This is a genomic window from Lentzea sp. NEAU-D7 (genome assembly GCF_026242055.1).
GTDB lineage: Bacteria > Actinomycetota > Actinomycetes > Mycobacteriales > Pseudonocardiaceae > Lentzea.
Genome location: NZ_JAPJDL010000006.1, coordinates 113,834 through 228,584, shown reverse-complemented (window position 1 = coordinate 228,584; position 114,751 = coordinate 113,834). Strand labels below are relative to the sequence as shown.

Genomic DNA, 114,751 nt, shown 5'->3' with positions numbered 1-114,751 from the left:
CGCATCTGATCGAGCACCTGGAATCCGCTTTGCACCTGTCCGCGGGCGAACGGCTGCGGCTCACCGCGCACCTGGCGTTGCTGCTGGCCTCGGACACGAAACTCACGGGCTTGAAGAAGCGGCTCACCGCGTTGAGCCGTCAGCAGCGCGACCACGTCGCAGACTTCCTCACCATGGTCGCCGCGATCGACGGCCACATCTCGCCCGCCGAGGTGAAGACGTTGCGCAAGATCTACACGCTGCTGGAGCTCGATCCCGAGTCGGTGTACGCGAAACTGCACGTGTCCGCCGCCGGGCCTCCGCCGGCCACGGCCCCGGTCACCATCGAGACCGGGGACGGGCGGCCGACCGGGTTCCTGATACCGCGGCCGGAGTCGGCACCTGCCGGGCAGATCGTCCTCGACCGGGCGCTGGTCGAGCAGAAGCTCGCGGAGACCGCCGCCGTGTCGGCACTGCTCGCCGACATCTTCGTGGACGAACCGGAGGAGCCCGCCGCGCCGGCACCAGCGGGCGTTGTGCTGGTCGCTGGTCTCGATCCCGCGCACTCCGCGTTCGCCCGACGGATCGCTGACCGTCCTGAGTGGACGCGTCAGGAGATCGAGCAGCTGTGTGCTGAGATGGGGCTGATGCTCGAAGGCGCGCTCGACGCGGTGAACGAGGCCGCGCTGGACGCCGCGGACGAACTCCTCGTCGAGGGCGAGGACGACGTGTTCCTGATCAACGACTACGCGCGAGGAGGGCTGCTCGTATGAGCGACACCCGAATCCGTCCCCGCGACCGCGATGCGATCATGCAGTCCCTTCGCGCGGGCGTGGTCCCGCGGGTCGGACAGCAGCACATCCAGGTCGGGCGCCACAGCGAGGTGCAGTCGCTGGTCCGTGACATCGACCGCGTCGCGGACGGTGGTTCGACCGCGCGGTTCGTGATCGGTGAATACGGTTCAGGCAAGACGTTCTTCCTGCACCTGGTCCGGTCGATCGCGCTGAAGCAGAAGCTCGTCACAATGCACGCCGACCTCGCTCCGGATCGGAGGTTGCACGCGACAGGTGGCCAGGCCCGTAGCCTTTACGCCGAGCTCACTCGCAACACCGCGACGCAGGCCAAGCCGGACGGCGGGGCGCTGGGCGCCGTGGTCGAGCGGTTCGTGTCCCAGGCGATGACGGCGGCGCGCGAGCACGGCAGCAGCCCGGAAGCCGTGATCAGGGAACGGATGGCCGAGCTGTCCGAACTGGTTGGAGGGTTCGACTTCGCCGAGGTGATCGCGGCCTACTGGCGTGGTCACGACACCGGCAACGAGCAGCTCAAATCCGACGCGGTGCGGTGGCTGCGCGGTGAGTTCTCGACCAAGATTGAAGCGCGTGCCGCCCTCGGCGTACGCACTATCGTCGACGACTCGAGCTTTTACGACCAGCTGAAGCTGTTGTCCCGCTTCGTCCGCATGGCCGGCTACAGCGGTCTGCTGGTGTGCCTCGACGAGATGGTGAACCTGTACAAGCTGACCTCCGCGCAGGCGCGATCGGCGAATTTCGAGCAGATCCTGCGCATCGTGAACGACAGCCTGCAGGGCACGTCCTCCCATCTCGGGTTTCTGTTCGGCGGCACGCCGGAGTTCTTGATGGACACCCGTCGCGGGCTCTACTCGTACGAGGCGTTGGAGTCGCGGCTGGCCGAAAACGCGTTCGCCATCAACGGGTTGAGCGACTTCTCCGGTCCTGTGCTGAGGTTGCCGAGCCTCACGCAGGAAGACTTCTACGTGCTGTTGACCAAGCTGCGCCACGTGGTCGCCGGCGGAGATCCTGCGGCGTACCTGGTGCCGGACGAGACGTTGCAGGCGTTCATGCGGCACTGCGCGGAGCGAATCGGTGACGCCTACTTCCGCACGCCGCGCACCACCATCAAGGAGTTCCTGAATCTGTTGGCAGTGCTGGAGAACAACCCGGGAACCGACTGGCGCAGGCTCGTTGGCGGCGTCAGGCTGGAGGCGGAGGTGAACCCAGACCTGGAGCCCGTCGGCGAGAGCGCGGATGCCGGTGAACTCGTCGACTTCACCCTCTGAGCCTACGCACTCGGCGAACTTCTCGGCGCTGCACCACGCCGTGCGGAGGTGGGTGTGGCGCCGGGAGTGGCCTGATCTGCGCGACGTGCAGGAGCTCGCGATCCCGGCTGTGCTGGCGGCTGACCGTGACGTGATCATCGCGGCGGCGACGGCGTCCGGCAAGACCGAGGCGGCGTTCCTGCCGATCTGTTCGGCACTGCTGAACAATCCGGGCCCCGGTATCAGGGCGTTGTACGTCTCGCCGCTGAAAGCGCTGATCAACGACCAGTACCGGCGGCTGGACGACCTGTGCGAGCAGCTGGACATCCCGGTCCACCGCTGGCACGGTGACGTCGCCGCCGCTGCCAAAGCGAAGGTCTTCACGCAGCCAGAGGGGATTCTGCTGATCACCCCGGAGTCGCTGGAGGCGATGTTCGTCCTGCGCGGGCCGGAGGTCTCGCGCGTCTTCACCTCTCTCGGGTGGGTCGTCGTAGACGAGATGCACTCGTTCGTCGGCGGAGAAAGGGGCGCTCAGCTCCAGTCCCTGTTGCACCGGCTGGAACTCGCGGTACGGCGCACCGTGCCCAGGATCGGCCTCTCGGCCACGCTCGGCGACATGGCCGCGGCCGCGGACTTCCTCAGGCCCGGCGGAGGCGGCCGGGTGCGCTTGATCGAGTCGAACGACCGCGGTGCCGGGCTCAAGCTGCTCGTGCGTGGCTACGTGGAGGTCACTCCGGAAGAGGAGGTCGCGGACGAGCCGGTCAGCAGCCTGGCCATCGCGGACGACCTCTACGAAGTGTTGCGTGGTGGCAACCACCTCGTGTTCGCGAACCGCCGTGGTGCCGCGGAGTACTACGCGGACCGGTTGCGCGCGATGTCGGACGCACGAGGCGTGCCGAACGAGTTCTTCCCGCACCACGGCAACCTGGCCAAGCACGTGCGCGAACAGGTGGAGGAACAGCTCAGGAGCGCCCGGCCCACGACGGCGATCTGCACATCGACGCTGGAGATGGGCATCGACATCGGAACGATCACTTCGGTCGCCCAGATCGGTGCCCCGCCGAGTGTCGCCGGACTGCGGCAGCGCTTCGGCCGGTCCGGCAGGCGTGGTAGCCCGGCGGAGCTCCGTATACACGTGGCAGAGCCCGAGATCGCGGTGACGACGCCGCCTACGGACCAGTTGCGGGCGGAGCTCTTCCAGACCGTCGCCATGATCGACCTGCTCGGGGAGCGCTGGTTCGAGTCATCGGACCTGTCCGGGCTGCACCTGTCCACCCTGGTCCAGCAGGTTCTCTCGGTGATCGCGCAGCACCAGGGCGCGGCACCGGAGCAGCTGTGGAAGGCGTTGTGCGGCAACGGTCCCTTCCACCGCGTCGACCAGAAGATGTTCGCCCAGCTGCTGCGCGACCTCGGAAAGGCGGAGCTGATCGAGCAGGAGCCGGGAGGCCTCCTCCTGCTGGGGCCGGTGGGTGAGCGGATTGTCGGGCACTACAGCTTCTACGCGGCGTTCGCCAGCTCCGACGAGTACCGCTTGGTCCACGGGAGCCGCACGCTCGGCACGATTCCGGTGCTGTACCCGGTGATGCCAGGTCAGTTGCTCGTCTTCGCGGGTCGTCGCTGGCAGGTCCTGACCGTCGACTCAGCCAGCAAGGTGATCGAGCTCGACGCTGCGAGGGGAGGCCGGGCGCCGTCCTTCACCGGTGTGGCTGCGGAGGTCCGCGACGAGATCAGGCAGCGGATGCGCCGCTGGTACGAGTCCGGCGCGGTGCCGCCGTACCTGGACGCGACCGCGCGGAAACTTCTGGCGGAAGGCCGTGACTCCTACCGCAGACTCAACCTCGCCGAGGCTCCGGTTCTGGCCTGGGGCAACGACACCGTGGTTTTCCCGTGGCTGGGCGACCGAGTGCTCGACACGCTGGCGGTGTGGTTGACCACGGCCGGTTTGGAGACGAGCAGGGACGGTGTGGCGCTGTCCGTGTCGAACTGCGGCCCGGCCGAACTGGGGCATGTGGTCAGGCGACTGCTCGCGTGCGACGAGCCGGCCGACGTCGAACTCGCCGCCGCGGTGCCGAACACCGTCGTGGACAAGCACGACGTGCACCTGGGCCCGTCGATGCGCGCCTATGGCTACGCCAAGGGACATTTGAACCTGCCCAAAGCCCGCGAGGTGCTGAAGGCGCTCGCGGAGACGTTGCCGCTCGTCGACCCCGATCCGATCGATGGCGCCTCGGTAGGACGGCCAGAGGCGCCCGCGCGCGGCCTGCCGTTCGCCGTGGTGGACCTGGAGACGACAGGCTTCGCGCCACGCCGCCGCGATCGGATCATCGAGATCGCCATCGTGCGCCTGGCACCGGACGGCACCGTGCTGAGCGAGTGGAGCAGCGTCGTCGATCCGCAGCGCGGGGTGAACGCGTCCTGGGTGCACGGTCTGACCGATGCCGACGTGGTCGGCGCGCCGACTTTCGCCGAGATCGCGCACGAGGTTGCCGCGCAGTTGGACGGGGTGGTCCTCGTCGCGCACAACCTCCCGTTCGAACGACGGTTTCTGGAGGCGGAGCTGGAACGTGCCGATCTGCGCCTCACCTCCGCAGCCGGGCTGTGCACGATGGAAGCGGATCGCTGGCTGCACGGCGAGGGCAGGAGAAAGCTCGTCGATTGCCTTGCCGCCGCCGGAGTCGAGGCGGGTGAACCCGCGCATCGAGCGCTGACCGACGCGCGGATGACCGCACAGCTCCTGCGTGTCCAATTGCCAAGACTGGAAGCTGCTGGAGGCTGCTGGACGGTGTAGCGGCATGGTGGTCGACGTGATGGGGCAACGCGTCGCACCATCGGCCAACCGGGTCCGGCTCGTCAGCGGGACGACGAGCGGCGTCGCTGCAGGTGGCACCGTGCTGCGAGACCTCGGCAAGGCAGATGTCGTCGCGATAGGACAAGTGCTCGCCATGCGTTGAGACCGGCACTCAGCGCCACGACGGCTGCTGGTGGATGAGCACTTGGCTGTTGAGGAGCGGATCAGTCCTTCTCGAGGCGTGTGCGCCCGCCGGTGGCCGGGATGAGCGACTGCTGAAGGACGTCGTGCCTGGGCTCAAAGTCAACACGACATCAAGATCATGGACGTGACCGGCCGCACTTCGGCTACCGAACGGCGTCGAAGGAATCACGCGCTTATGTGCGCTGATCACCGACCTCTCCGATGGCGTGGCACAAGTCCGGATGCTGATCGCAATTGGAACTGATCTGGGTCCACGGGTGACAGCTCTCGCCGCGGTCCCGAACCCAGATACCGCGGTCAAGGTCACACGGGAGCAGATCGTCGCGGTACTGCAGCGGCAGGCAGACGAAAGGTCGAAGAGCGGGCCGAGAGCATCCACGCGAGTTTGGCGGCGACCTGACCCGCTGCGCTAGCTCAGAAGCCCGCAAGAAACTATGCCTGAACCAGCCCGGTCACTATCGCCTCTGGCCGCAAGACCACCGTGAACTGCCAGTACGTGCGTAACACCAGACTGGTCGACTCACTCGTCCCGCCAAGCGATGAGCGCGCTGCGTACCTCGCCCGGCGCGCCTGCCTGCTACGACCGACAACACGCCTGCGGTGTGCGCCACAGCGCCACCTCGCCAATCGGCTCGCCGACATCCTCCCAGCCGCACCGCCCATCGAGAGAACACCGCCTGGGCGCACCACCTCACAGCAGCGGGACTCCTTGATCGCAGGGATGTCCTTAACCCGCAAATCATGGTCCACAACGAGGCTGCGGAGAAGCCGGATCAGTACCCGAAAAGCAGAGAAGCAGGCAGAGACGAATCTCTGCCTGCTTCTCTGGAGTACGCCGCCAGGGACTCGAACCCCGGACCCGCTGATTAAGAGTCAGCTGCTCTAACCAACTGAGCTAGCGGCGCTTGTTTGTGTGCCGGAGCCTTGCTCGTTCCGACGACAAGAACGTTAGCACAGGGGTTCCAACCGGTTTTCACGCGGGTCACCTGTTCGACTTGTCGAACCCCGTGTGCAGGAGCCACTGGGCCGCCGCGTAGGTCGGCATGACCCCCGCTGACGCCACTCGGGCGGCGCGTCCTGCGAGGACGAACCGGCTCGCGCCGAGCAGTGCGTCCGACACCGCGAACAGGGCCGCGCCGCCGAGAACCCGTCGCGCGCCGGGGCCTCGGGCCGTCGACGCGGCGGCGACCATCGTGCCGAGTGTCAGGGCGTAGAGGCCCACCGGCTTGCCCAGCGGGCCTGCCGCGCGGGCGAACACGGCGGCTCCCGCGGCCGATGCCGCGACGATGGGCACGACCGCCTTCCGGGAGCCCGGTGAGGAGCGGCGGGCCAGGGCCGCGGTGTAGCCGACGTGGGCCGCCAGGAAGCTGAAGAGTCCTGTTCGGAACGCCCGGTCCGAGTCGCCGAGCAGCGCCACGTCGCCGAGCCACGAGCCGGCGAGGCCTACCGCCATGCCGGCGTCGCGGGGTGGGCTGGCCACGGCCAGGACGGGCATCAGTGCGGTCTTCGTCACGGGGCGCACGGACCTTGCGCCGCGCACGGCCGCCGCGATCGAGTCCGCGACCGCGGCGACCGCGTACGCCTGCTTCTTCATCGAGCACCTCTCGCCATCGAGGCGCTCAGCGTAAGAGTTCCGTGTCGATGGCGCCGCCGTGGCGTCGATCACGAACGACGTCTGCGGTGAGGCGTTCTCCACGCCGGTGGGCCCGGGTTTTCCCGAGCAGCCGGCGCAGTGCGGTCGGCGTGTGTCCGAGGTGGTCGCGCACCGTGCGGCACAGGTGGGCCTGGTCGGCGAACCCGAGATCGGCGGCGAGTGCGGCGAGACCGGGTTCGCCCTGCTCCAGGCGATCGAGCGCGCGGGAGACGCGAACACCGTTGCGGTAGCGGGTCAGCGACACCCCCAGCACGCGGGTGAAGGCACGACTCAGCCGGTACGGCGAGACGCCCAGGAGGCCGGCGAGCGGGATCAGGCCCGAGGCGGCCGGGTGGTCGTCGCCGATCACGCCACGGGCCCTGGCCACCAGCGCCTCGTCGCCGCCACCGTCCGGAGCCCGCGTGGTGACGACCTGCCTGACGGCCTGCGCCACGAGGCCCACCAGCTCCTCGGACCCGTCGTCGCGCGCGGCCGCGAGGAGCCGCCGGTGGGCGAGGTCGAGCCGGCCGTCCACGTACAGCGACGGGCCGGCGAACCTCGGTGCGTCGCCCGCCAGCGCGCGCCACAGGCCTGGCCGCAGGCTGATCGACGTGCACACGTCGCCGCCCGCGGGATGGGAGAACTGCTCCTCCTCGCCGGGCAAGCCCAGATAGCCGAGCGTGCGGTCGAGGTCGGTGCACCCGTTCCGGACGCGGCGGCGGAACCCGCCGCTGCGCACGAGCACGAGCCGCACGTCCGCGCTTGGCTGCTCGGCCGACCAGCCGCGGTGGTCGGCGCGGCAGTCCACCGAGGACACGGTGAACTCCGGGCGGGCCGCGAGAACGGTGAAGGACAGCACTCACCCAGGCTAGAGACGGGGTCTGACGATTTCTGGGCGCAAGGATGTTCAAGACCCGGGAGGCGGTCGCGGCGCAGGCTGGTGCGCACCACAACAGAAGGAGCGCACCATGCCCGCACTCGCGCAGCTCACCACCGTCGTCCTCGACTGCGCCGATCCCGGTCCGCTGGCCGAGTTCTACCGCGCGGTCACGGGGTGGAAGGTCACCTCCAGCGACGACAACTCCGCCTACCTGGGCGAGGATGGCGTCCAGCTCGCGTTCGTCCGCGTGCCGGACTACCGGCCGCCCGCGTGGCCCGGTTCCGACAAGCAGGCGCACCTGGACTTCCACGTCGAGGACGTCGCGCTCGCGGTCGAGCGGTTGCTGGAATTCGGCGCTACCAAGCCGGATTTCCAGCCGGGGGAGGGGCAGTGGACAGTCCTGGCCGACCCGCAGGGGCATCTGTTCTGCCTGTCCGCGTGACGCCGATCGGCGAGAAGTCGTAGTCCGACAACGGGAAGCTGTTCGCGGCGCGGCGTGCGCCCACCGTCGAGGTCGGTCGCAGCAACGTGGCTTCGCCGTGCTGGTTGAAGTAGTAGCTGTGCGCGGTGGCGCAGTGGCCGAGCGAGAACACCGAGTTCCGCGTGACCTTCGTGCGCATCCGGTCGAGGAACTCGTCGTTGGCCCGCTGCGTGACCTCGAAGACCGACGCACCACGGGAGCGCATCGCCGTGAACAGCCGCCGCATGTGCGTCATCTGGCACTCGATCGTCGTGAAGTACGACAACCCGCTGTAGGAGTACGGACTGTTGAGCGACAGGTAGTTCGGGAACCCCGGCACCGTCACGCCCTCATAGGCCTGGAACCTGTTCTGCCGCCACCACGCGCCCAGGTCCCTGCCCTCGCGGCCGATCACCTCGAAGGCCGGGAAGTTGGTGTCCCAGAGGTCGAACCCCGTCGCCAGCACGAGCACGTCGATCTCGGTCCTGCCCTCCGCCGTGACGACTCCGGACGCGTCGACCCGCTCGATCGACGACGTCTCGAGTCGCACGTGCGGCAGGGTGAACGTGCGGAAGTAGTCGTTGGAGAAAGTGGGCCGCTTGCAGCCGAACGAGTAGTCCGGGGTGAGCCTGCGCCGCAGTTCCGGATCGCGCACCTGCCGGTGCAGGTGCAGGCGGCACCACCGCTCGGCCAGCCGGTTCACCACTCGCAGCTGCCTGTAGCGCACCACCCCCGAGATCATCATCAGCTCGAGGACCGCGCTGCCCAGCCACCGCACGGCCCGCTGCGCGAACGGCAGCCGCGCGAACAACGTCCTGACCGCGGGGGGAACCGCGTGGTCCGGCTTCGGGCTGACCCAGATCGGCGTGCGCTGGTAGACGGTCAGCGCGGAGGCCTGCCGGGCGAGTTCGGGGATCAGCTGCACCGCGGTGGCACCCGTGCCGATGATCGCCACCCTCTTGCCGGTCAGGTCGCAGGGCTTCCACGCGGCGGTGTGGACCACCTCGCCCCGGAACGACTCGATGCCCTCGATGTCCGGCATCTTCGGCATCGACAGGAACCCGGTGGCGGTCACGAGGTACCGCGCGGTGAAGGTCTCGTCGCCGGCGGTGACCTCCCAGTGGTCGTCCCGCCAGCGGGCCCCGGTCACCGTCACGCCGAAGCGCATCAACGGCCGCAGCCCGTACTTCACCGCCACGTGCGCGGCGTACCGCTTGAGCTCCTCACCCGGCGCGAACAGCCGTGACCAGTGCGGATTCGGCTCGAACGAGTACGAGTAGGTCGGGGACGGGATGTCGACGGCGAGCCCCGGATAGCGGTTCACGTGCCAGGTGCCGCCGAGGTCGTCCTCCCGTTCCAGGATCAGCAGGTCGTGCAGCCCGAGCCGCTTGAGCTCGATCGCCGCGCCCATGCCGCCGAATCCGGCACCGACCACGATCGCGTCGTACTGCGGGGCCATTCCCGACCTCCTGCGTTGAGCGGAACCGCATGTCAGTTTCGGAACCGTATGTCAGTTTCGTGGATGATCGCAAGACTCCGCAGGTCATAGACTTGAGGAATGACGTCCAGCGCCGAACCCGTCAGCCGTGCGGAGCGCAAGAAGCAGGAGCTGCGCCGCGAGATCATCGACGCGGCCTTCGACTGCTTCGCCGAACGCGGCTACCACGCCACCGGGATCGCCGACGTCGCCGCGCGGCTCGGCATCGGGCACGGCACGTTCTACCGCTACTTCCAGAACAAGCGGGACATCGTCGACCACGTCGTCGACGACCTGGTCGGCCGCATCACCGGCGCCCTCACGGCGGAGAACGCCCCGGACGCGGTGTCGACGCTCGCCGAGTACCGCGAGCAGTCCGCGCGCATCGGCGAGGCGCTCGGCCGGATCTTCGGCGAGGACCCGCGCGTGCCGCGGCTGCTGCTGTTCGAGGCCCCCGGCATCGACCGGGCCATGGCGGAACGGATCCTCGACCTGTTCGACCTGGCCGCCGCGCTGACGTCCGCCTACCTCTCGCACGGCGTCGAACTGGGCTACCTGCGAGCGGATCTCGACGTCGACAACACCGCCAGGGCCATCAACGGCATGATCCTCGGCACCGCGATCTCCTCACTGCGCACGCCGGAAGCCCAGGCCGCGCAGAGCGAAGCGCTGCGGCGCGTCATGTACGACGGGATCGCGGCGCGCTAACCGAGCCACGTCCGGGCGGCGACGACCAGCGCGTCGACCCCGGTGGTCAGCGTCGGCTCGACGTCCGGCGCGTACTCGGGGGAGTGGTTCATCGCGACGGGCCGGCCGGGTTCGCGGGTGCTGAAGTCGGTGCCGCCGAGGAACCAGAACACGGTCGGCACACCCGCGGCGGTGCCGAACACGCCGACGTCCTCGCTGGCGTTGACGACCGCGCCGGGGATCAGGTTGCCCTCGCCGAAGTGCTCGGCGAACGCGGCCATCGTCTTCGCGGTCGCGTCCGGATCGGACACGAGCACCGGAGTGCCGTCGTACCAGTCGAACTCGGGTTCGCGCGGTGCCCCGGACGCGGCGGCCTCGGCGCGCACGATCCGTTCCACGGCCGCCCGGACGATGCCGCGGACGTGCTCGTCGAACGTCCGGATGTTGACGCCGATCTCGGCCGTCTCCGGGATGACGTTCTCCTTGGTGCCCGCTTGCAACCGTCCGACCGTGACGACCGCACGTTCGGACGGCGCGACCTCGCGCGCGACGATGCCCTGCAGCCGCACGACGGTGTGCGCGGCCATCAGCACCGGATCGATGGCGGTCTCCGGCGCGGAACCGTGGCCGCCGCGCCCGAACAACGTGACGCGCACCGAGTCGGAGGCCGCCATCAGCGGACCGCTGCCGTGCGCGATCATCCCGGCGGGCAACGGGCTGACGTGTTGCGCCAGCACGACCTCGGGCTTGCCGAACCGGTCGAACAGGCCGTCGGCGACCATGTCCCGCGCGCCACGACCCAGTTCCTCGGCCGGCTGGAACACCACGAGCAACGTCCCCGACCACTCCTCGCGGGTCTGCGACAGACGTTCGGCCGCACCGATCAGACACGTGGCGTGCATGTCGTGCCCGCACGCGTGCGCAACCGGCACGTCCTCACCGTCCGAACTGGTCGCACGGACCGTTGAGGCGTAAGGCAGTCCTGTCGTCTCCTGCACGGGCAACGCGTCGATGTCCGCCCGGAGCATCACGATCGGGCCGTCACCGTTGCGCAGCACACCCACCACGCCCGTGCCACCGACGTCGGTGGTGACCTCGTACCCCAACGGCCGCAACGCGTCCGCGAGCACCCCGGCCGTGCGGAACTCCTGCAGCGACAGTTCGGGGTGCTCGTGCAGATCGCGGTAGAGCGCGTGCAGGTCGGGCACGGGGTCTCCTTCAGTCGAGCTTCGGCAACTCGTCGACGAGCACGGCCAGCGACCGCAGCAGCGCCTCGCGGTCGGCAGGGGGCAGCCGGGCGAGCAGGCGTTCCTCGCCCCGCTGGATCTCGGCCTGGACCGCGCCGTGCCGGCGACGGCCTTCCTCGGTGATCGCGACGAGCCGTGCGCGCCGGTCCGCCGGATCGCGCGTGCGCTCCAGCAGGCCGTCGGCCTCCAGTTCGTCCAGCACGCCGATGATCCGGCTCTTGTCCGCGCCGATGAACTCCGCCAGCGCGGCCTGAGTGCGCACCGGCCGGCCCTCGAGCGCGTCGAGCACGACGTAGCCCCACATGCTCAGGCTGTGCGCGCGCAGCACCGGCTGCTCGGCGGCGACCAGCGCTCGCTGCAGCGGTGCGATCATCGCCGCGAGGTCACGTCGCCGACCGTTCACGGACACGATGATAACGACCTTGCGGCATTGATATGCATGTGCATACCGTAAGCACATGCATATTAATGACCTGCTGGTCCTGCATCGCGGAGTGGTGCGGACCAGCGTCGAGATCGTGTCCTGGGTGAGAGCCGGCGACATGGGCAGGCGCACGCCGTGTGCCGAGTGGACACTCGCCGATCTGCTCGCCCACATGACCGCCCAGCACCACGGTTTCGCAGCCGCGGCCCGTGGCACCGGCGACGACCTCGCGGCCTGGGAGGTGCGCCCCGCCGGTCCGGCCGACCACACCGAGGCGGCGGAGGACGTCCTGGCCGCGTTCGCGGAACCCGTTGTGCCGCAACGGGAGTTCGTGCTACCGGAGTTCGGGGCGAGCTTCCCGGCGGTGCGGGCGGTGAGCTTCCACCTGATCGACTACGTGGTGCACGGCTGGGACGTCGCGCGCTCGCTCGGGCTCGGCTACCGCCTTGCTCCCGAGGTCGCCGAACCCGCGTTGCGGATCGCGCAGGCAGTGCCGGACGGCGAAGCCAGGCTGAAGCCCGGAGCGCCGTTCAAGCCCGCGGTGGACGAGAACGGCCCGGACCCGCTTCGCCGGATCCTGGCTGCACTGGGACGGTCGCCGGACTGGGTCTGAGTCCTAGGACCAGTCCCAGCCGATGCCGAGCACACCGGGCTGGACGTCCTTCGCCGTCAGGTGGAGCACCCGGCCCGGCGCGAGCGCGAGTTCCTCCCCGTGCACGAGCGCCGCGTCCACGCCGGGCTGCGCGAGGGCGTAGCAGCGGACCGGGAGGCGGGGCTCGGTGAACTGCACGCTCATCACGTAGGCGCCCACGGGATAGCGGAACGCACGGCGGTGGTCGTCGGCCACCGCGCCCGTCTCCGCGATGGTGAAGCGGTACTCCAGCAGGTGGGTCTGGCCCGCGCGCAAGGTGTGGTCGAACAGCAGCTCCGCGGCGATCACCGGCGCTCGCGGGTGTCTGCGCACCCGTCCCAACCGGCAGTTGCGCACGGCCTCCGCGCTCAACGCCTCCGGTGGCGTGCCGTCGTCCGCGCAGTACACGGCCAGGTAGCGGTCGGGGTGACCGGCGACCGCGCGCAGCACCTGTCTGGTGTGGATCGAGCGGAGCGCGCCGTGGCCGTCCACCGTGGCCGCGTCGTCCTGCGACCACAGGCGCAGGTCGCTGTCGGACGGGCCGATCAGCGCCTCCACCGTCTCCGCCAGCGACTGCGCGGGCTCCAGCATCCGCCCGTAGCGCCGGGGCTGCCGCTGCTCGGTCACCCACCTGCCACGCGGGCGCGGCGGCCCGAGCAGGGCTTCCAGCGAGTGCCGCGGCAAGCCGAGGATGGTCTCGATGGCCTGGACCGCGCGCAGCGAGTCGGCGCGTTCTGGACGGCTGCGGCCCAGTCGCCAGTAGCTCAGCGTGGACAGGCTGACGTGGATACCCCGGCGGGCCAGGCGGTCGCGCAGGCGTTCCAGCGTGAGACCGCTGCGCTCGATGGCGGCGCGCAACGCGGCGTGGAACGGACCTGAGTGCAGCAGCACTTCGACCTCGTGGCCGACGTCGGGCGGAACGGCCACCGCGCACCCCCTCCACTGTGGAAGAAACAGTTTAGAAGGCCGCTCACGCCCGATATGACCGACGAAGGTGGGTATCCCTCCACAGTTTTGAAGGCGCCTTCCACAGTTGTGGACATCCGCCAGAAGCGACCTTGACCGCGTCGGAGCACCGGTATGTCATCGGCGCGGCGGCCCCTGCAAACGCCGCCGAATCCCTGCACTGTGCCGATTTCCCCCTGGAGGGCACATGTCCCGTCCGTTGTCCGCGCGCCGATTCGCCGCGCTCCTCTCCGCACTCGCGACCGGTGCCGCCCTGGCGGTCGCGCCGTCCGCGACGGCCGCCGAGACCGACCTCGCCACGACCGTGCGCGCCACCGTGCTCCAGCAGCACGGCGACGCGCTGAAGCGGCAGTGGGACACGCAGACCCTGCGTGAACCGCTGTTCGAGCCGACCCGCACGTCTGGTGCGTGGGTGTTCGGCAGCACCACCATCCCGCTCGTCCACGGCCAGGAGCACGGGGCACCGCACATGGCGTTGTTCCTGGCCCGCAAGGAACGCTCCGCTTGGCGGGTCGAGCTCGACGGCACCTCCGGGTTCGCCGCCCTCGCCGCACAGGCGCCGTCCGGTGTGCTCAGCGACGGCGAGAAGCGGACGTTCGCGGCCAACCAGAACAACCGCGCAGAAGCACTCGCCCCCACCGGTCTCGGCCTGCCGTGGCCGGTGAACGTGGCGTGGTGGATGGGCGGCGGCCCGCACGGCAACAGCGGCAGCAGCCGGCCGTTCAGTTCCATCGACTTCAACGGCGGCGACGGACGGGTCCTGTCCGCGGGCAACGGCCGCGTCTACAAGAGTTGCGTCGTGGGCCGCAGTGCACTGGTGAAAGTCGTGCACGACAACGGTTACAGCACCACCTACTACCACATGTACAACCTGACGACGCTCGCCGACGGCAGCGCGGTGCGCACCGGCACGTACCTCGGCAACATCGGCAACGAACTGCCGTGCGGCGGTTCGAGCACCGGTGCGCACGTGCACTTCTCGTTGCTGCGCGGCAACACCCACGTGAGCGTCAACGGGATGACCATCGGCGGCTGGACGTTCTACGAAGGCTCGCAGGCCTACGGCGGCTATGCGCAACGCGGCAGCACGCGCGTCTCCGTCGGCGGCCGGATCACGAACTACGGCGGTGGCGGCACGACGCTGCCCACCGGCACGGTCGACGCGGGCCCGAACAGCACGGTGAACCTGCGGTCCGGTCCCGGCCTGAGCTACTCGATCGAGGGCACGGTCGCGGACGGTGCGGTGGTGGCCATCGCGTGCACCAGCCGCGGCGAGACCGTCGAAGGGGTCTGGGGCAGCACGAACCTGTGGAACCGGCTCGAGGACGGCAAGTGGATCAGCGACGGTTTCGTCGACACCGGCTCGAACGAACCGGTGGCCGCGGACTGCTGAGTCGTTGAGGGCGCAGCTCGGAGAATGAGCGTGGAAAGCAGAGAAGCAGGCAGAGACGAATCTCTGCCTGCTTCTCTGGAGTACGCCGCCAGGGACTCGAACCCCGGACCCGCTGATTAAGAGTCAGCTGCTCTAACCAACTGAGCTAGCGGCGCTTGTTTGTGTGCCGGAGGCTTGCTCGTTCCGACGTGAAGAACGTTAGCACAGCGCCTCCGCGCGTTCCCAATCGGCTGGTCAGCGCCGGTTTGGGGGTGCGTCGGCCACGTAACGATCCGGCCACTTGCGCAACTTCGGGCCACCCCCTGTCGTCACCTAATCGGGGGACGCCGAAACACCTTCGTGCAGGCAGTCTCGGGAGCGGCGACAAGCAGATCGGAAGTACGTCGATGGGGATGTGGAGCAGGCGCGGTCGTGGGGTGGTCATGGCGGGAGTCGCTGTGATGCTGATCGCAGGCTGTTCGGGTGGGGGCGATGGTGCGGCCGGGGGTGCCGGTGGGGAGTCGAGCGCTCCTCCTCCGCCTCCGCCGAAGCCCGTCACGCTGACGCTCGCGCTGAACAACGGCTCGGCGAACGTGGCGCCCGGTCTGCCGGTCATCGCGACGGCGGCGGACGGGAAGCTGACCGACGTCAAGCTGACCAACCCCGACGGCAAGGTCGTCGAGGGCAAGATGAACGCCGAGTCGACGCAGTGGACCAACACCGAGCCGCTCGGGTACTCCAAGACGTACAAGCTGGTCGCCACCGCCACCGGTGAGGACGGCAAGACGGAGACCAAGGAGTCGTCCTTCACCACGGTGAAGCCGCGCACGCTCACGTACGTGTCGACGAACCCGCAGGACGGCACCACGATCGGCGTGGGGCAGCCGCTCGCCTTCTACTTCGACGAGCCGGTGGCCGACAAGGTCGCGGCCGAGAAGATGCTCGAGATCACCACCGAGCCCAAGGTCGAGGGCGCCTTCTACTGGTTCAACAAGAAGGAGGTGCACTGGCGTCCGGAGAAGTTCTGGAAGCCGGGCACCAAGATCACGATGAACATCAAGGTCTACGGCAAGCACATCGGTGACGGCATCTACGGCCAGGAAGACCGCACGATCACCACGACGGTCGGCGACGAGGTCATCCACGAGGCCGACGGCCAGACGCACCAGGTGATCACCAAGGTCAACGGCCAGGTCGTGCGCACCATGCCGACCTCGATGGGCAAGCCGGCCGACGCCACCCCCACCGGCACGTACGTGCTGATGGAGAAGTACAACCACATGATCATGGACTCGACCACGTACGGTCTCGCGCTGGAGAACGGCGGCTACAAGACCCCGGTCGACTGGGCGTACCGCATGTCCAACAGCGGCATCTTCTTCCACGGCGCCCCGTGGTCCATCGGCGACCAGGGCAAGCGCAACGTGAGCCACGGCTGCCTCAACCTCTCGCCGGAGAACGCCAAGTGGGTGTTCGACAACAGCAAGCAGGGCGACGTCGTGATCGTCACCAACTCCGGCGGTCCCGTGCTGGAGCCGTGGGACGGCTTCGGCGACTGGCAGGTCCCGTGGGCCACCTGGATCCAGGGCAACCGCTAGCGGCCTAGGAGACCGTCACCTGACCGCCCGACACGGTCAGGTGACGGTTCACCTGCACCGCCTCCAGCATCCGCCGGTCGTGCGTCACCAGCAGCAACGTGCCGGGGTAGTTGTCCAGCGCCGACTCCAGCTGCTCGATCGCGGCGAGGTCCAGGTGGTTCGTCGGCTCGTCCAGCACCAGCAGGTTGACTCCGCGGCCCTGCAGCAGCGCCAGTGCCGCCCGCGTCCGTTCCCCCGGTGAGAGCGACGCCGCCGGGCGCATCACGTGCGCCGCCTTCAGGCCGAACTTCGCCAGCAGCGTCCGCACGTCGGCCGGGTTCATCTCCGGCACGGCCTCCTGGAACGCGTCCACCAGCGGCAGGTCGCCCAGGAACAGCCCGCGCGCCTGGTCCACCTCGCCTACCACGACGCCGGAGCCCAGCGCCGCATAGCCGGACGTCAGCTCGGCGCGACCCAGCAGCGCGGCGAGCAACGTCGACTTGCCCGCGCCGTTCGCGCCGGTGATCGCGACCCGGTCCGCCCAGTCGATCTGCAGGTCCACCGGGCCGAGCCGGAAGCCGCCGCGCTCGACCACGGCCGCCCGCAACGACGCCACCACGGCACCGGAACGCGGGGCCGCGGCGATCTCCATCCGCAGCTCCCACTCCTTGCGGGGCTCCTCGACGACGTCCAGCCGCTCGATCATGCGGTCGGTCTGGCGGGCCTTCGAGGCCTGCTTCTCCGTCGCGTCGGCACGGAACTTGCGCGCGTTCTTGTCGTTGTCGCCCGCCTTGCGCCGGGCGTTCTTCACGCCCTTCTCCATCCACGACCGCTGCATGCGCGCACGGGCCTCCAGCGAGGCCTTGGTGTCCGCGAACTCCTCGTAGTCGTCACGGGCGTGCTGACGGGCCCGTGCGCGCTCTTCGAGGTACGAGTCGTAACCGCCGCCGTAGAGGCGCACGGAGTTCTGGTGCAGGTCGAGCTCCAGCACGCTCGTGACCGTGCGGGCCAGGAACTCGCGGTCGTGCGACACCACCACGGTGCCGGCGCGCAGGCCCGTGACGAACTTCTCCAGCCGCTCCAGGCCGTCGAGGTCCAGGTCGTTCGTCGGCTCGTCGAGCAGGAAGATGTCGTAGCGGCTGAGCAGCAACGACGCCATGCCCGCCCGCGCTGCCTGGCCACCGGACAGCGAGGTCATCAGCGCGTCGAGGCCGACGGTGAGACCCACGTCGGCGATGACCTCGAGCGACCGCTCCTCCAGGTCGGCGCCGCCCAGCGCGAGCCACTGGTCCAGCGCGTCCGAGTAGCCCTCGTCATTGCCGGCGGTCAGCGCCTCGGTGGCCGCGTCCAGGGCGGCCTGGGCGTCCGCGACACCCGTCCGCCGGGCGAGGAACTCGCGGACTGTCTCGCCCTCGCGGCGTTCGGGTTCCTGCGACAGGTGCCCGACGTTGGCCGCGGGCGGGCTCAGCGTCACACGACCGGACTCGGCGGGAACGAGCCCGGCCAGCGTCTTCAGCAACGTCGACTTGCCCGCGCCGTTGACGCCGACGAGCCCGATGACGTCGCCGGGAGCGACCACGAGGTTCAGCCCGGAGAAGAGGACGCGGTCACCGTGGCCGGCGGCGAGGTCCTTGGCGACGAGCGTGGTCATGAAGACTCCCGAAACGTGAAGAAAGGCCCCCGCTGGTGCGGAGGCCTTTCGACAAAGGGTGAGTGACGGGACTTGAACCCGCGACACCTGGGATCACAACCCAGTGCTCTACCGACTGAGCTACACCCACCATTGCCAGTCGTTGACCGGCGAGGGAAGCATAGCAACGGCATCCACTGATATTGAAATCGGGGGTCAGTCGACGTTCTTGAGCAGGTCAGCGGCCACGGCCTGGGCCTGCTCGGTGGACGGGCCCGGCTGCGGCACGAACGCCGTCCGCCGGTAGTACGCGAGCTCCCGGATCGACTCGACGATGTCGGCGAGCGCCCGGTGCGCGAGACCCTTGCCCGGCTGCGCGTAGTAGATGCGCGGGTACCAGCGCCGGCACAGCTCCTTGATCGACGACACGTCGACCATGCGGTAGTGCAGGTGGGCGTCCAGCGCCGGCATGTCGCGGGCGATGAAGCCGCGGTCGGTGGCGATGGAGTTGCCGGCCAGGGGAGCGGTCCGCGGGTCGGGGACCCACTCCTTGATGTACGCCAGCACGGCGGCCTCGGCCTCTTCCAGGGACACCGTGGACGCGCGCACCTCCTCGGTCAGGCCCGACTTGGCGTGCATCTGCATGACGACCTCCGGCATCGAGGCGAGCACTTCGTCATCCGCGTGGATCACAATGTCCACGCCGTCGCCGAGCACGTTGAGCTCGGCGTCCGTGACCAGTGCCGCGATCTCGATCAGAGCGTCCTTGCCCAAGTCGAGTCCGGTCATCTCGCAGTCGATCCACACCAGACGATCCATCACGCCCGGAACATTACTGCGCGGAGCGTCAACTTCGAGTGGCGGCGTGCAGCAACCTGGTTACGCTCCTCGTGCATGACGGCTCAAGCTGAGATCGCTGCGGGATATGCGTCGGAGAGCGCGGCCATCGAGCTCGGTGCCGTGCTGGTCGGCGGGACGGTGGAGCCGACCGCCCACGTCCGCATCCCGCTGGCCATGGTCAACCGCCACGGACTTGTCGCGGGCGCAACGGGAACCGGCAAGACGAAGACCCTCCAGCTGCTCGCCGAACAGCTGTCGGACAACGGCGTGCCGGTGCTGATGGCGGACGTGAAGGGCGACTTGTCCGGTCTGTCGCAGCAAGGTGCGGACAGCGACAGGACGAGGGCCCGTGCCGCGGACACCGGTGACGACTGGCGGCCGGCGTCGTACCCGGTGCAGTTCCTGTCGATCGGCACGGGCGGTCTCGGCGTTCCCCTGCGGGCGACGATCACGAGCTTCGGGCCGATCCTGCTGTCGAAGGTGCTGGGCCTGAACGACACCCAGGAGTCGACGCTCGGGCTGATCTTCCACTGGGCCGACAGCCGCGGTCTGCCGCTGCTCGACACCAAGGACCTGCGCAGCGTCATCCAGCACCTCACGAGCGACGAGGGCAAGGAGGACCTGAAGGGCATCGGCGGTGTGTCCGGATCCACGGCCGGTGTGATCCTGCGGGCGCTGGTCAACCTGGAGGCGCAGGGCGGCGACAGGTTCTTCGGCGAACCGGAGCTCGACCCGGCCGACCTGATGCGCCAGCGCGACGGCAAGGGTGTCGTGAGCTTGCTGGAACTGGCCGAGCTGCAGGGCAATCCCGCGCTGTTCTCCACGTTCCTGATGTGGCTGCTGGCCGAGCTGTTCGAGACGCTGCCCGAGGAGGGTGACGTCGAGAAGCCCAAGCTCGTCTTCTTCTTCGACGAGGCGCACCTGCTGTTCTCCAACGCCTCCAAGGCGTTCCTCGACCAGATCACCCAGACCGTGAAGCTCATCCGGTCCAAGGGCATCGGCGTCTTCTTCTGCACGCAGCTGCCGACCGACATCCCGAACGAGGTGCTGTCGCAGCTCGGCGCCCGCGTCCAGCACGCACTGCGCGCGTTCACGCCCGACGACCAGAAGGCGTTGGCGCGCACGGTGAAGACGTATCCGACGACTCCGCACTACGACCTTGAAAAGGCCCTCACGTCGCTCGGCATCGGCGAGGCGATCATCACCGTGCTGAGCGAGAAGGGCGCGCCGACACCGGTCGCGTGGACCCGGCTGCGGGCGCCGCGCTCGTTGATGGACACCATCGGCAACGACGCGATCAAGCAGGCGTCCCAGGCGTCGGACCTGCACGGCAGGTACTCGGAGACCGTCGACCGCGAGTCGGCCTACGAGCAGCTGATGCGCAAGGTCGCGCCGCCGCAGGAGGAACGAGCCCCGGACGCTCCCGCCCAGCGCCAGGAGAAGGAGGAACCGGGGCTCGTCGAGAAGGTGCTGGGCAACAGCGCCGTGAAGTCGTTCCTGCGGTCAGCGGGCAGCGCCCTGGCGCGCGAGATCACGCGCGGCATCTTCGGGACCTCGCGCAAGCGACGCTGACAGCACGGCCGCGCCGATGCACAGGGCGCCCGCGACGTACCAGGCCAGGTCGTAGCTGCCCAGGTGGTCGCGGGTGAGCCCGGCCGCCGAGGCCGCCAGGGCCGCGCCGAGCTGGTGCGAGGCGAACACCCAGCCGAACACGACAGGGCCGGACATGCCGAAGTACTGGCGGCACAACGCCACGGTCGGCGGCACCGTCGCGACCCAGTCCAGGCCGTAGAAGATGATGAACACCAGCATCGACGGGTGCGCGGACTCGCTGAACAGCTGCGGCAGCAGCAGGAGCGAGAGGCCGCGCAACGCGTAGTAGCCCGCCAGCAGCAGCCGTGAGTCGACGCGGTCGGTCAGCCAGCCGGACGCGATCGTGCCCACGACGTCGAACACGCCGACCAGCGCGAGCAGTCCGGCCGCGGTCGTCGTCGGCATGCCGTGGTCGTGCGCGGCGGGGATGAAGTGCGTGCCCACCAGGCCGTTCGTGGACGCTCCGCAAATCGCGAAACCGCCGGCCAGCAACCAGAACGGCCGGGTCCTGGCCGCCGTGGCCAACGCGCCCAGTGCACGCTTGGCCGCTCCGCCCTTCGGCGGTGGGGGAGTGTCCTCGGTCGCGCCGAGCGGCAGCAGTCCGACGTCCCGCGGGTACTCGCGCAGGAAGAGCCCCGCCAGCGGCACGACGGCCAGCGCGGCGATGCAGATGACCAGCGAGGCGTACCGCCAGCCGTAGGACTCGGACAGCCACGCCACCGTCGGCAGGAACACCAGCTGGCCGGCCGCGCCGCCCGCTGTCAGCACGCCCGTGACCAGGCCGCGGTGCCGCACGAACCAGCGTCCGGTGATCGTCGCGACGAACGCCAGCGCCATCGAGCCGGTGCCGAGGCCGACCACGACGCCCCACAGCAGAACCAGCTGCCACGACGCGGTCATGAACACCGTCAGCCCGCTGCCGATCGCGACCAGCGTCAACGCGCAGGTCACCACGAGCCGCACGCCGAACCTGTCCATCAGTGCGGCCGCGAACGGCGCGGTCAGCCCGAACAGCAACAGGTTGATCGAGATGGCGAGCGAGATCGTGCCGGTCGTCCAGCCGAACTCCGCCTGCAACGGCTCGATCAACGCGCCCGGCGCCGCGCGGAACGAGGCGGCGCCCACCAGGGCGATGAAGGACACACCTGCGACAACCCAGGCCCAATGGAGTCTCACGCCGACAAGGTTCGGTGATCGCCGACCTGGCGACCAGTGGCCCGATGGCCAACATGTGAAAGAATCAGGCCATGCACCGGATCGCCGTTCTCGCGCTCGAGAAGTCCGTCGCGTTCGACATCGGCAGCTCGACGCACATGTTCGGGCGGCTGGAAGACAGGTACGAGGTCGTCGTCTGCTCGCCGGACCGCCGCCCGATCCCGACCACCGGCGGCTTCACCATCGCACCGGACCACGGCCTCGAGGTGCTCAGGGACGCGGACACGGTGCTCGTGCCGGGCACCCACTACCAGCCAGCACGTGAGGGCCGGCTCGAACCCGCCGTCCTGGAGGCGCTCACGACGACGAAGGCGCCGCGGATCATGTCGATCTGCACCGGCGCGTTCGTGCTCGCCGCGGCCGGGCTGCTCGACGGCAGGCCCGCGACCACGCACTGGAAGACCACCGACCAGTTCCGCGCGCTGTACCCGGAGGTGCGCCTGAACTCGGACGTGCTGTTCATCGACGACGGCGACGTGCTGACGTCCGCGGGCGTCGCGGCCGGCATCGACCTGTGCCTGCACGTCATCAGGTCCGACCACGGCAGCGAGGTGGCGAACTGGGTCGCCCGCTACTGCGTCGTCCCGGCGTGGCGGCAGGGCGGTCAGTCCCAGTTCGTCGACCGGCCGGTGCCGAACTACCCGGACACCTCGACCGCGCTCGCCCGCGAGTGGGCGCTGGAGCGGCTGCAGGAGCAGCTCGACCTCGCCGCGATGGCCGCGCAGGTGCGGATGAGCGTGCGGACGTTCACCCGCCGGTTCCGCGCGGAGACCGGCATGTCACCGGGCCAGTGGCTGACGCAGCAGCGCGTCGACCGCGCCCGGCACCTGCTGGAGTCCACCGACCTGCCGGTCGACCAGGTCGCGAACCACGCCGGTTTCGGCACCGGCGCGGCTCTGCGGCAGCAGCTGGCCGCGTCGATCGGGATCTCGCCGAGCGCCTACCGCCAGTCGTTCCGCTCGGCCTGATCGTCCACAGTGGAGTCGATCAGGAACGGGCGCAGCAGGTCCGGCACGGCCTCGTCGGCGAGCGCCAGCCCGTGCGACTCGCCGACGTCCGTCACGTGGTAGATGCCCGCACCCGCCGCCGTGGTCGCGCCGATCGTCATCAAACCGCTGCGGCGCTGGAAGAACGACCGCTGGATGCGCCAGCCGATGATGCCGGTGCGCTGCAACGCGACGGTGCTGCGCACGAGGGAGTTGTTGCGCGTCACCAGATACCGCTCGTCCAGTGCGTTGCCGAGCGACCGGTAGTTGTCCCAGCCGACCAGCGCGGCGAACGGGATGACCGCCACCGGGATCGGCCACGCCCACGACGGCGCCCAGACCGCGAGGCCCACCGCGATGACGACCCACGGCAGCACGTGCCGGAACATGCTGCGGCGCAACGCGGCGAACGGGTGCTTGCGCAGCCGGAGCGTCGTCGGGTCGTCGCCGACCTTCAGCACGTCGCGCGACACCTGGTGCGCCACCGACAGCGGCGCGGGCGGCAGCAGCAGGTTGCTCTCGCCCTTCGAGCCCAGGCCCGTCGTCACGGCGGCGAGCTTCGCGCCCTTGCCGGCGCGGACCAGCAGCGGTTCCTGGACGTCGACGCCGCGCAGGCGCTGCTCCTCCACCGAGACCGAGCGGGTGGTGAGCAGACCCCGTTGCACGCGCAGGGTTCCGTCCGGCTCGCGGGTCAGCCGGTAGTTCCAGAACTGGAGGATGTAGAGCGGGATCGACAGCACCAGACCGATCACGGCCAGCGCGACCAGGAACCCGGCGAACAACGCGAGGCTCGGGTTCTCGAACAGCCACTCCCACAGGTCCTGCACCGGGTGCAGGCCGAGGTCGTCGGCGTAGTTGGACAGCACGCCGAACACCGCGCCGATCGCGACGAGCCCCGACAACGACAGCGGCGCGAACTTCAGCCACTTCAGGTCGAGCTGCGAGATGACCTCGGACTCGGGCACCGGGGCCGGCTCCGCGTCCTCGCCCTCCGCCGCCTGAGCCGTCCGGGGCGCGACTCCCTTCTGCAGCAACAACAACCGCAGCCGTTCGGCCTCCTGCTGCGTCACCGCGTCGAGCGTCAGGCCGTCCGTGCCGGGGACGTCCTGCTGTCCCGTGCCGATCCGCACCGCCGAGAGCCCGAAGATCCGGTGGCCCGGCTTGGAGGTGAGGTCGACCGTCCTGATGCGATCACGCGGCACCGCGAGCTGCTTGCGGGTCAGCAGGCCCGTGTGCAGCTCGACCTGGTCGTCGGTGATGCGGTACCTCGTGGTGCGCCAGATGAGGTAGCTGAACGCGAGGATCGCCGCGACCGTCGCGCCGCTGGCGACGAGGCGCCACTTCTCGCCGTTGCCGGTGAACAGCAGCACGAGGATCGGCACCAGCATCGCGACGCCCTCGTTGAGCGGCCGCACGACCAGCATCCGCACGTGCAGGCGGTGCCACTCCTGCAGCGGCTCGACGAACTCCGGTGCGGCCGGAAGCCCGGCCGGCACCTCGGAAGGAGTGCTCACGTGGCATCACCGGGCGTGGCCTGAGTCGTGTTGGTCAGTTCCACCACGAGTCTCTGCGCGACCTCGTGCTCCAGGCCCTCGATCTCCACCGGACCGGCGGCCGACGCCGTCGTCACCGTGACGGTCGACAGGCCGAGCATCTGCTGGAACGGCCCGCGTTTCGTGTCGATCGTCTGGATCCGCGACACCGGCGCGACCCGCCACTCCTGGCTCAGCCAGCCGGAGAGGGTGTACACGGCGTCCGGCGTGGTCTCCCAGCGGTGGACGCGGTAGCGCCAGGTCGGCTCGACCGCGGTGTGCACGATCCCGACCACCAGCGTGGCGATCATGAGCACGAACTCCCACGTCGGCGGCTCGTCCACCAGCAGGAACACGACGAGCTGGGGCACGAGCAGCACGAGCCAGAAGAGGGCGGCCTGCATCGTCCACAGCAGGACGGACTTCGGGCTCACCTGGTGACGAGGCGTGCGCAGTTGCAGAGTCACCCCTCAAGGGTGCCTCACCCGTACACGGCGGTGTGGCCAGGCGTGTCAATTGGTGTGTCGACGACCGAGGTGGTCTTGCTTGCGAGGGAGGCAAGACCACCTCGGGCGGGGCGGGTCGATCAGGGGTGCGAGCAGTACGGCGGGGTGAAGCCGGTGTCGCGGTCACCGGCCGACGCCGCGCCCGACATCGCCAGCAGCGCCCCCAAACTGAGGATCACGGCCGCGACGGTTCGAGCGATAGTGTTCAACTTCATTGAGGGGCTCCTTCGTTAGGTGGCGGCCGTGGATGAGGGCAGGAAGTCGTTGACGAGGTTCGGTGCTCGGTTGCGGGCGGTCCGGCTGCAACGCGGTTTGTCGCAAAAGGACCTCGCGTGCCCCGGTGTCTCCATGAGCTACGTGTCGCGGCTCGAGTCCGGCGAACGCGTTCCGTCGCCCACCGTCGTCCGCAGGCTCGCCGAGGTGCTCGGCGTCGACCCGTCCGAGCTGGTGGTCGACGAGGACCGCACCGCGATGCAGGACGAGGCGCTGGCGTGGTGCGAGGCGCTGCTGGCGTACCACGACGGCGACCTGGTGCTGGCCGTCGATCTGCTGGAAACGCTGGGAAAGCGGTCGGACGAGGAGATGTTCGGCTGGTGCGTGCGCTGGACGCGCCTGGTGATGCTCGCGCGGCAGCGGGACCACGAGGGTCTGCTGCTGGCGGCGGCGAAGCTGCGCAAGTCGTGGTCTCCCGGTCCGGCGGTGGACGCGCTCGTGGAGATCCTGCGCGCATCCTCGTTGCGGCGCCTCGCCCGGACGGCCGAATCCGTGCGGGCCGCCACCGAGGCCGTCGAGCTGGCGAGCGGTGACGGCGAACGGGTGCGCCGCGTCCACACCCGCGCGCTCATCGCGCTGTGCGCGGAGCTCACCGCGGCCGGGCGGCTGGCCGACGCCGAACAGGTCGTGGACCAGCTTTCCGCGCGGCTGCCCGAACTCGGCGGCGACCGGCTCGCGATCTCCACGTGGTGGGTGCGCGCCAAGGTCGCGGATCGCCTGGGAGACCGGATGGAGGCCGCGCACTGCATCCGCGAGGCCGTAGCGCTGCTGGACGACTTCGACGGCGATCCCGAGTACCGCTGCCGCGTCCGGCTGGCCGGGGCGTCCATCACGTTGCGCACGCCGGGAGCGAACCTCGACGAGGTGGTCGCGTTGCTGGACGAGGTGGAGACGACGGTCGCCGCGATGCGCCGGCAGGACGGTCTGCTCGCGCACGCCCGCGCGTTGCGGGCGGAGCTGGCGCTGCGCGACGGGGAGGTCGACCGGGCCCGCGAACTGGCCGAGGTCGCGCTCGCCACCGGGGAACTCGACGCCGAGCAGCAGCTGCGGTGCCACCTGCTGCTCGTGCGGGCCGCGGACGAGGTCGACGCGGGCGGTGGTGGGGACGCGCGCACGGCGCTGGCCGCGATGCTGGAGCACATCAACCCCGAGGTCGTCGACCCGCTGCTGTGGCGGGACGTGGCACGCATCGCGCTCCGGAAGCACTGACGAGAGCACTCGGCGGCGTTGCCTCCCCATGACCGCCCCTCGCTCACCAACTGGACACCTTGTTAACGGAGCATGACACAGACCAGTTACCCATCACATCACCCAATTCAACCGCGCGCAGGTGGGTAAAACACCCGGGAACCGGCAGTTCCTCGTCAGGGACAAGCGGCCGAACGGGCGATGGTCAACAAGTGCGGTCGGACCAGTTGTCAATAGATTGACAATGCATTACTAGATGGTGGTCAGGTTCATCCACCACACGATGGCGCCGGCCCGGCCGTTGACGTCAAGGGTCGCGTAGATGCGCTGGAGGTGGTTCTGCACGGTCTTGGGGGACAGGCCGAGCGACTCCGCGACCATCGCCGTGCTCGCCCCGGCGGCCACGAGCCGCAGCACCTCGATGCCGCGTTTGGTGAGCCCTGCCCGCAGTGCGCGGGCGATCCGGGTGTTCGTGTGTTCCGCGGTACCGGTTTCGTGCAGCTCGCCGGTGCTCGGAACGCGCACCACCGCGTCCTCCCGCTTCGGCTCGAAACGCCTGTGCGCCAACTGTTCCACGAGCCGCGACGACAGGTCGTGCTCGCGCATCCGCAGCAGATCGCGGCCCTCCTGCAGTTCCCACAGCCGGTACTGCTCCAGCTGCATCCGCGCGTGGCGCAGCGCCCGTTCGAGATCGCCGGACCGTTCGTGCGCCTCGCTCAGCTGCTGGTGCGCGTGCACCGCCACTTCCCGTGCCAGGCAGCTCATCGCGAGTTCGGCGGCCTGGGAGAGCTGGGCGATCTGCTCGGGGTAGCGCGCCCGCGCGCCGCTGAGCCGCGCCCGTGCCATGAGCGCCTCCGCCCGCGCTACCGGGCGGTTCCTTCCGGCAAGCAACTGGTCAGCGCGCTGCCAGCTGCGGTGTGCGCGGTCAAGTTCACCCAGATCGATGCGCACGTGTGTCAGCAGTACGTTGACCATCGCCATCCGCACCGGGTCGCCGAGCGTCTTCCAGCGGTCGCGCACCTGGGCGCACAACGCCTCCGCGCGGCGGAGCTTGCGCACGCACGGCTCTCCGTCGAGGCTGCAGCGGTTCTCCGCGGTCCGGATCATGCAGTGCTCGTGGTACTGCATCCGCATCACCCGTGCCTGTTCGAACAGCACCGAGCCGATCAGCTCGTTGTCGCCGGTGAGCTCCGCGAGACCCAGTGCGCGGGCGAAGGAGTTGAAGCTCCGCTCCCGGGAGTCGAGCCGCAGCTCCACCACGGCACGCGAGAAGCTGCACCGGGCCTGCAGTCCGATGTGGCGGTTGGCGGCCGCGATCGCCTGCACCTTGTCGATCGTGTCGAGCGCGCTGGGCCACAGGCCCCGCTTGCCCAGCGCCACCGACTGGGCCAGGACGCCTTCGGCCACGCCTTCCGCGTCGTCCAGCCACGAGTACGCGGCGACGGCCTTCTCCGCGTACTCCAGGGCCTCGCCCGGCCTGCCCTCGTCCAGTGCTATCCGCGCCTCGCGCAGGTTGTGCACGGCGTTGGATCGCGGATCGGCGGTCCTGCCGGGAACCGTCATGGTGGAGCCCCCTCATTCGGAGGCTCACCCTAGTGGTGCTCGCGCAATTGACGTTTCAACACTTTTCCGGCCGCGTTGCGCGGCAACTCGTTGACGAAGAAAACATCCCGGGGAACGGAGTACCGCGCGAGATTCGCCTTCACGTGTTCACGCACGTGTTCGGCTGTCAGGGTTTTTGCGCCGACAACGAACGCGGCGAGGCGCTGGCCCCATTCCTCGTCCGGCACGCCGAGCACCGCCACCTCCGTGACGCCGTCCAGCGTCGAGAGGAGTGCCTCGACGTCGTGCGGGTACACGTTCTCGCCGCCGGAGACGATCATCTCGTCGTCGCGGCCGGCCACGAACAGCAAGCCGTCCTTGAGGTAGCCGAGATCGCCGGTCGACATCAGGCCGTTCAACGACTCCTTGCTGGTGCCGTTGGTGTAGCCGTCGAACAGCATCTCGTTGCCGACGAAGATCCGCCCGGTCTCGCCGGGCGCCACGGGCCTGCCCTGATCGTCCACAATGGCCAGTCTCGTGCCGAGCGGCGGCTTTCCGGCCGTGCCGGGCTCGCGCAGCATCTCCTCGGGCGTGGCGATGCTCGCCCAGCTCACTTCCGTTGAGCCGTAGAGGTTGTAGAGCACCGGCCCGAACTCCTCCAGCGTGCGGGCGGCGACCTTCGGCGGCAGGGCGGAGCCGCTGGACGCGATGACCCGCAGCTTCGGCCGGTGCTCCACCTCCAGCATGCGTTGCAGCATCACGGGAACGACGAACATCGCGGTGCACCTGTCGGCGTCCTTCAGCGCCTGCGCCGGGTCGAACCTGCGGCGCAGCACCAGGGTCGCGCCGAGCACGAGCCCGAGCTGGAACGCGGCGAGGCCCCAGGCGTGGAAGAGCGGGGAGGTGATGGAGATGACGTCCCCGTGCCGGAGCGGGATCCGGGACAGCAGCGCGGCGGCGGGCGCGAGGCTCGCGGGCTCCGGCCTGCGGGCGCCCTTCGGCGTGCCGGTGGTGCCGGAGGTGAGGATGATCAGCCGGCCGCGCGGGGGCCTGCGGGGGAGCGGCTTCGCGGGCCCGTTGGCGATCAGCGACTCGAGCTCGTCGGTGAAGAAGGTCGGGAGGTCGGGCAGGACCCCGGCGAACTCGCGGTCGGCGATGATCCTGTCGATCTTCTGGTCCTGCGCGACCTGGGCGAGCTGCCCCGCGCTCAGGCCGGTGTTGAGCAGCACGGCGTCCGCGCCGATCTTCGTGCACGCGGTCATCGTCTCGATGAAGGCGCGGCCGTTGCGGCACAGCAGCCCGACGCGTTCCCCCGGGCGGAAGGCGTGCGCGAGCCTGCTCGTGCGCTCGTTCACCTCCGCGTAGGTGAGCACGCCGTCGTCGTCGATGATCGCCGCGCGGTCCGGGTGGCGTCCCGCGCCGGTCTGGTAGCCCCATGCGAGCGTGATGTTCCAGTGCAGATACCCGCGTACGGTGCCGGCGAGCCCTCGCGGGCCCAACGGCCGGATCACTCCGGCTTTGACCAAGGTCAGCAGCACGCGGGTCACCATGCGACCCACTCTGCCATCTACCTACTTGCGAGTAGGTAACGGTGTGACGGCAGTCACATGTCTGTGTTGGACGCGCTCACGACGGCGTCGCGCAACGCCGCCCGCAGGCGGCCGACCTCCAGCGGTGTCAGCACAGCGGCCTCTCCCGGCGGCACGGTGATCACTATGTGCCCCTGGCTGACGAACACCGTCATGTCCCGTCGGCGCGAAGCGATGTCGCGGCAGCTCACCTGCCACTCCTCTTTGGCTCCCACGGGTTTCTTCCTCCAGCTCACTCGGCGCGCCGGCCCGGTGTTCCGGCGCTCGCGTCAGAGAGACGCGCGCCACCGCTCGTCATGACGACGGTTCGGCGTTCTCCGTCCGGCGACCGTGCCGAGCTGCGGATAGCGTCGCATGTGGGACGACACCAGGTCACCTGGAGGGGTGAAGATGGCGGAACCGCAACGCATTGTGATCGTGGGTACGGGCCTCGCCGGCGCCTCGGCGGCGGGAGCGCTCCGGGACCGCGGCTACGGCGGCAAGATCACCATGTTCGGCACCGAACTCCACCGCCCGTACGAACTTCCCGCGCTGTCCAAGGACGTGCTGCTCGGCAAGGCCGCGGAACCCGCGTGGGTGCACGAGCCGGGCTTCTACTCCGACAACGAGATCGACCTCCAGCTCGGAGTGTCCGTCCTGGAGCTGCGGACCGGCGATCACACGATCGTGGACTCGGACGGGGCGGTGCGGCCCTACGACCGGCTCCTGCTCGCGACCGGCTCGCGGCCGCGCGTTCTGCCTGGCGCGCAAGGACATGTGCTGCGCACGCTGGACGACTCGCTGGCGCTCAGGTCGGCGTTGCGCGAGGGCAGGCACGTCGTGATCATCGGCGCGGGCTGGATCGGCTGCGAGGTGGCGTCCGCCGCCCGCACCCACGGCTGCCGCGTAACGGTGGTCGACCCGCTGGCCGAACCGCTGGTGCGCGTGCTGGGTGCCGAGATGGGCGCGGTGTTCCGCGGCCTGCACGAGGAGCACGGCGTGGAGTTCAAGCTGGGCACCGGGGTCGCGAGCTTCTCTCCGTCCGGTGTGCGCCTCGACGACGGCACGGAGCTGATCCCGGACGTCACGGTGCTGGCCGTCGGAGCGGCACCGCGACTCGAACTGGCGGAAGCCGCCGGTCTGGAGCTGACTGACGGCGGCATCGCGGTCGACGCCGCGTTGCGCACGTCCGCCCCGGACGTGTTCGCGGCCGGCGACGTCGCGGCGCAGGACCACCCGCGCTACGGCCACCGCGTCCGCGTCGAGCACTGGGCGAACGCGAAGGACCAGGGCACGCACGTGGCGGGGTCGCTGATCGGGTTCGACGAGCCGTACCTGAAGTCGCCGTACTTCTTCACCGACCAGTACGACCTGGGCATGGAGTACCGCGGCCTCGCGGGCCCGGACGACGAGCTGGTCGTGCGCGGCGACGTCGCGTCGCGGGAGTTCATCGCGTTCTGGCTGCGCGACGGACGGCTGCGGGCGGCGATGAACGTCAACGTCTGGGACCACGGCACGGCGTTGAAGGCGCTGGTGGACGCGCAGGCGACCGTGACGCCGGAGCAGCTGCGCGAGGCGGACCTTGGAGCGCTCGTCTAGATGCAGGAGCCGTGCATGGGGCCCTCGCCGCGCGAGAGGTCCTGCAGGGCCTTGCGGATGATCATCATCTCCTGGTGGGAGAAGCGGGAGTGGAAGGCGCGTTCGACCTCGGCGAGCGCGTCACCCGCCTCCTTCTGCAGCTCACGGCCCTTGTCGGTGATCACCGGCGTGCGCACGCGACGGTCGTTCGGATCGGGGACGCGCAGGATCAGCCCGGCCCGTTCCAGCTTGTCGAGCTCGCTCGTCAGCGTCGTCTTGTCGAGACCGAGCATCGCGCCGAGCTTGAGCTGGGTGCGCTGGATCTCCTCGTTGGCGAGCGCCTGCAGCACCAGCTGGCCACGCAGCGAGATCCCGAACTTCGCGATCTCGTCGGCGAACGCGGATCCGACGCGTTGGGCGGCGCGGTGCAGCAGCCAGTTGAAGTCCCACTTCTCCAAGCAGGCTTCGATGACTCCGGACTGCTCCTCCATGTGTTCCATCCTACATCCCGGAAGAGATGTTCTCGACTCGGAACATCTTGACTCGGAAGTTCTTTGCTCGTATGTTCCGAGTATGACCAATCTGCTTCACATCGACACGAGCATTCGGTACGAGGGGTCCGTCACCCGCGAGATCTCGGGCGCGTTCGCGGAGAACTGGCGTGCCGCGAACCCCGGTGGCGGCTACGTCCACCGCGACCTGCACGCGTCGCCGATCCCGCACAAGGACGGCACGGACCAGGGCATCGCCGCCGACCTGATCGCCGAGGTCGACGCCGCCGACGTGATCCTCATCGGCGCGCCGATGTACAACTTCTCGATCCCGTCGACGCTGAAGGCCTGGATCGACCAGGTCGCGACCTCCGCGAACTTCGCCCGCGAGGACGGCACGTTCGCGTGGGGCGGCAAGCGCGTCGTCGTCGTGACGGCACGCGGCGGTTCGTACAAGCCGGGCACGCCGCGCGAGGGCTTCGACTTCCAGGAGCCGTACCTGCGCGCCGTGCTGTCGATGGTCGGCCTCGACCAGAACCTGGAGTTCGTGCACGCCGAACTGACGCTGGCGGACGTGGTGCCGCAGATGCACCAGTTCCGCGAGCTCGCGGTCGAGTCGCTGGCCGACGCGCACCGCGTGGTCAAGGAACTCGCCAGCGCCTAACCTCCGTCGTGTGATCGACAAGGTGGCATGGATCTACCTGGACGACGGCCGCGTGCTCGGCACCCGGTCGGCAGGCAAGGACACGTACTACCTGCCCGGCGGCAAGCGCGAGCCGGGCGAGTCCGACGTCGAGACGCTCGTGCGCGAGATCCGCGAGGAGCTGTCCGTCGAGATCGACGCCGCGTCGGCGCGGTACGTGGGGACGTTCGAAGCGCAGGCGCACGGCCACACGTCGGGGGTGACCGTGCGGATGACCTGCTACACCGCGTCGTTCGACGGGGAACCGGTGGCATCGGCCGAGATCGAGGAGCTCGCCTGGCTGACCACCGCCGACGCGGACCGGATCTCACCGGTCGACCGGATCATCTTCGCCCACCTGAACGAGGCAGGGCTTCTTCGCTGACCCTCTGAAACGCGGAAAGAGGAGAGCGCTGCTCTCCTCCCACTTCAACATATAGCGCACCCGGGGCCTTGCCACAAGACCCCGGGTGTGCTTCATCATTTCCCGGCCAACGTCATCCACCTGGGGAAATGGGGATCACTCCATGATCGACGTCATCATCGCCGGCGGTGGACCGACCGGCATGATGCTGGCCGGCGAACTGAGGCTGCACGGCGTGGGCGTGGTGGTGCTGGAACGGGATCCGGAGCCGACCGAGGTCGTCCGGGCGCTCGGCCTGCACGCGCGCAGCATCGAGGTCCTGGACCAGCGGGGCATCGCCGAGCGGTTCCTGGAGGCGGGTACGACGCACCCGCTCGCCGGGTTCTTCGCGGGCATCGACAGGCCCGCGCCGGAACGGCTGGACACGAAGTACCCGGTCGTCCTCGGCCTGCCGCAGCCGCACATCGAACGCCTGCTCACCGAACACGCCGTCGAGGCCGGTGCCGAGATCCGGCGCGGCAGCACGGTGACCGCGTTCACGCAGGACGACGAGGGGGTGACCGTCGAGCTCGCGGACGGCACGTCGGTGCGGGCGCGGTACCTGGTCGGGTGCGACGGCGGGCGCAGCACCGTGCGCAAGCTGGCCGGCATCGACTTCCCCGGTGAGCCGTCGCGGGTGGAGACGCTGCTCGGCGAGATGGAGATCGGCATCCCGTGGGAGGAGGCGATGCCGCTGATGCTGGAGGTCCGCAAGACGCAGAAGCGCTTCGGCATCGGCCCGATCGGCGGCACCGCGACCTACCGCGTCATCGTGCCCGCGGAGGGCGTGAACGAGGACCGGACGGTCGCGCCGACGCTGGACGACTTCAAGGAGCAGCTCGTCAAGATCGCCGGAACCGACTTCGGCGTGCACGCGCCGCGGTGGATGTCCCGCTTCGGCGACGCCACCCGGCAGGCCGAGCGCTACCGCTGCGGCCGCGTGTTCCTCGCGGGCGACGCGGCGCACGTCCACCCGCCGACCGGGGGCCAGGGGCTGAACCTGGGCGTGCAGGACGCGTTCAACCTGGGCTGGAAGCTCGCCGCGGCCGTGCACGGGTGGGCGCCGGAGGGGTTGCTGGACACCTACGAGGCCGAACGCCACCCGGTGGCCGAGGAGGTGCTCAACAACACCCGAGCGCAGATCGAGCTGATGAAGGTCGAGCCGGGCCCGCAGTCCGTGCGGCGGCTGTTCACCGAGCTCGTGCAGTTCGAGGAGGTCAACCGGTACCTGACCGAGAAGATCATCGCGGTCTCGATCCGCTACGACCTCGGCTCGGAGAACGACCTGGTGGGACGGCGGATCGGCGACCTCGCGCTCAAGCGCGGCGGGCTCTACGCGCAGATGCACGCCGGGCGCGGGATCCTGCTCGACCAGGCCGGGACGTTGTCGGCGGCGGGCTGGGCGGACCGGGTCGACCACGTCGTCGACGTCACCGAGGACCTCGACGCGCCCGCGGTGCTGCTGCGGCCGGACGGGCACGTGGCGTGGGCCGGCGAGGACCAGGCAGGCCTGGAGGGGGCGCTGGCCCGCTGGTTCGGGACGGCTCGCTGAGGTCACCCGTTCGGGGGCCGGAGACGCTTTGTCACACTGTGCGGCGTGTCCGAGCCGATGACAGCGGTCCTCTTACGAGCGGCCGACCTCACCGCCTCGGGGAAGCCGCGGCAGGCGATCGACCTGCTGCGGCCCCTCGTGGCGGCGAACCCTCGGCACGCCGAGGCCTGGTGCCGGCTCGCCGCCGCCCAGCTCGACCTCGGCGAGGCGGACAACGCCCTCGACTCGGCCAAGCGCGCGATGGTCCTCGACGGTGAGCCCGCCTGGCCTCAGCGGCTGGCGGCACTGGCCCTGAGCGACCTCGGCCGGCACCAGGAGGCGGCGGTCGCGGCGCGGGAGTCCGTGCGGCGCAAACCCGGCGACTGGCGTTGCTACGTCGTGCTCGCCGAGGTCCTGGCCGACGCGCCGGACGGCGCCGTCGAGGCGTTCGACTCGGCCCTGCACGCCTCCCAGCTCGCGCCGACCGAGGCACGGGCGTTCCAGGTGCTCGGCGACGCGGCCCTGCGGATGCGCGACTGGGGCACCGCCGAGCACGCGTACCGCACGGCGATCAAGCTCGATCCGTCCGACGCGGACTCCAAGGCGAACCTCGCGACCGTGCAACGGCGGCGTTCGGCCAGGCCCGCGCCGCTGCAGTTGAACAAGGTGCAGGTGTGGCGCGCGCTGCGCACGCTCTCGTTGCTGCTGGTCGGAGGCGGGTTGCTCGGGTTGTTCGCCGGCATGCCCCGGCCGACGCCCTACCTGGGCTTCTTCACCGGCGCGCTGGTGCTGTGCTGCCTGGTCGTGGCGTTGCGCCTGCGGCCGTTCAAGCTGCTCTTCGGTCTGCGCAAGCTCGCGGTGACCGTCTCCCTGCTCGCCGTCTCGGCCCTGGTCCTGCTCGGCTGGACCGTCGCTTTGTTCTTCGGGGCTACGACGATGCAGCCACTTGTGCTTTCCTGGTTGTGCGCTGTCGTGGGGGGAGCGCTCGTCTACGTCGGTGGAGGCAGGAAGCGGTGATGCGTCGCAACGCGGTCGCGCTCGCGTTCCTGCTGTTCCTCGGACAGCTGTTCATCGCCGCCGCGCCCGCCGAGCCCGTCGTCTCCGGTTCCGTCATCCGGCACGGCCACGACTTCGCGAACCTGCCGGTCACCGCGCCCCAGCCGCACAACCCGCACGCCGCCCAGGTGCCGCAGGCCCAGGTGGCCTCCGACGTGCCGCCGGTCGCGAAGCCCGCGATGCCGGTCCGGTTCGTCATCTCCTTCGCCCGGCGCGTGCACCGCACGCCCGACGGTCTGCGCTGGACGCCCCAGCCCGCTCGCTCACCGCCTTCCGGTCGCTGAATCCCCTTTTCCAGCAACCCACTCCGGAAGGTCTTCTCACCCATGTCGCGCGACACCGCGCGACGAGGGCTGCTCGTGCGCGCACTCATAGCGCTCGGGGTCCTCGTCGCCTCCGCTTTCCTGCTGCTCACCACCGATCCCCGCCTCGGCCTCGACCTGCGCGGTGGAACCCAGATCGTCCTCGAGGCCAAGGGCGACGCCGACGCCGCCGACCGTTCGCTGGAGGTGCTGAGGCGCCGAGTGGACGCGCTGGGCGTCGCCGAACCGGTGATCGCCCGCTCCGGCGAGAACCGCATCGTCGTCGAGCTGCCCGGCGTCCAGGACCCGCAGGAGGCCGTGAAGGTCCTCGGCCAGACCGCGCAGCTCACCGTGCAGCGGGGCGGCCAGACCGTCATGACCGGCGAGGGCATCTCCGACGCGCAGTCCGCGCGCAACCCGCAGGGCGCGGGATTCGTGGTCAACATCCAGTTCCAGGGCGACGCCCCGGCGAAGTGGCAGAAGGTGACCGGCGAGGCGGCCTGCGAGCCGTCCGGCACCCCCGGCCGGCAGATCGCGTTCGTGCTGGACGGCAAGCCGATCTCGTCCCCCGAGGTCAGCCTCGACACGCCCTGCGGCGCCGGTCAGGCGGGCGGCTCGACCACGATCACCGGCCGCTTCTCCCAGGCCGAGGCCAAGGAGCTCGCGCTGGTCGTCCGTTCCGGCGCGCTGCCCGTGCCGGTCGAGGTGATCGAACAGCGCACCGTCGGCGCGACCCTCGGCGCCGAGGCGATCGAGGCCAGCGCCAAGGCCGCGATCATCGGCATCGCCCTGACCTCGCTGTTCCTGATGTTCGCCTACCGGCTCGCCGGATTCCTGGCCGTGGTCGCACTGGTCGGCTACGCGGGTGTCGCGTACGCCGGACTGCTGGCGGTGGGGGCGACGCTGACCTTGCCGGGCCTGGCCGGCTTCGTGCTGGCGATCGGCATGGCGGTCGACGCGAACGTCCTGATCTTCGAACGGGCACGCGAGGAGTACGCGAGGAAACCCAACCTCCGCCGCGCCTCGGAGAGCGGCTTCCGCGGCGCCCTGAGCGCGATCGCCGACTCGAACGTGACGACCCTGCTGGCGGCCGGTCTGCTGTTCTGGCTGGCCACGGGCCCGGTCCGCGGCTTCGGCGTCACCCTGACCATCGGTGTGCTGGCGTCGATGTTCAGCGCCCTGGTCCTCTCCCGCGTGCTCGTCGTCTGGGCGCTCGGCACCCGGTTCGTCACCAAGCGGCCGCGCCTGAGCGGCCTGCACACGCTCGGTTTCGTCCGCCAGCGCCTGTCCGTCGTGCTGTACCGCCGCCCGTCGCTGTGGCTGATCAGCGCCGGTGCCGTGGTGCTCGTGGCCGTCGCGGGCCTCGTCGCCCGAGGCCTGAACCTGGGCGTCGAGTTCACCGGCGGCCGCATGCTCGACTTCGCCGCCGGCGGCCCCGTGGACTCCGGCCGGGTGCGCACCGCCCTGGCCGACGCGGGCTTCTCCGACGTGGTCGTCTCGTCGTCGGGCAACGAGGTCTCCCTGCGCACCGCCCCGATCGACGACGCCACCTCCGCACGCCTGGGCGAGGTCGTCTCCTCGGCCGTCGACGGCGGCGCCCGCCAGTCCAGCAACGAGCTCATCGGCCCGTCGCTGTCCTCGGAACTGCGCCGCAACGCCGTGATCGGCCTCGCCATCGCCGTGGCCGCCCAGCTGGGCTACCTGGCCGTCCGCTTCGACTGGCGCCTCGGCCTCGCCACGGTCGCCGCGCTGCTCAGCGACGTCCTCGTGCTCATCGGCGTGTTCGCGTGGATGGGCAAGACGGCCGACGGAGTGTTCCTCGCGGCCCTGCTGACCGTGATCGGCTACTCGGTCAACGACTCGGTCGTCGTCTTCGACCGCCTCCGCGAACTGCGCGGCTCCCGACTGAAGGCCTCGTACCCGGACGTGGTCTCGGACGCGGTCGTGCAAACCGTGCCGCGCACCGTGAACACCGGCCTGGGCGTGCTCTTCGTCCTGGCGGCGTTGCTGGTGCTCGGCGACGGCTCCCTGGCCAACTTCGCGATCGCCCTGCTGATCGGCCTCGTCGCCGGCACGGTGTCCACAGTGGTCACCGCCGCGCCGATCGCGATCTGGCTGGAGTCGCGCTGGCCCAGGCGAGCGGTTTTGAAGAAGCGCCCGGTGGAGGTACGCGCCTAGCGTTCTGCGCATGATCACTCATGTGCACTCGACCACCATCAACGTCCGCGACCTCGACGAGGCTCTGGGCTTCTACGTGGACGTGCTGGGCTGGGAGAAGCGGCAGGACAGCAACGAGGCGGGCATGCGCTGGCTGACCGTCGCTCCTCCCGGCGCCCAGACGGCGTTCGCGCTGTCGCAGGCGGACGGGCCCGTCGTGTCGTTCGCGGCGGGCTGCGGGATCTCGCTGATCACGGACGACATCGACGGCGACGTCGCCGGGTTCGTCGCGAAGGGGGTGACGGTGAAGGGGGAGCCGGAGACCATGCCGTGGGGTGATCGGGCCACCTGGTTCAGCGACCCTTTCGGCAACGAGTTCTTCCTAGTGCAGCTCGCTTCGTAGCAAAGTAGGCGGCATGACCTCCTTCGCCGCGTACCAGAACGAGATCTACCTGCAGGGGCTCGGTGGCGCCGTGCCGCCGTTCACCACCGATCCCGACGCGCTGGAGCAGTCCGCGCGCGACAGGCTGGGACCGGGCCCGTTCTGGTACGTGGCGGGAGGTGCGGGGTCGGGCGCCACCGTGCGGGCGAACCGCGAGGCGTTCGACCGCGTGCGGATCGTGCCGCGGATGCTGACCAACGCGACCGAGCGGCATCTGGGTGTGTCGGTGCTCGGCACTGAGCTGCCCGCGCCGGTGATGCTCGCACCCGTTGGCGTGCAGTCGATCCTGCATCCGGACGGCGAGCTGGCGACCGCGCGGGCCGCCGCCGAGCTCGGCGTGCCGATGGTGTTGTCGACCGCCTCCTCGCACACCATCGAGGAGGTGGCCGAGGCGTCCGGCGACGGGCCGCGCTGGTACCAGCTCTACTGGCCGAACGACCCCGACGTGTGCGCGTCGCTGCTGGACCGGGCGCGCAAGGCCGGTTACACGGCGCTGGTCGTCACCTTGGACACGTGGACGCTGGCGTGGCGGCCGCACGACCTGGACCAGGCCTATCTGCCGTTCCTGCGCGCGGTCGGCACGGCGATCCCGTTCAGCGACCCGGTTTTCCGCGCCGGGCTGGAGAAGTCGCCCGAGGAGGACCTGCCGATGGCGATCCTGCGCTGGGTGCAGCTGTTCACCGGCACCGACAAGTCGTGGGAGCAGCTGGCGTTCCTGCGCGAGCACTGGGACGGGCCGATCGTCCTGAAAGGAATCCAGCACCCCGACGACGCCCGCAAGGCCGTCGAGTGCGGAATGGACGGTGTTGTCGTCTCCAACCACGGTGGCCGTCAGGTCGACGGGGCTGTCGGGTCGCTGGACGTGCTGCCCGCCGTCGTCGAGGCGGTGGGGGAGCAGATCGACGTGCTGTTCGACTCCGGCATCCGCACCGGCGCCGACATCGTGAAGGCGCTGGCGCTGGGGGCGAAGGCCGTGATGGTCGGACGGCCCTTCGCCTACGGGCTGGCGCACGGCGGACAGGTCGGCGTGCGGCACGTGCTGCGCAGCCTGCTCGCGGACTTCGACCTGACGCTCGGGCTGTCCGGGCACCGCAGCCCGGCCGACCTGGGCCCGGACGCGCTGCGGTTTTCCTGAACGACGAAGGCCGGGTCGCAGCGGCTGCGACCCGGCCTTCGCGTGTCCTCTTACGGCATCGTCGCGGTCATCCGCGTCAGCGTGCCGAAGTCGGCCGGCTGCACCCGCAGCCAGCCGTCGCTCTTGGCCGCGAGGTACCGCCCGCTCGGCGTGTCGATGTACGTCAGCGGGTTGATGCAGCGCTGCTTGCGGCCCAGGTGATCGCGCTTGGCCGAGAAGACCTGACCGCCACCGGTGCGCGGCTGGCTCATGATCTCGTTGAGCTGCGCGACGAGCTGGTCGTTCGGCGTGCTCGTCGGCCTGCTCTGCTGCAGGAACGAGCCGGTGTCCTCGTAGGACGGCTGCCGCTTCTTCTGCAGCGCCTCCTCGGGCAGCGTGATCGGGTTGCCCCGGCCCGCCGGCGTGGGCGGCAGAGCGCCGATCAACGCCTGCGGAGCCTCGTCCGCCCGCACCGGCTCGAGCACGAACTGCTGGTCCGGCGTGAGCAGGATCCGCAGCGCGTCCTGGCCGTTCGACACGACCAGCACGCTCTGCTGAGGGCCGTCCTTCAGGCTGAAGAACGCCCAGTACTCCACGCCGGCCTCGACCACGAGCCGCAGCGCGTTGGTCAGATCCGGGTGGATCTGACCGCCACGCGCGAGCCCGTACTGCTCGAGCTGCGCCCACGCCGACCGCTGCAACCGTTCGAGCTCGCTCACGTCACCCGACTCGAGGAGTCCCTCGTCGAAGTCGACCTGGGCCAGCAGTGCACGGTGCAGCGTCGGCAGGCCCGCGGCCTGCCACGCCTGGTAAAGCGCCGTGACAGGGATGGCGACCCTGCTCCGCAGCACGTTTCCCCCTTATCCGCCGATGACCGGCGGAGCGACCATCGTTCCGTCGCCGAAGATGTCTTCGGTCTCCTGCAGGTACGACGCGGACTTGTGCTCCGAGTCCTCCGCGCCTTCACCACGAGCGCCACCGGCGCCCATACCTCCGGCACCCATGCCCGCCGCACCACCACGACCGGCAGCACCCGCGGCACCCGCGCCGGCAGGCCCGAAGCCGCCGGCACCACCACCGGGACCACCGGCGACACCGGCCGCGCCACCGAAGCCGCCGCCCATGCCGCCAGGTCCACCCATGCCCTTGGCCGCCGCGGCACCACCGAGGCCACCACCACCGGGCCCGCCGAGACCGCCACCGCCGCCGCCACCACGACCGCCGCCGGCACCACCACCGGCACCACCGCCGCCGGGGCCGTTGAGCCCACCGGGACGGTTGCGCGGGTTGTTGGGGTCGAGCGGGCCACCGGGCCTGCGCGGGTTGTTCGGGTCGAGCGGACCGCCGGGCCTGCGCGGGTCGTTCGGGTTGTAGATGCCGTCCGGCGGCACGGTCGGAACGCCGATGTCGGGCCGCGGGCGGCCGATGTCGGTGGGCGGCGGGGGAGTGAACTTGGGGTCGTTCACGCCGGACGTGCCGGTGTCGTCGCCACCGCCGGAGCTCGGCGGCTTCCAGCCGGACAGGTTGGTGCCCCCGTCCCCGCCACCGCTGCGGTCACCACTGCCGGGCGGGGGGTTGCTGCCGATCGGCGGCGGGTTCTTGCCGTTGGAACCGACCTCGTCGATCCGGTGGTCGCCGCCTGTTCCCTCTTGAACGCTTCCCTCCGTGGCGGTGGGCGCGATGAACGTCGGCTGGTTGTTCATGGTCGCGTTGACAGCACCGGCGTACTGGTTGAACGCCCGGATGTTCTGCTCGCTGACCTGCTGGTTCTTCTCGACTGCCTGGTCGTAGTCGGTGTCCCAGGGCGCCAGGTCGTTCAGGAACGGCTTGTCCGGCACGGCCGGCGGCTTGGACATCGAGTTCGCGGCGTTGACGTACGCCTCGCCGACGGTGTCCGCGTTGGTACCCGCCTGCGTGGCCGAGTCGCCGGTGACGGTTGCCCAGGTGGCGAGCGGTGAAGTCCCGCCCCGGGCCGCGTCACCCGCGGAGCCTTCCCAGGCTGCACCGGAGTCGCGCACGGCCTTCTCGATCAGCTGAGCGACGTCTCCGTGACCGCTCGAGAGATCACGCCATGCCTGAGACGTGATCGCGGTGCTCTGACTCGGACCGCTGCCGGCCTGGAACCACTTGTAGATCGTTTCGCCGCCCGCGAAGGGGAGCAACGCGAAACCGCCGATGTTCGGCTCATCCCCAGCCATCCCGCTACCCCTTCAGGTTCGTGATGATCAGTTGTGCGACCCGTTCCGTCTCCGGGCAGGGCTTCTTGGTCCCTCGTTCGTCCGAGGCGGTGGAAATCTGCACCGTGACCGAATCGGTCTTGGAAGCCTGGATCGAGGTCAAGCAGTACATCGACGCGTCGGTTCCGTCCGTGGAGATGACTCGCACGCCGTCGATCGTCTTGTCCACGAAGACCCCGTTCTTCTTGGAGTTCTCGTTCATCGCGTCGAAGTCCTTGCCGGTGGTCACCGAGATCTCGTACGTCGAGTTCTTGATGGGGTCCTGACCGTCCCAGGTGCAGTTGGGACCAAGTGCGGACGTGCCGGGTTCCGCCGTGCGCACCGCACCGAGCGTCGAGATCTGGCTGGCGGTGAGGATGCTGCACGGTGCGCTGACGAACTTGGCGATGTCGAGTTTCGGGCCCGATGCCTCGCTGGTGGGCTGGCTGCTCGTCTGCTCGCCACCGGTCGGCGGAGCCGTGGTCGGGTTTCCACCGGTCTGGTTGCCAGTGCACCCCGCCAGCGCAACGAACGCGAGCACAGCGGTCAGCAGGGCGGTCATGCGCTTCAAGGTCTGTCAGCCCTTCATCGCGGACTTCGCCGCATCGTCGGTGGCCTGGTACTCGGAGAGGGCCTTCTCGATGTTCTTGATGGTCTGTTCCAGGGCTTTCTGGGCCTCCTGGTTCGCCCAGAGATAACCACCGGGTTCGGCGCCAGCGGTTCTGCGCATCGCGAGGGTCGCGATGCCGCTGTACGGGTCAGGGCCCGGAGCACCTGCGCGCGAGATTCCTTCGCTCGTCCTCCGCAGGCTCATGAGTTCCTCAAGTGCCTGCTTGAGGCCGTCGATCATCTTTTGGGCCTGCTCCGGTTCGACGCTGAACTTCGCGACTCCAGCACCACCCGCGCCTGCTGCCGCACCGGCGGCGGCGCCGGCGGCCGCCCCCATCGCCGCAGCTTTGATCGGAACGAGTGCGTCGAACATCAGCATCCTGGCCAGCTCCCCTCAGAACTCCACACCCCTGTTGGAGGATTTTCGCATAGGACCGGTTCCCGGTGGAGCCGATCGAATCAGCTGATCAGGTCACATGGCCGATTCGTTCAAGACCCGGCACCGCGACCGGCCTAGGTTCGGGGACATGATCGAGCAAGCGAGGACCTTCCTCTGGCACAACGCCCGCACGCTGGAACAGCGCTGGTTCGAGCACGCCTTCTTCGGCGGGAGGGCCGAGCACGTGGTGCAGGCGGTGCTGGCCTACCGCAACGACGACGGCGGGTACGGCTTCGGGCTCGAACCCGACCACCGCGGTCCCACCAGCCAGCCGCTGCACGCCCTGCGCGCGCTCCAGATGTTCGGCGAGGCCGGCGCCCCCGAGCATGCTGAATCGATCCTGGCCTGGCTGACCGCTACCTGCCCGGACGGCAGCGTGCCGTTCGGCATGTCCACCTCCAAGGACCACCCCAAGGCGCCGTGGGTCGCCGCCGACGACCAGGGTGGGTTGCTCCTGACCGCCCAGATCGCCGCCGCCCTCCACGCGCTCGGGGTGGCGGACCCGTGGCTCGACAAGGCCACCGGCTACTGCTGGCAGGAGATCGAGAAGCTGGAGAACACCCACCCGTACGAGCTGCGGGCCGCGGTGATGTTCCTCGACGAGGTGCCGGACCGGGCCCGCGCCGAACTGGCCGCCGAGAAGCTCAGGCACCTCAAGCCGAGCACCGAGGGCTACGCCGACGGCGAAGGCTTGGAGCTGCACATCTACGCGTCGAAACCGACAAGCCTCGCCCGCGCCTGGTTCACCGACGAAGAGTTCGGCGAGGACCTCGACGCACTGCAGAAAGGTCAGCAGGCCGACGGCGGCTGGAACTTCGGCTTTCCAGCCTTCACGCCGATCGTGGACTTCGAATGGCGTTCCATCGCCACGGTCGACGCGCTGCTGACCCTGCGCCGCTACGGCCGGATCAGCTGACCCAGCGGCACGCCGGCCAGCGCGCGCACTTCGCGGGCCAGGTGTGCCTGGTCCGCGTAACCCGCTTCGAACGCCACGGCCGAGAACGGCACGCCCTTCCAGGCCAGCCGCAGCGCCGCGTCGAAGCGCAGCACCCGTTGCAGCACCTTGGGCGGGTAGCCGAACGCGTCCAGGCACCGCCGCCGCAGTTGACGTGCGCTCAGCCCGATCTCCCACGCGACGGTGCCGACGTCGCCGGACCGCAGCAACGACGCGGTGGCGGCCAGAGCGGGATCCACGACCACCCGCGAAGCGCAGAACGACACCATGTCCGAGAAGGAGTCGAGCCGGGCCGAGGGCACTAGTTCGGACAACGGCACCCGCAGGTCGCGGATCGCGTGCGCGGGCACCCCGAACACCGACGGGAACGCACCCGGCGGCAGCCGCACGCCGTACAACGTGCCGGGAGCGACCGTGGCGAGTTGAGCGGAAGTGTCCGGACCGGCCACGAACAGCGCGCCGGACGCGGGTGTCCACATCAGGTCCGTGCACCCGTCCGGCACCACGCGCTGCACGGTCGGTGACGACACCGTGCGCGTCCAGAGGCAGGCCAGACCCGCGGGAGCGGGACGTTCGGCGTACACGAGCCGACCGTACCTGCTCGGCGGCAACAGAAAACGGGCCCGGTCACGTGACCGGGCCCGTTCTCGAGTGGACGATACTGGGATTGAACCAGTGACCCCTACCGTGTCAAGGTAGTGCTCTCCCGCTGAGCTAATCATCCGCGCGTTGCGGATGCCATCTTAGCGGACGGGCTCAGCGGGTCGCGAACCCAGGGTCAGGTTCCGAACTTCACCCAGTTCAAGCTGACGTAAGGCGCGGGCTGGCCGCTGTTGAACGTCACGTACACGTCGTGGGTGCCCGAGATGTTCGAGATGTTCGCGGGGATGGTTCTCCACGCGTCCCAGCCACCCGTGTTGCCCACCGCGAACGATCCGACCGGCGTGGCCGTGCGCGACCCGAGCCGCACCTCGACCAGACCGCTCACGCCGCCTCCCGCTCCGGAGGCCACGCGGGCGTAGAACTGCCGGGCGGGTCCGGTGCCGAAGTTGACGCCGGAGAACTTCACGTAACCGCCGTTCGCGATCTGGTGCACGCCCGTGCCGCCGTCACCGGGTGCCACCGAGCCGCCGGACCGCTCGGAAGCGTTCTCCGCCTGCAGCTCGCTGTACGCGGAACCCCCGCCGCCGGGGTTCGACGTCGTGGTCGTGGTGGTGGTAGTCGGGGTGGTGCCGCCAGCCGAGTAGACGGCCACGTAGTCCACGACCATCGAGTGCCCGGACTGGGTGGCCGCGACAGGGGTCGGCTGGTTGTTGTTCAGCGCGTTCGGGAACGCGCCGCCCATCGCGAGGTTGAGCAGGATGAAGTGCCCCGCGTGCGACGTCATCGCGTTCCAGACGTTGACGCCGACACGAGCCTGCGTCACCTGGTGGAAGGCCTGGCCGTCGACGAACCACGTGAACGTCTTCGCGGCGTCGTCCCACTCGAAGCGGTAGGTGTGGAAGGCGGACTGGCAGGACGCGCCGGGGCACGTCCGCGAGTTGCCGATGCCGGTGAACTCGCCGCAGGCACCGCCGGGAGCGACGTCGCAGTGCAGCACGCCCCAGACGGAGTTGATGCCGTTGACGTTCTCCATGATGTCGAACTCGCCGATGCCCGGCCAGTTCCAGTAGTTGCCGCGGTACGGAGCGCCGAGCGTCCAGAACGCGGGCCAGTAGCCCAGGGCTGCCTCGCCCGTGACGTTCGGCATCTGGATGCGGCCCTCGATGGCGAGCTTCCCGCCGGCCGCCGGCTTGAAGTTCGAGCGCTGGGTCTCGATGCGCGCCGACGTCCAGTTGCCCCCGCCGTCCTTCAGGGCGGTGATGCGCAGGTTGCCGTTGCCGTCGAGCTTGAGGTTGTTCGTGCTGTTCGTGTAGTTCTGGATCTCGCCCGTACCCCAGTTGGCAGGTCCGCCGGGGTAACCGTGGCCGGTGTCGATGATCCAGTTGGCGCTCGACGGCAGCGATCCGTTCGAACCGTTGAAGTCGTCACCCCACACCTGCGTCCATCCCGCGGCAGGGGGTGGGATAGCAGCGTTGGCGGACATGGCGACGATCGCCAGGGGTACCGCGGCAATAAGAGCTGTCGTGGCCGCGAATATGCGGCGGCGTTGCCTCATGCGCGAGTGACCTCCTTGTCACGGGTGCAGTCCATTTATGAGAGCGCTCTCACGGTGTAAGAGCAATCGCCCGTTCGGACCAACGACTCGGGGCGGACCGTCTCGATTGGACTTACTTCGCGTCGGCGTAGCAGGTCACCGGCACCGCGTTCATCGGGAAGCGCACCGATGTCTCGCCGAACAGCAGCCGGGTCGCATCGCGCCCGGCCGCGGCGATCGCCTCGACCACGGCGTCGGCGTCGGAGCGGGGGCAGTGCACGAGCACCTCGTCGTGCTGGAAGAACACGAGGTGCGCGTCGGCGGGGAGTCTGGTGCGCAGCACGCCCAGCAACGCCGCCGTCCAGTCCGCCGCGCTGCCCTGCACCACGAAGTTGCGGGTGAACCGCCCCCAGTTGCGCGCCGCCTGCCGCGAGGAGCTCGACGACTCCCCGGAGTCGTCGGCGCCCCCGGTCAGCTCCTGCCACGCCGCGGACGGCGCCGGCGACGTGCGGCCCAGCCGCGTGCGCACCATCCGGCCCTGCTCGCCCGCCCTGGCGGCGTCCTCCACGTACCCGACCGCGATCGGGAACCTCTTGCGCAGCACGGCGAGCAGCGGACCGGCCTCACCGGACGTGCCGCCGTACATCGCCGACAACATCGCGATCTTCGCGCGTGACCGCTCGCCCTTGAACGAGTCCGCCGCCAGCGCCGCGTAGAGGTCGTCGTCCCCGCAGACCTCGGTCAGCCGCGGATCCCCTGACAGGGCAGCGAGAATGCGCGGTTCGAGCTGCGACGCGTCCGCCGCGACGAGGCACCAGCCGTCGTCGGCGATCACCGCCTGCCGCATCAGCCGCGGGATCTGCAGGGCCGCTCCGCCCCGCGACGCCCAGCGTCCGGTGACGACGCCACCCACGACGTAGTCCGGCCGGAACCGCCCGTCCTCGACCCACGTGTCGAGCCACGACCAGCCGTGCGCCACCCACAGCCGTGCGCGCTCTTTGTAGTCCAGCAACGGTTTCACCGCGGGGTGGTCGATCTTCTTCAGCACCCACCGCCGCGCGGAGGGCACCTCGATGCCCGCGCGCGCGAACGCCCGGACGATGCTGGCCGGGGCGTCCGGGTTCATCTCCCGCCCGCCGAACGCCTCCTGGATCTCGTTCGCCAGGTCCTGCAACAACTTCGGCCGCTGGCCGGGCGCTGGGCGCGGCCCGAGGACCTCCTCCAGCAACCGGGTGTGCACGTCCTCCCGCCACGGCAACCCGTGGTGCGTCATCTCCGCGGCCACCAGCGCCGACGCCGACTCCGCCGCGATCAGCAGACCCAGTGCCGGGTTCCGCTGCTGGGCGCGGAAAACCAGCGACAACGCGTCCAGCGGATCGGTGTCGCCCGGCAGCACCACCGGATCCGGCCCGAACAACGTCAGCGCGTCGTCCTTCTTCGGCGGCCCGGAGTCGGCCGGCGCGGGCAGCCCGAGCACCCGCGCCAACGCCCCGGCGAGCTCCTTCGGCTCGCGGTGCCTGCCCTCCGCGCCGAGCAGCAACGCCTCGGTCAGGTGCAGGTCCCAGCACCGGTCGACCCGCACCCCGGCGGCGAGCAGCACGGGGTAGACCTCGGACGTGTCGGCCCAGACCCAGCGCGGTCTGTGGGCGCGCTCCAGCGACGCGACGGCGGCGGCCGGCGACGAAGCCGTCATCGCGGGACCCGCCGGAGTCCCGTCGTCGTGCAGCTTCTGCCACCGGCCGGCGCCGTCGGCGTCGATGACGAGGGCGACCAGCACGTTCCCGATTGTGCCGGGGAGGTCCGACAATTTCAGTCCAGGGTGAAACCGGCGCCATCACGCGTAGCTGTTGGACCTTCTCCAAGCCAGTAGACATTGAGGTGAAGGAAGAACGGGAAAAGGCCACGATGGTGTGGTCTTCCTACCCCTCGGCTGACCAGCGACCGACTATGTGACGGTGGACCGAGCACTCAGCGTTGCCGCATTGCTGGATCCCACCCAGCAGGTGGTCCCCTTTCACGGCAGAGAATCCGAGCTGCACACGCTCACGCTCTGGCGCGACAGCCCCGTGCCACAGGCGTCACTGCTGCTGCACGCCCCCGCGGGCGCCGGCAAGACCAGGCTGCTCCAGCAGTTCCGGCAGGAGTGCTGGGACGACGCCGCGCACGGCAGGCTGCTGGTCATCGACGACGCCGACCGGCTCCGCTGGCAGGACGTCTTCCTGCTGCTGCAGGACACGCTGCGGCACGGACCGTCGCGCACGCGGGTGCTGCTCGCGGCGAGGACCACGGGCTGGTGGTGGTCCTCCACCCGCCAGCGGATCGCGGACTTCGACCACGAGGTCATGGCCGTCGAGCTCGACGCGACGCTCGACGACCGCGAGGAGTCGTTCACCCTCGCCTGCCAGCACTTCGCCAAGGAGCTCGACGTCACGGCGCCGGACGAGCCACCGCCCAACATCGCCCAGGAGACGGTCCTCGACCTGCACATGGCCGCGCTGACCGCGGTGCACGGCGATCCGTGCGACGTGAACCGCACCCAGCTCGTCCGGCAGCTCCTCAAGCGCGACACCGGCCGCAAGACCGGCCGCATCGCCGAGGACTACCTGGCGGTCGCCACCCCGGACACCCCGGACCCGGACCTGCTGGCGCGCGCCGCCCACCGCTGGCCGGCGCTGAGGCCCCGGCTGGACGAGCTCGTCGCGGACAACCCGAAGATCGTGCGCGACATGGCCCGCGACAGCCTCCGCATCGCCGCGGAGATCGGGTCCGCCGCCACCGCGGAGGCCATCGCCCGCGAGGTCTTCCGCGACGAGCGGTTCGCCACCGACGCGATCCCGTCGATCCTCACCCGCAGGCTGCTCGACCGCGCCGACGGCGTCCTCGACCGCGCCGAGATGTACGGGATGCTCAGTGCCCGCACGATGCTGTGCGGTCTGCGCCAGGAGTCCGTCGAGGCCTCCCAGGCCGAGGTCGAGTGCTACCGCGAGCTCGTGGCGCAGGACCGGGAGAACCGGCCGCTGCTCGCGGACGCGCTGGGGGACCTGGGGCTCAGGCTGATCAACGCCCAGCGCCACGACGAGGTGCTGGCCGTCTCCGAGGAGGCGATCGACCTCTGGCGCGAGATCGCGGAGGACGACCCGGAGACCATCCCGCAGCTCGCGTCCGCGCTGGAGCAGATCAGCTACCGCTACCAGACGCTCGGCCGCGACGAGGACGCGATGACCGCCATCAGCCGCGCCACGCTGCTCTTCCAGGAGCTCGCGCGCAACAACCCGGCGCTCTTCCGCGCCGACTTCGCCAGGGTCGCCGCCGCGATGGCCCGCCGCTTCCACTTCGAGGGCAACAGGCAGCACGCGGCCGACTCGATGCAGCTCTCCCTCGCGAACTGGAGGGTGGTCGCGCAGGAGGACCCGCGCTTCGAGCCCGAGCTCGCCCGCAACCTCGTCACGGCCGGTGCCATGTTCCTGGACCTGGACAGGGCCGAGGCCGCGAGCGAGACGCTGAAGGAGGCCGTGGACCTGTTCCGCCGCCTCGCCGTCGCCCACCCCGAGACGTTCGGCACCGAGCTCGCCGACGCGCTGACGCGGCGCAGCCAGGCGTTGCTGGAGCAGGCAGACGACATCGATGCCGCGCTCACCGCCCGCGAGGCCGTCATGCTCTGGCGTGAGACCGGGGACCGCAAGGGCCTGGCCGCCGCACTGCTCAACGTCGCCAAGGTCGTGGGCGACGCCGGCGCGGCCGAGGAGGCCGTCGAGGTGTACCGGGACCTGGTCACCGAGGACCTCGTCTCCAACCAGGCGGGTCTCGTGATCGCGCTCGCGACGCTGGTGGAGCAGCAGCTCCTGCACGGCCAGGACGGTGAGGCGATGACCACGGCCGACGAGTGCCTCGACCTCTGCCGGCGCCTGCCGTCCCAGCTCGTCGAGTTCTTCGGCGCGAAACTGGCGCCACCGCTGCAGAACACGGCCCGCGCGCTGTCCGAATCGGACCACCACGTCCGCGCGGTGGGGATGTCGGAGTTCACGGTCGAGGTCTGCCGGGCGCTGCGGCCGCGGACGGCGCCCACGGTCTACCTCTCGGCCCTCCAGCGGCACGTGTGCAGACTCCGTGCCGCGGAACGGAAGGAAGAGGCGCGCAACACCGCGCACATCGCGGTCGTGCTGTGGCACCTGGCCGGGCTCGATCTCGACCTGAGCGCCGACTACGCCGACGCGGTCACGATCTACGGCCGGCTGTGCGCCGAGACGGGGTACGAGACGGAGAAAGCACTCCGGCTCACCCGCCGCGCGGTCGAGATCCTGCGCGCGGTGGGTGAGCCGGTGAAGCTGCGGTTCGCCCTGGAGACGGCCGAGGAGCTCAGCTCCTGGTGAGCAGCGACCGGGCGAAGAACGCCACGTTGGCCGGACGCTCCGCGAGGCGGCGCATGAAGTAGCCGTACCACTCGTCGCCGTACGGCAGGTACACGCGCATGCGGTTGCCCTCGGCGGCGATGCGGCGCTGCTCCTCGGGCCGGATGCCGTACAGCATCTGGAACTCGTAGGAGTCCTTGGCGCGCGCGGACGCCAGGTCGGCGGCGATCGCGATCAGGCGCGGGTCGTGCGAGGCCACCATCGGGTAGCCCTCACCCTCCATGAGGATCTTCAGGCAGCGCACGTACGACAGGTCGACGTCGTGCTTGTCCTGGTACGCAACGGAAGCGGGCTCCTGGTACGCGCCCTTGCACAGCCGCACGCGCGAACCGGCGTGCGCCAGGTCGCGGCAGTCCTGCTCGGTGCGCTTCAGGTACGCCTGCAGCACCGCGCCCACCCACGGGAAGTCCACCCGCAGCTCACGCAGGATGCCCAGCGTGGAGTCCGTGGTGGTGTGGTCCTCCATGTCCAGCGTCACGGTCGTGCCGACGACGGCGGCCGCCGTGCAGATGCGCCGCGCGTTCTCCAGCGCGATCTTCTCGCCGTCGATCGCCAGCGACTGGCCGACGGCCGACAGCTTGACCGACACCTCGGCGCCCTCGGTCAGCCCCTGCGACTCCAGCCTCGACAGCAGCGTCAGGTACGCCTCGACGGTGGCGTTGGCCTGCGACTCCTCGAAGGTGTCCTCACCGAGGTGGTCGAGCGTGACCAGGCGACCGTCACCGAGCACCTCGGCGGTCGCGCGGATCGCGGAGGAGACGTCGGCGCCGGCGACGAACCGCTCGACGACGGGCCGGGTCAGCGGCGTCGACTCGACGAGCTTGCGGGCACCCGCGCTGCGGGACGCCAGGAGGAGGCTGGAGCGCAACATAGGTTCACGTCCTCGGGGTGTGAGAGGTGAGGGGAACGTCGATGTGCTTGTGGCTCAACGACGTTCCCCCCACTTCAGGAGGGCTTGGGTATCAGCCCTGGTGCGGGTGGAGGTGGGAGGTGGGCGCCGCGAAGGTCTCCTTGATGGAGCGCGGGCTGACCCAGCGGAGCAGGTTGTGGACCGACCCCGCCTTGTCGTTCGTGCCGGACGCGCGACCGCCGCCGAACGGCTGCTGGCCCACGACGGCACCGGTGGGCTTGTCGTTGACGTAGAAGTTGCCGGCGGCGAACCGCAGCTCCTCCTGCGCGTGCGCCACGGCGGCGCGGTCACGCGAGATGATCGAGCCGGTCAGACCGTAGGGCGCCGCGCTCTCCATCTGCTTGAGCACGGTCAGGTAGTCCGCGTCCTCGAACACGTGGATCGCGAGCACCGGGCCGAAGAACTCGGTGGTGAACACGGAGTTCGTGGGATCGGAACCCAGCAGCACGGTCGGCCGGACGAAGAAGCCGTCGCTGTCGTCCGCGGTGCCACCGGCGGCGATCTCCAGCGACGAGTCCGCGCGGGCGGCCTGCAGCACGCCCGACAGCTTGTCGAACGAACGGCGGTCGATCACCGCGCCACCGAAGTTCGAGAAGTCGGTGACGTCGCCGTAGGTCAGGGCGTCGACCTCGGCCAGGAACTGGTCGGAGATCTTGTTCCACACCGAGCGCGGCACGTAGGCGCGGGACGCGGCGGAGCACTTCTGGCCCTGGTACTCGAAAGCACCGCGGATCAGGGCGACGCGCAGCACGTCCGGGTCAGCCGACGGGTGCGCGAGGATGAAGTCCTTGCCGCCGGTCTCGCCGACGATGCGCGGGTACGAGCGGTAGTTCGCGATGTTCGAGCCGACCTGCGCCCACAGCTTCTGGAACGTCGCGGTGGAGCCGGTGAAGTGGATGCCCGCGAGGTCGGGGGAGTTCAGCGCCACCTCGGACACCGCGAGGCCGTCACCGGGCAGCAGGTTGATGACGCCGGGCGGCATGCCCGCCTCTTCCAGCAGCCGCATGGTGAGGTGCGCGGCGAACGACTGCGTGGGCGACGGCTTCCACAGCACCACGTTGCCCATCAGCGCGGGGGCGGTCGGCAGGTTGCCGGCGATGGCGGTGAAGTTGAACGGCGTGATCGCGTAGACGAAGCCCTCGAGCGGGCGGTGGTCGGTGCGGTTCCACACGCCGGGGGAGGAGATCGGCTGCTCGGCCAGCAGGTTGCGGGCGAACTGCACGTTGAAGCGCCAGAAGTCGATCAGCTCGCAGGCCGAGTCGATCTCCGCCTGGATCGCGGTCTTCGACTGGCCGAGCATCGTCGCGGCGTTCAGCGTCTGGCGCCACGGGCCGGCGAGCAGGTCGGCGGCGCGCAGGATGATCGCGGCGCGGTCGTCGAACGACATCGCGCGCCACGCCGGAGCGGCCTCGCGGGCGGCCCGCAGCGCGTCGGTCGTGTCCTGCTGGGTCGCGCCGGCCAGCGTGCCGAGGACCGAGCGGTGGTTGTGCGGCTGGACGACGTCGAACCGCTCGCCGCCACCCATGCGCTGCTCGCCACCGATGGTCAGCGTCAGGTCGAGCGGCTCCTTCTGCAGCTCGACCAGCTTGGCCTGCAGCTCAGCGCGCTCCGGGGTACCGGGGGCGTACTGCAGGACCGGCTCGTTGACCGGGGCGGGAACCTGGGTGACCGCGTCCACTCGCAACTCCTTATGGGCTTGTTCGGTACGCACACCGTAAGTCCGCGTGACCTGGCCTCGGTTGTGTAACAGGCCAAGATTCACCAGGTCAGATGTACGATCGAACAGCCATGAGCCTCCGCCACATCCTGATCGCCCTCGGTGATCCACTGGTCGAACTGCAGGTCGCGCCGCGCGGCCTGGAGGTCGACGTGCGCGATGTCGTGATCATGGACCCGGACGACCCGCCGGACGTGGCTCAAGGTGACCTCGCGCTGGTCATCGGCGCACGTGGCCGGGCCGCATTGCCGCTGATCAGGGCGGCAGGCCGAGCGAAAGCAGCCGCGGTCGCCGTCAAGGAGTCGTCCAAGGCTCTCGAACAGGCCGCCGTGGACGCCGGCGTGGCGTTGCTCGAAGTCAGGCCCGAGGTCCGCTGGGGCCACCTGGAGTCGCTCGCCAAGGGCGTCCTCACGACCACGACCGACGACGGCGAGGTCCTCGGCGACCTGTTCGCGCTCGCGCAAACGATTGCCACCCTGACCGGCGGCATCGTCAGCATCGAGGACACGGCGAGCCGCGTGCTCGCGTACTCGCGCTCGTCCGACGAGGTCGACGAGCTGCGCCGGCTGTCGATCCTCGGCCGCCAGGGCCCCGAGCCGTACCTGAAGATGCTGCGCGAGTGGGGCGTCTACAACCTCCTGCGCTCGGGCGAGGAGGTCGTCCGCATCGACGAACGTCCTGAGCTGGGCATCCGCCGGCGCATCGCCGTCGGCATCCACGCGGGCCAGCAGCCGCTGGGCACGATCTGGGTGCAGGAGGGCGACCAGCCGCTGACCGAGCAGGCCGAACGAGCCCTGCTCGGCGCCGCCCGCGTCACGGCACCGCACCTCATCCAGCAGCGCAACCAGCCCACGTCGCGGTTCCGCGAGAACCTCCTCGCCGCCCTGCTCACCGGCCGCATGGACGCCGCCACCGTCGCCGGTCAGATCGGCGCCGACCCGGGAAAACCCGCTGCGGTCGTGGTGTTCGCGGTGCGCAGCGCCGAGGGCGACCGCAGCGAACACGAGCTCCGCCGAGCCGAGATGACCGGCCTGATCTCCGTGCACGCGGCCGCGTACCGGCGCAGCGCGCTGGTCAGCGAGTCCGGCGGCCGCACCTACGTCCTGCTACCGGACCTCGCCCCGAACGCCCAGCTCCTGAGCCTGACCAGGGAGATCGTCACCACCGCGCGCCGCCACCTGCACACGGCGGTCCAGGCGGCGGTCGGTTCCACGGTGTCCACGCTGGACGACGCGCAGATCTCCCGCCAGGAGGCCGAACGCGTGCTGGACGCGATGGCCCGCGACCTCGACGCCGAGGTGGCGACGCTCGCCGACGTCCGCTCGCAGGTGCTGGTGAGCGAGATCCTGGCCCTGCTCCAGGACAACCCGCGCATCCGGGACCCGCGGATCGACGCGCTGGACCCGGAGCTCGCGAAGTCGTTGCTGGCCTACCTCGACGCGCTGGGCGACGTGCGCGCTGCCGCGGACCGGCTGCACGTGCACCCGAACACCCTGCGGTACCGGCTCAAGCGGATCGACCTCGACCTGGACGACCCGCTCGTCCGGCTCATCGCCCAGCTTCAGCTCAGGATGCGGTAGAGCAGCGCCCGTTCCGCGATCGTCCACGTCGTCGTGGTGAGCAGGTACAACCCGGCGGCCAGCGGCAGGTACGCGGCCACCAGGATCGTCCCGAACGGCAGCACCTTGACCAGCCCGGTCATGAACCCCGGCGCGGGCGTGGTGGTCATCCGCGACTGCTGCCACCTCGCGGTCAGGTAGGCGACCACGGCGAGCAGCCCGAACAGCACGAAGAACACCCACGCGAAGCCGGACGTGAAGTGCGTGCCGAGCGAGACGCCGAACAACGTGCCCTCCAGCAACGGGTTCGGCGTCGTCACCACCTGGTAGACGACCATGAAGAACGGGACCGTCGCGAGCATCGGCAGCATGCCCGCGAACATCGACACACCGTTGCGCTTGTAGACCTTCTGCGACTCCTCGGAGAACCGCACCAGGTCCTTGCCGTACTTCTTCTGCAGCTTCTGGATCTCGGGTGCGAGCTCGGCCTTGGCCTTCTCGCCGCGCACGGCCGCGCGGTAGAAGGGGTGCAGCGCGAGCCGCACGACGATCGTGAACAGAACGATGGCGAGCGCGGGCATGCCGAAGCTCGCCAGGGCAGCGCCCAGGTCAGCGAACAAGGGGGTTTCTCCGTCTTGAGTTGGGATGTGCGGGACGTGTCAGAACGTCCGGCATCCCGGTGCTCGGGGACGGGACCTGCCTGCGGCATCAGGGTTTCGCAGCCGCAGCTGTGCCGTCCGCTGGGCTCGTTCGCGGATCGAGAGCGATCGCGCCGGCGCCACCGACAGCGGCACCAGCGCGACGACCACGATCAGCGCGAGGGCGAGCGCGGTCACGGCCGCGACGACCTCGGTCGGAGACGAGAACAGCGTGAAGGCGTAGAGGGCGGGCAGGAAGAGCGCGAGCACGAGCATCGCCCGCTGCTTGGTCTCCGGCCGCCACATGCCTTGCAGACTACCTGTGCTTGACGGGAATTGGGGCGGTCTGCAGGACAACGCCTGTTTCGTCGGAGAGCCTGACGTCCTTCGGCTTGCCCAGGCTCGGCCACCAGGCCAGGACCCGGCCGTTGCCGATGGTCGCGGTCACCTGCAGCCCGTCCTCGGTGCTGATGACCACCTTGCCGACCGCACGGCTCACCCTTCCGGTCAGGACGGTCATGGCGTTGCGACCATCCACGTCGTACATGCCCACGGACGGGGCGAAGTCGGCGAACAGCCTGTCGCCGAGCGGTTCCTGGTCCTGGAGGTTCCCGCGCCCGTTCGTGCCGACGCCCGTCGGTGTCCGCAGGCACAGCATCTCGGACTGCGGACCGATGTACTGCACCATCGTCATGTCTGCGCGCTGGTCGACGACGGCCACGTCCCGGGGCGCCGGCCAGTCCGGCCCGTTCACCCCCCGTTCGGCGTCGTGCCGGTCGAGCGTCCTCCCGCAGTCCGCGAACACGGGTCCCAGGTCGCCGGGCGCTCTGGGTTCGGCGGTCCACGCCGCGGAGGCGTCCTGGTTCGTCGGGGTCCACAGCACCAGCGTCACGGCGACGGCGGCCACGAGGGCCGTCGCGGGCACCGTGAAGCGCCACCAGCGGCGGGACGGCTTCTGGCTGATCTCGTTCAGCAGCGCGTGCTTGCGGACCTGGAGCCGCATCGGGTCGAGCTGCGGGATGTCCGGGGTGATGTTCACAGCGCCTCCTCCACCAGTGCGCCGCGCACGGTGCGTTGCGCGCGAGCGAGCCGGGACTTCACCGTGCCGACCGGGATGCCGAGCACCTGGGCGATCTGCGCCTGGCTCAGGCCCGACCAGGCGGACATCTCCAGCACCTCCCGGTCTCCGGCCGGGAGCTTCTCCAGCTCCGCGATCACCGCACGCGTCCTCGCCTCCGCGTCCACCCGCCGCGCCACGTCGTCGGCGTGGTCGTCGTCGGCGTGCTGCGGCGCGACCTTGCCCAGAGCGGCCCTGTACCGCGTGCGGGCGCGCTGGTGGTTGCGGGTGACGCCGAGCGCGACGGTGTAGAGCCACGGCAGCAACGACTCCCCGACCGTCACGGACGTGCGCTTGCGCCAGGTCTCCATGAACACCACGGACACCAGGTCCTCGGCGACCGCCCACGTACCGGTGCGGCGCAGGCAGTACGCGAACACGGCTTGGGCGTGGCGTTCGAACAGCATCCCGAACGCCTCGCTCACGCCGGCCCGGACCTGCCCCCAGAGTTCTTCGTCGGTCACGGACCCTCCTCTCTGTCCCGCCTATGTCCGCGGCGGGCAGAGCGGTTCACGACTCGACCAGACCCGGCCGTTCGGGGTGGTCGTAGCGCACGAAGAGGTCGGCCACCGGGTCGTAGTCGTCGAACGCGGGCAGCGTCCACTCCTCGGTGGTCTTGCGCTTCAGCGCGCCGGGGGAGAGCCACAGGTGCACGGTGAGCTCGGCCGGCAGCCACCGGTCGAGCATGAGCGTGCCGTCCACGAGCACGACGCCGTTCTCCGGCAGGTCGACGTACTCGGCGCGGCTGGCGCGATCCGTGGTGGCGTTCCACAGCGACGGCAGCACCCTGCCGTCCACCGCCGGGTCGAGGACCTCGCGCTGCAGCCCCTTGTAGTCGAACCAGTCGTGCCGGTACGAGTACGAGTCGGTGCGGCCGTGCTCGAGCCGCACGGAGGCCGGGCGCAGGAAGTCCTGAAGGGACACTCGCTGCACCGCGCGACCCATGGCGCGCAACGGTTCCACGACGGCGTCCGCGAGCCTGCCGGGTTCGGCGGCGGGTGCGCCGTCGATCAGCACGCGCACCCGCCCGTCGATCCCCGACACCTGGCCGGCGATCTCGCCGACGAGCGTGCCGAACGTGAGCGGCCGGACCTTCACGGGTGCCAGTCCGCCCAGGCCGTGTCCCACCAGATCTCGCCGGACGCCAGCATCTTCTCGATCTTGAGCCCCTCGGCCCTGATCGCCTCGGCCTCGGCGGCGGAGTACTTGCCCGACGCGACCTGCTCCTCGAACTCGTCGAGGTCGCGCTGCTCCCACGTGCCGTCCGGCGCCAGGGTGTAGTCCAGCGCGTGGTCGAGGGTCTCGAACCCGTCCTCGACGCGGCGGTAGGGCGCCTGCAGGTTCAGGTAGTAGTTGCCGAACACCCGGTCGTCGCCCTTCCAGAACAGGTCGACGGAGTAGGCGTCCTGCGGGCGGTGCAGCATGAGCTTGCCGTGACCGCGCCAGAAGCCGCGTTCGGGCTTGTCCCACGGGTGCGGGTGGTGGTGGTCGGGGTAGGTGAGCCGGGTGCCCGGTTCGACGAACACCGCGAGCAGCCCCGGCTCGTCCGCGACCACCCTGGTCGGCATCTCCGACCAGACCTTGCCGTGCAGCACCTCACGCCGCACCACGACCTCACCGGGCGTGAACAACCTCATGGTCAGAACTTACGTGATCACGCTCCGCCGCGTCCTCGGCCAGCATCCTCCGCTTGAGCACGGGCACGGCGTTGGTGACGCGCAGGAACGTCCGCGAGAACGCCGCCACGACCGGTCCGATCACGGGCTTGTGGACCAGGCTGGTGCCGTCCATCATCTCGCGCGACGCCTCCACGGCCTCGAAGCCGTACTCGATCATCTCCCGCTCGTACTCGCCGATCGCCCGCACGGCGTCCTCGCCCGCGCGGGCCTCGACGAGCTTGCGGCACAGCAGTTCCGCGTCCCGCAGCGCCGTGTTCGCGCCGATGCCGCGGCCGGGCGTCATCAGGTGCACCGAGTCGCCGATCAACGTGACGTTGCTCGGCTGCCACGGCCGCAGCCGTTCGGACGTGCGGACCCTGATCGGGAACACGGTCTCCGGGACGGCCAGTGCGAACAGCTTGCGCAGGTTCGGGTGGAACTTCGGGGTCAGGTTCAGCACGACCTGCTTGAGCTCCGCCGGGCTCATGCCCGTCATGTCCGGGAACTTCTCGTGCGAGGCCGCGTAACCCCACATGATGTAGTCGTCCTCGACGCCGGTGCCGTCGAAGCGCATCACGTGGATGATCACGAACTCGCCGTGCGGCCCGAACAGCAACGTGATGCCGCCGTCGGCCAGCGGGGGCAGCAGCTTCGCGTTCTCGTCGGTCAGCGGCAGCTTGCCCGCGATCGACGTGATGCCGGTGTCGACCACTTTCGCGTCCGGCAGGTACTGCCTGCGCACCCTGGACTGCGCGCCGTCCGCGCCCACCAGCACGTCCCCGGTCTCGGACGTGCCGTCGTCGAAGAACGCGGTGACGGTGCCGTCGTCGTTCTGGGTGAAGTGCGTGAACGTCTTGTCGAACCGGACGACGTCGTCCAGGCCGCCGAGCAACGCCGTGCGCATCGCGATCCGGCTGACCGACTTCTCGCTGCGGGTGTCGTCGCGGTCGGTGTCGATGTCGCCGACCAGCAGTTCCTTGTACTTCTCCGTCCGCATGACTATGCGCCGCGGTGGCCGGGCGGTGGTGCGGACGAACTCGGCGAAGACCTCCGGCGGCAGGCAGCTGTGCAGCGCTTTGCTGCCGTCCGGGCTGATCCCGACGCGGTAGCCGATCAACATGCTGCGCGGCGTGCGGTCGCGTTCGAACAGCGCCACGTCCACACCGGCCTTCTTCAGCCCGTGCGCCAGGCACAGGCCACCGGTCCCCGCTCCGATGATGAGTACACGCACGAAAACTCCCCCTCGCCAAGTGTCTTAGCAAGGAAGATATTCAGTTCCTGAGAGTCTTGTCAATCGTCCTGACTGAGTCTCCGGAGTCGTGCGGTGGCGATGGCGAACCTGACGTCGTCCGGCGGCAGCAGCTTGACCAGCTGTTCCAGCGCCTCGACGTCGTGTTCGCCGGAGTCGGTCTGGGTGAACGTCCACAGCGCGTTCGCGTCGCCGCGCTGCAGGACCGCCTTGCGCACCCCGGTCGCCAGGTCGTCCCGTTCTGCCAGGACGACGGGTGCCTCGGAGCGGCGCAGCAGCGAGCCGCGGTACCTGCTCGCGGCCAGCGGCACGTCGCCCGCCTTGAGGGCGGCCCGCACCGCCAGGAAGTCGGTCTCGACATCGGCGGTGAGCCGGTACGGCCTGGTCGCGAGGACGTCCGGGCCCAGCTGCGCCCGCAGCCGGTGCAGCTCGGCGCGCACGGTCGTGGGGTTGCCTCGTTCGCCGTAGAGGCGCAACGCGAGCTGGCCGGCCGTCAGCCTGCCCTGCAGCGTCAGCGCCGCCAGGATCTCCGCGTGCCGCAACGAGATCGGGACCTCGCGGCCGTCCAGCACGACCTTGGGCTCCGGCAGCAGGAACGACAGCGACAGGACGCTGCGCCGCACGTGCCGTTGCCGGGGAACGCGCAGCAGGTAGCCGTGGGCGAGCGGCTCCAGCACGGCCTCGCGGCCGTCCGGGAGCTGAACCCGGTCCGCGGAGACGTCGACGCGCGAGGGCAGCAGGCCGTACGGTTCGACGGCCACGACCCGGCCGGTCGGGCTGAGCAACGCGCCGGGCTCGCCGCGCAACGCGATCAGGTGGCGCATGTTGCGCGCCCGCAGCTCCTCGTCCTGCGCGTGCATCCGGGATAGCATCTCCGACTCGGCGAGGCGGGCGGACGCCGAGACCAGCGCCACCATCGAGGGATGCACCGTCTCGATCGGGCCACTGAGGTCGACGACCCCGATCGTGGTCCCCGTGTCGGGGTCGCGGATCGGGCTCGCCGCGCAGGTCCAGTGGTGGTAGGTCCGCACGAGGTGCTCGGCCGAGTGGACCGTGACGGGGGAGTTCACCGCGAGCGCGGTGCCCATTCCGTTCGTCCCGGCGGCACCCTCCGACCAGAGCGTTCCCTCCGCCAGGCCGACGTCCTCGGCGCTGCCGCGGGTGTCCTTGGAGCCCTCGCACCACAGGATGTGGCCCTGGGCGTCCGCGACGATCATGATGTGCTTCGCCTCTTCCGCGAAGCCCAGCAACGTCTCGCGCAACAGCGGCAGCGTCGGGTGCAGCGGATGCCGTTCGCGCAGGTCGGAAAGCTCGTCGGCGGCGAACACGGTCGGCGCGGTGTGCAGGTCGGGATCGACGTTGGCGGCGAGTGACCGTTGCCACGACGCGGAAATCACCGAGCGTGGCAAATCAACCGTGTGGGTACCACTCAACACGGCTTCTCTGACTCGACTCAGCAACAGTGCGTGTTGCCCGGGTTCGTGGCTCACTGATCCATCCACGGCTTGCAACGAGCATGCAACGTTCTGCTGCCTACTTTCTCATTTTCCCCAACCCAGGCATCGAGTGGGCCATCTCTGGCAGGGAGTCGAGAATGACGCAGTACGCGGCGCCGGGGCAGCCCGGCAGCGTGGTCGCGTACCGAGCGAGGTACGACCACTTCATCGGCGGCGACTACGTGTCACCCGTGACCGGTGAGTACGTCGAGAACGTCACTCCGGTGACCGGAGACGTCTTCACCGAGGTCGCCCGCGGCACCGACGCCGACCGCGCCCGTGCGATGCACGCGGCCAGTGGCGCCGCACGCGCGTGGGGGAGCACCACGCCCCGAGAGCGCGCCACCGTGCTGGGCGAGATCGCGGACCGCATCGAGGAACACGCCACCGAACTCGCCGTCGCCGAGACGTGGGACAACGGCAAGCCGGTCCGCGAGGCCCTGGTCGCCGACCTCCCGATGCTGATCGAGCTGTTCCGCCAGTACGCCGCACTCGTCCGCGCCGAGGTGGGCGAGGTCGAGCAGGTCGGCCGCGGCACCTTCGACTACCGCTCGTTCCAGCCGATCGGCGTCGTGCACGAGCGCGTCTCGTGGACGTTCCCGTTGATGAACGCCTGCCGCGTCCTCGCACCCGCGCTGGCCGCCGGCAACGCCGTGGTGCTGGAGCCCGCGCTGCAGACCCCGGCGTCGATCCACGTGCTGCTGGGCGTGATCGCCGACCTGCTGCCGCCCGGTGTCGTCAACGTCGTCACCGGCTCCGACGACCACCCCGTCGTCGCCGGCCGCTGCCCGAACATCTTCTTCTCCGACGTCCTGGCCCGGCGCGACGGCTTCCTGGACAAGGCGCTGGAGGGCTTCGCGATGTTCGCGGCCAACCAGGGCCAGGTCTCCACGGCCCCGTCGCGCGCGTTGATCCAGACCGCCGTCTACGAGGAGTTCCTGCACCTCGCGACGGTCCGGACGGAGGCGTTGCGCTCGGGCGACCCGCTCGACACGGACACCATGGTCGGCGCTGTCGTGAGTCTTGCGCAGCGCGATCGAGTTCTTGCGTACGTGGAGCGCGGCAAGGCCGAGGGCGCCCGCCTGGTGACCGGCGGCGAGGCCTCAGGGCACTTCGTGCAGCCCACGATCTTCGAGGGAGACCACCGTTCGGGCGTGTTCTCCGACGACGTGCTCGGCCCTGTCGTGTCGGTGACCAGGTTCGACGACCGCGACGACGCCCTGAAGATCGCCAACGAGGCCGTCGCCCAGCTCGGCGCCGGCATCTGGTGCCGCGACGTCGCGCTCGCGCACAACGTCGGCCAGGACCTGCGCGCCGAACGGGTGTGGGTCAACAACTACCACGCGTACCCGGCGAACACCGCCGTGCTCGCCGAGTACCGCCGTGTGAAGCACCTGCTGGTCAGCTACTCGGATCGAGGGCAGGGCTACTTCTGAGTCACTTCTTCCACGGCACCTGCGGGCTCGCGTAGAAGTTGACGCCCTGGACCTTCCAGCGCGGTCCCTGCGCGCCCAGGCGCGGGGCGAAGCGGTCCCAGTCGTGGACGGCTGCCGGAGACCAGCCGAGCTCGGCGGCGACCGGCAGCCTCGGGAACGCCATGTACTCGATGTCGGCGGAGGTCCTGATGGTCTCCGTCCACAGTGGAGCCTCGACGCCGCGCACGCCGGCCTCGGTCACGCCCTGCAGGTACGCGCCGGGGTTCCAGCCGTAGGCGTCCCTGACCTCGACGAGGCCCGCCCAGTCCAGGCCGAGCTTGGTGTTCTTGTCGTACTTCATGTCGAGGTAGACGCGGTTCGCCGGCGACATCAGGATCTTGTTGCCGCGCTGCGCCGCCGCGGCCACGTTCGCGTCGGCCGTCGTGGTGCCCCAGAACTGCGGGACGACCGCCGTGTCCTGGGTGGTCTTGATGAACTCGTGCCAGCCGGTGGTGGTCTTGCCGTACTTCTTGACGATGGGCAGGACCCGGTTCATGAACGTCACGTAGTCGGCGTCAGGGGTGCTGAGGGCCTCGTCGCCGCCGATGTGGAAGTACGGGCCGGGGGTGATCGCGGAGACCTCGCGGACCACGTCCTCGACGAACTCGTAGGTGATGTCCTTGTTGATGCAGAGGGAGCTGAAGCCGACCTCGGTGCCGGTGTAGAGCGGGCGCTTCTTGCCGTCGCAGTTCAGCTCGGCGTAGCTCGCCTGGGCGGCGTTGGTGTGGCCCGGCATGTCGAACTCGGGGATGACCGTGATGCCCCTGCTCGCCGCGTGGGCGACGATGTCCTTGTACTGGTCCTGCGTGTAGAAGAGCCTGCCCGTCCGGCCGCCGACCTCCGTGCTGCCACCGATCCTGGTCAGCTCGGGCCAGCTGGCGATCTCCAGCCGCCAGCCCTGGTCGTCCGACAGGTGGAGGTGGAAGTAGTTGATCTTGAACGCGGCGATCTGGTCGATGTAGCGCTTCACCTGGTCCGGGGTGAAGAAGTGGCGGGAGACGTCGAGCATCGCGCCCCGGTGGTGGTACCGGGGGTGGTCCAGGATGCTGGCGCCCGGCACCGTCCACGGCCCCGGCTGCCTGGTCTTCGCCTCGGCCCTGGGCGGGAGGAGCTGGCGCAGCGTCGCGATGCCGTTGAAGTGGCCGGCCGGTGAGTTGGCCCGGATGACCACCTGCTTCGGCGTCACGTCCAGCTGGTAGCCCTCGGGCCCGGTCCTGGGGTCCGCGCCGTTCGTCAGGACCACGCCGTCACCGGAGATGCCGTCCGTGATCGGCAGCGCGTAGCCCGTGGAGGGGCGGAGGACCTTCGCCAGCAGCTCGGCCGGTGTGCGGGCGTCGCGGGTCGTCAGCTGGATCTTGGCGGACGCGGTGAGGGTGAAGGTGACGTCCGGGCGCGGCCGCACCTGGACCGGCTGGGGGACCAGCTCTTGCAGGGGGCTCTTGGCTGCCGCTTCTGCCGTGTTGGTCACCAGCACTCCTGACCCGGCGATCACCAGTGCCGCCAGTGCGGCCTGCAGTTGTTTCGCTTTCACGCCATCCTCCACGGGGCACGGGGGAGTCGGCGGCGTTCTGCCACGGTTTCAGGGGTGGTGATTCGGTGTCAAGGTTCAGACCAATTTCTTGGCTGTTCCTGGGGCTCCGCCCCAGACCCCGCCAATCTGATCCAAAGCCGGGTCCACGCCGTGCGCGGGTAGATGGCACGCCTGTTGCGTTGGGCGGAGGCGCGTTGCTTTGTGGGGCGCGTCGGTGGGGTGGCTTCGTCACGAATCGAGCCAAGAGCGGGCCACATGTGGGTAGGGGTGTCAACTCGACGAAAAGCGTGTCGAGTTGACACCCCTACTCACATGCAGCAAGAGCTGTGGCACGACTCGTGACGAAGCCACCCCACCCGGAGCGTTTGGCAAGGACGGCTCGCCTGCGGCATCGCGTTCGATCAGGCGCTTTGGCTAGAGGTGTTCCTTGCTCAGCTTGCGCCACAGGGCTGGGAGGGCCGCTTCCGTCTGGTGCGCCAGCTCCACCTCCTTGCCGTACAGCAGGCCGAAGGTGAAGCCGTTCTCGTCGCCCCTGCCCAGCTCCAGCAGGACCGGGCGTGCGACCACCGAGTCCTGGTGGTCGCCCAGGAGGGTCTGCACGTCCTTCGCCCGCTTGCGCAGGGCCTTGGCGTGCTTGCCGAGTGCGGGCTCGGCGACCTCGGCCGAGTAGCGGAGGCGTTTCGCCGCCTTGCGGGCCTCGTGGAGGGGTTCGTCGCTGTCGTTGGTGGCCAGGGCTTCCTCCACGCGGACGTCCAGGCGGTGGCGGGCCTTCTCCACGAGGCGCGGGAGGACGTCCTTCGCCTTGCCCGACGCCAGAGACGTCAGGGGAGGTGCGGTCAGCAGCGCGTCGACGGTGTTGAGGAGGGTGAAGTAGCGCTCGCTGTCCAGCGCGGCCACGGAGTCCTTGTGGGCCTTGGCTTCCAGCGGGGCGAAGTGGCGGGTCGTGCGGGCGGCCACGTCTCCCAGGACCAGTTCCGGCGGAAGGGCGTGCAGGCCCTCCTCGAAGCGCATGCGGAGCACTTCCAGGTCTCGTGAGGTGCCCAGGACGGAGGCCAGCCACTTCAGTTCGTCGGTCAGGGCCCGGGTCTGCTCGCGGTCGACGATCTTGCCGAAGGCCTGGAGGGCCGAGCGCATGCGGCGGGTGGCCACTCGCATCTGGTGGACGGCGTCGTGCTCGTTGCGGCGGACTCGCGGGTCCTGGTTCTGCAGTGCGGCTCGTTGTTCGTAGAGGTAGGCGAGGACCACGTCGCCCGCGGTCGGCTTCTTGCCGAGGGCGGGGCCGGAGTCCCGCTTCACGCCGATCACCTGGGACAGCTTGGACTTCGAGGACGACGGGACGATGCCCGCGTCGCCCAGGTGGCGTTCGACCGTGTCGAGGAGGGCGCGGTCGCCGGCTTCGCCCAGTTCCACCTCGATCTCGCGCCACGAGGTGGTCGTGGTGGAGGAGCCCATGGTCTGGGCGGTGACCACGTCGTCGACGACCTCGGCGAGCATGTCGCCGTTGCCGTTGGTGAGCTGCCAGCGGCGGCGGTTGGTGCGGATCTCGGCCACCGGGGCCAGGTCGCCGCCCCTGGTGTGGGCGCGGACCAGGGAGGAGAGGTCCTTCGGGGGCTTCTTCACGGCGCGGCCCAGCGGGACGCGGAGTTCCTGGCGGGAGTCTTCACCTGCCGGGAGCTTGAGGTGCCAGCCCTCGTCGTTGCCGCCCACCCGCCTGCGCAGCGTCACGCCGGCGCGGGCCAGGCGGTAGTCGTCGGTGTCGAAGTAGGTGGCTTCGAGGTCGAACTCTTCCGGGCCGGTCGCCACGCCGGTGATCTCGGTGAGGTCCGGCAGACTCGCGTCCGATGGTGCCTCGTACTTGCGTTCGGTCTCAGTAACGGAGGTCGCCATTTTCTATTAATACCTCGTTCTGTCCGGGTTCACCCAGTGGTGACGGTGCGTGAGGGTGGTGCCACGGCCGGGCGGAACCACGCCCCTAATGCGTGCATTGCCGGGGTACCCGCTTTTCCGGGTCCACTGTGTCCGGTTCGCTGGTCGCGTGCCCACGGAGAAGGAACGGCTCGACGTGGTCGAGCCGCAGGTCGCCACGTTGATCAGTCACGTCGGTCAGCTCTCGGCGGAGCTCGAGCGCGTCACGGCTCGGCTGACGGTGCTGGAGCGGCGGTTGTCCGGTGCCGGGGACGGGCCGCTGGCCGATCTCGACGCGGTGACCGGCGAGGTCGCGCCGCTGGTTGAGGCGCTGCGCGCGGCGTGGGACGCCGAGCAGGAGATCCTCGCCGACGCGGCCAGGGTCGCCCTGAAGCAGGAGGTGCTCGAGTTCGACGGGCTCAAGGCCCGCCGCGACGAGGCCAGGTCCAAACTGGACGGTGGGCGGGTGCCCCGGTTCGAGCGGGACGCGCTGTCGCACGAGGTGCGCCAGATGGAGTGGCTGATCAACGCGAACGAGGCCAGCGCGCAGCGTGCCGCCGAACGGCTGGAGGCCGACGAGGACGCGATGGGCGAGCAGTGGCGCACCGAGGCCGTGCTCGCGGGGGACAAGGCGCGCGGTGAGATCAAGGACGCGGCGGCGCGGCGCATCTCCCAAGCGCTCGGGCAGTACGCGCGGATGCCGGTCTGGTTCCGGGTCGGACTGGGCGAGATCCCCACGCCGGACCCGTCGTTCTGGCTCGAGTCGGCGATCGCGGTGCTCGCGTACCGGCTGGAGTACGGCGTCACGGACGCGGTGACGCCGCTGGGCACGCCGCCGTCCGCCTCGTCCGGCAGTGAGAACTGGGTCCGCCGCGCGAACGTCCACGCCGACATCACCGACCGCCTGACGACGTTGGCCGCGACCTTCCACCTGCAGTAGCCTGTTCTGCAACCATCGGGTTGCAGAAGGGGTGCGCGAGTGAGTCAGGTCGATGACGTCTTGGCCGCGCTCGCCGACCCGATGCGCCGGCGGATCCTCGACCTGGTCGCGGCGAAGGGCGCCGTGTCGGCGTCGGTGCTCGCCGCCGAGCTGCCGGTGAGCCGGCAGGCGATCGTGAAACACCTGGGTGTGCTGGAGAAGGCGGAGCTGGTGGCGTCCGAGCGCGCCGGCCGGGAGAACAACTTCTCCGTCCGCTCGGGCGCGCTCGACGCCACCGCCTCCTGGATGGCCTCGCTCGCCTCCCAGTGGGACCAGCGGCTGGCCGCGATCAAGAAGATCGCTGAGTCGTGAGCGTGCCGCCGACCGCGGTGGCGAGCACGGGGATCTCCGCGATGGCGTCGCTCGTGCGCGGGTCCTCGCCGAGCACGACCAGGTCCGCGAGCTTGCCCGGGGTGAGGCTGCCCAGCACGTGCTCCTTGCGGCACGCGTAGGCGCCGCCGAGCGTGTACGCGCGGATCGCCTCCTCGACGGTGATCGCCTCGTCCGGCCCGACCGCCCGGCCGCTGGACGACCTCCTGCGCACCATGAACTCGATGGCGCGCAACGGGGCCCCGTCCGCGACCGGCCGGTCCGAACTGCCCGCGACGGTGATGCCGTGGTCGAGGAACGAACGTCCGCGGTACATCCACGGCGCCCGGCGCGGGCCCATGATCTCGCTGTAGTCGTCGCCGTAGGCGTGCAGGAACGTCGGCTGGACGACGGGGACCAGGCCGAGCGCGGCGATCCGGCCGAGCTGGTCCGGGCGGACGAGGCCGCAGTGCTCGACGCGGTGCCGGGCGTCGGGGCGCGGGCGTTGCCGTTGCGCCTCCTGGACGGCGTCCAGGGTGAAGTCGATGGCCCTGTCGCCGATCGCGTGGATCGCGAGCTGCCAGCCGGCGTGGTGGCCGTCGATGATCACGGCCCGCATGAACTCCTCGGACTCCGCGAGCTGACCCGAGCCGCCGGTCCCGAGGTACGGCTCGGACAACGCGGCCGTGCGCGCGATCATGCCGCCGTCGGTCCACAGCTTCAGTGCTCCCAGCGACAGCATGTCGTCGCCGAAACCGGTGTGCAGTCCGAGGTCGATCGCGCGCGGAACGCCGTCGGACGGGTCCGCGGCGACGTCGTGCAGGACGTGCGCGGACACCATGAGCTGCACGCGGATCGGCAGCCGGGCCCGTTGGTACGCGGCGGCTTCGAGCGGGCTGCTGGCGATCAGGCCCGCGCCGATGCCCGCCTCCGCGCACATCGTGACGCCCTCGGACAGCACCTGACGGGCGCTCTGGTGCAGCTCGGCGACGATCTCGTCGAGTGAGTACGGCAGCCGCAACGTGCGCGCGGCCAGCTGCTCGTTCTCGGTCAGCCAGCCGTCGCTCGTGATCTCCGGAAGTCGGTTCAGCACCACGGAGTTCACGACGCAGGCATGCCCGGACAGGTCGGCGACGTACACCGGCCTGCCGCCGCTGATCCGATCGAGGTCCAGTGCCGTCAGCGGGCGGTCCATGATCCGGTGGTCGTAGCCGGACGCCTCGATCCAGCCCGTGCCGGGGGCATCGGTGAGGCGGTCGAGGATCTGCGTGACCGTCGCCAGGCCGGTCACGTCGATGGTGCGGCGGCCGTTCCACGCGAGGTGCGTGTGGGCGTCGATGAACCCGGGCAGCACCACGGCGCCGCCCAGGTCGGTGGTCTCGGTGGCGGGCATGTCCGCGACCTGCTCGTCCAGTCCCGCGATGCGGCCCTGCCAGATGCCGATCGTGTGCGCGGCGGGGCGTGCCGGGTCCATCGTGACGGCCCGGCAGCCCGTGAGCTTGAGGTCGAGTTTCACGCGGTCGCGAGAACCGGCACGGGGGTGTTGGTCAGCACGGACGTCAGGATCTCACCCGAGCGCACCGCGACGTTGGACAGCAGCGACGACGTGATGCCGTGCGAGTGCTCGGTGCCGCCTTGCAGGTAGATGCCGCCCCTGAGCGACGTCTGAAGGCGGTAGTCGCGGCCGACGACGAGACGGCCGGCCTCGTCGCGTGCGCAGGTCTCGTCCAGCGAACCGAGTACCGGCGCGGCCTCGTCGTAGCCGGTCGCGAGCAGCACGAGGTCGGTGTCGACGAACTCCTGCTCTCCGGTGACGAGCGACTGGATCACCGCACGCGCGCCGTCCGCGGACTCCTCGACCGCGACGAGCCGGGTCATCTTCATCATCTTCAGGCGCTCGGTGCCGAGCACCTTCTCCTGGTACGCGGTGCGGTAGAGCTGTGCGATCAGGTCGACGTCGACCACGGAGTAGTTGGTGTTGCGGTGGTAGTCCATCAACCGCTGCTTCACGGCGTCCGGGGCGTCGAAGTAGTGGTCGACGGCCTCGGGGTCGAAGATCCGGTTCGCGAACGAGCTGTCGTCCGCGGGGGAGTAGCCGTAGCGGGAGAACACCGAGCACACCTCGGCGCGGGGGAACTCGCGGTGCAGGTACGCCACGGCCTCCGCGGCGCTCTGCCCGGCGCCGACGACGACGCAGCGCTTCGGGTCCTCCAGCGTGCCGACGCGGTGCAGGAAATCGCTGTTGTGCCACACGCGGTCCGACAACGCGATGCCCTCGGGCACGGCAGGGCGCAGTCCGGTCGCGAAGACGAGGTTGCGGGCGTGGTACACGTCACCCGTGGCTGTCGTCACCTCGAACAGGTCGTCCTGGATCGCTTCCACGCCAACGGCTTCTGTGCCGTAGGCGACCACGTCGTCGACCTGGGCCGCTGCCCACTCGAAGTAGTCGTGGAACTCGACGCGCAGCGGGAACAGGTTCTTGTGGTTGACGAAGTCGATCAGCCGGCCGCGGTCCCGCAGGTAGCACAGGAACGAGAACCGGCTGGTCGGGTTCCGCATGGTGACGAGGTCCTTGAGGAACGACACCTGCATGGTGGCGTCGTCCAGGAGCATGCCCCGATGCCAGCCGAACGCCTCCTGGCGTTCCAGGAACACCGCGGTGACAGGGGTTTCGGCCTGCTCGTTGTGCTCGGTCAGAGCGATGGCGAGCGCCAGGTTCGAAGGACCGAACCCGATACCGACGATGTCGTAGATCGGATGCATGAGCACTGAACTTAGGGCAGCCTAAGCTATCTTCGCAAGCCGTCAGTTAGGTTAGCCTGACCGTATCGCACCGGAGTGAAGGAGGACACCCCCATGAGGGTCGTCATGTTCGGGTTCCAGACCTGGGGTCATCGCACCCTGCAGGCACTTTTGGCGTCCGAGCACGAGGTCGTCCTGGTGGTGACCCACCCCAAGGGAGAGGGCGCGTACGAGAAGGTCTGGAGCGATTCGGTCGAGGACCTGGCCCGCGAGAACGGCGTCGAGGTCATCGTCCGCGAACGCCCGGAGGACCAGGAGCTGCTCGACGCGCTCAAGGCCGCCGAGCCGGACGTGATCGTCGCCTGCAACTGGCGGACGTGGATCCCGCCGCAGGTCTTCGCGCTGCCCAAGCACGGCACCTTGAACGTGCACGACTCGCTGCTGCCGAAGTACGCGGGCTTCTCGCCGCTGATCTGGGCGCTTCTCAACGACGAGAAGGAAGTCGGCGTGACGGCGCACATGATGGACGACACGCTCGACGCCGGTGACATCGTGCTGCAGCGCTCGGTCCCGGTCGGCCCGCGCGACACGACGGCCGTGCTGTTCGAGAAGACGCTGGAGCTCTTCGGCCCGATCACGGTCGACGGCCTCGCCGAGATCGCGTCCGGCCGCACGGACTTCCAGAAGCAGGACCGTTCGCAGGCCTCGTTCTTCCACAAGCGCGCCGAGGAGGACCTGCGCATCGACTTCACCTGGACCGCCGAGGAGCTGGACCGCCTGGTGCGCGCGCAGTGCGCGCCGTACCCGAGCGCGTTCTGCTTCCACCGCGGCCAGCGCCTGGAGATCATCGAGGCGGACGTCTCGGCCGAGGTCTACGGCGGCACCCCCGGCCGGATCTTCTACCGCGAGGGCGACGGCGTGGCGATCGTCGCCGGCGCCGAGGCCCGGCGCGGCAGGAGCAAGGCGTTGCTGGTCAAGAAGGTTCGTACCGCCGATGGCACCGAGCTCAAGGCGCACGAGTACTTCAAGCACATGGGCGGCTACCTGACCTCGCGTCCGTAGCCCCGACACGCTGATCACGGGCCGGGTGACCGGTCCGTGATCAGCATGGTCGATCATGGGCGCATGAATCGCGCGGCGGTGACGTCACTGGTGGTCTTCGTGCTGCTCGTGGCGGTCGGCTGGTACCTCACGAATCTCCAGTCGTCCCAGGACAACCCGCCCACGACGCCCGCGCCCGTGCCGACCGGTTCGGCGGACCTCGCCGCCCTGAAGATCGCGCCGGAGGGCAAGATGGCCGGCTACAGCCGCGACCGCTTCCCGCACTGGGCCTCGCAGGGGAACTCCTGTGACACCAGGGAGATCGTGCTGCAGCGCCAGGGCGCCGACGTGAAGGCGGACAAGGACTGCAAGGCGACCTCGGGCACCTGGAACAGCGTGTACGACGGCGTGGTGGTCAAGGAGGCCGGCGAGGTCGACATCGACCACACCGTGCCGCTGGCCGAAGCGTGGCGGTCGGGCGCCGACAAGTGGACCGACGACGAGCGCAAGGTGTTCGCCAACGACCTCGGCGGCATCCAGCTGATCGCGGTGACCGCGAAGTCCAACCGCTCCAAGGGCGACCAGGACCCGGCGAAGTGGAAGCCGCCGGTCGCGGCGTACGGGTGCACGTACGCGCGGCACTGGATCTCGGTGAAGATCACCTACAAGCTGACCGTGGACCAGCCGGAGCACGACGCGCTGGCGGCGTTGCTCAAGACCTGCTGATCAGGCCTCGCTCGCTGCGGCCGTGGAATCGCCGGGAAACGCGAACCCCAGGTGCTCTCCGGCCTCCGCCCTCACGATCCCGGGCTCACCCTTCGGCTCTTGCCTGAGCGACCTGAGCAGGCCCTCGCCCCCCGACGACCCTCCCCCGTGCGGGTCCCGCGACACGGCCCGACCCCCCAGCCGGACCGCGTCGCCTTCCCCCTACCCGACCTGGACGGACTCGAACAGGCCGGACAACTTCCAGTGCGTCACGTACCCCATCGCCTCGGCGGCGATCAGCACGTCGAGCTTGCCGAGGTTCGTGCGCGCCGGCATCTGGTACGCCTTGCCGCGCCGCGCGTCGAGCACCATCGGGATGGCGCCGGGCAGCGTGTCCGCGACCGTGTGCTGCAGGATCCGCAGCCCGACGTTGGCCGCCTCCCTCGTCAGCGGCACCTCCTTGGTGTGCACGAGCACCGCGTACGTCGTGCCGTCCTTCTTGCGCAGCCCCAGGTGCGGCCGCACCTTCAGGGTCAGCTCGCCGGCGCGGTAGGTGGCGCCCTCCACCGGCACCCCCGTCGCCTTGAACGACGCCAGCCAGGGCAGGAAGCCGTCGGCGATCTCCTCGAACGCCCGCGGCTGCCCCGTGCGGTTGGCGTTCATGATCGCCTTCTTGAGCTCGATCTCGGGTTCGGTCGAGTTGACCGCTCGTCGCATGGCGTCGCGGATCGGGTTGTAGAACCCGCAGACCCGCGTGTCGGAGGCCAGGTACATCCCCCGCTGTTCCGACACGATGTTGATGCGTCCACGCTGACCGCTCATGACGTACTCGGTGAACGACAGTGCGGTGACGCTGACGTTGTTGTCCGGCAACGTTTTCTCCCCTCGTACCGCGAGCTTCACCTGACGTTATCCGAGAGGTCTGACAAAAACGGGCCTGCTCCGAACGGCGCAACCGCTACGCAGCGTTGAGCCGTCACCCGAGTAGGTGACACGCAGAGTTGCGACCTAGATCGCAATCGGTAAACGGAAGGTGACGGACCGGCAACCGATCAAGCGGATGACCGTTCGTCTGCCGTTCGCCGACGCTCACCGAACGCTTACCGCAAGACCAGCGGAAGTAACCCTCCGTAGAAGATCAACTCAGGAGAATGGGTTCGTCAGGAGGAATCACGGCGAGGGAGCACGATGGCGGTAAGGGCGGAGCGTTCACCCGATAGAGCGGGTGACGTGGAGGTTCCGCAGCCGCGGCAGCTGGAGAGGTGGCTGGTCCACCCCGGCCACTGGCCGCACGCGATGCAGGTGACGGTCATCCTCGTGCTGATCGCCCTGCTGCTGTGGGCCATCGCCGTCACGCTCGGCCCCGACCAGGCCTTCATCGTCGGCTCCGCGGGCATCGCGGCCAAGCTGATCTGCATGTACCTCGACACCCGCACGCGGAACTAGCTGCCGTACCTCTCGGCGGCCCGCGCCTTGGCCTTCGCCGCCTCGACCTCGCGGTCCTTCGGCGGTGCCGTGGTCACCAGCGCGTCGAGCAGTTCCTGCGTCGCCGCCGCCACGGCCGCGACCGCCCTGTCGAACGCGACCTGGTTCACCGCGGACGGTTTCGTCGCCCCACCCACCTTGCGCACGTACTGCAGCGCCGCGGCCTGCACCTCGTCGGGCGTGGCGGGCGGTTCGAAGTTGTGGAGCACCCGGATGTTTCGGCACATGCCTCCACTATGACCTGTTCGGCGGCGCCGCGCGGGTGTGGATGCGTTCTCCCTGCTTGCCGAACAGGCTGATGATCTCGGCGGGCCTGCCGTCCGCGCTGCTGAAGCTGTGCGGCTGACGGCAGTCGAACTCGGCCACCTCGCCCGCGCGCAGCACGATCTCCTTGTCGCCGAGCCGCATCCGGATCCGCCCGCTCAGCACGTAGAACCACTCGTAGCCCTCGTGCACGCGCGGTTCGTGCAGCTCCGAGTCCGTGATGATCATCTTCCACGCCTGCAGCGGCCCGATCGAGCGGGTCAGCGGGATGCCGACGCGGCCGTGGTCGAGCTGGCGCGGCTTCATCGCGACGCGCGGATCGCCCACCTCGGGCGCGCCGACCAGGTCGTCCAGCGACACCTGGTAGGTCCGCGACAACGGCAGCAGCAGCTCCAGCGTCGGCTTGCGCTGGTCGGTCTCCAGGCGCGACAGCGTCGACTTCGAGATGCCCGTCATCTCGGACAGCGTCGCCAGCGTCAGATCGTGTTCGGCCCGCAGCGCGGCGAGCCGTTGCCCCACGGTTGTTGCCATAACAGCAACTTACTTTGCCAAAACTGGACTGTCGACCGCACTCTCGGAGCATGACGTACGAAGTGGTGATCATTGGTGGGGGAGCGGCCGGACTGAGCGCCGCTCTGATGCTGACCAGGGCGCGTCGCAGCGTGCTCGTGGTCGACGGTGCCGAGCCGCGCAACGCGCCGGCCGCGCACATGCACAACTACCTCTCTCGCGACGGCTTCTCGCCGTTGGAACTGCTCAAGCACGGACGGGCCGAGGTCGAGGGCTACGGCGGAGAGATCGTCAACGACGAGGTTCGGGGCGTCACGGCGCTCGACGACGGGTTCGCGGTCGACCTGAGCGAGCGCACGGTGCGCGCCCAGCGCTTGCTGTTCGCCACCGGCCTGGTCGACGAGGTGCCGGACGACCTGCGCGAACGCTGGGGACGCGACGTCTTCGGCTGCCCGTACTGCCACGGCTACGAGGTCCGCGACCAGAAGCTCGTGGTGTTCGGCGAGGAGATGAAGGTGGCGCTGGTCCGGCAGTGGTCGGACGACGTGACCCACGTGCCCTCGGTCGACGGCATCGAGGTCGAGGACGACCGGCTGGTCGCCGTGATCTCCGGCGGCGAGCGGGTACCGGCCGACGCGCTCGTGTACTCCGCGCCGATGAAGCCGCGCGACGAGTTCCTGCTCGCGTTGGGCGCAGAGACCGAGGAGACGCCGGTCGGCAGGTTCGTGCGCACGGACGCGAAGGGCCGCACGAGCGTGCCCGGCGTCTACGCCGCGGGCAACGTCACGGATCCGGCGGCCATCGTGATCGTCGCGGCCGCACAGGGCGCCCAGGCGGCCGGGATGATCAACGTCGACCTGCTGGGCCTCATGCCGGCAGGCTGATCCGGAAAGTCGAGCCCTCGCCGAGGGCGCTCGTCACCGACACCGTGCCGCCGTGCGCCTCCACCAGGTGCCGCGTGATCGCGAGACCGAGCCCGCTGCCGCCGGTCCGGCGGCTGCGGGACTTGTCCGCCCGCCAGAACCTGTCGAACACGTGCGGCACGTCGTCCGGCGCGATGCCGGTGCCGGTGTCCGTCACCTCGAGGACCGCCCTGTCCTGCCACCGGAACAGCTTCACGACGACCTCGCCGCCCGGCGGGGTGTAGCGCACGGCGTTCGCGACGAGGTTGCCGAGCGCCTGCCGCAGCCGCACCGGGTCCGCGGTGATGTGCACCGGTGCGGTCTCGGCGCGCAGCAGGATCTCGCGGTTCTGCTGCGCGTTGACGACCTGGTCCACGACGTCGTCGAGTGCGATCGGTTCGGGGTGCAGCCGGAGCGTGCCCGCGTCGGCCTGGGCCAGGTCGTGCAGGTCGTCCACGAGTCGTTGCAGGAGAAGGGACTCCTCCAGCAGCATGCCGACCAGGTGCGGGTCCGGCTCGGCCAGCCCGTCCTGGGTCGCCTCCAGCCAGCCGGTGATGTTGCCCAGCGGCGTGCGCAGCTCGTGCGCGACGTCGCTGACCATCGCCTGCCGCTGGCGTTCGGTCTCGGCGAGCTTCTCCGACATCGCGTTGAACGACCGCGCGAGCTCGCCGATCTCACCCGAGCCGCCGTCCACCCGTGCCGTCCGATCACCCTCGGCGGTGCGTTTCGTGGCGGCGGTGAGGGCCCGGATCGGCCGCACGAGCTGCGTGGCGGTGAGCCACGAGGCGAACCCGGCGAGCGCGAGGATCCCGAGAGCCACCAGCGTGATCCGGGTGGCACCGGTCGTCGAGAGGTCGATCGTCATCGGCTCGTCACCGGTCGGTGAGGTGAGGAACAGCTGTGCCGGCGCCGCGACGTAGGGCCTGAGCTGTTCGCGACGCGAGCCGTCCATGCACGCCACGACCTCCGGTGGAGCGCCGACGACGGTCGTGATCTCCCAGTCGAAGGTCCGGGGACCAGGGGCGGGCGTCCTGTCGTAGAGCCTGCCGGCAGCTTCGCGCTGGTCGAGGCACTTCGAGAACAACGCCTGCAGCTGCCCGTAGGCGGCCTTCTCCGTCACCGTGAGCGTGTCGAGGCGATAGCCGACCGAGCAGTCCTCCCAGAGGGAGAGCTCGCCGGGATCGAGGTCGGGCAGCCGCGGCCGGCCGTTGGGCGCCTCCACGAGCGTGATCTTGTTGTCGGTGCACTGGAGGAGCTGGTCGGCGTAGGAGCGCAGCGTGCGGTACTCCTCGTCGTTGAGCTTGAACGGCCCGACCGCCCTCGGATCGATCTTCCCGTTGACGTTCAACGGATCGACCAGCGCTGTGGGGGTGACGGGCAGCTGCGGCGCGTTCTGGCCGCCGGTGTCGACCAGTGTCGTGCCGTTGCCGTCGGTCAGCACGATGCGGCGGCCGTACTTCCGCGCGATCCCGTCCACATCGGACTTCGCACCCGTCCAGTCCTTGTGCGTGGCCGCGTAGCGCACCAGCTCGTCGAAGATCTGCGCGTCCGTCTCGCGCGCATCGCCCTGCTCCTGCCGGATCGCACCCGTCGTCGCCTGCGACGCGAGCCAGGCCGTGACGGCGATCGAGCAGGCCGCGATCACCAGGGAGAACAGGAAGAACCGCACCAGCAGGCTGTTCATATGAGCTTGTACCCGATGCCGTAGACGGTGAGAAGTCGTTCCGGCCTGCGTGAGTCCTGCTCGATCTTGCGGCGCAGCTTCATCATGTGCACGTCGACCGTGCGAGCGGTGATGAACCCGTCCTCCAGCAGCTGCTCGCGCGTGAACACCCGCTGCGGCTGCGCGGCCATCTTGGCCAGCAACCGGAACTCGGCGGGCGTGAGGCTCACCAACTCGTCTTTGATGCGCACCTCGTGCCTGATCGGGTCGACGGTCAGATCGCCGACCTTGAGCACCGTGGCGTTCGTCTCGCGCGCACGCCCGGTGCGCCGCAGGATCGTCCGCACCCGCGCGACCATCTGCCGTGGCCGGAACGGTTTGGTGATGTAGTCGTCGGCGCCCAGGTCGAACCCGAGCAGCACGTCGTCCTCGGTGGACCGCGCGGTGAGCAGCACGATCGGCACGTCCGACTCGGCCCGGACGGCGCGCATGACGTCTATGCCGTCGACCAGCGGCATCATCACGTCGAGGACCAGCAGGTCGGGGTTGCGGCGCCGGGTCTCGTCGATCGCCGCCCGTCCGTCGTGCACGACCACCACGGAGTGCCCGTCGTGCTCCAGGTACCGGCGGACGAGTTCGGCCTGGTGAACGTTGTCCTCCGCGACGAGGATGTGGGCGCACACAGTCCGAAGTATGCAGTCCTTCACGACAGTCAAGCGGGACGTAAACAGGTTCTTCATCAGTTCCGTCGACCGTTGCCGTCATGAGGGTGCACTTGGCGCTGGGGGCGGTCGCGCTGACCGCGATCCTGCTGACGACGACGCAGCTGGCAGGGGAGACGTCCCCCGCGGCCGCTCCGACCACGCAGGTCACGTCGTCGACCGTCACGCCCGTCGAGGTCCCGTCCTCACCGGCGCCGCCTCCACCGCGCGTCTACGCGTCCAGCTCCGACCTGCCCGACGGCCCGGAGTTCCCGGTGGCCGGCGCGGGCACGTTCCACGTGGTCCCCGGCTCCGGCCCGGTCGTCGGCACCGGCCCGTTGCGGACCTACGCCGTGGAGGTAGAGAACGGCATCACCGTCGACGAACAGGCCTTCGCGGCGTTCGTCGACGCCACTCTCGCCGACCCGCGCGGCTGGACGGCTCGGGGAGCGCGCTCTGTGCAGCGCGTCTCCGGTGCGGCGTCGGTGCGTGTGCGGCTGACGTCCCAGCAGACCGCGCGGAACGTGTGCGGCTTCGAGATCCCGGTCGACGTCTCGTGCCGCGACGGCAACTTGGTGTTCCTCAGCGCCGCCCGCTGGTTCCGCGGTGCCGTCGCCTTCCTCCCGGACCTGGACGCGTACCGCGCGTACGTGGTCAACCACGAGGTCGGCCACGCGTTCGGGCAAGGCCACCAGCCCTGCGGCGTCGCGGGCGGGCCGGCTCCGGTGATGATGCAGCAGACGTTCAGCGTGTCCAACGACGAGATCGTCCGCATCACCAACGGCGTGCCCCAGGGCGCGGTCATCCCGCGGGACGGAAAGGTGTGCACACCGAACGGGTGGCCGTACCCGTGACCGCGGTCGTCGGCTCACTCGTGGTTGATGTCCGGCTCCATAGCCTTGCCGGTATGGACGTGGACACGAGGCTGCTGAGGTATTTCGCCGCCATCGCCGAGGAAGGCAACCTCACGCGCGCTGCGCACCGGCTCTTCGTGTCACAACCATCACTGACCAAACAGCTCAAGCACCTCGAGTCGCAGCTGGGCGTGCCGCTGTTCACGCGGTCCAGCACCGGGATGAGGCTGACGGAGGCGGGCCGCACCCTCGCCGCGCACATCCCGCCGGTGCTCGCGGACTGGGACACGGCGGTGAATGAGACGAGGAGAGCCGCCCGCGTGCTGCGCGTCGGTTTCCTGGCCAGCGCGGCGAACGACGCGACGCCGGCCATCGTCAGGGCGTTCGGGAAGCTCCGGCCGGGCTGGCGGGTCGACCTGAAGCAGGCACCCTGGTCGGATCCGTCGGCGGGCCTCGCCGGCGCGGAGGTGCCCGTCGCGTTGCTGCGATTACCGTTCCCCGGCGAGGAGGCGTTCGGCGTGCGGACGTTGTTCAGCGAACCCCGTTGCGTGGCACTGCCTTCCGCGCACCCGCTGGCCGGCCGCGGCTCGGTCGACTTCCGCGAGCTGTGGGACGACCCGGTCATCGTCGCCCCCGCCCTGAAGGGAACCTGGCGCGAGCACTGGCTGGCTTTGTCCGAAAGGGACGGTCGTGAGGTGCGCATCGGCGCCGTGACCGAGCATCCCGACGAGTTCCTCGGCGCGATCGCCGGAGGCTGCGGCATCGCGCTGGTGCCAGCCTCCACGTCGCACTTCTACTCGCGACCGGACATCGTCTACGTGCCCGTGAGGGGCGTGAGCCCCAGCGAGGTGGCCGTGGCGTGGCTGCCGGACCCCGGTGACGCCGCCGTCGACTTCGTCCGCTGCTGCCTCGACGTCACGCGCTCGCGGCGCACCGGCTGCGGCACTCGCTCGGGCTGAACCCGTGCACGCGCTTGAACGCGGCGCTGAACCCGAACGCGTCCGCGTACCCGACCTTGCGCGCCACCGAAGCCACCGTCGCCGACGACTCCGCGAGAAGATCCGCCGCCAGCGCCATCCGCCACTCCGTGAGGTACGTGAGCGGCGGCACCCCGACCAGCTTCGCGAACCTGCTCGCCAGCGTCGTCCGCGCCACCCCGGCCTCCTTGGCCAGCAGGGCGAGCGTCCAAGGCCGCTCGGGACTCGCGTGCATGGCCTCGAGAACGGGCCCGACCACCACGTCGGCCTGAGCACCCAGCCACCCGTCACCGTGCTCGCGGTCGAACCACTCCTTGAGCGCGCACACCATCAGCCAGTCCAGCAACCGATCGGCCACCACCCCCGGCCCCTCCATGCCGATGGTGGCGTAGAACTCCGCGCACCCGTCCTGGCCCGGAGCCACCAGCGCGTCCGGCAACACCGCCGTGAGCCGCCGCGCCACAGCGCCTTTGACCTCGTACGTCCCGCTGACCACCGACGCACGTCCCCGTGCCGCGACGGACTCCTGCACCACCAGGATGTCCCCGGCCCTGGCGGTCTCCCCGCGCACGCTCAGTTCCCCCGACGCCACCGCGTACAACGTGAGCCCGGGCAACACCCGCGCTCCGTCGATCTCGGTCCGGCGCACCCCGGCACCATCCGCGCGCACCCCGCGCAACAGTTCGTCGAACGGCTTCATGCCGTCCACGATACGGCCCGAACGATCGAACATCGTCGATGAACTCTCACCCATGTCGCCTCACGGCTCACGCCGGTTGGCTGTCCACATGACCGAAGAGATCCTCGTCCTGGGCGCGACCGGCAAGACGGGCCGCCGCGTGGTCCGCACCCTGGAAGCCACGGGCGCCACCCTCCGCAAGGCCTCCCGCGCGACCGGCTTCGACTGGAACGACCAGTCGACCTGGAAGCAGTTCCTGCACGGCGCCACCGCCGCCTACGTGATCGCCCCGGAAGACCCGTCCGCCGCCGCCCCGTTCGTGGAACTGGCCGAGGCCTCAGGCCTGCGCCGCCTGGTCCTGCTCTCCGGCCGCGGCCTCGACGAGACCCCACCGGACGTCTTCCGGGGCATGCACGCGGCCGAGAAGGCCGTCCGCGCGAGCGACCTCGCCTGGACCGTCCTGCGCGCCAACAACTTCAACCAGAACTTCTCCGAGGAAGTCTGGCAGCCCGAAATCGAGGCAGGCCGCCTCTCCCTGCCCGTCGACGACACCCCGGAACCGTTCGTGGACGTCCAGGACATCGCCGAGGTAGCCGCCCTGGCCCTCACCACTGACGACCACCAGGGCCAGACCTACGACCTCACAGGCCCGGAAGGAGTCACCTTCTCCGACGCCGTCTCCAAGATCGCGACGGCCACCGGCCGCACGGTGGAACTGGTCAAGCTGACCCCGGCCGAGTACCGCGAAGCCCTGCTGGCCCAAGGAGCCCCCGAAGAGGTCGCCACCGAGCTGAACGGCATGTTCGAAAGCATGCGGGCAGGCTTGCTGGCCACCCCGACCAACGACATCGCCCGGTTGCTGGGCCGCCCCGCCACCAGCTTCGACGCCTACGTCGCGGAAACCTGGCGCTGACGAGGCAACAACAGGTGCACGGCAAACCCGGCCGCCGTGGCCATCACCGCCTGGTAGACGACCGAGTCCTGGTACCCGCCCCCGACGAGGAACGCGGCGTCCAGCCCGGTCGTCCACCAGCCGGCCAGCTCACCGAGCCCGAGCACGTGCCACCCGAAGAACCCGGCACACCACCCGGCCACCACCCAGGCCGCCCGCCCGCCGCGCCGCACGAAGAGGAACGTCGACACCGCGGTGACGGCGTTGAAGGCGAGGGCAATGCCGGTGAGTGTCGCGTCGGGGTTCCACAGCAGGGTTGCCGCCGTCTGCACCACGAGCACGCCGACGACCAGCCCAATGCCCAACCGCGTCTTGTCCACACACCCGATTATTCAGCGCCACGCGCCGCACCACGGCGCGGGCCCGTGATCGGGAACGAAGAAGGCCTCTGACCTGTTCGCACAGGTCAGAGGCCACTTGCTGAGGCGCCCCTGGCAGGATTCGAACCTGCGACCTCGGGATTAGAAGTCCCTCGCTCTCTCCACTGAGCTACAGAGGCTGGAGGGGTGCGAAAGCGGCCACGAAGCGTGGCCACCGGTGCCCCCACCGGACACATCGTCCGAAGTCGATCGACTGTTTCCGCCCTACGTCCAAAAGGGTGACGAAAACTGTCTAAACGTGACGCGGATCACTTTCGTGGGGCGGTTGAGGCTCTCTCCACGAGGGAAACGTCGAGTCTCGTCGGCCTGGGCGGTCTCCCGCCGGCCAGTAATTTCAGGGCCAGTTCGCCGGCTCGGCGGCCCTTCTCGGCCAGGGGTTGACGCACCGTAGTCAGCGGCGGGTCGCTGTAGGCCGCTTCGGGGACGTCGTCGAAGCCGACGACCGAAATGTCTCCCGGGACGGTCAACGTCAGGTCGCGGGCCGCTTGGAGGGCGCCGAAGGCCAGCTGGTCCGACGTGCACAGCAAAGCGCTCGGGCGCGGCGTGCGGGTGAGCAGCCACCGCGCGCCTAGACGTCCGAGTTCACGATCACTGCCGCGCGCCTCCCACACCGGGACATTGTCCGGTTTCACCCCGCCTTTTTCCAAAGTGTCGAGGTAGCCGCCCAGGCGGTCCCGGCTCACCCGGAACGGCACGTCCGAACGGCGCTCGGGGGAGACCGGGCCGGATACTCCGTCCGGGTGCAGTGCGAACGTCAGGATGCCGAACCTGAGGTGTCCCAGTGCGAGCAGGTGTGCCGCGGCTGCGCACGTGCCGGTGTAGTCCTGCACCTCTACGCGTGCTGAGTCTGGCAGCGCCGGCTGGTCGATCACGACGAGCGGCAGGCCGCGGGCGGCGACGGCGTCGAAGGCCGGTGCGGTGTCGGGTAGTGAGTAGGCGACCATCACGTCTGCCTGTGCGCGCGCCACGATCGAGGGGCGTGGACCGCCCGTGGAGTCTCCTGGCATCAGCACGAGGCTGTGGTCGTGGCCGTCGACGGTCGAGGCCAGGCCGTCGAGCACGATCGAGAGCGCCGGGTCCGAGAACGCGCCGGACAGGCCCTGCGGCAGCATGAAGCCCACGGCGGCGGACGAACGGGTCGCGAGTGAGCGGGCTACCGGGTCCGGGCCCGCGTAGCCCAGGGAGCGCGCCGTTTCGAGGATGCGTTCGCGCAACGTCGACGACAGCTGATCAGGCCTGTTGTACGCGTTCGACACCGTTGCCCTGGAGACCCCGACGGCTGCGGCGACGGTGTCCAGCGTCGGCCTGCGTCGGCGGTCGGAGTCCACGGACGCATCGTATGCGAGAGATCGCACCCTCATCGCTGGCGCTGCTGAAGCGCTTCAGTCATGCTGGAGCGCATGTCTCCACGCCTGGCCACGTTCGTCGTGTTCCTCTTGAACGGCGCTGTCTTCGGCACCTGGGCCTCTCGCGTGCCCGCGCTCGCCGAGCAGATCGGAGCTGAAGTGGGCAGCCTCGGCCTGGCGCTGCTCGGGGCGAGCGCCGGGCTGGCCTTCACGGCGCCGTTGGCGGCACGGATCTGCGCGGTCTACGGGTCGCGTGGGGTTCTGATAACGAGCAGCCTCCTCAGTCCGCTGCTTCTGCCCGTGCTCGCGTTGTCGCAGTCACCGCTGCAGTTCGGACTGACGCTCGTCGCGCTGGGCGCGAGCGTCGCGGCGATGGACGTGTCTATGAACGTCGCTGCGGTCGTCGTCGTTCGCGCCTTGCAGCGGCCGCTGATGCCGCAGTTCCACGCGGGCTTCAGCGTGGGTGGGCTCATCGGGTCGTTGGGCAGTGCCGCCGCCGCTCAGGCGCATTGGACGCCCATGAAGCACTTTCTCCTGGCGGCGTTTGTCGGAGTACTGGTGACTGCGCTTATCGCGAAGAGCATCCCCGGAGGAGTAGGGGAGCGTCATAGGGAAGAAGTCACCGAACGCGCGAACGTGCTCAAGAGTCCTGTCCTCTGGCTGTTGGCAAGTGTCGCGCTGTGCAGTGCCATCGCGGAGGGGGCGGCGGCGGACTGGTCGGCGTTGTTCATGGTGCGTGAGCGCGGAATGGGTGATGCTGCGGGCGCATACGCCTATGCGGGCTTCTCCGTCACGATGGCGCTCTCACGGTGGTTCGGCGAACCGATTCAACGCCGCCTGGGACCGCACCGCCTGCTCGCCGCGGGTGGAGGCCTGGCCGCGACGGGCTTGGCGCTCGCGGTGGTCGTCCCGTTCCCGGTGGCCGGCTACGTCGGGTTCGGCCTGGCCGGGCTGGGGCTCGCGTTCTCGTTCCCCGTGGTCATGGACCTCGCGAGTGAGATCGGCAAACGGCCGGACGGCAGCGGTGGCGAGCGTGAGCTCGGGCTGGTGACGACGATCGCCTACACGGGGTTCCTCGCGGGGCCGCCGATCGTGGGCGGGCTCGCGCACGTCAGTTCTCTGGTGGTCTCGCTCGGGTTCGTGGCGTTCGTCACGGCGCTGATCATCCCGACGACCTTGCTGGCCAGGCGAGCGGCTAGGCAGGCGGCATCCGTTTGAGCGCTTCCACGCTGAGCGGCTCGAGCGCCTTGGCGGCCTTGTCCTCGGTGGCGTCGCCGCCCATGCCGATGGCGACCATCAACGACTCGTCGCGCGTCACGGCGATGGTCGCGGTGCAGACCGTGTCCTTGTCCGCGGCCGGCTTGCTGCAGTTGAGCCAGGTCGCGTGCTTGGAGGTCTCGACCGCACGGCCCGTCTCCTGCGACTTCTTGGACTCCTCGAACGACCGGTACGGGACCGCCACCAGCACGTACGGGCCCTCGTTGAGCGTGTAGAGACACGAGTTCGCCAGCTCCGTGCGCGGCACCGGCTTGAACTTGAGCGTGCCGAGAGGCTTGAGGTCCTTCTCCGTCACCAGGGCGCACGGGTCGACGCCGGCGGTCTTGCGCGGCGTGTCGATGGCGAGCGGCGGAAGTGGTGCCGCGACGGGTTCGCCCTGGATGGAGTACGCGCAACCGGTCAGTGGGAGCAGCACGAGCAGGAGAAGGACAGAACGTCTCACACGGCGCAACACTAGAGGGTCGTAGGCTCCGGGGCGTGGCAATCGAACGCTCCACCAGAACGGGTTTGGTGCCCCTCGTCGCCATCGGCTTCGCAGTGGCGGCCCTCGCGGCCGTCGCGCTGAGCTCGCTCGAGAGCGCCCCTCCAACCGGGGTGCAGATCGTGCGGGTGCTGACCGAGACGGGTGCGGTGGTGACCATCGGCTCGTTGTTGCTGGCGGCGTTCCTCGTGCCACCGCAGAAGTCCGGCACTCTCGCAGCGGACGGCTACGCCGCGATGCGCACCGCTGGGTGGTTCGCGCTCGTGTGGCTCGTGGGCGCCCTGTTGTCAGTGCCGTTCACCACAGCGGCCGCGATCGACCGTCCGGTGAGCTCGTTCAGCTTCAGCCAGATGATCGCGACGGCGATGCTGCTGGAGCAGTCGAAGGCGTGGCTCCTGACGGCGATCATCGTGGCGTTGCTCGCATTGGGCTGCCGTCTGGTGCTGTCGTGGGGATGGACGACGGTCCTGCTGTTCGGTGCCATCTTCGCGTTGATCCCGGTCGCGGTGACGGGTCACTCGTCGTCCGGCGGCTCGCACGACATGGCGACGAACAGCCTGTTGTTCCACCTCGTCGCCGCCGTGCTGTGGGTGGGCGGCTTGATCGCGTTGCTCGCGCACGGCAGGCGTGGTGGCGCGCACCTCCCTCTCGCCGCGACGAGGTTCTCGAAGATCGCGCTGGTCTGCTGGATCGTCATGGCCGTCTCGGGCGTCGTGAACGCGCTGGTGCGCATCACGCCGGCCGACCTCGTGACGTCCACGTACGGCTGGCTGACGCTCGGCAAGCTGGCGTGCCTGCTGCTGCTCGGCGTGTTCGGCTACTTCCAGCGCGAACGCGGTGTGAAGGGCGTGGTCGCCGGCAAGCCGCACGCGTTGTTCAAGCTCGCCGGCCTCGAAGTCCTGCTGATGATGTTCACCATCGGCCTGGCCGTGGCACTGGCCCGCACGCCTCCACCCGGAGGCAGCACCGAACTGCCCAGCCGCACCGAGATCGCGATCGGCTACGACCTCGACGGACCGCCGACGCTCGCGGCCATCCTGTTCGACTGGCGCTTCGACCTGGTCTTCGGCACCGCGGCGCTGGCTCTCGCCCTGCTCTACGTCCTGGGCGTGCGCAGGCTGACCAAGCGCGGCGACAAGTGGCCGGTGGGCCGCACCGTCGCGTGGCTGTGCGGGTGTTTCTCGCTGCTGTTCGCGACGTCGTCGGGCATGGGCCGGTACTCGCCGGCGATGTTCAGCGTGCACATGGAAGCGCACATGGTGCTGTCCATGCTGACGCCGATCCTGTTCGTCCTGGGTGGTCCGGTCACGCTGGCGTTGCGCGCGTTGCCGGTCAACAAGGAGGTACCGGGGCCGCGGGAGTGGGTGCTGGCCTTCGTGCACTCACCGGTCGCACGGCTGCTGACGAACCCCTTCGTGGCACTGGCCCTGTTCGTCGGCTCCTTCTACGCCCTGTACTTCTCGGGGCTCTTCGAGGCCGCGCTGCCGTTCCACTGGGCGCACCTCGCGATGAACGCGCACTTCATCCTCGCGGGCTACGTCTTCTACTGGCCCGTGATCGGCGTGGACCCGTCGCCGAACAAGCTGCCGCCGCTCGGCCGGTTGGGGCTGTTGTTCGCGTCGATCCCGTTCCACGCGTTCTTCGGCGTCGTGCTGATGAGCTCGGCGAACGTCATCGGCGAGCAGTTCTACCGGGGTCTCGCGTTGCCGTGGGTGCAGAACCTGCTGGAGGACCAGCGCCTCGGCGGCGGCATCGCGTGGGCGGCGGGGGAGATCCCGTTGCTGGTGGTCATGGTCGCCCTGCTCACGCAGTGGGCGCGGCAGGACGGCCGTGACGCGAAGCGGTACGACCGCAAGGCCGACACCGATGGTGGCGCCGACCTCGAGGCCTACAACGCGATGCTGCGAAAAATGGCGGGCAGGGACTAGACCGAGAGCGGGCGGCGGAAGCCGCGGACCGCGAAGAACGCACCGATCGCCGCGATCACGCCGCTCGTGACCAGCGCGCCGGCCACACCCGTGACGGGGTGGGCGAGCGCGAGGCTGCGGGCGGCGTCGACGGCGTACGTCAGCGGGTTGACCTTCGCGACCGCCTGCAACCAGCCCGGCAGACCGCTGATCGGCACGAACGCGCTGGACGCGAACATCAGCGGGAACATCGCCAGGAAGCCGACGGTCTGCATCAGCTCGGCCTTGCGCACCCACGCCGCGATCGCGATGAACACCCAGCTCAGCGCCCAGCCGACGACCAGCGCCAGACCCAGCGCGGCGAGGGTGCCGAGCATGCCGCCGTCGGGCCGGAACCCGAACACCAGGACCCCGAACGCGATCATCAGCACCAGCTGGAACGCCGTGCGGACGGCGTCGGACAGGTTGCGTGCCAACAGAACCGTGCTCGGGCGGATGGGCAGCGAACGGAACCGTGCGAGCACACCGTTCGACATGTCCTGCACGAGCCCGATGCCGGATGCGAGAGAGGACTGCATCGCGGTGTTCACGAGGATCGCGGGCAGCAGGTAGTTGATGTAACTCATGCCCGGCGGGAAGTTCGCCGTGGACGTGATGCTGCCGAAGATCTGGCTGAACAGCGTCAGCATGATCAGCGGTTGCAGGATGCTGAAGAAGACGAGAGCGGGCGTGCGCAGCAATGCGCGCAGAGAACGGCCGGTCAGTACGAGGACTTGTGTCGGGTAGCTGCTGCCGTGCCAGGTCAAGGTCGCCATGATTTCCCCCTAGTTCGCGGCGAGAGTGAGGTAGACGTCGTCCAGAGTCGGCTCCTTGAGGCCGATTTCGTGCGCCTCCAAGCCGTTGTCGTCCAACGCGCGCACGACTGTCGCAAGGTCGCGTGACGCGCTGACGGGCGTCGTGAGCGTGAGGCCCTCCGCGACGGGGCTGAGCCCCACGGAGTTGATGGCCTTGAGCGCGACGTCCACTTCGGACACCGAGTCGAGCGTGACGGTGACCGTGCGCTGGCCGACCTGGGCCTTCAGCTCGGCCGAGGTGCCGGACGCGACGACCTTCCCGTGCGACAGCACCGTGATCGAGTCGGCCAGGCGGTCGGCCTCGTCCAGGTACTGGGTCGTGAGCAGCACGGTCGTGCCGTCCGCGACGAGCTTCTCGACGATCTCCCACATCGCGAGGCGGCTGGCCGGGTCGAGGCCGGTGGTCGGCTCGTCGAGGAACAGCACGCCGGGGTTGCCGACCAGGGACGCGGCGAGGTCGAGGCGGCGGCGCATGCCACCGGAGTAGGTCTTGGCGTTGCGCTTGGCGGCGTCGGTGAGGTCGAACTGCTCCAGCAGGTCGTCCGCGCGCGAGTGGGCCTGCTTGCGGCCGGCGCCGAGCAGGCGGGCGATCAGGACGAGGTTGTCGTGGCCGCTGAGCTGCTCGTCGACGGCGGCGAACTGGCCGGTCAAGCCGATGCGGCTGCGGACCTCGTGGCTCTGCTTCACGACGTCGAACCCCGCGACCCTCGCGGTGCCGCTGGACGGGGGCAGCATCGTCGTGAGGAGGTTGACCAGCGTGGTCTTGCCGGCGCCGTTGTGGCCGAGAAGGCCGAGAACGGAGCCCTTCTTCGCGGTGACGCTCACGCCGTCGAGCGCGTTCACGTCGCCGAACTTCTTGCTCACCTCGTGGGCTTCGATCATGAGCTCAGACATCTGTTCCCCCTGATTCGAGTGCTCCGTGCAGGAACAGCTCCACGATGGCGGCGGGTTCGGCGGCGGTCTGGCCGAAACCCGGGCCCATGCGGTTCGTGAAGACGGCGCCGAGCAGCATCCGGCCGGCGAGGTCGGGGCTGACGCGCAGCTCCGCGTCGCCGAACAGGCCGGCGATGGCGTCGGACAGCCGCTGCATGCCGATCGGCGGTCCCTTGTGCTTCTTGTGGTCCTCGTGGCGCGGTTCGTAGCCGGACTCGCGCAGCGCGCCCATGACGCCCCACATCCGGTCGAGGTAGCCGCTGAACGCCGCGACTCCCGCGGTGAGCCGCTCTTCGAGTGGCACGTCCGCCGGGATCGCCTCGATCCGCGCGACCTCTTCGTCCGACTCCAGCGCGCGTTGGATGCACGCGTCGAGCAGCTCCGCCTTGTCCTTGAAGACGCGGAACACCGTGCCCTCCGCGATCCCGGCCGCGGCGGCGATCTGGCTGGTGGTGACGTTCGCGCCCGTCTTCACGACGAGCGGCAGCGTGGCCTGGACGATCGCCTCGCGGCGATCTTCCGGGCTCATCGCGGGGGCGCGGCGGCGGCGTGGTTCCTCTGACACGTCCGCAACTGTATGAGTGAGTACTCACTCATGTCAATGAGTGGGCGCTCACTCACTCGTCCTGCTCCAGCGCCGCCCTAGCACGTGACCCCGACAATTCCGCGGTTGGCACCCGTTCAAGATCTCGACCTGTCCACACCCCGCGAGTTGTCCACAGATCCGCCGCCACCCCGCCCCGGTCACCCGCCTCCGGAGCAACCTGGACCAGAACCCCGCGACCTGGAGGCGAGCCCGATGTCCTGGAATTCCACCGTGATCACCGTTGTTGGCACTGTCGTCAGCGACATCACCTACAAGCACGGCGAGGACGGCAAGACGAACGCGTTCTTCCGCGTCAACTCGACCGAGCGCCGGTACAACACGGCGAACGGCGACTGGGAGGACGGCGAGTCGTTGTGGCTCGGCGTGTCGTGCTGGCGCAAGCTCGCCGACAGCGTGAAGACCACGCTGTCCAAGGGTGACCCCGTGATCGTCCAGGGCAAGCTGCGGATCCGTCATTACGAGAAGGACGACGTGAAACGGCAGGCGCTCAGCGTCGACGCGTCGCACGTCGGGCTGGACTTGAGCCGGGTGCAGTCACTGGGCTCCGCCCCGCTCGTTGAACCGCGGGCCGAAGATCTCGCCGAGGAACCCGTTCCGTTCTGAGCCGTTCGGGGCAACCCGGTCCCGGACTTCGGGAACCCACCCGATCCGGCGGTGTCGCCGGAGAAGAATGCACGTACCGAGATCCACGAAGAAGGAGGGAAGCTCGTAGATCGGGGCTGCCGAGGACCGATCGCCGAGAGTCGTTCACGTTCGAACGGAACGAGCTGGTCACCGAGTCGCGTGACGCTCGATCCAGGGGTGAGCGCCTGCTTGTCGGCGACCGAGGTCAGGAGCCTCTGGGCACCGCTCTACGATCGCCGCCATGGCCGAGTTCATCTACACCATGAAAAAGGTGCGCAAGGCGCACGGTGACAAGGTCATCCTCGATGACGTCACGATCATGTTCTACCCCGGCGCGAAGATCGGTGTGGTCGGTCCCAACGGCGCCGGCAAGTCGAGCGTGCTCAAGATCATGGCGGGGTTGGACACGCCGAACAACGGCGAGGCGTACCTGTCGCCCGGTTACACCGTGGGCATCCTGCAGCAGGAACCGCCGCTCAACGAGGAGAAGACCGTCCTCGGCAACGTCCAGGAGGGCCTGGGCGAGATCAAGGTGAAGCTCGACCGCTTCAACGAGATCGCCGAGCTGATGGCGACCGACTACTCCGACGAGCTGATGGAGGAGATGGGCAAGCTCCAGGAGGAACTCGACCACGCCGACGCGTGGGACCTCGACTCCCAGCTGGAGCAGGCGATGGACGCCCTGCGCTGCCCGCCGCCCGACGCCGACGTCACCAAGCTCTCCGGTGGTGAGCGCCGCCGTGTCGCGCTGTGCAAGCTGCTGCTGAGCAAGCCCGACCTGCTGCTGCTCGACGAGCCCACCAACCACCTGGACGCCGAGAGCGTCCTGTGGCTGGAACAGCACCTCGCGCAGTACACCGGCGCCGTCCTCGCCGTGACCCACGACAGGTACTTCCTGGACAACCTGGCCGAGTGGATCCTCGAGATCGACCGCGGCCGGACTCACCCGTACGAGGGCAACTACTCGACGTACCTGGAGAAGAAGGCCGAGCGCCTGGCCGTCCAGGGCAAGAAGGACCAGAAGCTGCAGAAGCGGCTCAAGGACGAGCTCGAGTGGGTGCGCTCCGGCGCCAAGGCCCGCCAGGCCAAGTCGAAGGCGCGTCTCGACCGCTACGAGGAGATGGCGGCCGAGGCGGAGAAGACCCGCAAGCTCGACTTCGAGGAGATCCAGATCCCGCCGGGCCCGCGTCTGGGCAACGTCGTGGTCGAGGCCGAGAAGCTCAAGAAGGGCTTCGGCGACCGGGTCCTGATCGACGACCTGTCGTTCACGTTGCCGCGCAACGGCATCGTCGGCGTCATCGGCCCGAACGGCGTCGGCAAGACGACGCTGTTCAAGACCATCGTCGGTCTCGAGAAGCCGGACGCCGGCGAGGTGAAGGTCGGCGAGACGGTCCTGCTGTCCTACGTCGACCAGAACCGCGGCGGCATCGACCCGAAGAAGAACGTGTGGGAGGTCGTGTCCGGCGGACTCGACTACATCCACGTCGGCAACGTCGAGATGCCGTCTCGCGCGTACGTCAGCGCGTTCGGCTTCAAGGGCCCGGACCAGCAGAAGCCCGCGGGCGTGCTGTCCGGTGGTGAGCGCAACCGCCTCAACCTCGCACTCACGCTCAAGCTCGGCGGCAACCTGATCCTGCTGGACGAGCCGACGAACGACCTGGACGTCGAGACCCTCGGCTCGCTGGAGAACGCTCTCGAGCAGTTCCCCGGCTGCGCCGTGGTCATCTCCCACGACCGGTGGTTCCTCGACCGCGTCGCCACGCACATCCTCGCGTGGGAGGGCACGGACGAGGACCCGTCGAAGTGGTACTGGTTCGAGGGCAACTTCGAGGGCTACGAGAAGAACAAGCTCGAGCGACTGGGTGCGGACGCCGCCAGGCCGCACCGCGTCACGTACCGCAAGCTGACACGGGACTGAGAGGGCAACGGCGACGTCGTGGCGGCGAGGGGCGAGACGCAGGCGAACGTCGAGGTGAGCACGCTGGTCGTGCCCGCCTGGATGCTGCGTTGGCGCGCACCCGAGCTCGCTCTGGTGCTGGGCGAGCGAGCGGTCGCGCTCGCCTCCACCCGCCGCGACGAAGCCGACCGCCTGCGTGCGGAGTCGCTGGTGGTCTTCGCGGGCAACCGCATGGGCCGCGGTGTCCGCTTCGCAGACAGGGCGATCGACGCCTTGAAGGCCGCCGAGGCCGCCGGTGAGTACGAGACCGCGTGGCTGCTGAGGGTCGAACTCGCGGCGTGCGCGCGGTCCGTGGGAGCCCCGCTGACGGGGTTCGCCGCGGTCACGCCGGTGCTCGAAGCGCCGGACGTGCCCGCGGAACTGCGGGCGTCCGCCCTGGTGCAGGCCAGCGAATGCCTCGTCACGGTCGGCCGCGGCGACGAGCCCACGCGGGCCCTCGCCGAGGCGGACCAGCTCTACGTCGCCGACACGACGCTCGACGACGACGCACGCCTGCTGCTGCGCGGCCTGATCCGCGCGGTGCAGGCCGCGCAGCACCGGCGGTGGGGTGATCTCGCCGCCGCCATCAGCGCCGCCCGTGAAGGCCTCGACCTGCTGAGCAGGTTCTCCGATCCGTGCGCGGACAGCGGCCAGGCCGCCGGCCGGCTCACGCTGGAGCTGGCGCTCTCGCTGATGGACGCGAACCGCCTGCTCGACGCGAGCGAGGTCGGCGCGCCGCTGCTCGACCTCCCGGTGCGTGCGCCGTCGGCGTCCTCGGTGGGGTGGTTGCGCCTGGCGCTGGCCACGCGCGTGCACCTGCCCGCCGGCAGGGTCGCGCTGGCCAGGGAGATGCTGCGCGAGGCGGCGACGAGCGCCGAACGCCACCAGCTCGACACGTTGCTGGCCGAAAGCCTGCTCGCTCTGGCCCACGTGCACGAGGTGTCCGGTGAACTGGCCGACGCGCTGACCGACCTGCGCTCCGCCCACGCAGCCGAACGCCGCCGTGCGCGCGCCGTCTACGCGGTGCGCGCCCGGCTCGCCGCCGAGTTCTCCGGCGTCCACCGCCAGCCCGCCGATCTGCACCAGCAGCTGGCGAGCGTGCTCCGGCCCGTCGAGGGCATGCAGGTGGTCACCGACGGCGTGCTGTCCGCCGCACTGAAGCAACAACTCCGGCAGTGGCGCCCGGTCCAGGTCCGCAAGGGCGACGGGCTGAAGGTCAAGCGCGTCCGGCGCGCTGCCGAAGACATGACCGTGGAAGGTTTGTCCGCGGCCCGACAACACGCCGCCGACCGGTGGCGCATGGTCCAGCCGTTCGGCGAGCCCGATGACAAGACCCCGGAAGCCGTGGAACCGCCACCCGCACCCCTGCCGTCATCCTCATCGTCTTCCTCCGACCGCACCGTCCCCGCCTCCGGCCTGATCGCGTCCGCGGGCGCGATGGTGAGCGGCCGCCGCCGCGCCGCCCGCGTGGCCGCCGGCGAGATCGACGACGACCGGCCGACCACCATCGCCGAAATCCCCATCACACCAGCACTTCCGGAGCCAGAACCCAAGCAGGAGCAGCCCGCGCTCAGCGTCGAGCAGGAGCGCAAGCGCAAGGTCGAGCAGCAGCTCATGGAGCTGCAGCGCGAGGCCCGCCGCCAGATCGAGGCGGAACGCCAGGCCCGCGCCGAACAACGCGCCCAGGCCGAACGCGAAGCCCAGGCCGCCGAGGAAGCCGCTCGCCAGGAAGCGGCGCGTGAAGAGGCCGCTCGCCAGGAGGCTGCCCGGCTGGAGGCGGCACGCCAGGAGGAGGCTCGTCAGGAGGCCGCCCGGCTGGAGGCGGCACGTCAGGAAGCGGCCAGGCTGGAGGCGGCACGCCAGGAGGAGGCTCGTCAGGAGGCCGCCCGGCTGGAAGCGGCACGCCTGGAGGCCGCCCGCCAGGAGGCCGCCCGGCTGGAAGCCGCCCGCCAGGAGGAGGCGCGTCAGGAACTGGCCAGGCAGGAAGCCGCGCGTCAGGAAGCCGTGCGGCAGGAGGAAGCTCGCCGCGAGGCAGCGCGCCTGGAGGCGGTCCGCCGCGACGTGGCCCGTCAGGAGGCGGCGCACCAGGAGGTCGCCCGCCAGGCCGTCGAACGCGAAGAGGCCGCCAAGGAAGCCGCCGCCCGTGAGGAAGCGGCTCGTGCGGAGGCCGCCGCGCGCGACGAGGCGTCCGGGTCGCAGTCGGAGAGCGTGCTGGACATGCTCAAGGCCAAGGGCCTGCGAGCAGGAGGCCGTCGCCGCGCCCGTGACGCGGAGCCGGAGTCCAAGACCCCGTCGTGGCGCGTGGAACCCCCGTCGGGCCTGCGCCAGGACGGTCCCGCCGCGGAAGCGTCGCAGAACTACTTCGAGGACTCCGGCATCTCGGCCCGTCCCGGCTACTACGGCGACCCGGCCTCCCCGGACAGCCCGGGCCGCTCGGGGCTCGCCGCGGCGTTCTCCCGTCCGCCGGCGGCCCCGGACTTCGGCCCCCACGTCGACGAGCCCGCGTACCCGCCGCACACCCCGGCCGGTGGTTTTCCCGCCGCCGCGGACCCGGACGAGCGCAAGCTGCCGGACCTGGACTTCAGCGGTCTCGACTTCAGCACCTCGAAGCCGAAGCCCGCCGCCTCCATCCCCGTCCCGCCCACGCCGGCGGAAGCCCCGGACGAGGAGCCGGAACCCGAGCACAAGCCGCTCCCGCCGATCCCGGACCCGATCCCGTCCGTGCCGGTTCCGGACGAGATCCCGCAGGCCCCGGAACGGGACCTGATGTCGACGACGTTCCTGAGCTCGGCGGACGTGGACGACGACTCGTCGGACATCCCGACGGCCCCGGTGCGCGTGCAGTCGCAGCCGGACCAGAGCCAGCCGGCGTTCGGCACCCAGACCAGCTTCGGCACGCAGACCACGTTCGGCACCCAGTCCTTCGGCTCCCCGCCGGGTTTCGGCTCCCAGCCGGAGCACAGCGCCGAGCCGGGCCACAGCGCCGATGCGGCGGCCCTCGGGGAGCAACCGGGCGAGCTGGTGCCGCCCGACCCCGACGCGCCGACGGAGAAGCGTTTCCGCGCGGTCGGCGAGCCCGACGCGGCAGGCGACGCCTCACGCACCACCTCGGCGAGCGAGTCCACCGGCCGGACAGGCCGCCCCAGCAGCCGCCGCAGGCCGAGCGACCTGAGCCTCGCCGACCTGCTGGCCGAGGCGCTGGTCGCCTACGAGACGGGCCGTCGCTCCGACGAGGAACTGCTCGAAGTCCCGGACCTGAGCGCCTCGGACTGGTCGGCGGCATCGCCCGAACCGGACACCACGCCGGGCCAGCCGGCCCTTCCCGCCGAAGCCGAGCCACTCGCCGGCACGGACACGGCGTCGCGGCACGGCGAGCCGTTCAGCGCGGCCACTGACCTCCAGACCGGCTCGGGACTGGGAGACGCTGCGGCCGGCTCGGACGCGTTCCCGCAGCCGGGTCAGCCGGGTGGCTCCCAGCAGGAGTCGGACGCGCTGTTCGGCTCGGGCCGATCTTTCGACGCGCAGCAGGACTCGGCGGCGTCGTCGGATGCGGTGTTCGGCTCTGGCCGGTCGTTCGGTGCGCAGGACTCGGCAGCTGATTCGTCGGCCTCGCCGGACGGGTTGTTCGGCTCGGGCCGGTCGTTCGGCGTGCAGGACTCGATGGCTGAGCCGTCGGCTTCACCGGATTCCGCATTCGGTTCGGGGCAGCGTTTCGGGGTCCAGCAGGATTCGGCGGCGGACACTCCGCCGAGCTCGGAGGCGTTGTTTCGTCCGGGTCTGTCCTTCGGCTCCCAGCGGGACTCGGAGGCAGCGGCACCGCCGGACGCGGTGTTCGGGACGGGCCAGCGTTTCGGCGTCCAGCAGCCGGTGAGCCAGGAGTCCTCGTTCCTCGCGGCGTCGACGCCGGAGTCCGCGCAGGAGAAGACCGGGCCGATCGCTCCCGTGCCGTCGGACAGCGAGACGACCGGTCCTATTCGTCCGTTCCGGGCGGACGGGCCTCCCGGCTGGACGCTGCCGGGGGCGTGAGGGTGGTCAGCACCACACCTCAAGCCTTGCCCAACCTCTCCTGCCCTGCGCGGGGCGAGGAGTCGCGCGAGCGGCTGCACGGCGACCAGCGGTGGGCGGGCTGGTGATGTCTTGCGGTTCGGCGGTGGTCACGACGCCGCTGGACCCATGATCGGATGAAAGCTGTGGACCGACCGGGTGTCGGGGCCGGCGGAGTTCGCCGGCGCCCGGTCGCGTCCACGGAGCGGAAACCCTTGTCGCCACTGATGATGTGACTCGATTCAGCCCTCGATTCAGTGGTCCGTCAGAGCCCCTCCCGTTGCCGGTGACGGCCGCCACCCCATCTAGGGTGGGGTCGGACCCGGCACACAGAGGTGCCGGATAGCGTGGAGTCGCCTGAAGATGACCTCGACTGGAGCCCCGACCCGAACCGACGACGTCTCCGCGGCCACCGCCGCGGGTGATGGCAGTCCAACGGCCAGTCCTGAGCAGGTCCGTGACGAGCTGATCGAACGGGCCGCCGCCAATGCCCCCGAACTCGCTGATCTGATCCGCCTCTTCTACCGGCACGTGCCCGCCGAGGAAGTCAACGACGACGACCCGGTGGACCTGGTCGGAGCGGTGCGGTCGAACTACCAGCTCGCCGAGAGCCGGGTTCCCGGACGCGCCGCGGTGCGCATCCTGAACCCGACCCGCGCGACCGACGGGTGGCAGTGTCCCGTCACCGTGGTCCAGGTCGTCACCGACGACATGCCCTACCTCGTCGACTCGGTCGCGTCCGAGCTGACGCGGGGTGGCGTGCAGGTGCAGCGAGTCGTGCACCCGATCGTCGTCGTGCGGCGCGACCCGGTCACCGGCGAACGCATCGAGGTGCTGCCGACCGCCGATCCGGCCGATCCGCCCGCCGACGCGCTGGCCGAGTCGTGGATGAACATCGAGGTCGACCTCATCACCGACCCCGACCGTGCCCGCGAGCTCGAGACGCGGCTGCTGTCGGTGCTGACCGACGTCCGCGAGGTCGTCGAGGACACCGACCGCATGGCCGCCACGGCGCTGCAGCTGGCCGAGGAGCTCGAGAAGGAGTCCTCCGAGGCCACCGAGGACGGCTCGAAGCTGCTCAGGTGGCTCGCGGACGGGCACTTCACGTTCATGGGCTACCGGCAGTACGAGCTGGTGCAGGAGGACGGCGAACCCGCGCTGCGGGCCGTGCTCGCGAGCGGTCTCGGCGTGCTGCGCCAGGACAGCCTCGCCGCGCGCAGCCTCACCGCCGGGCCGGACAACGGCGCGCAGGCGCTCAGCCCCGACCTGCTGGTGCTGACGCAGGCGAGCGCGCAGAGCAGCGTGCACCGCAGCGTCTACCCCTACTACGTGGGCGTGAAGACGTTCGACGCCGAGGGCAACGTCTCCGGCGAGCACCGCTTCCTGGGCATCTTCAGCACCACCGCGCTGCACGAGAACGTGCTCGACATCCCGGTGATCGAGCGCCGCGTGCGCGACGTGATCCACCGCGCGGGCTTCCCGCTGCAGTCGTACTCCGGCCAGCGGATGCTCGAGGTCATCCAGAACTACCCGCGCACCGAGCTGTTCTCGGTGGACGCCGAGACGCTCTACCAGACGACGACGGGTGTCATCGCGCTCGCGGAACGCCGCCGGCTGCGGCTGTTCCTGCGCCGCGACCCGTTCGGCCGCTTCTTCTCGTGCCTGGTGTACCTGCCGCGCGACCGCTACACGACGACGAGCCGCCTCGCGATGCAGGAGGTGCTGCTCGCCGAGCTCGGCGGGCTGAACCTCGAGTACAGCGCGCGCATCGGCGAGTCCGCGCTGGCCCGCGTGCACTTCATGGTGCACACGGACCCGGCGCGCACGCTGGAGCCGGACGTCCAGGCGATCCAGGCCAAGCTCGCCGAGGCCGTGCGCAGCTGGGACGACCGCATGGTCGAGGCCGTCGTCGGTGACAACGGCGAGCTCGGCGCCGAGTCGGCCACGGAGCAGGGCCAGCGGTTCGCCACGGTCTTCCCGGAGGCCTACAAGGAGGACTTCTCCGCCGCCACGGGGCTCGAGGACTACCGGCGCATCGAGGCCCTCGTCGAGGGCGACCTCGACATGGTCTTCTACGTGCCCGAGGACGCCGAGGCGGGGGAGCGGCGCTTCAAGCTCTTCGTGACCGGCGAGGGCATCACCCTGTCGGACGTGCTGCCGATGCTGCAGCGCATGGGCGTCATCGTGGTCGACGAGCGGCCGTACGAGATCGCGCGCGAAGACGGCGTGCAGTGCTGGATCTACGACTTCGGCCTGCGCATCGACAAGGCCGCGCTCGCCCAGCTGTCCGAGGAAGACCTCGACAACGTGCGCGTGCGCTTCCAGGACGCGTTCGCCGCCGTCTGGCGCGGTGAGGCCGAGGTCGACAGGTTCAACTCGCTGGTGCTGCAGGCCGGGCTCACCTGGCAGCAGGCAGCGATGCTGCGCGCGTACGCGAAGTACCTGCGGCAGGCGGGCACGCCGTACTCGCAGGACTACATCGAGGACGCCGTGCTCGGCCACACCAGCGTGGCCATCGCGCTGGTCGCGTTGTTCGAGGCCCGGTTCGACCCGCGGCTCGACGACGCCACGCGCGCCGACCGCACCGAGACGATGGTCGTCGAGACCGGCAAGCTGATCGACGACGTCACGAGCCTCGACGCGGACCGGATCCTGCGCAACCTGCTCACGCTGATCAACGCCACGCTGCGGACGAACTACTTCTTCCGCGACGCGGACGGCAACGCGCGGCCGTACCTGTCGGTCAAGCTCGACCCGCAGGCCATCCCGGACCTGCCGCAGCCGCGGCCGAAGTTCGAGATCTTCGTGTACTCGCCGCGGGTCGAGGGCGTGCACCTGCGCTTCGGCAGCGTCGCGCGCGGTGGCCTGCGCTGGTCCGACCGCCGCGAGGACTTCCGCACGGAGGTGCTCGGCCTGGTCAAGGCGCAGGCCGTGAAGAACGCCGTGATCGTGCCCGTCGGCGCGAAGGGCGGCTTCGTCGTCAAGAAGCCGATCGCCCCCACCGGCGACCCCGGCATCGACCGCGAGAACTTCATGTCCGAGGGCATCGCCTGCTACAAGATGTTCATCTCGGGCCTGCTCGACCTCACCGACAACCTGATCAACAACGAGGTCGTGCCCGCGCCGCAGGTAGTGCGCTACGACGCCGACGACACGTACCTGGTCGTCGCCGCGGACAAGGGCACCGCGACGTTCTCCGACATCGCGAACGGCGTGAGCCAGAGCTACGGCTTCTGGCTGGGCGACGCGTTCGCCTCCGGCGGCTCGATCGGCTACGACCACAAGGCCATGGGCATCACGGCCAAGGGCGCGTGGGAGAGCGTCAAGCGCTCGTTCCGCGAGCTCGGCGTGGACACGCAGACCGAGGAGTTCACCGTCGTCGGCATCGGCGACATGTCCGGTGACGTGTTCGGCAACGGCATGATGCTCTCGGAGCACATCCGGCTCGTGGCCGCGTTCGACCACCGGCACATCTTCATCGACCCGAACCCGGTCGCGGACACGTCGTTCGCCGAGCGCGTGCGCCTGTTCAACGTGCCGCGCTCGTCGTGGGACGACTACGACCGCTCGCTGATCAGCGAGGGCGGCGGCATCTTCCCGCTCACCGCCAAGTCGATCCCGATCTCCGAGCAGGCCCGCGTCGCGCTCGGGCTCGACGAGGGCGTCGTGAAGCTGTCCCCGCCGGAGCTCAAGAAGGCGATCCTGCTCGCGCCGGTCGACCTGCTGTGGAACGGCGGCATCGGCACGTACGTCAAGGCGTCGACCGAGTCGCACGGCGACGTCGGCGACAAGGCGAACGACTCGATCCGCGTCAACGGCGACGAGCTGCGCGTCAAGGTCGTCGGTGAGGGCGGCAACCTGGGCCTGACCCAGCGCGGCCGCATCGAGTTCGCGCGCGCTGGCGGCAAGGTCAACACCGACGCGCTCGACAACTCCGCCGGCGTCGACTGCTCCGACCACGAGGTCAACATCAAGATCCTGCTGGACCAGCTGGTCCGGGAGGGGTCGCTGGAGCAGGTGCAGCGCAACGAGGTCCTCGCGGAGATGACCGACGAGGTCAGCGACCTCGTGCTGGCGGACAACTACTCGCAGAACAACGTCCTCGGCGTCAGCCGGGCGCACGCGGCCCCGATGCTGTCGGTGCACGCGCGCCTCACGGCCGACCTGGAGGCGCGCGGCGCGCTCAACCGCAAGCTGGAGGCGATGCCGAGCGCGGCGGAGTTCAAGGCGCTGGAGAAGAACGGCGCGGGTCTCACGTCGCCGGAGCTCGCCACGCTGCTCGCGTTCACGAAGCTCACGCTGAAGGAAGAGCTGCTGGCGAGCGACATCCCGACGATCGACACGTTCACCCGCAAGCTCCCGGACTACTTCCCGAGCCTGCTGCGGGAACGCTTCGGCGCCGCGATCCCCAACCACCCGCTGGCACGGCAGATCATCACGACGGTCGTCGTGAACGAGGTCGTCGACGGCGGCGGCATCTCCTTCGCCTTCCGCCTGGCCGAGGAGATGAGCGCGTCGGTGACGGACGCGGTCCGCGCGTACGCCGTGGTCACCCAGGTCTTCGACCTGCCGTCGATCTGGCGCGAGATCGAGGCGCTGGACACCGCGGTGCCGACGGACGTCCAGGACAGCATGGTCCTGGAGACCCGCCGCCTGCTGGACAGGGCGTCCCGCTGGCTGCTGTCGAACCGCCCGCAGCCGCTCGCGGTGGGCTCGACGATCAACCGCTTCCGCGGCGTGGTCGAGCAGCTCAGCCCGTTCGCCTTCGAGCTGTTGCAGGGCAAGGAACTGGACGTCGTCGCGGGCAAGGCGGACCGGTACGTCGAACAGGGCGTCCCGGCCGAGCTGGCCCGCAAGGTGGCCGCGCTGCTCTACATGTACGGCCTGCTCGACGTCACCGAGATCGCCGAACTGGCCGAACGCGAGTTCGGTCCGACCGGCGGAGCGGGCCCGGAGCGCACGCACCGGGAGACCGCCGAGCTGTACTTCGCGCTGTCCGACCACCTCGACATCGACCACATGCTGGACTCGGTGACGAGCCTGGAGCGGGGCAACCGCTGGCACGCGCTGGCGCGGCTGGCTCTCCGCGACGACTTCTACTCGTCGCTGCGGGCCATCTCCGTCGACGTGCTGAGGGCGAGCGACGAGGGCGACACGGCCACCGAGAAGATCTCCAAGTGGGAGCAGGCCAACGCCTCCCGCCTGGCCCGCGCGCGTGGCGCGCTGGAGGAGATCAACCGGGTCCACCAGCTGGACCTCGCGACCCTGTCCGTCGCCGCCCGCCAGGTGCGGAGCATGGTCAGGTAGGAGCACGAACGAGAACCGGGGCGCCGCGGAGTCACTTCCGCGGCGCCCCGCTTTCGTCAGGGGCTGCCCGACCACGACCAGCAGCGCGACACCGACCGCGATGGTCGTCCCACCGCGGCGTGGGAGGTGGATCGAGTAGCGAGAGCTGCCTGTCGGTTCTCAGTCGTCCGGTGTGGAGGTCCTGTGCGCGCCGGTCAACGGTAGGGTCCCTGCATGGGTGTCTTCGTCACTGGTGTGCGGCCTCGATGGTCGGACATGGATGCGTTCGGTCACGTCAACCACGCGAACACGGTGACGTTGCTCGAAGAAGCCCGCATCGAGCTGCTGTTCACCGAGGCCGCCCGCCACGGCGTCAAGGAACTGGCCGAGGGCATGGTCGTGGCGAAGCTCGTGGTCGAGTACCTCGCGCCGATCGTGTTCACCGGCGAGAGCATCGTGGTGGAGATGTCGGTGCGGGAGCTGAAGTCCGCTTCGCTGACGCTCGACTACGTGGTGCGCAGCGGCCGTGAGGCGGACAGCCCGGTGGTGGTCAGGGCGGAGACGCTCATGGCGCCCTACAACGTGACGACAGCGCGACCGCGCCGGCTCACCGAAGCCGAGCGCGACTTTCTCGCCGGGTGGCGGGCAGGGGGAAATGGTGCCTGAGCTGGTGTTGGCCGATGCGGCCGAGAGAGACGACCTCGGGGCGTTCGCCGCGCGGGCCGTGCGGCTCGACGCGCAGTCCGTCGTGCGGCTGCGCAACCGCGACGAGGAGCTGCTCGACGCGTGGGTGGCCACGCCGTTCGACACGCTCGCGACGCGAACCGTTGCGGGACAAGCGACTCCGGCGGACGTCACGGTGTCCGGCTCGGAGCTGCTGACGGGCCTCGCGGTGATGCGCGACGAACGCATCGATCCGGGCCCCGCCAAGGACCTGATGTGGCGCTCGGCCCTGCCGCCCGCCGAGGGCTGGCTGGTGGTCGACCGGCTGCCGGTCGAGGTCGTCGCGAAACTGGCCGACGAAGGCGTCGAGGTGGCGCGGGAGAACACCGGCCCGCAGGGCACACCGCCCGCCTCGTTGCTGGACCAGACGGTGATCACCGTCAGCGGGTCCGGACTGGACGTCAAGATCCCGCTGCGGGTCCTGTTCGCGTTGTCGGGCATGGGTTTCCTCGGCGAGGACGGTGACGTGCGGGTGACCGCGACCGACTCGTGGGTGCGGATCGACGCCCGGTACGGCGCGGTCGTCCGGCGCCGCCACTCCATGCTGCCGCTGCTCGTCTGACTCTTCCCAGAACGCGGAACAGCGCCCCGGGCCACGGCCTGGGGCGCTGTTCCGCGTTCGCCAGAACTCAGACGAGCCAGACCGCGGTGTCCGGCGGCAACTGGTCGCCGTCCATCGGACCGGACGACAGCAGCACCTGGCCGGGAGGCAGCGGCACGGACGCGCCCGAGGTGTTCAGGGCGCAGATCAGCCCGCCGCCCTTGCGCCGGAACGCGAAGCAGCCGGCCGGGGCGCCGTACCACTCGAGCTCCTCGCCGGCGAAGCCCGCGTTGGACTTCCGGTGCTCCAGCGCCTCGCGGTAGAGCGAGAGCATCGAGCCCGGGTCCTCCAGCTGCGCCTCGGCCGTGAGGTGGTCCCACTCGTTCGGCTGCGGCAGCCAGGTGTTCACGGCCGTGGAGAACCCGAACGGCGGGCTGGTGCCCTCCCACGGGATCGGCACGCGGCAGCCGTCACGGCCGCGCTCGGTGTGGCCGGAACGCTCCCAGGTCGGGTCCTGGAGGGCCCAGTCCGGCAGCTCCACGTTGGGCAGGCCGAGCTCTTCGCCGTTGTACAGGTAGATCACGCCCGGCAGCGCCAGCTCGACCAGCGTCATCGCGCGGGCCCGCTGCTCGCCCAGCGCGCCGCCGCCGTAGCGGGTCACGTGGCGCACCACGTCGTGGTTCGACAGCGTCCACGTCGCGGGCGTGCCGGTCAGGGCGACCGCCGCCAGCGAGTGCTCGATGGCCGTGCGGACGGCGTCGGCGTCGAAGCCGGCCTCGACCAGCCGGAAGTTGAAGCCCAGGTGCAGCTCGTCGGGGCGGACGTAGGCGGCGAAGCGCTCGTCGTCCTTCACCCAGATCTCGCCCACGGCCATGGTGCCGGGGTAGCCGTCCATGACCTTGCGGATCATGCGGTGGATCTCGTGCACGCCGTCGTTGTCGAAGCGCGGGTCGTGCACGTCGTCGGACAGCACGCCCGGCACCTGCGTGCGGATCTCCATGTCCTGCAGGCCTTCCGGCTTGGCCATGCCGTGGGCCACGTCGATGCGGAAGCCGTCGACACCGCGGTCCAGCCAGAAGCGCAGCGTGCGCTCCAGGTCGGCGCGGACCTCCGGGTGCTCCCAGTTGAGGTCGGGCTGCTCCGGCGCGAACAGGTGCAGGTACCACTGGCCGTCCGGCACTCGGGTCCACGCGGGGCCGCCGAAGACGGAGACCCAGTTGTTCGGCGGCTGCGAGCCGTCGAAGCCGCGGCCCTCGCGGAAGATGTAGCGGGCGCGCTCCATGCTGCCCGGACCGGCCTGCAGGGCCTCCTGGAACCACTCGTGCAGGTCGCTCGAGTGGTTCGGGACCAGGTCGACCGTCACCCGGATGTTGTGCTCGTGCGCGTCCGCCACCAGCCGGTCGAACGCGGCCAGGTCGCCGAACAGCGGGTCGACGTCACGCGGGTCGGCCACGTCGTAGCCGTGGTCGGCCATCGGTGAGCGGTAGAACGGGGTGAGCCACAGGGCGTCGACCCCGAGCAGTTCCAGGTAGCCGAGGCGGGAACGGATGCCGTCGAGGTCACCCACGCCGTCGCCGTTGGAGTCGGCGAACGAACGCACGTAGACCTGGTAGAAGACGGCGTCACGCCACCAGGCGGACTCTTCGGCGATCTCAGGGGTGAGGTCGGAGGATCGGCGCACGGGGGGTCATCCTGCCATTCGTCTCGCTGCTAAAGGACCCGAACGGGTGATGGGCGGTCAGGACCAGCTGTTCATCAAGCTGTTCGCGGCCATCTCCATGTAGTCCCAGAGCTGCTTGCGGTGAGCCTCGTCCAAGCCGGCCTCGTCGACGGCGATCCTCATGCAGCGCAGCCACGCGTCCCGCTCGATCGGGCCGATCTTGAACGGGACGTGACGCATCCGCAGCCTCGGGTGGCCCCGGTTGTCCGAGTAGGTGTGGGGTCCGCCCCAGTACTGCATGAGGAACAGCCGCAGCCGCTCCTCCGCAGGTCCGAGGTCCTCTTCGGGGTAGAGCGGGAGGAGGATCTCGTCGGCCTTCACCTCTTGGTAGAAGCGCGCGACGATGCGGTGGAACGTCTCCTCGCCACCGACCTGTTCGAAGAAGCTCACGGGGTTTCCCACGTACCCATCCTGACTCACGAGGGCCACCGCCTGCAGGCCGCCCCGGCTGTTGGCTCCGCCATAGCGTTGTGAACTGGCAGGACGCCGGATGATCATCGTCTCGAATGGGTGTTCTAACTCACTTGGCGGTGAAGCCCGCTTCCTCGAGCGCGGGCATCAGCTGCGCGCGCAGGTTGCGCTGGACCGCCCACTGACGGCCGGGGCGCGTCTTCGCGGTGACCCGCAGGGTGATGCCCTCCGGCGTGAACTTCTCGACGCCGAGCACCTCGGGCTTGGCCGTGATGTCCGCCTTCAGCGGGTCCTTGTCGGCCACCTCGGCGACCGTGCGCTCCAGCACCCCGGTGGCCTCGGCGAGGTTCGCGCCGTAGCTCAGCGGCAGGTCGACGACGGCGATCGCGAAGCCCTGCGACGAGTTGCCGACGCGCAGGATCTCGCCGTTGCGGACGTACCAGACCGTGCCGCCCGTGTCCCGGATCGTGGTGGTGCGCAGCGCGACGGCCTCGACGGTGCCGGTGGCGGGGCCGAGGTCGACCACGTCACCGACGCCGTACTGGTCCTCCAGCAGCATGAACATGCCGGCGAGGAAGTCCTTCACCAGGTTCTGGGCGCCGAAACCGATGGCGACGCCCAGGATGCCCGCCGAGGTCAGGATCGGTGTGATGTTGATGCCCACCACGATGAGGATCTCGAGGAACGCTATTCCGAAGATCAGGATCGTGACGATGGACTTCAGCACGGAGCCGATCGTGCGGGCGCGCTGCTCGCGGCGCTCGGAGATGAGGTTGCCGAGCGCCTGCGGTGCGCGTTCCCGCAACGGCTTGAGCAGGCCCGGCTTCTTGCCCTGCTTGCCGGGCGTGGTGATCCGGTCGATGACCTTGCGCAGCATGGCCCTGATCACGAACGCCGCGATCAGGATCAAGATGATCTTGATCGCGCCCGCCAGGATCGTGGGGCCGTACCTCTCGAAGAACTCGACCGCCTGCGCGGTCTTGTTCGCGGCGTCATCCACAGGACTCGTCGCCAACACGTTGGTCGTGCCCTCCTACAACTCCATGCCGGTGGCATTCGCGAGAAACGTCAGCTGGTCCACGGCGAGAGCCACCGTCCGGCTGACGGACCGGCCCGCGTGACCGACCTCGGTCTCGCGGCGGATCAGCACGGGGTGCTTGGTCGGATCACTGGACGAAGCGTGCTGCAGTGCCGCGCACATCTTCCTGGCGTGGTTGGGGTCCACACGAGAATCCGACTCGAACACCGTGAACAAGACCGAAGGGTACTCAACGTCCGTTACCACTCGGTGATAAGGAGAGTAGGAGAGCAACCAGCCCAGCTCCTCGGAAACGCTTGCGCTGCCGTACTCGTCGGCCCACAACCGTCCGAGCAGGAACTTCTCGTAGCGCACCATGTCGAGCAGTGGCGCTGAGCACACCACCGCCGCGTAGAGCTCCGGGCGCTGGGTCAGCGCGGCGCCCACCAGCAGGCCGCCGTTGGAGCCTCCCATGATCGCCAGCTGCTGAGGCGTGGTCCACCCGTCGCGGACCAGGCGCTCCGCGGCGGAGTGGAAGTCGTCGAACACGTTCTGCTTGTTGGCGCGCATGCCGGCGACGTGCCAGTCCTCGCCTTCCTCGTCACCGCCGCGCAACGACACGTGCACCCACACACCGCCCGCCTCGACCCAGGCCAGCGTGGTCGCGCTGTAGCCGGGACCGCGGCCGATCGCGAAGCCGCCGTAGCCGGTGAGCAGCGCGGGACGGGGCAGGTCGGGCTTCTGCTCGCCGCTGACCACGAACATCCGGACCGTCGTGCCGTCCTTGGACGTGTACGCGATCTGCTGGGTCGTCACGGCGGGCAGCTCGACGCGGCCGGGCGCGGCCTCGTGCAGCACGGTCTCGCCGGTGGCCTTCGAGAACCGGAACACCGACTGCGGCGTCACGAAGTCCGTCCACCCGAACCAGAGCGTGTCCTGGTCGTGGGGCGTGTGGACGTCCACAACGGACATGCCGTGCAGCGAGCCCGTGCCGGGCAGCGGGATCTCCTGCCTGTGGGCACCGGTGGCGGCGTCGTGCAGGTGCAGTTCGGACACCGCGTGCCTGGTGCGCAGGACGACCAGGTCGCCGTTCAGCCAGCGCACCCCGTCGAGGACCGAGTCCTGCTCCTCGGCGATGAGCTCGGTCCACTCGGTGGGGTTCGCCGGGTCGGCCACGCACAGCCGCTGCCGGGGCGCGCCGTGGTTGGTGTGCAGGTAGAGCCTGCCGTCGGGGGCGACGGACGCCGAGCACTGCACGCCGGCGTCGCTCAGGACCACGGGCACGAGCGCGCCGTCGCCGTGCAGGTCCGCGATCCACACGGAGTCGTGCTTCAGCGTGCTGGGGGCGCCGCTCACGACCAGCCAGCGGCCGTCGTGCGAGAGGTTCAGCGAGTAGTAGAAGGTGTGTGCCTGGTCGTCGCCGTGCACGTTGAGGTCCGTGTCCGGGTCCGTGCCCACGCGATGACGCCACACGCGGCGGTGGAACAGCTTCTCGTCCTCGGGGAGCAGGGCCGGGTCGAGCTGGCGCACGTAGTAGAACTCCTCGCCACCCGGCAGCCAGCCGATGGAGGAGTAGCGGCACCGGTCGATCGGGCCCTCGATGTGCTCGCCGGTCGCGACGTCCATGACGTGCAGCAGCGAGTGCTCGTTGCCGCCGACGGACACCTGGTACGCGAGGCGCTCGCCTTCGAGGCTGGGGGACCAGCCGTCCAGGGTGGTCCGGCCGGACGGGTCGAGCGCGTTCACGTCGAGGAGCACGCGCTCGGAGCCGTCGCTCTCGCGCACCACCACGACGGGATGGTCCTGCTCGGGACCGCGGCGGGTGAAGAACGCCCTGCCCGCGCGCCAGGTCGGCGTGGAGACCGAACCGGTGCGCATCAGCTCCCTGAGGCGCTCGCCCAGGCGCGCACGGCCGGGCATCGCGTCCAGCCAGGAACGCGCGAGCACGTCCTGCGCCTGCGACCACTCCGCGGTGCGGGGGTCTGCCGTGTCCTCGAGCCAGCGGTACGGGTCCGCGACCTCGCGTCCGTGGATCTGCTCGACGAGGTTGAGCCGCTCGGCGATCGGGTAGGCGATCGTCGCAGGCAGTGGAGTGGAGGGTGCCTCAGTCACCTTGTCAAGAGTAGCGGGCTCTTGAAAACCATCTCCGATAGGGAGCTGGTTCACCCCGGGTTCGATCACACATCCATGACGCGTCACTTATCACACGTGATTTTTTCCTGGTAAGTGTGGTCTCCTATGGCTGAACCGGTGGAGGTGGTCGCGTGCCAGACCGACAACCGACCCCTATCGGCGGCTCGTCACCAGGCGAGACGGCGCCGACGGTCCTCCCATGCCGAAATCAGCCCGAGTTGCGGGCGGTACCGCATGTGGATCGAGACGGGGGAGGTTCCGGTTCGATGCCGGCGGTCTTCCCCTGGGGAAGACGCAAGGTCCTGCTGCTCAACGCCACGTTCGAGCCGCTCACGGCGTTGTCACTGCGCCGGGCGGTCGTCCTCGTGGTGTGCGGGAAAGCCGAAGTCGTGCACGGAGACGCCTCCGGGCTGGTGCTGCACTCGTCGAAGTCCGAGGTGCTCGTGCCGTCCGTGATCCGGCTGAGCTCCTACGTCCGCGTGCCTTATCGCGGTCGCGTGCCGATGACCCGTGCCGGGCTCATGCACCGCGACCGTTATCGCTGCGCCTACTGCGGCGGGCGGGCCGAGACGATCGACCACGTCGTGCCGCGCTCGCGTGGCGGACCTCACACCTGGACCAACTGCGTCGCCTGCTGTGCGAAGTGCAACCACCGCAAGGCGGACAAACTGCTGTCCGAGCTGGGCTGGCGGCTGCGCGTCGTTCCCGCGGCGCCGCGTGGCCCGCACTGGCGGCTGCTCGCCGGGGTGGCCGAGGCTGATCCGCAGTGGTTGCCGTACCTGGGTGAGCCGGCGGCCTGATCCGCCGTTCGAACCGGGTCAGGCCGCGAGGGAGAAGTCGTTCTGACGTGCGGTGATGCGCACGGAGTCCTGCTGTGCCGTGATGCGGACCGAGTCGTCCATGGTGATGCGGACGCTGTCCTGCTCGGCGGTGATGCGCACCGAGTCGTCGTGGGCGGTGATACGCACGCTGTCGTCCATCGTGATGCGGACGGAGTCCTGTGCCGTGATGCGGACGCTGTCGTCGTGCGCGGTGATGCGCACCGAGTCGTCCATCGTGATGCGGACGGAGTCCTGTGCCGTGATCCGGACGCTGTCGTCGTGGGCCGTGATGCGGACGGCGTCGTCCATGGTGATCCGGACGGAGTCCTCACGCGCAGTGATCCTGACCGAATCCTGCTGAGCGGTGATCCGAACGGAGTCTTCACGCGCAGTGATCCTCACGGAATCGGCACACGTGATCCTGACCGAATCGCTCGCCGTGATGCGCACGGAGTCCGTCATGGTGATGCGGACGGAATCGCGGGCCGTGATGCGCACCGAATCGGCCGCGGTGATCCGAACGGAGTCGTCCATCGTAATCCGGACGGAGTCACTCGCGGTGATACGCACCGAATCGTCCTTGTAGCTCGGAAGAGTGAAGGTCACGGCCTGGGGGCGGGTCATCGTGAACATTTTGTGTCCTCCAGCTCGTTCGGGGCGGGTGCGCAAGACCCGTATAGGTGAAAAGCTAAGAGCTGAGTGATCCGGGAACAAGACCCCAAACCGGCACCCGTTCGCCTCCGACCGGGTGAGGCCTGACCGGGTGTAACCGCTGCGCCGCACGAGAGCACTCGTTGGCCCTACTGGCCGGTATGGACACGCTCTGTAGCGTTCGATCTGATGGAACGTGACATGCGTCATACGGCAAAAGGCGTGCGTGGACGGGGTTTCCGAGCGCTCACCGGGGCTTGGGCGGTGTCGCTCGTCGGCGACGGCGTGCGTGTCGTCGCGCTGCCCTTGTTCACCGCCGCCAGCACCCGCAGTCCACTCGCGGTGTCCGCCGTGGCTGTCGCGCTCACCCTGCCCTGGCTGCTCGTGGCGCTGCCCGCGGGCGCCCTTGTGGACCGCCTGAGACCGAGAACCGTTGTCGTCGTGGCACATTGGCTGCGCGCCGGGGTGACCGGACTGCTCGCGCTGGCGGTCCACACCGGACACGCGACGGTCGTCGTCTTGTGCGCCACGGCTTTCGTGCTGACCTCCGCGGAGACGTTCGCGGACTCGGCCTCCCAGGTGCTGCTGGTCGAGCTCGCGGGGCCGGACGAGCTGGAGGCGGCCAACGGCCGGTTCGTGACGGTCGAGACGATCGGCATGGACCTCGCCGGCCCCCTGGCCGCCGCGGTGCTCTTCTGGTGGGCCCCGGCGGCCTGTTTCGCCCTCGACGCGCTGTCGTTCGTCGTCGCCGCGGTACTCGTGTCCCGCGTGCCGGACGTCGCTCCCGAACGCTCCGGGAGCGATCTTCGCGGACAGCTGGCCGAGGGTGCGCGGTTCCTCTGGCGCACTCCAGGCCTGCGGTCACTGGTAGTTGCCGTTGCAATCACAGCTGTCTGCGCCGCCGCGATCAACGCCATGCTGGCGCTCTACTCCATCCAGGTACTCGGCCTCGCCGAACCGGTGGTTCCGTTCCTCGTCGTGTGCATGGCGGCGGGTGCTCTGCTAGGCGCCCGGCTGTCTCCCGCGCTCGCGGCGCGGTGGGGTGCCGGGCGGGTCATGGTCGGGTTCCTCGCGTTGCTCGGCGCCGCGTTCGCCTTGTTCGGGCTGACGCCGTGGCTGGTCCTGGCGGTGCTCGCGTGCGTGCTGTTCGGCGTGGCGTCCGCCGGCTGGAACGTGCTGTCCGCGACGCGGCGGCAGCGGCTCACGCCCGGGCCGATGATGGGCCGTGTGACCAGCGCTTATCGGGTGCTCGCCTGGGGGCTCTCCCCGCTGGGCGCGGGCCTCGCCGGTCCGCTCGCCGACGCGACGTCGCTGGGCACCGTCTACGTCGTGGCGGGCTCGATCGTGGGATTGACCGCGATCTTGCTGGCCCGGCCGCTCGCGCGCGGCTGAGTTCGGCTACCGTACCCGCCGTGACCATCGTGGAGACCGTTCTCGTCTTCGCGCTGATCCCGCTGGCGATCTACGGCGTGATCACGCTGCTGACGGTGAGGCCAAAGGCCACCCGGATTCCCCGGTACAGGCCCGGCCAGGAGTGGGGCTACGCCCCGGTGTGGTGGAGCGCGAACCCGGCCGGGTTGAGCGCTGAGCACCACAGCGCCGCCGAGCCCGGTACCTCGGGCTCGACCGCCAAGGGAGGCGCACGTGGCAACTGGTAAGGCGATCGAGCCCGTCGACCCGTCGACGCTGCCCCTCGGCACCGTCGTGACGAACAGCGGCCGTGTGTCCGCGGCGAAGATGTACGAGCCGCACGCGCCGGAGCTGCCGTTCACGCCCGCCCAGCTCGCGCAGCTGGACGAGGCGCTGACGCTCTCCAGCCGTTCCACGGGCCTCGACTTCAGCGTGTACCTGGGCGAGCTCGGCGCGAACGCCCACGAGCGCGCGCAGGAGCTGCACGGCTCCACCGAGCGTCCGTCGCACCACGTCCTCGTGGCCGTGTCGCCGGGGGAGCGCGTCGTCGAGATCGTCACGGGCGAGGAGTCCCACCGCCGTCTCGCCGACCGCGGTGCCAAGCTCGCGGTGATGAGCATGGTGGCGTCCTTCAAGGAGGGCGACCTCGCGGGCGGCCTCGTGTCGGGCCTGCGCATGCTGACCGACCAGGCGGGCAACGCGCCCCGTTCCTGATCTCGCTTCGAAACGCCCCCGGCACACCCGCCGGGGGCGTTTTTCACGCACTGACCGCGTTCCGCGCCACCACGAGGCCGGAGATCCTCTCCCAGCCGAGGCTGCGGTAGAGGTGCACGCCGTCGGTCGACGAGAACAGCAGGCCGGTCGTCGCCCCGTCCCGCACCGCCTCCCGAGCCAAAGTGCCCATCACGACGCTGCCGAGCCCGCGCCGCCGATGCGCCTCGGCGGTCTCGATGCGGTGTGCGACGGCGTCCTGGCCGACGACCGCCATCAACCCGCTGGCCGCCACCTCACCGTCCGCCAGCACCTGCACCCTGATCACCGGGTCCCTCGTCACCTCCAGCGAGTAGCCCTCGGGTGGCCCGGAGAACGGGTGGTCCGCGAGCGGGCGCCGCATGAACGTCTCGTCCGGCCGGGCGACGACCAGCCCGGCCGCCTCGACCTCCGCGATCACCTTCGCCGGCGAGTGCGTGGGCACGCTCAGCCAGCTCGGTTCCGGGGCGGCGGCCACGACCGAGGCGACCGCGCCGGTTTCCGCGTCGTCCGTGGCGATCCACTCGAACACCCGGTGCGGCCGGTTCACGTGGACGACCAGGTAGCCGTCGCGGTACTCGGACGTCAGCCCCTCGGCCGTGATCCAGCCGCGGTGCCAGCGCTCCACCAGTTCGCCGATCATGCCTTCTCCTCGCCGTTCGCCGCGATCACGACGTCGGAAATCGTGTCCCAGCCCAGTTTCCGGTACAGGTGCAGGCCGTCCGCCGTCGCGAAGAGCAGCCCGTCGCTCGCGCCGGCCTTGACCGCTTCTCTCGCCAGCGCGCCCATCACGACGCTGCCGAGCCCGCGCCGCCGGTGCTCCGGCTTCGTCGCGATCCGGTGCGGCACCGCGTCTTCACCCACCACGGCGATCAGGCCGCTCGCCGCCTCCGCACCCTCGAAGGTCACCACGACCTCGATCACGTCCCCCTGCTTCACGCGCACCGAGTAGCCCGCGGGAGGTTTCGGCGCGGGGTGGTCGAACAGGCCGCGCCGCATGAACGTCTCCGGCTCCAGCAGGACCAGCCCGGCTTCCCGCACCACCAGGGCGACCTCCTCGGGGGAGTGCGTCGGCACCGTCAGCCAGGTCGGCACGGGCTGGAGCTCCACGTCCTCGGCGTGCTGCAGCACGTTCGCGTCACCCGCGAGGATCCGTTCCTCCTGCCGGCCGGGCAGATCGGCCCAGACGTGCCAGTTGTCCAGCAGGTCCTGCGGCTCCACGTCCTCCGCCCTCGCCCAGCCGGCGAGCCAGCGGTCGACGAACGCGCCGAGCTCCACGCACCGGTCGAGCCGGTCGGCCAGGTCCGGTGTGGACGATTCCAGCACCACGTCGACCCCGTTGCGCCGCAGGTTCTTCAGCAGTCCGAGGAAGTAGCCGGGCATCGCCTCGAAGGCCACGCCCGGTTCGTGCCACACGAGCGTGATGCCCGGCACGAACCACCACTCCTCGTACATCCCCGTGATGGCGTAGACGCTGCCCAGGAACCGGCCCGGCCCGACCAGCGCCTCGCTCAGCGCGAGGTGCAGGCCGAACTCGTCCGTGGCGTGCCGGCCGTCGACGTGGTGCACCCCGGCCGTGGGGCGCGTGCGAGGTGCCTTGGCGGCGATCTCGTTCCACCACATGCGGCCCTCGGGGCTCAGCGGCGCCCACAGGTTCCGTTCCGCCGGCACGCCGTCCATCCACACGCGCCACGCCCCGCGCGCGCCGGGGGCGGGGCGCCGGCTCACCACCCACTCGTCGTTGTAGCGGGACTGGTCGAGCACGACGTCGAACAGTCCCTCACCGGCGGCGGACGGGCTCACCGACGCGACGTCCAGCGCGACCCCGGCGTGCGCCACGATCCGGCCGCCGGCGTCCAGCGCGCGCAGCCCCGCGTAGGGCCCTCGTTCGGCGTCGGGCTCCGCGGGCCGGATGCGGCCGGGGTTGTCGCAGCCGATGAGCGTCACCGGTGGCCAGACGTTCTCGAACGAGCGCGGAAACCCTTCCACGGCACGACAGGTGCCGGTTTCCCTCAGGTCCTTGTACAGCGTGTACGACGGCGCCGCGCCGAAGTCACCGCCGTCGATCAGCTGGGTCACGCAGGCGCTGGCGACGAGATCACCACCGGGCAGCGCGGCGTGGACGACCAGATCGGCCAGCAGCCACCACTGCGAGCCGGAGATGCCGAGGTGAAAATCACCGGTGAGCTCGTCCGGCGCGGCGGTGCACCCGCGCAGCACCAGCCGTTCGCGCTCGGGCGACACGGGATCGGCAAACAGGCCGTCGACGTCCACGACCCGGGCGAGGACCTCGTCGACGAACTCACCGTCTTCGAGCCACCAGCGCACGACCTCGTAGCGAACCCTCACCGGACCTCCCAGCAGACGCTAACGCGAAAGCCCCGCAACGCGCGAACACATTGCGGGGCTTCACGAGTGCTACGTCAGGAGCGGTCGAACTCCTGCGCGGCGAGTGCACGCACGATGCCCGCACGGCCCTCGGACACCAGGCGGCGCAGTGCCGGCGGGTGCTCGTCGGCCAGCCACGCGTCGGCGGCCTCCACAGTGGACCTCGCGATCGACCACGCCGGGAACATGCCCACGACCATCGACTGCGCGCGCTCCGAGGTGCGGCGGTCCCACACGCCCTTCACGTCGCGGAAGTAGCGCTCGACGTACGGCGCGAGCAGCTCCTTCTGGCCGGGGTGCGAGATGCCCGCGATGATCGCCTCGCTGACCGCGTTGGGCAGGTCGTCGTCGTTGACCGCCCGGTCCCAGGCCTCGTCCTTGGCCTCGATCGTCGGGCGCAGCGCACGGGCGGACTGGGCGCGGCGGTGACCGGTGGAGGTCGGGTCGCGCTCCTCCTCGGCGTTGATCTCGTCCAGGCCGGCCTTGCCGTGCGCGACGAGCGCCTGCAGCAGCCGCCAGCGCAGGTCCGTGTCGACGTCCAGGCCTTCCAGCACCGCGGTCCCGTCGTACCAGCCGCGCAAGACGTCCACAGTGGAGTCGTCGAGCACTGACGAGGTCAGCGCGTTCACGAACGCCAGCTGGTGGTCGGAGCCCGGCTCGGCCGCCCGCGCCAGTTCCAGCGCCTTGGTCACGAACCGGCGCCAGCCCTCGGCACGCCACGAGTCGTCCGCGTAGGACGACAGCGAGGTCTGCGCCTGCAGCAGGAGCCGTTGCACCACACCGACCTCGGACTCGGAGCCCAGACCGCCGAGCACCAGGTTCACGAAGTCGCGGGCCTTCAGCTCGGCCTCGCGCGTCATCTCCCAGGCGGCCGACCAGCACAGCGTGCGCGGCAGCGGCTCGGCGATGTCGGAGATGTGGTCGATCAGCCCGGCCAGCGAGTCCGGGTCGAGGCGCATCGTGCAGTACGTCAGGTCGTCGTCGTTGACCAGCACGATCTTGCCGCGGTGCACGCCGACGAGCTCGGGGACCTCGGTGCGGTCGCCCGTCACGTCCAGCTCGTGGCGGTGCGTGCGGACGAGCTTGCCCGTGCCGTCGTCGTCGTAGACGCCGATCGCGATGCGGTGCGTGCGCAGTTCACCGGCACCCGGACGCGCGCCGCCCTGCAGCACCGCGAACTCGGTGAACTTGCCGGACGCGTCAACGGTGAACTTGGGGCGCAACAGGTTCAGGCCCGTCGTCTCCAGCCACTGCGCGCTCCACCACGACAGATCGCGGCCGGACGCCTCCTCCAGCGCGCCCAGCAGGTCGGCCAGCGTGGCGTTGCCCCAGGCGTGCTTGCCGAAGTAGACCCGCAGGCCCGCCAGGAAGTTCTCCAGCCCGACGTAGGCGACGAGCTGCTTGAGCACCGAGGCGCCCTTGGCGTAGGTGATGCCGTCGAAGTTGACCTCGACCGCCTGCACGTCGGAGATGTCGGCGGCGACCGGGTGCGTCGAGGGCAGCTGGTCTTGCCGGTACGCCCACGACTTCTCGATCTTCGCGAACGTCGTCCAGGCCTGGCGGTACTCGGTGGCCTCGGCCTGCGCGAGCACGGACGCCCAGGTGGCGAACGACTCGTTCAGCCACAGGTCGTCCCACCAGCGCATGGTCACCAGGTCGCCGAACCACATGTGCGCCATCTCGTGCAGCACGGTCTCGGCGCGGCGCTCGTAGAGGTAGCGGGTGACGCGGCTGCGGAAGACGTAGTCCTCGAGGAACGTGACGCAGCCCGCGTTCTCCATCGCACCGGCGTTGAACTCCGGCACGAAGCACTGGTCGTACTTGCCGAACGGGTACTGCACGCCGAAGGCCTTGTGGAAGAACCCGAAGCCCTGCTTGGTCTCGGTGAACAGCCGCTCGTGGTCCATGTGGGGAGCGAGCGAGGCGCGGCAGTAGATGCCGAGCGGGATCGTGAAGTCGTCCTCGACGAACTCGTCGCGCCACTCCGCGTAGGGACCGGCGACCAGGGCCACGATGTAGGTCGACATCGGCTTGGTGGTGGCGAACGTGTGCACGTCCGCGCCGCCCTCGCCGTCCTCGGTGGCGATGATCTCGCCGTTCGAGATGACCTTCCAGTCGTGCGGCGCCGTCACCTTCATGGAGTAGACGGCCTTGAGGTCGGGCTGGTCGAAGCACGCGAACATGCGCTTGGCGTCCGCGGTCTCGAACTGCGAGTACAGGTACACGCCGCCGTCGACCGGGTCGACGAACCGGTGCAGGCCCTCGCCGGTGTTCATGTACCGGCAGTCGGCCTCGATGGTGAGCTCGTTGGTCTCCGCGAGGTCCGGCAGCTTGACGCCGTCCTCCTCGCGGTAGTCGGAGACGTCGAGCTCGCTGCCGTTGAGCACAGCGCGGTGCACGGTCGCCGCCACGATGTCGATCCACGAGGAAGCACCCGGAGTCCGGCTGCGGAACACCACGGTGGTGGTGGAGCGGAACGTGTCCGAACCCGGCTTTCCGCCGCCGTCGGTCAGGTCCAGCTCGATCCGGTAGGACTCCACTTCCAGCAGCTCAGCACGGTCCTGAGCCTGGTCGCGGGTGAGGTTGGGCGCGGCCACTGGTCACCTCGTCTGCCGCGCGTGTGGTTACGCGCTGACGTCGTCGGGAATGGTTATGACTCCCGCATCCAATCACGGAACCGGCGCTCGGGAAGAGATGACAGGGTGATCTGGTTGGG

103 protein-coding genes and 5 tRNA genes (1 of these 108 only partly in view) are annotated in these 114,751 nt (G+C 69.8%); 46 read left to right on the top strand and 62 right to left on the bottom strand.

All coding sequences use genetic code 11. The features are described from left to right. The 4 genes in view from ORI60_RS15230 to ORI60_RS15215 are tightly spaced (at most 40 nt apart) and all read left to right on the top strand, a layout consistent with a single transcriptional unit that may run on beyond the window. Positions 1–752, top strand: the final stretch of a protein-coding gene (locus ORI60_RS15230; RefSeq protein ID WP_266038028.1) for a TerB N-terminal domain-containing protein. Its footprint begins 1,396 nt before the window's first position; only the last 752 of its 2,148 coding nucleotides appear in the window; its start codon lies beyond the left edge, outside the window; its stop codon occupies positions 750–752. Then, positions 749–2,056 carry an ATP-binding protein gene (locus tag ORI60_RS15225; protein ID WP_266037881.1) on the top strand — a complete coding sequence of 436 codons (1,308 nt, stop codon included), beginning with the start codon at positions 749–751 and terminating at the stop codon, positions 2,054–2,056. Before ORI60_RS15230 ends, ORI60_RS15225 begins: the two co-directional genes overlap by 4 nt. A 40-nt stretch (positions 2,057–2,096) precedes the next feature. Next, positions 2,097–4,823 (top strand): DEAD/DEAH box helicase, encoded by a 2,727-nt coding sequence (locus ORI60_RS15220; RefSeq protein ID WP_266037880.1) that lies wholly within the window; start codon positions 2,097–2,099, stop codon positions 4,821–4,823. Positions 4,824–4,827: 4 nt separating this feature from the next. Next, positions 4,828–4,986 carry a hypothetical protein gene (locus ORI60_RS15215; protein WP_266037879.1) on the top strand — a complete coding sequence of 53 codons (159 nt, stop codon included), beginning with the start codon at positions 4,828–4,830 and terminating at the stop codon, positions 4,984–4,986. Between the two features lie 872 nt (positions 4,987–5,858). Here the strand turns inward: ORI60_RS15215 and ORI60_RS15210 are convergent. The 3 genes from ORI60_RS15210 to ORI60_RS15200 form a co-directional block, all read right to left on the bottom strand. Beyond that, positions 5,859–5,932: transfer RNA gene (locus ORI60_RS15210), tRNA-Lys, on the bottom strand. A 77-nt stretch (positions 5,933–6,009) separates the two neighbouring features. Further along, complete coding sequence (locus ORI60_RS15205; RefSeq protein WP_266037877.1) at positions 6,010–6,621, bottom strand: lysoplasmalogenase; 612 nt, start codon at positions 6,619–6,621, stop codon at positions 6,010–6,012. A 25-nt stretch (positions 6,622–6,646) separates the two neighbouring features. Then, positions 6,647–7,519, bottom strand: coding sequence for a helix-turn-helix transcriptional regulator (locus ORI60_RS15200; protein ID WP_266037875.1), 873 nt, complete (start codon positions 7,517–7,519; stop codon positions 6,647–6,649). 109 nt (positions 7,520–7,628) lie between these two features. Here ORI60_RS15200 and ORI60_RS15195 point away from each other — a divergent pair, with 109 nt between their 5' ends. After that, complete coding sequence (locus tag ORI60_RS15195; protein WP_266037873.1) at positions 7,629–7,982, top strand: VOC family protein; 354 nt, start codon at positions 7,629–7,631, stop codon at positions 7,980–7,982. Here the strand turns inward: ORI60_RS15195 and ORI60_RS15190 are convergent. After that, positions 7,897–9,459 (bottom strand): flavin-containing monooxygenase, encoded by a 1,563-nt coding sequence (locus tag ORI60_RS15190; RefSeq protein ID WP_266037871.1) that lies wholly within the window; start codon positions 9,457–9,459, stop codon positions 7,897–7,899. The genes ORI60_RS15195 and ORI60_RS15190 overlap by 86 nt on opposite strands. 99 nt (positions 9,460–9,558) lie before the next feature. On the opposite strand from ORI60_RS15190, the gene ORI60_RS15185 reads away from it, so the two are divergent. Then, positions 9,559–10,185 (top strand): TetR/AcrR family transcriptional regulator, encoded by a 627-nt coding sequence (locus tag ORI60_RS15185; protein WP_266037869.1) that lies wholly within the window; start codon positions 9,559–9,561, stop codon positions 10,183–10,185. Here the strand turns inward: ORI60_RS15185 and ORI60_RS15180 are convergent. Both ORI60_RS15180 and ORI60_RS15175 read right to left on the bottom strand, forming a co-directional pair. Continuing rightward, positions 10,182–11,372 carry an amidohydrolase gene (locus tag ORI60_RS15180; protein ID WP_266037868.1) on the bottom strand — a complete coding sequence of 397 codons (1,191 nt, stop codon included), beginning with the start codon at positions 11,370–11,372 and terminating at the stop codon, positions 10,182–10,184. The genes ORI60_RS15185 and ORI60_RS15180 overlap by 4 nt on opposite strands. A 10-nt stretch (positions 11,373–11,382) precedes the next feature. Continuing rightward, on the bottom strand, positions 11,383–11,814 hold the full coding sequence (locus ORI60_RS15175; RefSeq protein ID WP_323055911.1) for a MarR family winged helix-turn-helix transcriptional regulator: 432 nt from the start codon (positions 11,812–11,814) through the stop codon (positions 11,383–11,385). A gap of 55 nt (positions 11,815–11,869) precedes the next feature. Here ORI60_RS15175 and ORI60_RS15170 point away from each other — a divergent pair, with 55 nt between their 5' ends. After that, the gene (locus ORI60_RS15170; protein WP_266037867.1) at positions 11,870–12,448 is read left to right on the top strand and encodes a TIGR03086 family metal-binding protein; all 579 of its coding nucleotides are present in this window, start codon (positions 11,870–11,872) and stop codon (positions 12,446–12,448) included. A 3-nt stretch (positions 12,449–12,451) separates the two neighbouring features. Here the strand turns inward: ORI60_RS15170 and ORI60_RS15165 are convergent, their stop codons facing one another. Beyond that, entirely contained in the window at positions 12,452–13,393 is a 942-nt protein-coding gene (locus ORI60_RS15165; RefSeq protein ID WP_266037865.1) for a helix-turn-helix domain-containing protein, read from the bottom strand. Positions 13,394–13,619: 226 nt separating this feature from the next. Between ORI60_RS15165 and ORI60_RS15160 the strand changes: the two genes are divergently transcribed. Then, positions 13,620–14,825 (top strand): peptidoglycan DD-metalloendopeptidase family protein, encoded by a 1,206-nt coding sequence (locus ORI60_RS15160; protein WP_266037864.1) that lies wholly within the window; start codon positions 13,620–13,622, stop codon positions 14,823–14,825. Positions 14,826–14,906: 81 nt separating this feature from the next. On the opposite strand, the gene ORI60_RS15155 is transcribed toward ORI60_RS15160, so the two are convergent. Beyond that, positions 14,907–14,980 (bottom strand) — tRNA-Lys (locus tag ORI60_RS15155). Positions 14,981–15,247: 267 nt separating this feature from the next. On the opposite strand from ORI60_RS15155, the gene ORI60_RS15150 reads away from it, so the two are divergent. Further along, positions 15,248–16,402, top strand: coding sequence for a L,D-transpeptidase (locus tag ORI60_RS15150; RefSeq protein WP_266037863.1), 1,155 nt, complete (start codon positions 15,248–15,250; stop codon positions 16,400–16,402). A 4-nt stretch (positions 16,403–16,406) separates the two neighbouring features. Here ORI60_RS15150 and ORI60_RS15145 read toward each other — a convergent pair whose 3' ends face one another. From ORI60_RS15145 to orn, 3 genes are all read right to left on the bottom strand, one after another. Next, a complete protein-coding gene (locus tag ORI60_RS15145) occupies positions 16,407–18,032 on the bottom strand; it encodes an ABC-F family ATP-binding cassette domain-containing protein (protein WP_266037862.1) in 1,626 nt (541 codons plus the stop codon). A gap of 57 nt (positions 18,033–18,089) precedes the next feature. Continuing rightward, a tRNA-His gene (locus tag ORI60_RS15140) sits at positions 18,090–18,162 on the bottom strand. Between the two features lie 65 nt (positions 18,163–18,227). Continuing rightward, positions 18,228–18,833 carry an oligoribonuclease gene (gene orn / locus ORI60_RS15135; RefSeq protein WP_266037860.1) on the bottom strand — a complete coding sequence of 202 codons (606 nt, stop codon included), beginning with the start codon at positions 18,831–18,833 and terminating at the stop codon, positions 18,228–18,230. Between the two features lie 72 nt (positions 18,834–18,905). On the opposite strand from orn, the gene ORI60_RS15130 reads away from it, so the two are divergent. Continuing rightward, positions 18,906–20,423 carry a helicase HerA-like domain-containing protein gene (locus ORI60_RS15130; protein WP_266037858.1) on the top strand — a complete coding sequence of 506 codons (1,518 nt, stop codon included), beginning with the start codon at positions 18,906–18,908 and terminating at the stop codon, positions 20,421–20,423. Here the strand turns inward: ORI60_RS15130 and ORI60_RS15125 are convergent. Beyond that, a complete protein-coding gene (locus ORI60_RS15125; RefSeq protein WP_266037857.1) occupies positions 20,355–21,620 on the bottom strand; it encodes an MFS transporter in 1,266 nt (421 codons plus the stop codon). The two genes, ORI60_RS15130 and ORI60_RS15125, sit on opposite strands and share 69 nt — an antisense overlap. 71 nt (positions 21,621–21,691) lie before the next feature. On the opposite strand from ORI60_RS15125, the gene ORI60_RS15120 reads away from it, so the two are divergent. Continuing rightward, entirely contained in the window at positions 21,692–22,627 is a 936-nt protein-coding gene (locus ORI60_RS15120) for a GlxA family transcriptional regulator (RefSeq protein ID WP_266037856.1), read from the top strand. Here ORI60_RS15120 and ORI60_RS15115 read toward each other — a convergent pair. The 3 genes from ORI60_RS15115 to ORI60_RS15105 form a co-directional block, all read right to left on the bottom strand. Continuing rightward, positions 22,600–24,159, bottom strand: a complete 1,560-nt coding sequence (locus tag ORI60_RS15115) for a PH domain-containing protein (protein ID WP_266037855.1) — start codon at positions 24,157–24,159, stop codon at positions 22,600–22,602. The genes ORI60_RS15120 and ORI60_RS15115 overlap by 28 nt on opposite strands. Beyond that, positions 24,156–24,581: a PH domain-containing protein gene (locus tag ORI60_RS15110; RefSeq protein ID WP_266038026.1), complete on the bottom strand. Its 426-nt coding sequence runs from the start codon at positions 24,579–24,581 to the stop codon at positions 24,156–24,158. The genes ORI60_RS15115 and ORI60_RS15110 overlap by 4 nt, the downstream gene beginning before the upstream one ends. 182 nt (positions 24,582–24,763) lie before the next feature. Beyond that, on the bottom strand, positions 24,764–24,898 hold the full coding sequence (locus ORI60_RS15105; protein ID WP_266037854.1) for a hypothetical protein: 135 nt from the start codon (positions 24,896–24,898) through the stop codon (positions 24,764–24,766). 28 nt (positions 24,899–24,926) lie between these two features. Here ORI60_RS15105 and ORI60_RS15100 point away from each other — a divergent pair, with 28 nt between their 5' ends. After that, positions 24,927–26,165 (top strand): helix-turn-helix domain-containing protein, encoded by a 1,239-nt coding sequence (locus ORI60_RS15100; RefSeq protein ID WP_266037852.1) that lies wholly within the window; start codon positions 24,927–24,929, stop codon positions 26,163–26,165. Between the two features lie 231 nt (positions 26,166–26,396). On the opposite strand, the gene ORI60_RS15095 is transcribed toward ORI60_RS15100, so the two are convergent. From ORI60_RS15095 to ORI60_RS15085, 3 genes are read right to left on the bottom strand one after another with little or no spacing between them, the layout of a single operon-like run. Next, positions 26,397–27,707, bottom strand: a complete 1,311-nt coding sequence (locus tag ORI60_RS15095) for a response regulator transcription factor (protein WP_266037851.1) — start codon at positions 27,705–27,707, stop codon at positions 26,397–26,399. 29 nt (positions 27,708–27,736) lie between these two features. After that, positions 27,737–29,236 carry an AMP-binding protein gene (locus tag ORI60_RS15090; RefSeq protein WP_266037850.1) on the bottom strand — a complete coding sequence of 500 codons (1,500 nt, stop codon included), beginning with the start codon at positions 29,234–29,236 and terminating at the stop codon, positions 27,737–27,739. A gap of 53 nt (positions 29,237–29,289) precedes the next feature. Next, positions 29,290–29,490: a hypothetical protein gene (locus tag ORI60_RS15085; protein ID WP_090010112.1), complete on the bottom strand. Its 201-nt coding sequence runs from the start codon at positions 29,488–29,490 to the stop codon at positions 29,290–29,292. A gap of 175 nt (positions 29,491–29,665) precedes the next feature. On the opposite strand from ORI60_RS15085, the gene ORI60_RS15080 reads away from it, so the two are divergent. Next, a complete protein-coding gene (locus tag ORI60_RS15080; protein WP_266037847.1) occupies positions 29,666–30,853 on the top strand; it encodes an NAD(P)/FAD-dependent oxidoreductase in 1,188 nt (395 codons plus the stop codon). On the opposite strand, the gene ORI60_RS15075 is transcribed toward ORI60_RS15080, so the two are convergent. Beyond that, entirely contained in the window at positions 30,850–31,323 is a 474-nt protein-coding gene (locus ORI60_RS15075; RefSeq protein WP_266037846.1) for a MarR family winged helix-turn-helix transcriptional regulator, read from the bottom strand. The genes ORI60_RS15080 and ORI60_RS15075 overlap by 4 nt on opposite strands. 82 nt (positions 31,324–31,405) lie before the next feature. On the opposite strand from ORI60_RS15075, the gene ORI60_RS15070 reads away from it, so the two are divergent. The 8 genes from ORI60_RS15070 to ORI60_RS15035 all read left to right on the top strand — a co-directional run bounded on the left by ORI60_RS15070 (position 31,406) and on the right by ORI60_RS15035 (position 39,031). After that, positions 31,406–31,987: an FMN-dependent NADH-azoreductase gene (locus ORI60_RS15070; RefSeq protein WP_266037845.1), complete on the top strand. Its 582-nt coding sequence runs from the start codon at positions 31,406–31,408 to the stop codon at positions 31,985–31,987. 10 nt (positions 31,988–31,997) lie between these two features. Continuing rightward, a complete protein-coding gene (locus tag ORI60_RS15065) occupies positions 31,998–32,390 on the top strand; it encodes an NUDIX hydrolase (RefSeq protein WP_266037844.1) in 393 nt (130 codons plus the stop codon). 142 nt (positions 32,391–32,532) lie between these two features. Further along, positions 32,533–33,960, top strand: a complete 1,428-nt coding sequence (gene rox, locus ORI60_RS15060) for a rifampin monooxygenase (RefSeq protein WP_266037843.1) — start codon at positions 32,533–32,535, stop codon at positions 33,958–33,960. 45 nt (positions 33,961–34,005) lie between these two features. Further along, positions 34,006–34,956, top strand: a complete 951-nt coding sequence (locus ORI60_RS15055; protein ID WP_266037842.1) for a tetratricopeptide repeat protein — start codon at positions 34,006–34,008, stop codon at positions 34,954–34,956. Next, positions 34,956–35,279 (top strand): hypothetical protein, encoded by a 324-nt coding sequence (locus ORI60_RS15050; RefSeq protein WP_266037841.1) that lies wholly within the window; start codon positions 34,956–34,958, stop codon positions 35,277–35,279. Before ORI60_RS15055 ends, ORI60_RS15050 begins: the two co-directional genes overlap by 1 nt. A 42-nt stretch (positions 35,280–35,321) precedes the next feature. Continuing rightward, the gene (secD, locus tag ORI60_RS15045) at positions 35,322–37,475 is read left to right on the top strand and encodes a protein translocase subunit SecD (protein WP_266037840.1); all 2,154 of its coding nucleotides are present in this window, start codon (positions 35,322–35,324) and stop codon (positions 37,473–37,475) included. Positions 37,476–37,485: 10 nt separating this feature from the next. After that, positions 37,486–37,857 (top strand): VOC family protein, encoded by a 372-nt coding sequence (locus ORI60_RS15040; protein ID WP_266037839.1) that lies wholly within the window; start codon positions 37,486–37,488, stop codon positions 37,855–37,857. Between the two features lie 13 nt (positions 37,858–37,870). Continuing rightward, on the top strand, positions 37,871–39,031 hold the full coding sequence (locus ORI60_RS15035) for a lactate 2-monooxygenase (RefSeq protein WP_266037838.1): 1,161 nt from the start codon (positions 37,871–37,873) through the stop codon (positions 39,029–39,031). Positions 39,032–39,081: 50 nt separating this feature from the next. Here ORI60_RS15035 and ORI60_RS15030 read toward each other — a convergent pair whose 3' ends face one another. Genes ORI60_RS15030 through ORI60_RS15015 form a run of 4 tightly spaced genes read right to left on the bottom strand, consistent with a single transcriptional unit; the run spans position 39,082 to position 42,214 of the window. Beyond that, positions 39,082–39,861 (bottom strand): ESX secretion-associated protein EspG, encoded by a 780-nt coding sequence (locus tag ORI60_RS15030; protein WP_266037837.1) that lies wholly within the window; start codon positions 39,859–39,861, stop codon positions 39,082–39,084. Between the two features lie 9 nt (positions 39,862–39,870). Then, positions 39,871–41,208, bottom strand: coding sequence for a PPE domain-containing protein (locus ORI60_RS15025; protein WP_266037836.1), 1,338 nt, complete (start codon positions 41,206–41,208; stop codon positions 39,871–39,873). A 4-nt stretch (positions 41,209–41,212) separates the two neighbouring features. Continuing rightward, the gene (locus ORI60_RS15020) at positions 41,213–41,788 is read right to left on the bottom strand and encodes a DUF3558 domain-containing protein (RefSeq protein WP_266037835.1); all 576 of its coding nucleotides are present in this window, start codon (positions 41,786–41,788) and stop codon (positions 41,213–41,215) included. Between the two features lie 15 nt (positions 41,789–41,803). Then, complete coding sequence (locus ORI60_RS15015) at positions 41,804–42,214, bottom strand: hypothetical protein (RefSeq protein ID WP_266037834.1); 411 nt, start codon at positions 42,212–42,214, stop codon at positions 41,804–41,806. A 148-nt stretch (positions 42,215–42,362) separates the two neighbouring features. Here ORI60_RS15015 and ORI60_RS15010 point away from each other — a divergent pair, with 148 nt between their 5' ends. Continuing rightward, positions 42,363–43,190 carry a hypothetical protein gene (locus ORI60_RS15010; protein ID WP_266037833.1) on the top strand — a complete coding sequence of 276 codons (828 nt, stop codon included), beginning with the start codon at positions 42,363–42,365 and terminating at the stop codon, positions 43,188–43,190. Here the strand turns inward: ORI60_RS15010 and ORI60_RS15005 are convergent. The 4 genes from ORI60_RS15005 to ORI60_RS14990 all read right to left on the bottom strand — a co-directional run bounded on the left by ORI60_RS15005 (position 43,172) and on the right by ORI60_RS14990 (position 47,143). Next, positions 43,172–43,813 carry a helix-turn-helix domain-containing protein gene (locus ORI60_RS15005; RefSeq protein WP_266037831.1) on the bottom strand — a complete coding sequence of 214 codons (642 nt, stop codon included), beginning with the start codon at positions 43,811–43,813 and terminating at the stop codon, positions 43,172–43,174. The two genes, ORI60_RS15010 and ORI60_RS15005, sit on opposite strands and share 19 nt — an antisense overlap. Before the next feature lie 68 nt (positions 43,814–43,881). Next, positions 43,882–43,953, bottom strand: a tRNA-Val gene (locus tag ORI60_RS15000). 54 nt (positions 43,954–44,007) lie between these two features. Next, the gene (locus ORI60_RS14995; RefSeq protein WP_266037830.1) at positions 44,008–45,387 is read right to left on the bottom strand and encodes a carbohydrate-binding protein; all 1,380 of its coding nucleotides are present in this window, start codon (positions 45,385–45,387) and stop codon (positions 44,008–44,010) included. Positions 45,388–45,499: 112 nt separating this feature from the next. After that, positions 45,500–47,143, bottom strand: a complete 1,644-nt coding sequence (locus ORI60_RS14990) for a bifunctional 3'-5' exonuclease/DNA polymerase (RefSeq protein WP_266037829.1) — start codon at positions 47,141–47,143, stop codon at positions 45,500–45,502. A gap of 178 nt (positions 47,144–47,321) precedes the next feature. Here ORI60_RS14990 and ORI60_RS14985 point away from each other — a divergent pair, with 178 nt between their 5' ends. Further along, complete coding sequence (locus ORI60_RS14985) at positions 47,322–49,736, top strand: hypothetical protein (RefSeq protein ID WP_266037828.1); 2,415 nt, start codon at positions 47,322–47,324, stop codon at positions 49,734–49,736. Here the strand turns inward: ORI60_RS14985 and ORI60_RS14980 are convergent. After that, a complete protein-coding gene (locus tag ORI60_RS14980; RefSeq protein ID WP_266037827.1) occupies positions 49,723–50,646 on the bottom strand; it encodes a proline dehydrogenase family protein in 924 nt (307 codons plus the stop codon). The two genes, ORI60_RS14985 and ORI60_RS14980, sit on opposite strands and share 14 nt — an antisense overlap. Before the next feature lie 91 nt (positions 50,647–50,737). Then, a complete protein-coding gene (gene pruA / locus ORI60_RS14975) occupies positions 50,738–52,363 on the bottom strand; it encodes an L-glutamate gamma-semialdehyde dehydrogenase (RefSeq protein ID WP_266037826.1) in 1,626 nt (541 codons plus the stop codon). A gap of 110 nt (positions 52,364–52,473) precedes the next feature. Here pruA and ORI60_RS14970 point away from each other — a divergent pair, with 110 nt between their 5' ends. Beyond that, positions 52,474–53,982 (top strand): PucR family transcriptional regulator, encoded by a 1,509-nt coding sequence (locus ORI60_RS14970; RefSeq protein WP_266037824.1) that lies wholly within the window; start codon positions 52,474–52,476, stop codon positions 53,980–53,982. Here the strand turns inward: ORI60_RS14970 and ORI60_RS14965 are convergent. Genes ORI60_RS14965 through ORI60_RS14930 form a run of 8 tightly spaced genes read right to left on the bottom strand, consistent with a single transcriptional unit; the run spans position 53,964 to position 60,020 of the window. Then, complete coding sequence (locus ORI60_RS14965) at positions 53,964–54,581, bottom strand: YidC/Oxa1 family membrane protein insertase (RefSeq protein ID WP_266037822.1); 618 nt, start codon at positions 54,579–54,581, stop codon at positions 53,964–53,966. The two genes, ORI60_RS14970 and ORI60_RS14965, sit on opposite strands and share 19 nt — an antisense overlap. A gap of 39 nt (positions 54,582–54,620) precedes the next feature. Further along, the gene (locus ORI60_RS14960; RefSeq protein ID WP_266037821.1) at positions 54,621–54,905 is read right to left on the bottom strand and encodes a DUF6412 domain-containing protein; all 285 of its coding nucleotides are present in this window, start codon (positions 54,903–54,905) and stop codon (positions 54,621–54,623) included. 10 nt (positions 54,906–54,915) lie between these two features. Next, on the bottom strand, positions 54,916–55,638 hold the full coding sequence (locus ORI60_RS14955) for a hypothetical protein (RefSeq protein WP_266037820.1): 723 nt from the start codon (positions 55,636–55,638) through the stop codon (positions 54,916–54,918). After that, positions 55,635–56,180, bottom strand: coding sequence for an RNA polymerase sigma factor (locus ORI60_RS14950; protein ID WP_266037819.1), 546 nt, complete (start codon positions 56,178–56,180; stop codon positions 55,635–55,637). The genes ORI60_RS14955 and ORI60_RS14950 overlap by 4 nt, the downstream gene beginning before the upstream one ends. 46 nt (positions 56,181–56,226) lie before the next feature. Next, positions 56,227–56,814, bottom strand: a complete 588-nt coding sequence (locus ORI60_RS14945; RefSeq protein ID WP_266038025.1) for a uridine kinase — start codon at positions 56,812–56,814, stop codon at positions 56,227–56,229. Further along, on the bottom strand, positions 56,811–57,353 hold the full coding sequence (locus tag ORI60_RS14940; RefSeq protein ID WP_266037818.1) for a DUF402 domain-containing protein: 543 nt from the start codon (positions 57,351–57,353) through the stop codon (positions 56,811–56,813). Before ORI60_RS14940 ends, ORI60_RS14945 begins: the two co-directional genes overlap by 4 nt. Next, positions 57,331–58,605 carry an FAD-dependent oxidoreductase gene (locus tag ORI60_RS14935; protein WP_266037817.1) on the bottom strand — a complete coding sequence of 425 codons (1,275 nt, stop codon included), beginning with the start codon at positions 58,603–58,605 and terminating at the stop codon, positions 57,331–57,333. The genes ORI60_RS14940 and ORI60_RS14935 overlap by 23 nt, the downstream gene beginning before the upstream one ends. 59 nt (positions 58,606–58,664) lie before the next feature. Further along, positions 58,665–60,020: a GAF domain-containing protein gene (locus ORI60_RS14930; RefSeq protein WP_266037816.1), complete on the bottom strand. Its 1,356-nt coding sequence runs from the start codon at positions 60,018–60,020 to the stop codon at positions 58,665–58,667. Between the two features lie 197 nt (positions 60,021–60,217). Between ORI60_RS14930 and ORI60_RS14925 the strand changes: the two genes are divergently transcribed. After that, entirely contained in the window at positions 60,218–61,555 is a 1,338-nt protein-coding gene (locus tag ORI60_RS14925; protein WP_266037815.1) for an aldehyde dehydrogenase family protein, read from the top strand. Between the two features lies 1 nt (position 61,556). Here the strand turns inward: ORI60_RS14925 and ORI60_RS14920 are convergent, their stop codons facing one another. After that, positions 61,557–63,125, bottom strand: a complete 1,569-nt coding sequence (locus ORI60_RS14920; RefSeq protein WP_416234407.1) for a beta-N-acetylhexosaminidase — start codon at positions 63,123–63,125, stop codon at positions 61,557–61,559. Between the two features lie 414 nt (positions 63,126–63,539). After that, the gene (locus ORI60_RS14915) at positions 63,540–65,012 is read right to left on the bottom strand and encodes a CYTH and CHAD domain-containing protein (protein ID WP_266037814.1); all 1,473 of its coding nucleotides are present in this window, start codon (positions 65,010–65,012) and stop codon (positions 63,540–63,542) included. A 148-nt stretch (positions 65,013–65,160) separates the two neighbouring features. On the opposite strand from ORI60_RS14915, the gene ORI60_RS14910 reads away from it, so the two are divergent. Then, complete coding sequence (locus ORI60_RS14910; protein ID WP_266037813.1) at positions 65,161–65,970, top strand: hypothetical protein; 810 nt, start codon at positions 65,161–65,163, stop codon at positions 65,968–65,970. A gap of 39 nt (positions 65,971–66,009) precedes the next feature. Beyond that, positions 66,010–66,321, top strand: a complete 312-nt coding sequence (locus tag ORI60_RS14905; protein ID WP_266037812.1) for an ArsR/SmtB family transcription factor — start codon at positions 66,010–66,012, stop codon at positions 66,319–66,321. Here ORI60_RS14905 and ORI60_RS14900 read toward each other — a convergent pair. Beyond that, positions 66,299–67,834, bottom strand: coding sequence for an amidohydrolase (locus ORI60_RS14900; protein ID WP_266037811.1), 1,536 nt, complete (start codon positions 67,832–67,834; stop codon positions 66,299–66,301). The genes ORI60_RS14905 and ORI60_RS14900 overlap by 23 nt on opposite strands. Beyond that, a complete protein-coding gene (locus ORI60_RS14895) occupies positions 67,831–69,081 on the bottom strand; it encodes a lysine N(6)-hydroxylase/L-ornithine N(5)-oxygenase family protein (protein WP_266037810.1) in 1,251 nt (416 codons plus the stop codon). Before ORI60_RS14895 ends, ORI60_RS14900 begins: the two co-directional genes overlap by 4 nt. Positions 69,082–69,174: 93 nt before the next feature. On the opposite strand from ORI60_RS14895, the gene ORI60_RS14890 reads away from it, so the two are divergent. Beyond that, positions 69,175–70,122, top strand: coding sequence for a methionyl-tRNA formyltransferase (locus ORI60_RS14890; RefSeq protein WP_266037809.1), 948 nt, complete (start codon positions 69,175–69,177; stop codon positions 70,120–70,122). Positions 70,123–70,185: 63 nt separating this feature from the next. Continuing rightward, positions 70,186–70,827 (top strand): HNH endonuclease family protein, encoded by a 642-nt coding sequence (locus tag ORI60_RS14885; RefSeq protein ID WP_266037808.1) that lies wholly within the window; start codon positions 70,186–70,188, stop codon positions 70,825–70,827. Between the two features lie 201 nt (positions 70,828–71,028). On the opposite strand, the gene ORI60_RS14880 is transcribed toward ORI60_RS14885, so the two are convergent. Continuing rightward, positions 71,029–71,679 (bottom strand): hypothetical protein, encoded by a 651-nt coding sequence (locus tag ORI60_RS14880; RefSeq protein ID WP_266037807.1) that lies wholly within the window; start codon positions 71,677–71,679, stop codon positions 71,029–71,031. A 357-nt stretch (positions 71,680–72,036) separates the two neighbouring features. On the opposite strand from ORI60_RS14880, the gene ORI60_RS14875 reads away from it, so the two are divergent. Further along, complete coding sequence (locus tag ORI60_RS14875; RefSeq protein WP_266037806.1) at positions 72,037–72,252, top strand: hypothetical protein; 216 nt, start codon at positions 72,037–72,039, stop codon at positions 72,250–72,252. On the opposite strand, the gene ORI60_RS14870 is transcribed toward ORI60_RS14875, so the two are convergent. Together ORI60_RS14870 and ORI60_RS14865 are read right to left on the bottom strand one after the other, a co-directional pair. Beyond that, a complete protein-coding gene (locus ORI60_RS14870; RefSeq protein ID WP_266037805.1) occupies positions 72,249–72,518 on the bottom strand; it encodes a DUF2277 domain-containing protein in 270 nt (89 codons plus the stop codon). The genes ORI60_RS14875 and ORI60_RS14870 overlap by 4 nt on opposite strands. Positions 72,519–72,525: 7 nt before the next feature. Beyond that, a complete protein-coding gene (locus ORI60_RS14865) occupies positions 72,526–73,086 on the bottom strand; it encodes a helix-turn-helix domain-containing protein (RefSeq protein ID WP_266037804.1) in 561 nt (186 codons plus the stop codon). A 50-nt stretch (positions 73,087–73,136) separates the two neighbouring features. Between ORI60_RS14865 and ORI60_RS14860 the strand changes: the two genes are divergently transcribed. Continuing rightward, positions 73,137–73,949, top strand: coding sequence for an NAD(P)/FAD-dependent oxidoreductase (locus ORI60_RS14860; protein WP_266037803.1), 813 nt, complete (start codon positions 73,137–73,139; stop codon positions 73,947–73,949). Here ORI60_RS14860 and ORI60_RS14855 read toward each other — a convergent pair. Together ORI60_RS14855 and ORI60_RS14850 are read right to left on the bottom strand one after the other, a co-directional pair. Continuing rightward, complete coding sequence (locus ORI60_RS14855) at positions 73,933–75,651, bottom strand: sensor histidine kinase (RefSeq protein ID WP_266037802.1); 1,719 nt, start codon at positions 75,649–75,651, stop codon at positions 73,933–73,935. The two genes, ORI60_RS14860 and ORI60_RS14855, sit on opposite strands and share 17 nt — an antisense overlap. Next, complete coding sequence (locus ORI60_RS14850) at positions 75,648–76,313, bottom strand: response regulator transcription factor (RefSeq protein WP_266037801.1); 666 nt, start codon at positions 76,311–76,313, stop codon at positions 75,648–75,650. Before ORI60_RS14850 ends, ORI60_RS14855 begins: the two co-directional genes overlap by 4 nt. An 80-nt stretch (positions 76,314–76,393) precedes the next feature. On the opposite strand from ORI60_RS14850, the gene ORI60_RS14845 reads away from it, so the two are divergent. Then, the gene (locus ORI60_RS14845) at positions 76,394–77,185 is read left to right on the top strand and encodes a DUF3152 domain-containing protein (RefSeq protein WP_266037800.1); all 792 of its coding nucleotides are present in this window, start codon (positions 76,394–76,396) and stop codon (positions 77,183–77,185) included. A gap of 53 nt (positions 77,186–77,238) precedes the next feature. Further along, on the top strand, positions 77,239–78,144 hold the full coding sequence (locus tag ORI60_RS14840) for a LysR family transcriptional regulator (RefSeq protein ID WP_266037798.1): 906 nt from the start codon (positions 77,239–77,241) through the stop codon (positions 78,142–78,144). Here the strand turns inward: ORI60_RS14840 and ORI60_RS14835 are convergent. Further along, entirely contained in the window at positions 78,101–78,862 is a 762-nt protein-coding gene (locus ORI60_RS14835) for an AraC family transcriptional regulator (protein ID WP_266037797.1), read from the bottom strand. The two genes, ORI60_RS14840 and ORI60_RS14835, sit on opposite strands and share 44 nt — an antisense overlap. 88 nt (positions 78,863–78,950) lie before the next feature. Here ORI60_RS14835 and ORI60_RS14830 point away from each other — a divergent pair, with 88 nt between their 5' ends. Beyond that, positions 78,951–79,754, top strand: a complete 804-nt coding sequence (locus tag ORI60_RS14830) for an NAD(P)H-binding protein (protein WP_266037796.1) — start codon at positions 78,951–78,953, stop codon at positions 79,752–79,754. Here the strand turns inward: ORI60_RS14830 and ORI60_RS14825 are convergent. The 3 genes from ORI60_RS14825 to ORI60_RS14815 form a co-directional block, all read right to left on the bottom strand. Continuing rightward, positions 79,730–80,113: a hypothetical protein gene (locus ORI60_RS14825; RefSeq protein WP_266037795.1), complete on the bottom strand. Its 384-nt coding sequence runs from the start codon at positions 80,111–80,113 to the stop codon at positions 79,730–79,732. The two genes, ORI60_RS14830 and ORI60_RS14825, sit on opposite strands and share 25 nt — an antisense overlap. 106 nt (positions 80,114–80,219) lie before the next feature. After that, positions 80,220–80,292 (bottom strand) — tRNA-Arg (locus ORI60_RS14820). Positions 80,293–80,421: 129 nt separating this feature from the next. Beyond that, positions 80,422–81,501 (bottom strand): LacI family DNA-binding transcriptional regulator, encoded by a 1,080-nt coding sequence (locus ORI60_RS14815; protein WP_266037794.1) that lies wholly within the window; start codon positions 81,499–81,501, stop codon positions 80,422–80,424. Positions 81,502–81,573: 72 nt separating this feature from the next. Here ORI60_RS14815 and ORI60_RS14810 point away from each other — a divergent pair, with 72 nt between their 5' ends. Continuing rightward, complete coding sequence (locus ORI60_RS14810) at positions 81,574–82,737, top strand: MFS transporter (RefSeq protein WP_266037793.1); 1,164 nt, start codon at positions 81,574–81,576, stop codon at positions 82,735–82,737. Here the strand turns inward: ORI60_RS14810 and ORI60_RS14805 are convergent. Beyond that, the gene (locus ORI60_RS14805) at positions 82,715–83,239 is read right to left on the bottom strand and encodes a hypothetical protein (RefSeq protein WP_266037792.1); all 525 of its coding nucleotides are present in this window, start codon (positions 83,237–83,239) and stop codon (positions 82,715–82,717) included. The two genes, ORI60_RS14810 and ORI60_RS14805, sit on opposite strands and share 23 nt — an antisense overlap. A 35-nt stretch (positions 83,240–83,274) precedes the next feature. Between ORI60_RS14805 and ORI60_RS14800 the strand changes: the two genes are divergently transcribed. Continuing rightward, positions 83,275–85,206 (top strand): cytochrome c oxidase assembly protein, encoded by a 1,932-nt coding sequence (locus ORI60_RS14800; protein ID WP_266037791.1) that lies wholly within the window; start codon positions 83,275–83,277, stop codon positions 85,204–85,206. On the opposite strand, the gene ORI60_RS14795 is transcribed toward ORI60_RS14800, so the two are convergent. Genes ORI60_RS14795 through ORI60_RS14785 form a run of 3 tightly spaced genes read right to left on the bottom strand, consistent with a single transcriptional unit; the run spans position 85,203 to position 87,537 of the window. Then, the gene (locus ORI60_RS14795; protein WP_266037790.1) at positions 85,203–86,000 is read right to left on the bottom strand and encodes an ABC transporter permease; all 798 of its coding nucleotides are present in this window, start codon (positions 85,998–86,000) and stop codon (positions 85,203–85,205) included. The genes ORI60_RS14800 and ORI60_RS14795 overlap by 4 nt on opposite strands. A gap of 9 nt (positions 86,001–86,009) precedes the next feature. Next, a complete protein-coding gene (locus ORI60_RS14790) occupies positions 86,010–86,933 on the bottom strand; it encodes an ATP-binding cassette domain-containing protein (protein ID WP_266037789.1) in 924 nt (307 codons plus the stop codon). Further along, entirely contained in the window at positions 86,926–87,537 is a 612-nt protein-coding gene (locus tag ORI60_RS14785; protein WP_266037787.1) for a TetR/AcrR family transcriptional regulator, read from the bottom strand. Before ORI60_RS14785 ends, ORI60_RS14790 begins: the two co-directional genes overlap by 8 nt. A gap of 252 nt (positions 87,538–87,789) precedes the next feature. Here ORI60_RS14785 and ssb point away from each other — a divergent pair, with 252 nt between their 5' ends. The 6 genes from ssb to ORI60_RS14755 all read left to right on the top strand — a co-directional run bounded on the left by ssb (position 87,790) and on the right by ORI60_RS14755 (position 100,754). Further along, entirely contained in the window at positions 87,790–88,182 is a 393-nt protein-coding gene (gene ssb, locus ORI60_RS14780) for a single-stranded DNA-binding protein (protein WP_266037786.1), read from the top strand. Positions 88,183–88,444: 262 nt separating this feature from the next. After that, the gene (gene ettA / locus ORI60_RS14775; RefSeq protein ID WP_266037785.1) at positions 88,445–90,121 is read left to right on the top strand and encodes an energy-dependent translational throttle protein EttA; all 1,677 of its coding nucleotides are present in this window, start codon (positions 88,445–88,447) and stop codon (positions 90,119–90,121) included. Between the two features lie 18 nt (positions 90,122–90,139). Beyond that, entirely contained in the window at positions 90,140–94,165 is a 4,026-nt protein-coding gene (locus ORI60_RS14770) for a hypothetical protein (protein ID WP_266037784.1), read from the top strand. Positions 94,166–94,546: 381 nt separating this feature from the next. Continuing rightward, positions 94,547–99,490: an NAD-glutamate dehydrogenase gene (locus ORI60_RS14765; protein WP_266037783.1), complete on the top strand. Its 4,944-nt coding sequence runs from the start codon at positions 94,547–94,549 to the stop codon at positions 99,488–99,490. A gap of 213 nt (positions 99,491–99,703) precedes the next feature. Next, positions 99,704–100,135: an acyl-CoA thioesterase gene (locus ORI60_RS14760; protein ID WP_266037782.1), complete on the top strand. Its 432-nt coding sequence runs from the start codon at positions 99,704–99,706 to the stop codon at positions 100,133–100,135. Next, entirely contained in the window at positions 100,128–100,754 is a 627-nt protein-coding gene (locus ORI60_RS14755) for a hypothetical protein (RefSeq protein ID WP_266037781.1), read from the top strand. The genes ORI60_RS14760 and ORI60_RS14755 overlap by 8 nt, the downstream gene beginning before the upstream one ends. Positions 100,755–100,821: 67 nt before the next feature. On the opposite strand, the gene ORI60_RS14750 is transcribed toward ORI60_RS14755, so the two are convergent. The 4 genes from ORI60_RS14750 to ORI60_RS14735 form a co-directional block, all read right to left on the bottom strand. Beyond that, positions 100,822–102,414: a glycoside hydrolase family 13 protein gene (locus ORI60_RS14750; RefSeq protein WP_266037780.1), complete on the bottom strand. Its 1,593-nt coding sequence runs from the start codon at positions 102,412–102,414 to the stop codon at positions 100,822–100,824. A gap of 57 nt (positions 102,415–102,471) precedes the next feature. Beyond that, positions 102,472–102,855, bottom strand: a complete 384-nt coding sequence (locus tag ORI60_RS14745) for a globin (RefSeq protein WP_266037779.1) — start codon at positions 102,853–102,855, stop codon at positions 102,472–102,474. A gap of 118 nt (positions 102,856–102,973) precedes the next feature. Continuing rightward, positions 102,974–103,864 (bottom strand): mechanosensitive ion channel family protein, encoded by an 891-nt coding sequence (locus ORI60_RS14740; RefSeq protein WP_416234405.1) that lies wholly within the window; start codon positions 103,862–103,864, stop codon positions 102,974–102,976. 33 nt (positions 103,865–103,897) lie between these two features. Further along, positions 103,898–105,994 carry a prolyl oligopeptidase family serine peptidase gene (locus ORI60_RS14735; RefSeq protein WP_266037778.1) on the bottom strand — a complete coding sequence of 699 codons (2,097 nt, stop codon included), beginning with the start codon at positions 105,992–105,994 and terminating at the stop codon, positions 103,898–103,900. 152 nt (positions 105,995–106,146) lie between these two features. Between ORI60_RS14735 and ORI60_RS14730 the strand changes: the two genes are divergently transcribed. Next, positions 106,147–106,815 (top strand): HNH endonuclease, encoded by a 669-nt coding sequence (locus ORI60_RS14730; RefSeq protein ID WP_416234404.1) that lies wholly within the window; start codon positions 106,147–106,149, stop codon positions 106,813–106,815. Between the two features lie 18 nt (positions 106,816–106,833). On the opposite strand, the gene ORI60_RS14725 is transcribed toward ORI60_RS14730, so the two are convergent. Next, positions 106,834–107,298 carry a DUF2345 domain-containing protein gene (locus ORI60_RS14725; protein WP_416234414.1) on the bottom strand — a complete coding sequence of 155 codons (465 nt, stop codon included), beginning with the start codon at positions 107,296–107,298 and terminating at the stop codon, positions 106,834–106,836. Positions 107,299–107,676: 378 nt separating this feature from the next. On the opposite strand from ORI60_RS14725, the gene ORI60_RS14720 reads away from it, so the two are divergent. The 3 genes from ORI60_RS14720 to ORI60_RS14710 are packed head-to-tail and all read left to right on the top strand — an operon-like array spanning position 107,677 to position 109,611. Further along, positions 107,677–108,879, top strand: a complete 1,203-nt coding sequence (locus ORI60_RS14720) for an MFS transporter (RefSeq protein ID WP_266037776.1) — start codon at positions 107,677–107,679, stop codon at positions 108,877–108,879. 20 nt (positions 108,880–108,899) lie between these two features. After that, on the top strand, positions 108,900–109,145 hold the full coding sequence (locus ORI60_RS14715; protein ID WP_189158363.1) for a hypothetical protein: 246 nt from the start codon (positions 108,900–108,902) through the stop codon (positions 109,143–109,145). Then, complete coding sequence (locus ORI60_RS14710) at positions 109,132–109,611, top strand: DUF5130 family protein (protein ID WP_266037772.1); 480 nt, start codon at positions 109,132–109,134, stop codon at positions 109,609–109,611. The genes ORI60_RS14715 and ORI60_RS14710 overlap by 14 nt, the downstream gene beginning before the upstream one ends. 43 nt (positions 109,612–109,654) lie before the next feature. Here ORI60_RS14710 and ORI60_RS14705 read toward each other — a convergent pair whose 3' ends face one another. The 3 genes from ORI60_RS14705 to pepN form a co-directional block, all read right to left on the bottom strand. After that, positions 109,655–110,290, bottom strand: coding sequence for a GNAT family N-acetyltransferase (locus ORI60_RS14705; RefSeq protein WP_266037771.1), 636 nt, complete (start codon positions 110,288–110,290; stop codon positions 109,655–109,657). Further along, on the bottom strand, positions 110,287–111,996 hold the full coding sequence (locus ORI60_RS14700) for a GNAT family N-acetyltransferase (RefSeq protein ID WP_266037769.1): 1,710 nt from the start codon (positions 111,994–111,996) through the stop codon (positions 110,287–110,289). Before ORI60_RS14700 ends, ORI60_RS14705 begins: the two co-directional genes overlap by 4 nt. A gap of 74 nt (positions 111,997–112,070) precedes the next feature. Further along, positions 112,071–114,632 carry an aminopeptidase N gene (pepN, locus tag ORI60_RS14695; protein ID WP_266037768.1) on the bottom strand — a complete coding sequence of 854 codons (2,562 nt, stop codon included), beginning with the start codon at positions 114,630–114,632 and terminating at the stop codon, positions 112,071–112,073. Positions 114,633–114,751 lie beyond the last annotated feature (119 nt).

Coding starts and splice junctions, on each gene's coding strand:
- ORI60_RS15225 (WP_266037881.1), top strand. CDS start 749: ATGAGCGACACCCGAATCCGTCCCCGCGACCGCGATGCGATCATGCAG.
- ORI60_RS15215 (WP_266037879.1), top strand. CDS start 4,828: ATGGTGGTCGACGTGATGGGGCAACGCGTCGCACCATCGGCCAACCGG.
- ORI60_RS15205 (WP_266037877.1), bottom strand. CDS start 6,621: ATGAAGAAGCAGGCGTACGCGGTCGCCGCGGTCGCGGACTCGATCGCG.
- ORI60_RS15195 (WP_266037873.1), top strand. CDS start 7,629: ATGCCCGCACTCGCGCAGCTCACCACCGTCGTCCTCGACTGCGCCGAT.
- ORI60_RS15190 (WP_266037871.1), bottom strand. CDS start 9,459: ATGGCCCCGCAGTACGACGCGATCGTGGTCGGTGCCGGATTCGGCGGC.
- ORI60_RS15185 (WP_266037869.1), top strand. CDS start 9,559: ATGACGTCCAGCGCCGAACCCGTCAGCCGTGCGGAGCGCAAGAAGCAG.
- ORI60_RS15170 (WP_266037867.1), top strand. CDS start 11,870: ATGCATATTAATGACCTGCTGGTCCTGCATCGCGGAGTGGTGCGGACC.
- ORI60_RS15160 (WP_266037864.1), top strand. CDS start 13,620: ATGTCCCGTCCGTTGTCCGCGCGCCGATTCGCCGCGCTCCTCTCCGCA.
- ORI60_RS15150 (WP_266037863.1), top strand. CDS start 15,248: ATGGCGGGAGTCGCTGTGATGCTGATCGCAGGCTGTTCGGGTGGGGGC.
- ORI60_RS15145 (WP_266037862.1), bottom strand. CDS start 18,032: ATGACCACGCTCGTCGCCAAGGACCTCGCCGCCGGCCACGGTGACCGC.
- ORI60_RS15130 (WP_266037858.1), top strand. CDS start 18,906: ATGACGGCTCAAGCTGAGATCGCTGCGGGATATGCGTCGGAGAGCGCG.
- ORI60_RS15120 (WP_266037856.1), top strand. CDS start 21,692: ATGCACCGGATCGCCGTTCTCGCGCTCGAGAAGTCCGTCGCGTTCGAC.
- ORI60_RS15110 (WP_266038026.1), bottom strand. CDS start 24,581: ATGCAGGCCGCCCTCTTCTGGCTCGTGCTGCTCGTGCCCCAGCTCGTC.
- ORI60_RS15105 (WP_266037854.1), bottom strand. CDS start 24,898: ATGAAGTTGAACACTATCGCTCGAACCGTCGCGGCCGTGATCCTCAGT.
- ORI60_RS15095 (WP_266037851.1), bottom strand. CDS start 27,707: ATGACGGTTCCCGGCAGGACCGCCGATCCGCGATCCAACGCCGTGCAC.
- ORI60_RS15090 (WP_266037850.1), bottom strand. CDS start 29,236: ATGGTGACCCGCGTGCTGCTGACCTTGGTCAAAGCCGGAGTGATCCGG.
- ORI60_RS15080 (WP_266037847.1), top strand. CDS start 29,666: ATGGCGGAACCGCAACGCATTGTGATCGTGGGTACGGGCCTCGCCGGC.
- ORI60_RS15075 (WP_266037846.1), bottom strand. CDS start 31,323: ATGGAGGAGCAGTCCGGAGTCATCGAAGCCTGCTTGGAGAAGTGGGAC.
- ORI60_RS15070 (WP_266037845.1), top strand. CDS start 31,406: ATGACCAATCTGCTTCACATCGACACGAGCATTCGGTACGAGGGGTCC.
- rox (WP_266037843.1), top strand. CDS start 32,533: ATGATCGACGTCATCATCGCCGGCGGTGGACCGACCGGCATGATGCTG.
- ORI60_RS15050 (WP_266037841.1), top strand. CDS start 34,956: ATGCGTCGCAACGCGGTCGCGCTCGCGTTCCTGCTGTTCCTCGGACAG.
- secD (WP_266037840.1), top strand. CDS start 35,322: ATGTCGCGCGACACCGCGCGACGAGGGCTGCTCGTGCGCGCACTCATA.
- ORI60_RS15040 (WP_266037839.1), top strand. CDS start 37,486: ATGATCACTCATGTGCACTCGACCACCATCAACGTCCGCGACCTCGAC.
- ORI60_RS15035 (WP_266037838.1), top strand. CDS start 37,871: ATGACCTCCTTCGCCGCGTACCAGAACGAGATCTACCTGCAGGGGCTC.
- ORI60_RS15025 (WP_266037836.1), bottom strand. CDS start 41,208: ATGGCTGGGGATGAGCCGAACATCGGCGGTTTCGCGTTGCTCCCCTTC.
- ORI60_RS15020 (WP_266037835.1), bottom strand. CDS start 41,788: ATGACCGCCCTGCTGACCGCTGTGCTCGCGTTCGTTGCGCTGGCGGGG.
- ORI60_RS15015 (WP_266037834.1), bottom strand. CDS start 42,214: ATGCTGATGTTCGACGCACTCGTTCCGATCAAAGCTGCGGCGATGGGG.
- ORI60_RS15010 (WP_266037833.1), top strand. CDS start 42,363: ATGATCGAGCAAGCGAGGACCTTCCTCTGGCACAACGCCCGCACGCTG.
- ORI60_RS14995 (WP_266037830.1), bottom strand. CDS start 45,387: ATGAGGCAACGCCGCCGCATATTCGCGGCCACGACAGCTCTTATTGCC.
- ORI60_RS14980 (WP_266037827.1), bottom strand. CDS start 50,646: ATGTTGCGCTCCAGCCTCCTCCTGGCGTCCCGCAGCGCGGGTGCCCGC.
- ORI60_RS14970 (WP_266037824.1), top strand. CDS start 52,474: ATGAGCCTCCGCCACATCCTGATCGCCCTCGGTGATCCACTGGTCGAA.
- ORI60_RS14960 (WP_266037821.1), bottom strand. CDS start 54,905: ATGTGGCGGCCGGAGACCAAGCAGCGGGCGATGCTCGTGCTCGCGCTC.
- ORI60_RS14940 (WP_266037818.1), bottom strand. CDS start 57,353: ATGAGGTTGTTCACGCCCGGTGAGGTCGTGGTGCGGCGTGAGGTGCTG.
- ORI60_RS14925 (WP_266037815.1), top strand. CDS start 60,218: ATGACGCAGTACGCGGCGCCGGGGCAGCCCGGCAGCGTGGTCGCGTAC.
- ORI60_RS14915 (WP_266037814.1), bottom strand. CDS start 65,012: ATGGCGACCTCCGTTACTGAGACCGAACGCAAGTACGAGGCACCATCG.
- ORI60_RS14895 (WP_266037810.1), bottom strand. CDS start 69,081: ATGCATCCGATCTACGACATCGTCGGTATCGGGTTCGGTCCTTCGAAC.
- ORI60_RS14890 (WP_266037809.1), top strand. CDS start 69,175: ATGAGGGTCGTCATGTTCGGGTTCCAGACCTGGGGTCATCGCACCCTG.
- ORI60_RS14885 (WP_266037808.1), top strand. CDS start 70,186: ATGAATCGCGCGGCGGTGACGTCACTGGTGGTCTTCGTGCTGCTCGTG.
- ORI60_RS14870 (WP_266037805.1), bottom strand. CDS start 72,518: ATGTGCCGAAACATCCGGGTGCTCCACAACTTCGAACCGCCCGCCACG.
- ORI60_RS14865 (WP_266037804.1), bottom strand. CDS start 73,086: ATGGCAACAACCGTGGGGCAACGGCTCGCCGCGCTGCGGGCCGAACAC.
- ORI60_RS14860 (WP_266037803.1), top strand. CDS start 73,137: ATGACGTACGAAGTGGTGATCATTGGTGGGGGAGCGGCCGGACTGAGC.
- ORI60_RS14855 (WP_266037802.1), bottom strand. CDS start 75,651: ATGAACAGCCTGCTGGTGCGGTTCTTCCTGTTCTCCCTGGTGATCGCG.
- ORI60_RS14845 (WP_266037800.1), top strand. CDS start 76,394: ATGAGGGTGCACTTGGCGCTGGGGGCGGTCGCGCTGACCGCGATCCTG.
- ORI60_RS14840 (WP_266037798.1), top strand. CDS start 77,239: ATGGACGTGGACACGAGGCTGCTGAGGTATTTCGCCGCCATCGCCGAG.
- ORI60_RS14835 (WP_266037797.1), bottom strand. CDS start 78,862: ATGAAGCCGTTCGACGAACTGTTGCGCGGGGTGCGCGCGGATGGTGCC.
- ORI60_RS14830 (WP_266037796.1), top strand. CDS start 78,951: ATGACCGAAGAGATCCTCGTCCTGGGCGCGACCGGCAAGACGGGCCGC.
- ORI60_RS14810 (WP_266037793.1), top strand. CDS start 81,574: ATGTCTCCACGCCTGGCCACGTTCGTCGTGTTCCTCTTGAACGGCGCT.
- ORI60_RS14795 (WP_266037790.1), bottom strand. CDS start 86,000: ATGGCGACCTTGACCTGGCACGGCAGCAGCTACCCGACACAAGTCCTC.
- ORI60_RS14790 (WP_266037789.1), bottom strand. CDS start 86,933: ATGTCTGAGCTCATGATCGAAGCCCACGAGGTGAGCAAGAAGTTCGGC.
- ettA (WP_266037785.1), top strand. CDS start 88,445: ATGGCCGAGTTCATCTACACCATGAAAAAGGTGCGCAAGGCGCACGGT.
- ORI60_RS14765 (WP_266037783.1), top strand. CDS start 94,547: ATGACCTCGACTGGAGCCCCGACCCGAACCGACGACGTCTCCGCGGCC.
- ORI60_RS14760 (WP_266037782.1), top strand. CDS start 99,704: ATGGGTGTCTTCGTCACTGGTGTGCGGCCTCGATGGTCGGACATGGAT.
- ORI60_RS14725 (WP_416234414.1), bottom strand. CDS start 107,298: ATGACGGACTCCGTGCGCATCACGGCGAGCGATTCGGTCAGGATCACG.
- ORI60_RS14720 (WP_266037776.1), top strand. CDS start 107,677: ATGGAACGTGACATGCGTCATACGGCAAAAGGCGTGCGTGGACGGGGT.
- ORI60_RS14705 (WP_266037771.1), bottom strand. CDS start 110,290: ATGATCGGCGAACTGGTGGAGCGCTGGCACCGCGGCTGGATCACGGCC.